This is a genomic window from Micromonospora marincola, assembly GCF_056150385.1.
Map to the genome: position 1 here is coordinate 510,780 of NZ_JAXCFT010000002.1, position 112,601 is coordinate 623,380.

Below are 112,601 nucleotides of genomic sequence, written 5' to 3' on the forward strand. Positions count from 1 at the left end.
CGGACCGCCTATTCTCGGCGGGAGGGATGGGGAGGAATCGTGGCGCACGAGAACGACGACCGGGCCCACGTGCCGGGCGGGCCGCAGGTGCCGGAGCGGGACGTCGAGCCGCTCTGGCCGCCCGAGGAGATCGACGGGGTGGTCACCGCCCCGCCGTGGGCGGCACCGGCCCAGCCGGCCGTGCCACCGTGGCCCCTCCCGCCGGCCGACGCTCCCGTGCCGTCGCCGCAGGTCACCCCCGCGCCCGAGGCGGGCCGCACGAGCAACGGGGGGTCACCGCAGCAGGCGGTCGACGTCAACCTGCCGTTCCTGGTCGACCAGCCGCCACCCGCCCCACCGGCGGCACCCGCCCCGTCGGCGGCACCCGCCGGCCATCCTCCGGAGGCCACGGCACCCGGCCGCCTCCCGGTGGCCACGCCGACCGCAGGCCGTTCGGCCGACCCGACGGCCGGCCCCGCCGGGAGCGCGGCTCGGGCGGATGATGCCGGTGGCGACGTCCCGGCGAACGGGCGGGCCGAGTCGCCGTGGGCACAGCCGCCGCAGCGCCCCACGGCTGAGGTCCTGGGGGCGGCGGAGCCGGCCGACCGCGTCGGGGCACCGGCCCGTCCCGGCGTCCCGAGCCAGCCGACCGGCAGCGGGACCGACGGCGTCGTCCCGGTCCCGCACCCCCCGCCCCACGACGCCACCCGGGCCGGGACGGTCGCCGGCTCCGCGTCGGTCACGGCCGTGCCGCTGCACGGGCCGCACGCGGCGGGGCCGGGCGCGCCGGCCGAGGAGACCCCGCACCGACTCGGCCCGTTCCCGCCGTCGCCGGGCGTGCCGATGCAACAGCCGCCGTACGGCGGTGACGCGGCCTACCCCCCGCCCGCCTACCCGCCGCAGCCCGGCCAACCGGGCTGGTACCCGCCCGGCTGGCCCCCACAGCAGGGAATGCCCCCACAAGCCGGGATGCCCCCACAGCCCGGGATGCCCCCACAGCAGCCCGGGATACCGCCACAGCCCGGGATGTCCCCACAGCAGGCCGCAGCCGCGCAACAAGCCGGCGGGCCACCGCAGCCCGGGATGCCGCCGCAGCCCGCCCTGCCGCCCGGGGTATACCCGGAGCAGGGCTGGACTCCCCAGCAGGCGGTGCCCCCGACGGCCGAGGACTTCGCCCGGCGACGCCAGGTCCGGCCGATCGACCCGGTGGCCACCATGGGCGTCCGCGCGGTGGTCAACCGGATCGGGCTGGTCCGGCTCGCCCCCGGCCGGCACGAGCAGGAGCTGAAGCGCGACATCGAGATGGTCCGCCGCAACTTCGGCGGGCTGCGCCAGGTGACTGTGGTCAATCCCAAGGGCGGCGCCGGCAAGACGGTGGCCATCCTGCTGCTCGCCATGACGTTCGGCCAGAAGCGCGGCGGGTACGTCCTGGCCTGGGACAACAACGAGACCCAGGGCACCCTCGGGATGCGGGCGCAGCAGGACTTCCACGCCCGCACGGTGCGGGACATGCTGCGTGACCTGGCCCAGTTCCAGGGTCCGCACGGCCGGGTCGGCGACCTGTCGCAGTATGTCCGCTCGCAGGGCGAGGGGATGTTCGACGTGCTCGCCTCGGACGAGTCGGCGACCGGCGGCGAGATGCTCACCGCCGCGGCGTTCGCCGAGATCCGCGAGGTGGTCAGCCGCTTCTACAAGCTGATCTTCGTGGACACCGGGAACAATGTCCGGGCCCAGAACTGGCAGGCCGCCATGGACGCCACGGACCAGTTGGTGGTGACCATGTCGGCGCGGAACGACTCGGCTGAGACCGCCGCCCGGATGCTCGACCACCTGGAGCAGAGCGGCCGGCAGCGGCTGGTCCGGCAGGCGGTGACGGTGGTCTCGATGCCGCCCTCCCGCAAGGAGATCGACCTGCCCGCCATCCAGGCCCACTTCGCCGCCCGCACCCGGGCGGTGCTGCTGGCGCCGTACGAGCGGCTCATCGACACCGGCGAGCCGCTGCGGTACGGACAGCTCTCCGCCGCCACCCGGGACGCCTGGCTGAAGATCGCCGCGTCGGTGGCGGAAGGGCTGTAGGACGGCGCGACGGCCGGCCCCCGGTGGGGACCGGCCGGCGCGGAACGGTTCAGTCGCTCGCCAGCGCGTCCCCGGCGGCCGGGTCGCAGTCGCGGAGGAACTGGGCGCAGCGGGCCGCCTCGTCCGCCTCGCCGATCTCGCCCGCGGCCCGGGAGAGCACGTAGAGGCAGCGGAGGAAGCCCTGGTTGGGCGCGTGCGACCAGGGCACCGGGCCGTGTCCCTTCCAGCCGCTGCGGCGCAACTGGTCCAGACCCCGGTGGTAACCGGTGCGGGCGTACGCGTACGCCGGAACGACCTGGCCCGCGGAGAGCGCGCGGCCGGCAAGCGCCGCCCAGGCCGCGCTGTAGGTCGGGAAGCGGGCCGCGACCTCGGCGTACGCCTCGTCGGTGCCCTGCTCGGCCGCGGCGGCGAGCGCGGCGTCGGCCTCCTCGGAGACGGGGAGCAGGGTGGCCGGTGGCTCAGGCAACAGGTTCTGCATCGCCCCATTCAACCCGCTTCGCCCCTGGGTGCGCGAGGGGGTCCGGCCAGCCGGTCGGCTGAACGGCTGAGGGTTTCGTCACGCCTGCGGTGGGACCACACGTACCAGCGGCCCATGCCGCCCGCGTGCATATTGCACTACAACTACAGATCCGGAGCCTCCCCAGGAACCGGTAACGCAGGAGCCCGGCGGCGTGCCCGCCGGGCTCCTGTCCGTACCGCCCGGGTTTGCGGGGTTGCCGGGTCGGGGCAGGATGGCCTGGTGCCGACCCCACCACCCGCGGACGTCATCGAGCCGCACGCCCCCCACCTCAACGAAGTACAGACCCGGGTCGAGTTCGACCGGCGGCTGGCCGGGGGGACACTCGCCGGCCTGACCGTGCAGGGTCTCCGCCTCGACCTGGACCCGGTCCCCGACCTGCGCGACGTCGACGTCGCCGGCGCCCTCTTCGTGGGTTGCCGGTTCGCCGACCGTGAGGTGGGCGCGGATCTGGTCCGCCGGGGCGCCGACGTCGTCCCGCCGTTCTCCGAGCTGCCCTACCCGACCCAGCCGTCCCACCTCTACACCGCCGACGACCTGGCCGCCGGCTTCGACGAGGGCGGATTCGCCGAGATGTACGACACCCGGGTGTACGCGCACTTCCGGGCGCACGGCGGCGCGCTGCCGGACGTACGCGAGGCGCTCGGCCAGCGGCTGCACGACCACGGCGTGGACAACGCGCTCGCCGACGCCACCCGGGCGTGGCTGGCCGTGCACGGGCCGCAGTCCGTGGTGGGTGTGATGGGCGGGCACGCGGTGCCGCGCGGCAGCGCCGCGTACCGGATGGCGGCGGTGCTGGGCTGGGAGCTGGCGCGGGCCGACCGCCTGGTGGTGACCGGCGGCGGTCCGGGGGTCATGGAGGCCGCCAACCTGGGCGCGTTCCTCGCGGCCTGGCCGGCCGACGAACTGTCGGCCGCGATCGACGGGCTGGCCGCCGCGCCGGACTTCACCGACCACGACCGCTACACGGCGGCGGCCCTGGCGGTGCGCAAGCGGTACGCGGACGGCCCGTCGCTGCCCACGCCCCGGCCGGCGGCGCCCGGCACCGGGTGGGCCCGGTCCGGCGGGCTGGCCATCCCCACCTGGTTGTACGGCCACGAGCCGGCGAACCTGTTCGCCGGCCGGATCGCCAAGTATTTCTCCAACGCCATCCGCGAGGACACGATCCTGCGGCTGGCCCGGGGCGGGATCGTGTTCGCGCCCGGCCGGGCCGGCACCGTGCAGGAGGTGTTCCAGGCGGCGACGAAGACGTTCTACGGCACCGACGGGGCGAGCGGCGCCTACGTCTTCCTGGACCGGGCCTTCTGGACCACCGAGCTTCCGGTGGAGTCGCTGCTGCGGCCACTCTTCGCCGGATCCCCGTTCGGCGACCTGTCCCGCACGATCCACCTCACCGACGACGTCCGCGAGGCCGTCGCCCTCCTGGTGAGGTGAAGTGAAAGGCGGGGGCCCTTCTTAACAGACGTCTGTTAAGAAGGGCCCCCGCCTAACGCGCGGAGCGCGGCGTTACTTCATCCGGGTGCCGGTGGCGCGCAGGTGCTCGCACGCCTCCACCACGCGGGCGGCCAGGCCGGCCTCGGCCAGCTTGCCCCAGGCCCGCGGGTCGTACTGCTTCTTGTTGCCGACCTCGCCGTCGACCTTCAGCACGCCGTCGTAGTTGCGCAGCATGTGGTCGGCGACCGGGCGGGTGAAGGCGTACTGGGTGTCGGTGTCGATGTTCATCTTCACCACGCCGTAGTCGAGCGCCTCCCGGATCTCCTCCAGCAGCGAGCCGGAACCGCCGTGGAAGACCAGGCTGAGCGGCTTCTCCTTGCCGTACTTGGCACCGACCGCGTCCTGGATCTGCTTGAGCACCTCGGGGCGGAGCTTGACGTTGCCCGGCTTGTAGACGCCGTGCACGTTGCCGAAGGTAAGCGCCGCCATGTAGCGGCCCTTCTCGCCCAGGCCGAGCGCCTCGACCATGGCCAGGCCGTCGTCAACGGTGGTGTAGAGCTTGTCGTTGATGGCGTTCTCCACGCCATCCTCCTCGCCACCGACGACGCCGACCTCGATCTCCAGGACGATCTTGCCCTTGGCGGCCTCGGCGAGGAGCTGCTCGGCGATCTCCAGGTTCTCCGCCACCGGCACGGCCGAACCGTCCCACATGTGCGACTGGAACAGCGGCTCCTGGCCGTTCTTGACCCGCTCCTGGGAGATGGCCATCAGCGGCCGGACGAACTTGTCCAGCTTGTCCTTCGGGCAGTGGTCGGTGTGCAGGGCGACGGTCACCGGGTATTTCTTGGCCACCTCGTGCGCGTACGCGGCGAACGCCGTCGCACCGGTCACCATGTCCTTGATCGACGGGCCGGACAGGTATTCCGCGCCACCGGTGGAGACCTGGATGATGCCGTCGCTCTCCGCGTCGGCGAAGCCCTTGAGCGCCGCGTTCAGCGTCTGGGAAGAGGTCACGTTGATCGCGGGGTACGCGTACCGGCCGGCCTTGGCCCGGTCCAGCATCTCCGCGTAAGCCTCGGGGGAAGCGATGGGCATGTCGAACGCTCCTTACTTACCGCTCTCGGCCGTACAGGCCGCCGTCTTTCCTCGGGTGCGCCGGACCGCGCTGTCCACCGCGGGAAGTATCCCGTAGGAGCGAACGCGGGACACAACCGACCCGGGCACCGCTCACCGTTTCTCCAGCCGGTCCGGCACGGCGACGCTGATCAGCCAGCTCACCACCGACACCACGATGGCGCCCCAGAAAGCAGCCCAGAAGCCGTCGACGTGGAACGGCAGGCGCAGTTGGCGGGCGATCCAGTCGGTCAGCAGGAACAGCAGAGCGTTCACCACGAGCGCGAACAGACCGAGCGTGAGCAGGTAGAACACGCAGCCGAACACCTTGATGAGCGGCTTGAGCACGGCGTTGACCACGCCGAAGACGAGCGCCACCACGATCAGGGTGAGGACCGTGTTGCCACCGTTGCGGCCGGTCACGTTCACCCCGGGCACGATCAGCGTCGCGATCCACAACGCCACCGCGGTGATCGCCAGCCGGATGAGGAAGCCCACGGCACCATCCTGGCACCGCCCGCGCGCCCGGGAGGGGCAATCGCCGACTCGCCTCGTTCCGCCGGGCGCCGAGCGGCGGCCCGGACCAGCCCGTACGGTGGTGGTGACACGATCCGCACCCCGGACGCAGGGAGGGACGATGGGACAGCCCGACGAGGACTTCACCCCGAGCGACCACCTCGCTCCGGAGGAGCGGGACCCCGAGGCGGAGCCGGCCGACGCGGTCGAGCAGGCCGCCACCGTCGCACCGGACGACGTCGACGGCGAGCCGCACCGGGGCCTGGAGGTCGACGACTGGGACGCCATGGAGCAGGCCCGGGTGGTCACCGCCGACGAGGACGACTACCGCTGACGGCGGTCAGCGCAGGTTGGTGACCTGCGCCGGATGGACGGCCGTCCAGCCGGCAAGCCGGTCCGTGCGCAGCGCGGCCAGGAAGCCGTCGATCTGCGTCGGATCCGGCTCGAAGCCGTACGCCGTCGGCTCCATCCGGTCGCGGACCGGTAGTGCGAGCGCGACCGGGTCGGCCGCGACGGTTGGCGCACCGACCGAGAGCAGCGTCGGCAGAGACAGGTCACCGAGGTCGGTGGTCACGGCCGGGCCGACCTGACTGATCAGCCGGCTGAGCCGTACCGGATCGGTGGTCAGGCCCTGTTCCCGCGCCTGGTGGAACAGGCCGGCGGCGTACCGCACGGCGTTGCGGTCCCGGTCCAACGCGCCGTCGCGCAGACCGTACCGCTGCCGGAGCAGGTCCACCGCCTGCGTGCCGTCCAGCCGTTGGCAGCCGGCCGGGAAACGACGGCCGGTGTGCGCCGAGCGCACCGGCGCCGGCAGGCAGACCGGCACGCCGCCCACCGCGTCGGTCAACTCCCGCGTCGCCTGGTAGGTGAGCACCGCGCCGGCGTCGACCCGTACCCCGGTCAGCCGGACCACCGCCTGCCGGGTGGCGCGGTAGCCGGCGGCCAGGTCCCCCGAGCCGGACGCGCGGGCGAACGTCGCGCTGAGTTTGTCCGTCCCTCCGTCGGGCATCGGCACCAGCAGGTCACGCAGGATGGTCACCAGGTAGAGCCGGCTCCGGTCGGCCGGCACGTGCACCAGCACGATCGAGTCGGCGCGCCGGCTCGTGTCCGCCTGATCGACGCCGAGCAGCAGCAGGTTCACCGCGCCGCTCGGGGCCGCTGCCGGCGGCAGCGGAAGCAGGCGTACGGACGCAGGCGGGCGGGGCGCGACCACGGTGAAACCGACAAGTGCCACGGCGGCCATCGCCAGCGACGCGCCGGCCAGGCGCACCCGGCGACGACGTCGACGGCGGTGGACCGCCGCCCGGTCGATGGCGACCCGGAGCGGGCCGGCCGGTGGGGTCAGCTCCTCGTGCCGGGCGAACGCGGCCCGCAGCTCGTCCTCGATCATCAGCAGACCTCCACGTGTTCGGCTCGGAGCGTGGCGAGGGCGCGCGAGATGCTTGATCGCACGGTGCCGACGGCACACCCGAGCACGTCGGCGATCTCCGCGTCGGGCAGGTCCTCGTAGTAGCGCAGCACCAGCGCGGCGCGTTGCTGCCGGGGCAGCCGGGAGAGCCAGGACCAGACCTGGTCACGGTCCACCGCGGACTGGACGTGATCGGCCGACGCGGGCACCGAGTCGTCCAGCTCGCCGCGCAGGAACACCCGGCGCGCCCAGGAGCCGCGCCGCCAGTCGACGAACTGGTTGGTGAGCATCCGGCGCACGTACCGTTCCGGCGCGTCGCTGCGGGCCACCCGCCGCCAGTGGAGCTGGACCCGGACCATGGTGTCCTGCACCAGATCCTGGGCCTGGTGCGGATCGCCGGTCAGCATGACCGCGTACCGCAGCAGGGCGCCCAGCCGCGCGTCGGCGAACTCCTCATACGTCACTGCACCTCCCGGTGTCCCGATCCATGGACGCGTACGGACACCCGAAACGTTGCGGCGGAGCCCGCCCCTTCCGCGCTGTTTCCCGGAAAGAGTGGCTGTCCGCGCCCGGATGGCCCCGCTTTCCGGGAAACAGCGGGGGTGGGCTGGGGGTGGAGGGCAGGCGGGTACCCTTTGTGGCCGTGGACACAGCTGAGAAGACCCGGATGATCTCCGAGAACGTGGCGTTGAATCCGCTCGATCCGAAGGACCTCATCCACACCTTCGGGATGATCGGCGTCTGGGCCATCCTGTTCGCCGAGACGGGCCTGCTTGTCGGCTTCTTCTTCCCGGGTGACTCGCTGCTCTTCCTGGCCGGGGTGGCCGCCTCCCCGGTGGCCGATGCCATCTTCGGCGACGGCACCCGGCTCTCGCTGGTCGGGCTGTTGATCGGCGGCCCGATCTGCGCGATCGCCGGTGCACAGCTTGGGCACTGGCTCGGCGCACGCTACGGCCGGCGCATGTTCGACAAGCCCAACTCCCGGCTGTTCAAGCGGGAGTACGTGGAGAAGGCGGAGTACTACTTCCAGAAGTTCGGTCCGGCGAAGGCCGTGGTGCTGGCCCGGTTCATCCCGATCGTGCGGACCTTCCTCAACCCGGTGGCCGGGGTGCTCGGCATGCCGGCCCGGCAGTTCTTCGTGTGGAACGTGGTCGGCGCGGTCCTCTGGGTGGACGGCATCCTGCTGCTCGGCTACCTGCTGGCCCGCCAGATCTACGACGCCATCGGCGACAAGATCGACCGCTACATCCTGCCGGTGGTCGCGTTGATCATCCTGATCTCGGTGCTGCCGATCTTCTTCGAGTTCCTTCGCGACCGCAAGGCACGCAAGCGCGGCGAGGCGGTCGCGGTGATCGCCGCAGCGACCGCGGCCGGCGCCGTGGACGCCGCCCGGGACGCCATCGACGGCGACGACCACCCGCACGGGCACGGCGGTCAGCACCGCCGCTGACCGGCCCCGACGCCCAACAGCGAGCCGACGCCGACAGCGAGCCGACGCCAATAGCAAGTTGACGCCGAAGGCCGGCCCCCGGGTGGGGGCCGGCCTTCGTTCACGACCTGTCGGGTCGCGGGTGACACGGACAACGGCAGCCGTCATCGCGCGGTGGTGGCGCCACCCCTGACACGCCACCGCTCACCCGCACCCGGTCGGGACGGCCTGCCGGGTTCGGCGCGTGTGTCATCGCGCCGGGCCTCGGCCGGCCGGCCCGTCCAAGGAGGACGGGCCTGGATTCAGCGAGCCTTCTTGGTGGCCCGCTTACGCGGCGGGGTGAGCAGATCCGCGATCGTCGCGATCGCGGTCGGCACCAGCCGGTAGTACGCCCAGACCCCGCGCTTCTCCCGCTCCAGCAAGCCGGCCTCGGTGAGGATTCGCAGGTGGTGGCTGACCGTCGGCTGCGAGAGGCCGAGCGGCGCGGTGAGGTCACACACGCACGCCTCCCCCTCGGGAGCCGACTGGATCAGGCTGAGCAGCCGCAGCCGGGCGGGGTCGGCGAGGGCCTTGAGGACCCCCGCCAGCCGCTCGGCATCGGCGCGTTCGATCGGCTCGCCGGCAAGCGGCGAGATCTGAGGCATGGTCATTTCAGCCAACGCAGTTCCCACGTATTCCATCCTTCCACCAGCAGCATCGATCCGCCTGCATATCAGCAGATCCGAATCGACAAACTTTTACGCCACAAGGCCAAGGTCAGCCAACGTATAGGCCGCCCGATACGGCAATCCGGCGGCTCGCACCGCGTCGCCGGCGCCTCGATCAACAATAACCGCCACACCCACCACGTCGGCTCCGGCCTCACGCAATGCGTCGATGGCGGTCAACACACTTCCACCCGTGGTCGAGGTGTCCTCCACCGCCAGGACCCGGCGTCCGGCCACGTCCGGACCCTCGATCCGCCGTTGGAGGCCGTGCGCCTTGCCCGCCTTCCGGACCACGAACGCATCAAGCGGCCGTTCGCTGCCGCTTGAGGCGTGCAGCATCGCGACGGCCACCGGATCGGCGCCCAGGGTCAGTCCGCCGACCGCGTCGTACGCCCAATCCGCGGTGAGGTCGCGCATCACCCGGCCGATGAGTGGAGCGGCCTGGTGATGGAGCGTGACGCGACGCAAGTCGACGTACCAGTCCGCCTCACGGCCGGACGAGAGCACCACTCGACCGTGGACCACAGCCAGGTCGGTGATGAATTTGCGCAGGTCGTCGTGGTCCCCCATGGCGATGAGCGTACTTCGCAAGTCTGTGGGCCGTCTGTGGGGTCAACCCCCTTCAACCCTGAGGGCGACCGATGTATAGCGATGTTCGGCTACGCTGTGCGACCGTCCATGTCGGCCCACCGGCGGCTCCGGCCCGGTCAACGGCGCGACTGCCGGGTCAGCCGTGGGCCCGGTCGACCTTTCCCCGGGTGTCCCGGGCGAAGCCCCGCAGCAGCCGTTTCGGCGCGTGCCGCAGCCCGGCCACGGCCAGCTTGTATTTCCAGTCCGGAACGCTCACAAGCTTGCCTTTACGCAGGTCACGCAGCCCTTCGTCGACCACCTCGTCGACCCGCAGCCAGGCCCACGTGGGCAGTCGCGACATGTCGATGCCGGAGCGCTCGTGATTGCCGGTGCGGGTGTAGCCGGGGCACAACGCCATCACGCGCACACCGAGTGGGGCCACCGACTGGCCGATCGACTCACTGAAGTTCGTCACCCACGCCTTGCTGGCCGAATAGGTGGAGCCGGGCATGGGGACGCCAAAACCCGCAACCGAAGAGACATTTATCACTGCCCCTTCGCCCCGGTCGATCATCGGGCCGAGGGCCGCGTGAGTCAACCGGAGCACGGCCAGCACGTTGAGCCGGATCAGTCGGGCCTCGTCCGGGACCGCCGACCGGACGAACGGGGTGCTCAGGCTGATGCCGGCGTTGTTCACCAGCAGGTCCACCGGCGGGCCGGCGGCCAGCAGGCGTTCCACCGCCGCGCAGCCGTCGTCGGTGGACAGATCAGCCGGGACCGACTCCACCTCGCCGCCGTGTCGGCCGGTCAGCTCGGCGGCCAACGCGCCGAGCCGGGCGGCGTCCCGGGCCACCAGAACCAGGTCCCAGCCGTCGGCGGCGAGCCGGCGGGCGAAGCCCGCACCGATGCCCAGGCTGGCGCCGGTCACCAGGGCACGGCGCCGGGACGGGAGAGCCGCACCGGTCATGGCATGTCCTCGGGTCGTGGCGGGGAGCCCGCCGGCGGCATCGCAGGCCCCGGCGGTGGCATCGCGGGCCCCGGCGGTGGCATCGCGGGCCCCGGCGGTGGAACGAGGCCCGCCGGCGGTCCCCAGGGCGTCGGCCCGGAGACGGGGGCGCCGGACACCGAACCCCCGAAGCCGGTCACCGGGCCGGACGACGGACCCGGCGGGGTCGTACGGCGATGCAGGAAGGCGCCGGCGGACGGCAGCGTGAGCAGCGCGGCGACCACCAGGTAGCCGAGGACCTGCGCCACCGACAGCGCCGCGTTCACCGGGATCCACCAGGCCGGGTACGCGTCGCCGACCAGGCCCAGCAGGTCGGCGGTGACCCGGTCGTCGGCGCCGAGCCGGAGCGGAGCGGCCCGCTGCCCCACAAGCGCCGCGAGCCCGCAGCAGCCACAGAGCAGCCCGAGGCCGGCGACCACCCAGGTGGCCATGCGCGCGCCGGGGCGACCGGCGAGCAGGCCGAGCGCGAGCCCGACCAGCAGCAGCGCGGCCAGCACGCCGAGCACGGCGGCCAGCACGGTCGAGCCGCGCAGCAGCCCGGCCACCCGGTCGATGTCGCCGCCCCCCGCGCCGGTGCCCTGCGCGGCGGCCCGGAACCGGTCCACCGTGCCACCGGCGACCACCAGGTTCGTCACCGCGTACGCGACGGCGCCGACCGCCATCAGGAGCAGCGCCGCCACCGCCGCGACGACCGTGGCCGGCCGGCGGGGCGCGGCCCGATCGGGGTACGACACGACAGGTCCCTCCGGTAGGCGTCGGCTTGCAACCTACTCGGAGGGACCGTCGGCGTCGCTGAAATCCGGTCGTCAACTTCCGGCGGGCGGCTCCGGGTCGCGGCGCTCGCCCGGCTGACCTGTCGGCCCGGCCGGCGGCTGGTCGCCCGGCGCGGGCGGCGGCGTGGCGGCCGGCGGTCCACCGGCCGGCTGGCCCGGGGTCGACGGATACGCCGGGTCGCCCGACTGCCCCGGCGCGGACGGGTACGCCGGGTCACCCGACTGCCCCGGGGCCGGCGGGTACGACGGGTACGCCCCACCCGGCACCGGCGGCTCCCAGCCGGCCTTCGGCTTCCGGAAGAACTCGTTCGCCTTCGGCAGCGCCAGCAGGATCAGCGCGCCCAGCAGCGCGAGCAGCGCGATCAGCCCGAGCAGCATGCTGACCGGCGTGTGCCAGGACGGCAGCGCGTCCTCCACCCGGCGCTGGACCTCCTGCGTGCTCGGCAGGTCGCCGCTGGTGTTGCCGCCGCCGCCCATCATGCCGCCGGAGGCACCGCTGAGCAGGCCGCCGCCGGTGCAGCAGAGCAGGATGCCGCCCACCACCCAGGTGGTGATCCGGGAGGCGTTCTTCCCCCGGTTGTTGAGCATCGCGAGGACGACCAGCCCGATCGCGAGCAGCAGCGTCAGCACGGACGAGCCGATGGTGAAGGCGTACGCGATGTCGCCGGCCGACTCGGCCGAGGTGCCGGCGTACGCGTCAGTCATCACGTCGCGGATCTTGCCGATGACGGCAAGCGTCACGATCAGGTTCAGCACCTGGATGACGGCGACGAGAATGAGCAGCCAACTGGAAAGCGTCACCACACTGGGACGCGCGCGGGGCGTGGTGCCCGGAGCATCGACCATGATTCTCCCTCCCTGGATCAGATGACCACCGTAGCGATCTCTGGCCAGGTGGGCACGGTAGGAGGGCTCAGCGATCGGCGGCGCGGCGCAGCCGTCGTTGTTCGGCGGTGACCACACCGAGCAGCGCCAGATCCAGCGCGACCGCGGAGACCGCGCCGAACTGGTTCACGGTGAAGTTGAAGACCTGCCCGAACAGCAGGTCGACGAGCAGGGCCAGTTTGAACAGCCGGAACGCCTCGGCCCGGTCCCGGCGCAGCAGCCACGCCGCCCGCAGGCTCAGCGCGGCGGTGACGAGCGCGGTGGCGGACGCCCCGAGCACCGCGCCCCACTCCCGTTCCTGGTCCAGTTCGCCGGTCACGCCGTCGAGGACCACCGCCACCACGGTCACCAGCGGCTCCACCACCAACCAGACCACCACCGGCCATACCAGCCAGCGTCGGCCCGCCGCCCAGGCGGCGAGGCGTCGGGCCCACTCCGCCCCGCGCTGCCAGAACCGCACCGGCGGCGGTTCCCGCCGGGGCACCGCGTCAAGCAACTGCGTCAGGGCCGCCTCGGTGGCCGGCCCGGTGCCCTGCACCAGCCGCAGCACGGCGATCCGGCGCCTGTCGGTCAGCCCGCCGGGCAGGCCACTGAGCACCATGTCCAGCGCGTTGGCGGTGCGTTCGTCAGGTGTCAGCCGGGACCGGCCGGTGCGCCCGCGTACCGCCTGGGTGAGCAGGACCAGCAGGGCGAACGCGACGTAGATGATGGCGGCGGCGGGGGCGTAGAAGTAGTCGGTGCGGGCGGTGACGAACTTGCCCACCTCGTCGATGAAGAGCCCGAACCCGACGCCGCCCACCACCGCCCCGGCGGTGCGCGGGCCGCCGCCGAGGAACACGAGCGCGATCCCCAGGCCGACGGCGAGCAGCAGTCCGCCCCAGAGCACGTGCGCGATGTGCAGCCCGCCGCCGCCGAGCTGCGGATAGTTGGTGGCCTGGAGGTACGCCCGGACGGCCAGCACGGTGACCACGCCGGAGAGCACGAACGCCTGGAGGTGGGAGGCCGCGCCGATCGCCCGGGTCGGCAGCCGGCGCACCAGCCAGTGGTGTGACCACATGCTCCGAAACCTAGTAGCCCCGCCACTCCTCGCGGGCGTACTCAAGCACCCTGGGTCGCAACAGCGTGGAGGCGGGCACGTCGATCCGGCCACGGTCGGCGGGGAACGTGGCGGCGGCGGCGAGCACCTCCGGGGTGAGGAAGCGCAGCGGCGGCGGGTCGGCCGGCAACCCCAGCTCGGGGGCGGTGCCGCCCGGTGCGGCAAGCACGAATCCCCAGTCGCCGAAGCTCGGCACGTCGACGTGGTAGGGCACGGTGGCGAAGCCCGCCTCCCGCACCGACCGTTCGATCGACCAGTACGACCGGGGCGCGAAGTAGGGCGAGCCGGACTGCACGACAAGCCGCCCGCCCGGGGCGAGCACCGGTCGGATCAGCGTGTAGAACTCGACCGTGTAGAGCTTCGCGGTGGCCGTCTCGTCCGGGTCGGGCAGGTCGGCGATCACCACGTCGAAGCGTTGCGTGGCGGTCCGCAGCCAGCCGAACGCGTCCAGGTTGAGCACCCGCAGCCGGGGGTCGGCGAGTGACCTGTGGTTGAGGTCGCGCAGTTGCGGCTCGCTGCGGGCCAGCGCCACCACGGCCGGGTCGAGGTCGACGAGCGTCACCGAGCGCACGTCCGGATATTTGAGGATCTCCCGCGCGGCCAGTCCGTCCCCGGCGCCGAGCACCAGCACGTCGCCGTGTGGCCCGCGCATCGCCGGGTGCACGAGCGCCTCGTGGTAGCGGTATTCGTCGACGGAGCTGAACTGGAGGTCACCGTTGAGGAACAGCCGCAGGTCGGTGTCGGCGTGGCCGACCTCCCGCACCGACCGGGTCAACACGATCTCCTGGTAGCGGCTGCGTTCGGCGTGCACCACCGGGTCCCGGTAGAGCTGCTGGCGGGCGGTCACCTCGAAGTCGTGGGCGGTGATCCACGCGTACCCGAGCAAGAGGCCGACCACGACGGAGCCGGCGCCCAGGCCCACCCGCGCCCGGCGGCCGAGGTCGTCGCGGAACACCGTGAGGACCAGCGCCACGCCGGCGACCGCGTTCACCGCGCCGACCACGAGCGCGCCCTTGAGCTGGCCGAAGACCGGCATCAGGAGGAACGGGAAGGCCAGTCCGCCGAGCAGCGCGCCGACATAGTCGGCGGCGAACAGGTCGGCCACCGCGCTGCCGGCGGACTGCTCCCGGATGCGTTGCAGCATCACCATCAGCAGCGGGATCTCCGCGCCGATCAGCAGGCCGAGCACGAACGCGGTGCCGACGAGCGCCGGGCCGTAGAGGTCGAGCCAGGCGAACGCGGCGTAGAGGCCGAGCACGGAGAGGCCGCCGAGCAGCGCCAGGGTCAGCTCGATCGCGGCGAACGCGGGCGCCGCGCGGGACTGCAACGGCTTCGCCACGAGCGCGCCGACGCCCATCGCGAAGACCATCACGCCGAGCACGATCGACGCCTGGCCGACCGCGTCACCGATCAGGTAGCTGCCGAGCGCGACGAGCGCCAACTCGTACACCAGGCCGCAGGCCGCGCAGACGAAGACCGCGAGCAGGACCGCCGCGCGGGCCGCGCGCCATCGTGGCCGCGCGGGCGCGTCGGTGGTCACGCTTTTCTCCCGGTACGCCCGGCGGCGCCCGCCCTGGCACGCTGCGCGGGCACCCCGCCCCGAAGCTGCCGTCGTCGTTGTCGCACGCCCACGGCGATGAACAGCGCGGCGAGCAGGAACAGACCGGCGGTGGCGAGCAGCCATCCCCAGCGGTCCCGCCAGAAGTCGTTGCCGGCATCCGGCAGCGGCGCGGCAGTGGTGGTCGGCCCGGCGGTGGGGGGCGGGGCCGGCTCGGCGAGTTTCCGCTCGGCGGCGAGCAGCGGCAGCATGGTGGCGGCCCGGGTGACGGCCCAGCCCGGGTCGTCGACGAACGCGCCCTCGTCCAGCCCGAAGCGGCCCAGCCCGGTCTCGATCGCGGTGAGGTCGCCGAACTCGATGTCGTCCGAGCCCTTGACCCGGATGGAGGCGGAGTCGTTCGACTCGCTGCTCGACGACGTGTAGTAGATGTTCGCGGTCACCTCGATCCAGCGCGCGCACCCGGCCGCGTCCTCGACCGCTGTGCCGTCGCCGAGGTTGGAGCCGACGCTCACCTGGCGGTAGCCGTCGAGCAGTTGCCACCCGTAGCAGATGCCCTGGCTGTCGGCGGCGGCCTGGAGGATCGGCACGGTGCCGGAGCGCTCGTCGGCGGCCGGGGCGGGTACGTCGGTGTCCGAGTCGCCGGTGACCGCTCCGATCACGCAGGCGCCGACCGTGATCCCGATGATCACCGTCCAGATCACCGCCTGTTGGCGCTTGTTCTGCGTGGCGGTGGCCTTTCCGGCCATCAGCTGATCGCGGCGGCGATGATCGCGCCGGTGGCGACGTGCACGGTGGCGGAGATCCAGACCGCCGGGTGTGGCTCCGGGTCGACAAGCAGCTCACCGAGCTTGCCGGGGGTGGCCACGTCGAGCAGCACGAAGGCCGCCGCCATGATCACCAGGCCGAGGAACCCGTACGCGGCGGAGCCGACCAGCCCGAGCACGAAGTCGTCATCGCTGGACACGATCGCGGCGACCACGACGGTGCCGACGCCGAGCAGGTTGGAGGCGAGCAGCAGCGTCGCGTTGCGGTTGCGCTCGGCCCAGATCAGCTCGTGGAGCTTGCCGGGAGTGGCCATGTCGACAAGCAGGTAGCCGACGGCCATCAGGACCACGCCGACCACGCCGTAGGCGAGGGTGACCAGCAGGTCGGTGACGAGATGCTGCACAGGGGACTCCAGGGTGAGGGGGTCGGACGGGCTACTTGCCGGCGCCGGGGCCGCCGCCCCGGACGGTGCTGCCTCGGCCCCAGCCCCAGCTGTTGCCGACGATGCCGTGGTAGCGGGGGTACGCCGAGGTCATCCGCTCCAGCAGGATCACCGAGCCGACGGCGAGCGGGAGGATCACCACCGAGTCGTCGTCGTAACGCAGGTAGACGCCGCTGCCGTCGACGTACTGGTCGGCCGGCTGCCAGGCGTCGGTGATCTGCTTCGACACCTGGCTGGGCGACTTGTTCGAGGTGTACGCGACCGCCTGCGAGCCGATGTCCCGCCCGGACGCCCGGGAGAAGTGGTCCTGCACATAGCCGCGCGGCGAGAAGTTGCCGTAGAAGATCGCGAAGGCGGCGACGAGGACGCCGACGACGGCGACCGCCACGCCCACCACGAACCACCGTCGGTACGTCACAGCTCCTCCACCACCGTCTCGGTCAGGACCAGCTCGTTTGTCTGCGGGTAGGCGTGCCAGGTGCGCCAGGCGACCGCGCCGTCCGGCGGGTCGAGCCGGACGGCGAGCGCGGTGACCGCGTCCTCGTCGCCGGGAAACACACCGACGAGCGCGTACGGGTCGTCGGCCAGCTCGGCGCGGAGCGCCGCGACCCGGGTGCGCAGTCCGTCGCCGGCCGGCCGGAGCACCGTGGCGGTGAACCGGTAGCCGGTGGTCGCGTCGTGCAGCGCGTCCGGCAGGTGCGGCCGGCGGCCGGGCAGGCAGGCGACCGTCTCGGTGAGCGCGCCGGCCACGACCTGGTGGGAGGCGCCGAGCAGGCGCAACCGCAGGGGTCGGCCGCCGGGTAGGTCGAGGTCGCGGACGGCGAGCGCCGGCAGCTCCGGCCCGCCGAGGGACAGGCTGAGATCGGCGGCGCGGCTGTCGACGTACGGGGCCGCGAGGGCGATGAGCACGCTCAGTCCACCTGGTCCGCGCCGCCCTGGGGGTAGATCATCACCTCCGCGTGGCGCAGTTCCTCGCCGAGGTTCACCTCCCAGCCGGCCTCGCCGTACGCCTCGAACGACAGTCGGGCCCCGCCGGGCGCCTGGTAGTCGTGGTAACGCATGGTGCCGCGCGGGTCGAGACCCGTACCCTCGGTCGCGGTGTAGCGGGCCTGGCCGGACTCGTCCCAGTTGTAGCGGCGACCGGCGATCTCCAGCGTCGGGGCGCCGGGCGTGACGGTGGCCCCCGGCTCGCCGGTCCAGAGCACCAGCTCCAGGTCCGGATCCGCCTCGACGGAGAGCCAGCGCTTCACCCCACCGGCGTCGTCGAGCAGGTGCTCCGCCCAGCTCCAGCCGCCCTCGACCAGGTGCACCGAGCCACGCACGGTGTAGGGAACCTGGCGGATCTCGACGATGTCGCCGGGCTTGAGCGCGCGTGGGTCGCCGCGCAGCACGTCCGTGTCCCGGTCCCGGAACGGGTCACCTGGTGCCGCCTTCGGGCGCGGCGTCGAGCGGGACCTGCGCAGCGCGACCACGGCGATCACCACACCGGCCACCCCGAGCAGGCACCCCAGCGTGGCCACCACGTACGCCACCGAACCGTTCATGAGCGCCTCCCCCAACGTGCATTGGCGGAGACGGTAACAACCCCGCGCACCTCACCTGAACTGCCGTTCGCTGAGTGTGTGGTCAGCTACGGTCAGCCGCCGGACAGGCGCTCGGCCGCGTACTCACGCAGCGTCGTCCGGCCCATCACGCAACCGGTGAACGTGGTGAACTCGCCGTCGTCGTCGCGCAGCCGCGCCCAGGCGTCCCGCCCGGCGGCCGGGTCGACGGCTTCGAGCAGGCTTGCCGCGTACGCCCTGCCGGCTGGCGTGCCGTCGCTGAGCAGCCGGTCGACTTTCTTCCGGGCCTGTTCCGGGTGGTCGGCGAGCGCCTGCTCGACATGCCGGTACGCGTCCGTGGCCGGCAGGATCTGTCCCGCGAACCCCACTCCGCCGAACGCCAGCGTGTCCGCCTCGGCGAGCTGCCGCACCGCGGCGTCCAGTTCCCGGTCCTTCTTCCCGATCCCCAACATGTCCTCCTACTGCCCGCTCGGGCCCGACCCGACGCTGTTGACCATGAAGTTGTCCGGAGAAGCGACGGCGTGTCGCGACGCCAACTTCATGATCGACGGATCGGGCTCGGGGCCGGGGCGGGGTGGTGCGGGTCAGGCGGGGGTTACCGACAAGGAGTCCTTGGTGTCCGACAGGTCTACCTGGACGGTGTCGCCGTCGCGGATCTCGCCGGCCAGGAGCGCCTTGGCCAGGCGGTCACCGATGGCCGACTGCACCAGGCGGCGCAGCGGCCGGGCGCCGTAGATCGGGTCGTACCCGTGCTCGGCCAGCCAGGTCCGGGCGGCCTCGGTGGTGTCCAGGCCCAGCCGGCGGTCGGCCAGCCGGCGCCGCAGCCGGTCGAGCTGGATGTCGACGATCGCCCGCAGGTCGGCGCCCTGGAGCGCGGCGAACACCACGATGTCGTCGAGGCGGTTGAGGAACTCCGGCTTGAAGTGCGTCCGGACCATCGCGAGCACGCCCTCCCGGCGCTCGTCCTCGGTGAGCGTCAGGTCGCTGATCACCGACGAGCCCAGGTTCGAGGTGAGGATCAGGATCGCGTTGCGGAAGTCCACCGTGCGGCCCTGGCCGTCGGTGAGCCGACCGTCGTCGAGCACCTGGAGCAGCACGTCGAAGACGTCCGGGTGGGCCTTCTCCACCTCGTCCAGCAGGATCACCGAGTACGGCCGGCGGCGCACCGCCTCGGTGAGCTGCCCGCCCTCCTCGTAACCGACGTAACCGGGCGGGGCGCCGACCAGGCGGGCGACGGAGTGCTTCTCGCCGTACTCGCTCATGTCGATGCGAACCATGGCCCGCTCGTCGTCGAAGAGGAACTCGGCGAGCGCCTTGGCCAGCTCGGTCTTGCCGACGCCGGTCGGGCCGAGGAAGAGGAAACTGCCGGTGGGGCGGTCCGGGTCGGCGACGCCGGCCCGGGCGCGGCGGACGGCGTCGGAGACCGCGCCGACCGCCTCGGCCTGGCCGACCACGCGGGAGCCGAGCGACTCCTCCATCCGCAGCAGCTTCGCCGTCTCGCCCTCCAGCAGCCGGCCGGCCGGGATGCCGGTCCAGGAGGCGACCACGGCGGCGATGTCGTCCGCGCCGACCTCCTCCTTGAGCATCGCGCCGTCGGCCTGGAGCCGGGCCAGTTCCTCCTCGGCCTGCTTCAGCTCGCCCTTGAGCGCGGGGATCCGGCCGTACCGCAACTCGGCGGCGCGTTCCAGCTCACCGTCCCGCTCGGCCCGCTCGGCCTCGCCGCCGAGCCGCTCCAACTCCTCCTTGGCGGTGGAGAGCTTGGTGATGTGGCTCTTCTCGGTCTGCCAGCGCTCGGAGAGCGCGGTGAGCTGCTCGCGCTTGTCGGCCAGTTCCTTGCGCAGCCGCTCCAGGCGCTCGGCGGAAGCGGCGTCGGGCTCCTTGGCCAGCGCCATCTCCTCGATCTCCAGCCGGCGCACCGCCCGCTCGATCTCGTCCACCTCGACCGGACGCGAGTCGATCTCCATGCGCAGCCGGGACGCGGACTCGTCGACCAGGTCGATCGCCTTGTCCGGCAGGAACCGGTCGGTGATGTAGCGGTCGGAGAGCGTGGCGGCGGCCACAAGCGCGGCGTCGGTGATCCGTACGCCGTGGTGCACCTCGTAGCGCTCCTTGAGCCCGCGCAGGATGCCGATGGTGTCCTCGGTGGTCGGCTCGCCGACAAGCACGGGCTGGAAGCGACGCTCCAGCGCGGGGTCCTTCTCGATGTGCTCGCGGTACTCGTCGAGCGTGGTCGCGCCGACCATCCGCAGTTCGCCCCGGGCCAGCATCGGCTTGAGCATGTTGCCGGCGTCCATCGAGCCCTCGCCCTTGCCGGCGCCGACCACCGTGTGCAGCTCGTCGAGGAACGTGATGACCTGCCCGTCGGAGTTCTTGATCTCCTCCAGGACGGACTTGAGCCGCTCCTCGAACTGGCCGCGATATTGCGCGCCGGCCACCATCGCGCCGAGATCGAGCGAGACAAGCTTCTTCTCCCGCAGCGACTCGGGCACGTCACCGGCCACGATCCGCTGGGCCAGGCCCTCGACGATGGCGGTCTTGCCGACGCCCGGCTCACCGATCAGCACCGGGTTGTTCTTGGTGCGCCGGGACAGCACCTGGATCACCCGGCGGATCTCCGAGTCCCGGCCGATCACCGGGTCGATCTTGCCGTCCCGGGCGCTCGCGGTCAGGTCGACCCCGTACTTGGCCAGGGCCTGGTAGGTCTGCTCCGGGTCGGCGGTGGTGACCCGCCGGTCGCCGCCCCGGACGGTCGGGAACGCGGCGACCAGGTTCTCCTCGGTGGCGCCGGCGTTCTTCAGCGCGACCGAGACCGCGCCGCCGACCCGGGCCAGCCCGGCCAGCAGGTGTTCGGTGGAGGTGTATTCGTCGCCGAGCGGACGGGCGATCTGCTCGGCGGCGCCGATGGCGTTGACGAACTCGCGGGCCAGCGTGGGCTCGGCGAGGCTGGACCCGCGCGCGGCGGGCAGCGCGTCGACCGAACGCAGGGCGACCCGGCGCAGCTCGGCGGGGTCGGCCCCGACGGCGCGCAGCAGGCCGGCGGCGGTCGAGCCGTCGGTGTCGAGCAGTGAGAGCAGCAGGTGCCAGGGCTCCACGGTGGCGTGGCCGCGCTGGTTCGCCTGCGCGACGGCACCGGTGATGGTTTCGCGGCTCTTGGTGGTGAGGCGTTCCGTGTTCATGGGCTCCCCCGGGATCGGCGTGTCCACTGGAAACGACACAACCAGAGTTGAGTCTATTCCGCTCAACTCCTACGGTGTGAGCTGAGTCACTACCCGGCTGACCGCCAGCGCCAGTCCAACTCCCCGGCGACCGGAGGCGGACCAGGCAGCGGCGGGCCCGCTGTGGCCAAGCCGGCCAACAGCACCGCGAGATGGCGGCGGCGCAACTGCCGGGTCCGGTCCGGATCGGGTACGCGAATCGCCGCACACCCCTCCAGCAGCAGCCCGACGTCCTGGGTGACCACGTCCGGCCGGAGCCGCCCGGCACGTCGCGCCCGCCCGACCAGCCCGTCGACGAGCGCGTTCGCGCGCACCGCGGCCTGACCCATCTCCTCGGTCGGGGTGAAGGTGCCGGCCAGATGCACGGTGAGGGAGTGCACGTCGGCGTCGACGACACGCTCCAGGAAGCCGGCGAGGGCGGCCCAGTCGTCCGGCTCGGCGGCGGCCTCCTCGGCCGCGGCGACGAATCGGCGCAGCCCGTCGTGGCAGAGCTTGCGCAGCAGATCCTCCTTGCCGGCGTACCTCCGGTAGAGGGCGCTGATGCCGACGCCGGCCCGCTCGGCGACGGCGGCGATGGGCGCCTTCGGGTCGTCCAGGAAGACGGCGCGGGCGGCGGCCAGGATCGTGGCGTCGTTGCGGGCCGCCTGGGCACGCCGGCCGGCCAGCGGTGGGTTGTCGGTCGGGTGCGGCATGCGTCGAGGATAACAGTGGAACGGATTGTTCCGCTCTGATACGGTGGAACGGAACGAAGCATTCCGTTCTGAAGGAGTTGTCATGCCGGACACCACCCTCCGCCCGTATCGCGTCGAGGTCCCCCAGCGCGCCCTCGACGACCTCGCCGACCGGCTGCGCCGGACCATCTGGCCGGGTGAGCTGCCGGGCGTCGGCGCCGCCTACGGCATGCCGACCGACCGGGTCCGCGACCTGGCGACGTACTGGCTGGAGAAATTCGACTGGCGGGCGGTCGAGGCCCGCCTGAACGCACACCCGCAGTTCATCACCGAGATCGACGGCGAGGAGATCCACTTTCTGCACGTCCGGTCACCTCGGCTGGACGCCACCCCGCTGGTGCTCACCCACGGCTGGCCCGGCTCCGTGGTCGAATACCTGGACGTGATCACCCCGCTCACCGAGCCGACCGACCCGGACGCGCCCGCGTTCCACCTGGTGATCCCGTCCCTGCCCGGTTTCGGCTTCTCCGGCCCGACCCGCAGCCCCGGCTGGAACCGCTTCCGCACCGCCCGGGCCTGGGCCGAGCTGATGGCCCGTCTCGGTTACGACAGGTACGGCGCGGTCGGCAACGACGCCGGCTCGATGGTCGCGCCCGAGCTGGGCCGGCTCGACCCGGATCACGTGCTCGGCGTCCACGTCACCCAGCTCTTCTCGTTCCCGTCCGGCGACCCGGCGGAGTTCGACGGGCTGACCGAGGCCGACCAGGCCGCGTTGCGGCACCTCCAGTGGTTCTACGAGAACAAGTTCTCCTTCAACCAGGTGCAGAGCCAGCAGCCGCAGACCCTGGCGTTCGCGCTTGCCGACTCGCCGGTCGGCCTGCTCGCCTGGAACGGGCAACTCCTCGACGAGAGCCTCGACCCGGACTTCGTCCTGGCCAACGTCGCGATCTACTGGTTCACCGGCACGGCCGCCTCGGCGATGCGGTTCTACTGGGAGGACGCGCACGCCACCGAGCAGCCGACCGGGCCGACCGGGCTGGCGATGTTCCCCGGTGACTTCCAGTCGATCCGCCGGTTCGCCGACCGGGACCACGCCAGCATCGTCAGTTGGCACGCCTTCGAGACCGGGCCCGAGCAGCGCGGGAGCGTCGGCGGGCACTACGCCGCGCACGAGGCGACCGACGTGCTGGTCGGTGACATCCGGCAGTTCTTCGCGCGGCTCCGCTGAGCGGACCTGGTGTTTGGGTGCATTTGTTGTCGCTGGGGCGACAACAAGTGCACCCAGTCGTCAGAGAGTGCGGCGCCCGGGGAGGCGCGCGGCGCAGGGGGTCACGTGGTCGGCGCGCAGCACGCAACGTCGGCCGCCGTCGAGCTTGCGGTCACAGAACACCCAGTGGCGTACGCACTGGTCGTCCTCGGTCGAGACGGTGATCCCGCCCAACTCGACCACGGCGAGGAACCCGAGCGACCGGCCGGCCGTGCGACCGAGCATCTTAGCCCGGGCCAGATCGGCCGCCCGCACCGGCAGGTGGATCACATACCGCCCGGTCATCGACGACTGCCCAGGTTGCGAATCACGTTGATCCCCTCTCGCCGAAACGGGGGTCGGGACGGACCACGGGGGTGCCCGCCCCGACCCGGGAGAAGCGCTCCAGGTGCCATCCGAGAGCGTTCACCAGCAACCTACAATCGGTACCAGTTGTAGGTCAACCACCAACCCACAATTGCTTGAGGTTGGAGGTCGATGCGTGATCGAATGGGCGTGCCATCCGGGGAGTGTGTATGCCCAAGCAGCAATATCAGGTGCTCGCAGACGAGCTGAAAAGCAAGATCGATTCGGGAGAGTGGCCGCCCGGCACCAAGCTGCCGAGCCGCGCCAAACTGTGCAAGGAGTACGGCGTCTCCGACACGGTGGTCGGCAAGGCAATGATGATCCTGCGCGCGACCGGGCTGACCGAGACGCTCGAAGGGGTCGGCGTGTTCGTTGCCGAGCCGAAGTAGCGAAAGGGGTGCCGGGGTCGGGCAGTGACTCGGCCCACGAACCACCACGTGCCTGGCAGAGGTAGCCTCACCGGCGTGCGAGTACGTGTCGAACAGACCGCCTTACCGGGAATCGGCGTACGTCATGACCTCATGACGGAGTCCGGCCGCCGGCTCGGCGTGGTCTCCCACCGCAATGGCCGCCGCGACCTGGTCCTCTACGACCCGGACGATCCCGACTCCTGTCAGCACGACATACCGCTGACCGACGACGAGGCGGAGGCGCTTGCCGACATCCTCGGCGCGTCGCTGATGCTGGGTCAGCTCTCCGGGCTGCGCGAGCAGGCCGCCGGGCTGCTGACCGAGCAGATCGTGATCCCGGCCGGCTCGAAGTACGTCGGCCGGCGGCTCGGCGACACGAAGGCCCGCACCCGGACCAGCGCGTCAATCGTGGCCGTGCTGCGTCAGGGCGAGGTGAACGTCTCGCCCGACCCCACCTTCCGGTTCGAATCCGGCGATGTGGTCGTCGTGGTCGGTACCCGTCAGGGTCTCGACGGCGTCACCGCGATCCTCGCCGAGACCGATCCGGACGGCTGACGCGTATGCACGAAACCACCATCCTGCTCATCGAGGTCGGGGCGCTGCTGCTCCTGCTCGGCCTGCTCGGCCGGCTGAGCCGTCGCGTCGGCGTCTCGCCCATCCCGTTGTACCTGCTCGCCGGCCTCGCCTTCGGGCACGGTGGCCTGCTGCCACTCAACGCCAGCGAGGAGTTCTTCGCCGTCGGCGCGGAGATCGGCGTCATCCTGCTGCTGGTCATGCTCGGTCTGGAATACAGCGCCAACGAACTGGTGGGCAACCTCCGCTCGGCGGCGCCGGCCGGCGTGATCGACGCGGTCTTCAACGCGCTGCCCGGCTTCGCCTTCGCGCTGCTGCTGGGCTGGGGCTGGGTCGCCGCCGTGGTGCTCGCCGGCGTCACCTGGGTGTCGTCCTCCGGGGTGATCGCCAAGGTCCTCGGCGACCTGGGCCGGGTCGGTAACCGGGAGACGCCGGTGATCCTCTCCGTCCTCGTGATCGAGGACCTGGCGATGGCCCTCTACCTGCCACTCGTCACCGCGCTGCTCGCCGGGGTCGGCCTGGCCAAGGGCGGCTTCGCGCTCGCCGTCGCGGTGCTCACCGTGGTCGTCGTGCTGGCCGTGGCGATCCGGTACGGGCACCTGATCTCCACCGCCCTCTCCGCCAAGGATCCGGAGGCGCTCCTGCTCGGAGTGCTCGGCCTGACCCTGCTGGTCGCCGGTCTCGCGGCGAAGCTCCAGGTCTCCGCCGCGGTCGGCGCGTTCCTGGTCGGCATCGCGCTGTCCGGGCCGGTCGCGCACCACGCCACCCAGTTGCTCTCGCCGCTGCGGGACCTCTTCGCCGCGGTCTTCTTCGTGTTCTTCGGGCTGGTCACCAACCCGCTCGACATGCCGCCGGTGCTGCTGCCCGCGCTGCTGCTGGCCGTGACGACCATGGCGACGAAGGTGGCCACCGGCTACCTGGCCGCCCGCCGGGCCGGAATCGCCGAGCCCGGACGCTGGCGGGCCGGCCTCGCGCTCACCCCGCGCGGTGAGTTCTCCATCGTCATCGCCGGGCTTGCCGTCTCCGCCGTCTATCCGGTGGAGCCGAAGCTGGCGGCGCTCGCCACCGCGTACGTGTTGATCACGGTGGTGACGGGTCCGCTGCTCGCCCGGTTGCCGGACACGCCGTGGTTCAAGCAGTGGCTGCGCCAGCGCGCCGCCGCCACCCGGGCCGCCGCCGCGGTACGGGTGAGCGACTGACCTCGGCCCGGCCGGATCGGCGACTCAGCCGGTCCGGTCCGGCGGTCCGGCCCGGCGAAGGTTGTCAAATTGATTCCGGGAAGGTCTACCACTGCTCCACCGAACCGCGTTAACGTGTCGCCCCAGCAGCCAGGATCTGCGGGTGGCCAGCGGCGCACCCGCCGGGGAATGCGGAAGGTCGGCCGGTGAGCGTGCGGGAAGAGACGTTTCACGGCTTCGCCAACCCCGTCGACCCCTCGTCCGCCGAGCTGCGGGCCTGGGCCTACCAGCCGGACTCCGTGCCGCTGACCTCGATGCCGCCGGACTGGGACCTGCTGGTCGCCGGTGACCACCTGGTGCAGACGCTGTTCGAGTTGGCCATGGACCAGAACTGTCCGGCCCGCCGGTTCGCGCTCCACTGCCTCTACATCTACGCCGCCGACGGCATCCGGACGAACTTCCGCGCCCACCCGAAGCGCCGCTTCCGGAAGCTGGTCGAGCAGTCCGAGCGGTCCGGCGACGACCTGATGCGCAACTGGGCGCACAACAGCCGGGTGCTGCTCGCCCGCCCGGATCTCTTCGTCTACCGGGACTGGTGCGAGGGCGGCCTGGTCCGCGAGAACCGCCGCCTCTGACCCACCACCCCCGGTAAGTGTGAGAGGGGGTGATCATGGAGTTGGCGGCGTCGATGGAGATCGACACCGCCGTCAACCTCATGATCACTGCGTTGAGGGCGGGGGGCGGGAGGCGTGAGGCGTGCGGGCCGGGGCCCCCCGTGGGTCCCGGCCCGTTCGGCGGCGGATCAGTCAGGTCGATCCGCCCTGCTTCCTGCGCCGTTCGTCGTCCCTGGCGCGGTCCACGCCGTGGTCGGTCTGGTCGGCGAAACGCCCTTCCTTGACCTTGTCGCTGAAGCGGCCCTCGGTGACCCGGTCGAACCGCTCCCGGACGTTCTCGGCCACCTTCTCCAGGCGTTCCTCCGCGCGCTCCGCCACCTTCTTCGCCGGTTCCGCCATGGCTCCCCCCGCCAGCCCGGATTCCGTTTCATGGCTTTTGTCCCTGAGCAGAAGCCTAGTGGAACTCACCCCGTCGCACCCCACTTTCCGCAACCTCCGCGCCGACCGGCACGGCTGGAACGCCACGGGTCTCTCAGCGGCCCGGAAACACCCGTGGCGTTCCACCGACCAGCTCTGCAGCCACGGAGGCAGCAGCGGGCAGCGGGCAGGGGCGGAAGCGGCCGAAGGCCGGCACGGCCCCGGGAACAGCGGGGCGTGCCGGCCTCCGGACGAGCACGAGCACGAGGGCGAGCGGCGAGCGGCGAACGGCGAGCGGCGAACGGCGCTCGTCAGCGGTCGGGCGTGCGGCGGGGGCGCCAAACGACGAGCGCGGTGGAGGTGCGGTTGGTGGGCACCAGATCCCCGCGGGCGAAGCCACCGAGCGACTCCAGCTCGGCGATCCGCCGGTACGCGGCGTCCAGCTCCGCCTCCAGCCGGGCCACCCGCTGGTGCGCCTCCTCAAGCAGCCGCTCCAGCCCGATGATCCGCTTGACCCCGGCCAGGTTGATCCCGTCGTCCTGACTGAGCCGCTGCACCTCGCGGAGCAGCACCACGTCCCGGACGCTGTACCGGCGACCACCACCGGTGGCCCGGCCGGCCTGCACCAGGCCCAGCCGGTCGTACTGGCGCAGTGTCTGAGGGTGCATGCCCGCCATCCGCGCGGCCACCGAGATCATCAAGATCTTGGCCTCATAGGCCGGGTCACCCGAACCGACGTACTCCTCCGACATGCCCGCTCACCTCCGCTGCCGCCGTCAACTGAATCGACGTACCCGCGCTTCGAGATGTTCCCGCGCGGCGGGCGGGGTCTGCTCCGCGAAGGTCTCCAGCGCCGCCCGCGCCTCGTCCGAGACCGTCGCCGGGATCACCACGTCGAGCGTGACCAGCAGGTCACCGGCGCGGCCGTCCTTGCGTACGACGCCCTTGCCGCGAGCCCGCAGCACCCGCCCGGCCGGAGTACCCGGCGGCACCCGCAGGGTCACCGCGCCGTCAAGCGTCGGGACCCGCAGGTCGGTGCCGAGCACGGCCTCGGCGTACGTGATCGGGACGCTCAGGGTGAGATCGTCCCCGGTGCGCCCGAACAGCTCGTCCGGGCGGACTTTCACCTGCACGAACAGATCGCCCGCCGGGCCACCCCGCTCGCCGGGCTCGCCACGGCCGGCCAGCCGGATCCGTTGCCCGTCGGCCACCCCGGCCGGGAAGCGGACGTTGAGCGTGCGGGTCTTGGTGACGCCGCCGGTGCCCTGGCACTCCGGGCACTTCTCCTCCACGACCGTGCCGACGCCCTGACAGTTGCGGCACGGCTCGGAGAAGCTGAACGACCCCTGGTTGCGGGTGGTCACCCCGGCGCCGTGGCAGACCGGGCAGGCCACCGGCTGCGTGCCCGGCTTCGCGCCGTTGCCGTGGCAGGTGTCGCAGACGCCTGGGGCGCGCAGTGTCAGCGGCAGCGTGACGCCACGGACCGCGTCGCCGAAGTCGAGCCCCACCTCGGTCTCGACGTCCCGGCCCCGGGACGGGCCGCGGGCACGGGTCGCGCCGCCCGCGCCGCCGCCGGAGAAGATCGTGCTGAACAGGTCGGTGAAGCCGCCTCCGCCGAACCGGGTGTCACCGGCGCCGGGGCCGCCACCACCGAACAGGTCTGAGACGTCGAACGGCGCGCCGCCCGGTTGGCCGGCGCCCCGGGCGCCGCGCCGGAAGGCGCCCGACCCGAAGAGCGACCGCATCTCGTCGTACTCGCGTCGCTTCTTCTCGTCGCCGAGCACCGCGTACGCCTCGGAGACGGTCTTGAACCGCTCCTCGGCCTTGACGTCACCGGGGTTGTGGTCCGGGTGCGACTCCCGGGCCAATTTTCGGTACGACTTCTTGATCTCGTCCGAGGAGGCGGACTTGTCCACGCCCAACGCGGCGTAGTAGTCCTTCTCGATCCAGTCCTTGGAACTCACCGGTCCACCCCCTTCCACGGGTCGAATCCCGGTCGTCCCGCCCGCCCGGTGGGGGCGGGCGGGACGTCACGGGTCGGCACTACTCCGGTTCCGCGACCGCGACCATGGCCGGCCGCAGCAGCCGCTCGCCGAGCTGGTAGCCCCGGCGCATGACCTGCACGCAGGTCGGCTCGGTCACGTCGGTGGACGTCTGGTGCGCCACCGCCTCGTGCCGGGTCGGGTCGAACGGGTCGCCCTGCTCGCCGAACGCGGTCAGGCCGAACTTGCCCAGCGCGGCGGTGAGTTGCTCGGCCACGCTGCCGAACGGGCCCACCAGGTCGCCGTGCTCGCGGGCCCGGTCCAGGTCGTCGAGGATCGGCAGTAGTGCGGTGAGCACCCCGCCGGTCGCCTGCTCCTGGACCAGGTTGCGGTCCCGTTCGACCCGCTTGCGGTAGTTTGCGTACTCCGCCGAGACCCGCTGGAGGTCGCGGGTGCGTTCCTCCAGGTCGGAGCGGAGCGACTCCAGTTCGGCGCCGAGCGGCTCCGCCTTCACGCCGCTGGTCTCCTCGTTCGGCTCGGCCGGCGAGTCGACCACGGGCGGCCCGGGGACCTCGTCCTCACCGCCGATCTCGTCGACCACGACCTCGGCCTCTTCGACCAGGCCCTCGGCGGGCGCGTCGGCGGCGGCGTCGGCCGCAGCGGCGGCGTCCGCCGGCTCGTCGGTCACCTTGCCGAGCTTGCGCTTGTCGCGGATGACGACCCGCGGCTCGTCACTGGCATGCTTGCCGGCGCCCGCGGAGCCACCCGGCGCCGACCCGGTGGAACCCGGGTCGGCCGCTCGTGGCTTGTCCGTCATGCGGTTACCTCATCCCTGTGCGGTGCGAGTCGTGTCCGGGGACCACCGTCACTTCTTGTCCTCGTCCACGATCTCCGCGTCGACCACGTCGTCGGCGCCGCCGGCCTGCGGCCCACCGGTCGCACCCGCGCCCGGTCCGGCCGCACCGGGAGCACCCGGCTCGCCCTCCTGCTGCTGGGCGTAGAGCAGCGAACCGGCCTGCTGGGACACCTGCGCCAGCTTCTCGTGCGCGGCCTTGATCTTGTCGATGTCCTGCCCGCCGAGAGCGCTGCGCAGTTCGCCGAGCGCCTCGTTGAGCTGGTCACGGTTCTCACCCGGCAGCTTGTCGCCGCTCTCGGCGAGGAACTTCTCGGTCTGCCACTGGAGGGCCTCGGCGACGTTGCGGGTCTCCGCCTCCTCGCGGCGGCGCTTGTCCTCGTCGGCGTGCTCCTCGGCGTCCCGGCGCATCCGCTCGATGTCGTCCTTCGGCAGCGAGGAGCCGCCGGTGATCGTCATCTTCTGTTCCTTGCCGGTGCCCAGGTCCTTGGCGTGCACGTTGACGATGCCGTTGGCGTCGATGTCGAACGTGACCTCGATCTGCGGCACGTTACGCGGGGCCGGCGGAAGACCGGTCAGCTCGAAGGTGCCGAGCTTCTTGTTGTAGGCCGCGATCTCCCGCTCACCCTGGAACACCTGGATCAGCACCGACGGCTGGTTGTCGTCCGCCGTGGTGAAGACCTCGGAGCGCTTGGTCGGGATGGTGGTGTTGCGCTCGATCAGCTTGGTGAAGATGCCGCCCTTGGTCTCGATGCCCAGGCTCAGCGGGGTCACATCGAGCAGCAGGACGTCCTTGACCTCGCCCTTGAGCACGCCGGCCTGGAGGGCGGCGCCGACGGCGACGACCTCGTCCGGGTTGACGCCCTTGTTCGGGTCGCGGCCGGTGAGCTGCTTGACCAGGTCGGTGACGGCCGGCATCCGGGTCGAGCCGCCGACCAGGATGACGTGGTCGACGTCGGAGACCTTGATCCCGGCGTCCTTGACGGCCTGCTCGAACGGGCCCTTGCAGCGGTCCAGCAGATCCTGCGTCATCCGCTGGAACTCGGCGCGGCTCAGCGTCACGTCGAGGTGCAGCGGGCCGGCCGAGCCGGCGGTGATGTACGGCAGGTTGATGTTGCTGGTGGTGGCCGCGGACAGCTCGATCTTGGCCTTCTCGGCCGCCTCCTTGAGCCGCTGCATGGCCATCTTGTCCTGCGAGAGGTCGATGCCGTGCTCGCCGCGGAACGTCTTCACCAGGTGGTCGATGATCCGCTGGTCCCAGTCGTCGCCGCCGAGCTGGTTGTCGCCGCTCGTCGACTTGACCTCGACGACGCCCTCGGCCAGCTCCAGCAGCGACACGTCGAAGGTGCCGCCACCGAGGTCGAAGACCAGAACGGTCTGCTCCTTGGAGCCCTTGTCCAGCCCGTACGCCAGGGCGGCGGCGGTCGGCTCGTTCACGATCCGCAGCACGTTGAAGCCGGCGATCTCACCGGCCTCCTTGGTGGCCTGGCGCTGCCCGTCGTTGAAGTACGCCGGGACGGTGATCACCGCGTCGGCGATCTGCTCGCCCAGGTACGCCTCGGCGTCCCGCTTGAGCTTCATCAGCGTCCGGGCGGAGATCTCCTGCGGGGTGTACTTCTTGCCGTCGATGTCGACGGTCCAGTTGGTGCCGATCTCCCGCTTGACCGAGCGGATGGTCCGGTCGGGGTTGGTCACCGCCTGGCGCTTGGCGACCTCACCGACGAGCACCTCGCCGTTGCGGGCGAACGCGACGATCGAGGGAGTCGTACGCGAGCCCTCGGCGTTGGCGATGACGGTGGGCTCACCGCCCTCGAGAACGCTGACGCAGGAGTTCGTCGTGCCGAGGTCGATGCCGACCGCACGTGCCATGTTCGCTTCCTCGCTTCGTAACGGGTGAGCAGGTCGGATGGCCTGCCCGGCAGGGCCGCCCGGAAGCGGCCACGCCATAAGTTGAGTGAACTTGACTCAATAGTGCCACGCCCCCGGCAAACCGCAAGTCGGGGTTGAGTCGACTCGGCGCAACCTGACCGTTATTACCGTCCGGTTGTCTTACCTTGCGTCGGTCGGGCACGCTTTAGCGGTGACGACGCATGGCGATTCCGCCACCCGTGCCGGCGCGCCCGCCGTCGCAGCCCGCACCGGATCCACCACCGGCGACGACCAGCCCGCCGAAGCCGCCGGCCTGCCCGCCGCGCTCACCGGCCTGCGGGCCGCGATCGACGCAGCTCGCTTCCCGCTCGCCCTCCCCTCGGCCGAGCCGGCCCGGCACGCCGCCCGGAGCCTCACCGACCAGCTCGACGACTACCTGCTGCCGCGGCTGGCCCGGCTCGACGCCCCGCTGCTCGTGGTGGTCGGCGGCTCCACCGGCGCCGGCAAGTCGACGCTTGTCAACAGCCTGGTCCAGGCGCGGGTCAGCGCGGCAGGTGTGCTCCGCCCCACCACCAGGTCCCCGGTGCTGGTCTGCAATCCGGCCGACGCGGCCTGGTTCCGCCAGGGCGAGCTGCTGCCCGGCCTGACCCGCACCACCGGCCCGAGCGAGCATCCGGGCACCCTGCAACTGGTCACCGCCCCGGCGCTGCCGCCCGGCCTGGCCTTCCTCGACGCACCCGACATCGACTCGGTGGTCGACGCCAACCGGGCGCTCGCCGGGCAACTGCTCGCCGCCGCCGACCTGTGGTTGTTCGTCACCACCGCGGCGCGCTACGCCGACGCCGTCCCCTGGGAGCTGCTGCGCAGCGCCCGCGCCCGGGGCACCGCCGTCGCCATGGTGCTCGACCGGGTCCCGCCCGAGGCCGTCGACGAGGTCGCCGCCCACCTGTCGGAGATGCTTGCCGCCCAGGAGCTGGGCGCCGCGCCGCTGTTCGTGCTGCCGGAAACCTCGGTGGACGGGCAGGGGCTGCTGCCCGACCGGATGACCGCACCGTTGAGCGGGTGGTTCGCCCGCCTCGCCGGTGACGCGGAGGCCCGCTCGGCGGTGGTCCGGCAGACGCTCGACGGTGCGCTGGCCGCCCTGCACCCGGCGGTGGAGTCGCTTGCCGACGCCGCCGACGAGCAGGTGGCCGCCGCCGAGGCGCTTGACGAGCGCGTCCGGGCCGCCTACCGGGGCGCGGAGCGGACCGTCGACCAGGGGCTCAAGGACGGCCGGCTGCTCCGCGGCGAGGTGCTGGCCCGCTGGCAGGAGTTCGTCGGCACCGGCGAGTTCTTCCGTGGCCTGGAGGCACGCATCGGCCGGCTGCGCGACCGGGTGGTGGCGGTGGTCACCGGACGACCCGCCCCGGCTGCGGAACTGCGTACGGCGATCGAGTCCCAACTGGTCACGTTGCTGCGCGGGGTGGCCGCCGAGGCGGCGGAGAACGCGTACACCGGATGGAAGGCGCATCCGGCGGGCGCGGCGCTGCTCGAACCGGAGCTGGCGCACGCCTCGGCCGACCTGCCCGCGCGCGGCGAGCAGATGGTCCGCGACTGGCAGCGCGGGGTGCTGGAGCTGGTCCGCGTCGAGGGTGGTGACCGGCGGTTCGTGGCCCGCACCGCCGCGTACGCGGTAAACGCCACCGGCCTGGTCGTGATGATCGGCGTCTTCGCGTCCACCGCGTTCATCCCGACCGGGCTGGAGGTCGCCGCGGGCACCGGCACCGCGGTCGCCGGGCAGACCGTGCTCCAGGCCATCTTCGGCGACCAGGCGGTGCGCAACCTGTCCCGCAAGGCCCGGGTGGACCTGCTCGACCGGGTCGGCGCGCTGATGGCCGAGGAGGCGGATCGCTTCCTGACCCGCACCGAGGCGGCCCGCCCGACCGCCGACGCCGGTGCGACACTGCGCCGGGCCGCCGTGACGGTCGAGCGGGCACGGCACCGCAGCGGCCTCGCCTCCGCCGGCGGCGCCCCGCTGCCCACCACCGAACAGGACGGTCGCCCATGACCAACATCGTGGGACGGATGCGCGAGGCGTTCCGGGCCGACCAGCGGGTCGACCCGGACGTCCTGATCGCGCGCCTACAGGCGGTCCAGCGGTTCCTCGGCGCGGTCGACGGCCAGGTGCCCGACGCGCAACTGGTGGCCGGGCACACCGTGGTCGAGCGGGCCGGTGACCGGCTCGCCCTCTCCGGCCGGCACACCGTGGTCGCCCTCGCCGGGGCGACCGGCAGCGGCAAGTCGAGCCTGTTCAACGCGCTGGCCCGGATGGATCTCTCCCCGGTCGGTGTCCGCCGGCCCACCACAGGCATGGCCCACGCCTGCGTGTGGGGGCCGCTCGACGGCGCGGTCCGGCTGCTCGACTGGGTCGGGGTGCTGCCCCGGCACCGGTTCGTCCGGGAGAGCCCGCTTGACGGCGACGACGAGTCCACCCTGCACGGCCTGGTCCTGCTGGACCTGCCCGACTTCGACTCGGTGCAGCACAGCCACCGGCTTGAGGTCGACCGGCTGCTCGGCCTGGTCGACCTCGTGGTCTGGGTGCTCGACCCGCAGAAGTACGCCGACCGGGTGATCCACACCAGCTACCTGCGCGAGTTCCACAGGCACAAGGACGTGACAGTGGTGGTGCTCAACCAGGCCGACCGGCTGCCCACGACCGAGTTGCCCACGGTCCTGGACGACCTGCGCCGGCTGCTCGACGCCGACGGGCTGGGCGGGGTGCCGCTGCTGCCCACGGTGGCGGTGGACCCCGCCGGGCTGTCCGGGCTGCGGGCCGAGTTGGAGAAAACGGTCGCCGAACGGCAGGCCGCCCTGCGCCGGCTCTCCGGCGACGTGGACGCCGTGGTGGCCGACCTCGACCCGCTTGTCGGGCCGGAGCCGCCGCGCACCCGGCCGGGCGACGCGTCGGCCCAGGAACTCAGCCGGGCGCTGGCCGGAGCCGCAGGCGTGCCGACGGTGGCGAACGCGGTTCAGGGCGCCTACCGGCACCGGGCGGCGAGCAGCACCGGCTGGCCGCTGGTGCGGAGCTGGCGGAAGCTGCGCCCCGATCCGCTGCGCCGGCTGCACCTGCCCGGGCGGGATCCGGAGGCGCCGGCCGAGAGCCTGGTCGCGGCCACCTCCGTACCCGATCCGACCGCCGCGCAGCGCTCGTCGCTCAACCTGGCCATCCGCGCGGTGGCCGACCGCTCCAGCACCAACCTGCCGGCGCCCTGGCCGACCGCGGTGACCGCCGCGGCCCGGTCCCGGCTGGCCGAGCTGCCGGGCGCGCTCGACCACGCGGTCGCCGCCACCGACCTCGGCATGGACCATCGTCCGGCCTGGTGGCGGGTGGTCGGCGCGATCCAGTGGCTGGTCACCCTCGCCGCGCTGGGCGGGCTGCTCTGGCTGGTCCTGGGGTACGCGCTGCGCTTCCTCGGCCTGCCGGCGCTCGAATATCCGACGCTCGGTGAGGTGCCCTGGCCCACCGTGCTGCTGCTGGGCGGCCTGCTGGCCGGGCTCCTGGTGGCGGCGGTGACCCGGCCGGTGGTCGGGTGGGCGGCCCGGCGGGCCCGCCACCGGGCCGAGCAACGCCTGCTCACCTCCGTGGGCAGCGTCGGCGAGAAGTACGTGTTGGACCCGGTCTGGGCGGTGCTGGCGCGCTACGGCGCGGCGCGGGACGCGCTGCGGGACGCCGCGCGGCGCTGAACCCGGCGTGCTGGCCGATGTGATGCCCGGCGACGCGGCGTAGGGTCGATGCATGGCCACGCCACAGACCCCCTACGACGCGGTGCTGCACGCCGCGCGCGACGTGACGAGGCTCGACTCCGCCCTGGACGCGGAGATGCTCGGCGCCGCGTTGCTGGGCAGCGTCTACGCCGTCGCGGAGCACGACCGCGAGCAGGCCGTCCGCGATTTCGTGGCCGGTTTCCTCGCCGCCACGTCCCGCCGGCGCAGCGCCGCCGCGACCACCATCCGTGCCGTCTTCGCCACCCTGGTGCCGGACGCCGAGGGCGCCGCCCGGGTCCGCCCCGGCGCGCACGCCCCGGCGTGGGCGGCCCAGCTCGGCCGGGTCCGCCTCACCGGCACCTGGGCATACGGCGACGTGTACGGCGACCAGACCTCCTACCTCGCCACATTCGTCTACGAGGACGAGGAGCAGGGCGGGCCGGAGCACGCCCTGGTGGCCCTCGTCGACCACAACATCGGCATCACCAAGGACGTGTTCGTCGGCGGTCCGGCGACCCGGATCGTCGAGCAGGCCCGGGAGATCTGCACCGAGGACGAGCTGACCTGGTTCCGCACCGAGGACCCGGCCCGGATGCACGCCGAGGTGAGCCGCCACCTGGCGGTCACCGACGATCTCAGTGAGCTGCCCGCCCAGGGCTCGCTCGCCACCGACCGGGCCCTGGTGGGCGCCCGGCTGGCCGCCCTGCCCGGGCCGACCCCGCCGGCCGGCCCCGCCGTCATGCCGCCGATCACGGACGAGGAACGGACCCGGCTGGTACGCGCCTTCCTCGACGCGCCCGAGGCCGCCCGGTTCGGCCTGCCCGAGGTGGCCGACGGCGAGTTGGCCTCACTGCACTTCTGCCTGGGCCTGCTGCTGGACCACGCGGCGAGCTTCCCGGACGCCGACCCGATGCGGTGGAGCCCGATGGTCGTCGAGCTGTTCCTGCTCGACTGGGTGCACCGCCGTGCCGTGCTCGACATGGACGACGCCGCGATGCTGCCCCGGGTGCTGCGCGCCTGGGCGGCGTACGCGGCCCGGCAACGAGGGCTGTCGCAGTCCGCCGCCGACCGGACGGACGAGGCGATCACCGAGATGGTCCCCGAGTTCGCCCGGCTCTACAGCACCGGTGAGCGGCGCAGTCCGGCCACGGCGGCGGTGGCGCAGCTCATGGCGGACGGGGTGAACCCGGACGACCCGGAGGCGCTCAACGCCTGGATCGAGGCGAACCGGCACCGCCTCACCGACGACCCGGCCTGACCCGGTAGGACGCGCCGGGCGGCTCGGGCGTGGGTTCGGCGGACGTGCCGGACGGCTCAGGCTCGGGCTCGGCGGATGTGCCGGACGGCTCGGGCTCGGGCTCGGCGGACGGCTCGGACGAACTCGCGGACGGCTCGGGTGTGGGTTCGGCGGATGTGCCGGACGGCTCGGGCGTCGGCTCGGACGAGCTTCTGGACGGTTCGGGGACCGGGCTCGGTTCGGGCGTGGCCGGGCCGGAGGGTGACGGGGAGGGCGAGGGCACCGGAGACGGCCGCGGTGGCCGGACCGGCGTGGGCCGGGTCGGCACGGACGGGGGCGGCGGCACGGTGGCCGGCCGGGACCTGTGGATCGAGCCGAGGTCGCTGTCGTCGGGCAGGGCCGGCGCGGCCGGGAGCACCGGGTGCGGGGGCTCGGTGGCGGTGGGGCCGACCGCCGGAGTGGGCGCGGGGATCGCCGGGGCCCGGGTGGTCCGCGGAAGCGGGATGACCACCGGCCCGACCGAGGGCGTCGGGATGAACGGGGTGCCGACGTCGGGGAGCGCGCTGTTTCCCACGGTCGCCGAGCCGGTGCTGATCGCGGCGAGGATCGGCATCGACGCGGTGCCGGCGAGCAGCGCCACGGTCAGCAGGTAGCCCCGGCTCGGGGCGCCGGCGCCGGGTGCGCGGTGCGCGCCGACCACCCGGCGGTAGCGGGCGGCGGGCAGGCCCCGGTGCCGGCCGAGGAAGGGAGCACCGGGGGGACCTTCTGGATCGGACACCGGGCACACTCCTCGTACGTGTCGACGGACGGAAGAACACGCGCGGATATTCGGACAAATGCCCCGCAACGGCTCATTGCCAGCTTGAAGCAGTGACGGCCAGTTCACCAGCCACCACCGCGTGTCGACACACAAATTGTCCGTCCGCTCGGCCGGATCTAAGCGACAAAAGCGTCGATGCGTTACGAACCTGATGGAACCTCACCGGCAGGGGAGGCCATACTGTGGGCCCGCTCACCTCCTCTGCAATCATTCAGGCACGACGGCAACGCAGCCGCCACCTCCGCGCACCCCGCGGCTGGTGCGCTACGGCGCCGGCGCTCCCGGGCCAGGGTCCCCCGACGGACGGACCCCGGCTCACGCCGCGCGGCAACCCTCACCGGGGCTAGGCGCGGTCGCCAGGGACCGACCCGGCAGCAGCCGGGCGGGCGCACGAGGTGCGCGGCTCGGGTCACCCCCGGCGCGGCGCAGACAGACAGGGAGAGACGGATGGCAAAGGGCGACCCCGGGGGCGCCACCCGCAGCAAGCGGGCCGCACCCCGTACCAGGCGCGCCGCCGCGACCGGCGAACCGGAACTCGTACAGTTGCTCACCCCCGAGGGGGAGCGGATCGAGACCGCGCTCGGCCCGGACGGGACCGAGTACCGCGTCGACTTCACCGACGAGGAATACCGCGGGCTCTATCGCGACCTCGTCCTGGTCCGCAAGCTCGACGCCGAGGCGACCGCCCTGCAACGCCAGGGTGAGCTGGGCCTGTGGGCCAGCCTGCTGGGCCAGGAGGCCGCGCAGGTGGGCTCCGGCCGGGCGCTGCGTACCCAGGACATGGCCTTCCCGACCTACCGGGAGCACGGCGTCCTCTACTGCCGGGGCATCGACCCGATCATGCCGCTCGGCCTGTTCCGCGGCGTCGACCAGGGCGGCTGGGACCCCAACGAGTTCAAGTTCAACATGTACACGATCGTGATCGGGGCGCAGGCCCTGCACGCGACCGGGTACGCCATGGGCGTCACCATGGACGGCAGGACCGGCGGCGAGGACGGCGAGGCGGTGATCGCCTACTTCGGTGACGGCGCCACCAGCCAGGGCGACGTCAACGAGTCGTTCGTCTGGGCCAGCGTGTTCAACGCCCCGCTTGTGTTCTTCTGCCAGAACAACCAGTACGCCATCTCCGAGCCGCTGGAGCGGCAGACCCGGGTCCCGATCTACCGGCGGGCCGGCGGCTTCGGCTTCCCCGGCGTCCGGGTGGACGGCAACGACGTGCTCGCCTCGTACGCGGTGACCCGGCACGCGCTCGACAACGCGCGCAACGGCCAGGGCCCGTCCCTGATCGAGGCGTACACCTACCGGATGGGCGCGCACACCACCTCCGACGACCCGACGCGCTACCGGATCGCCAGCGAGGTCGAGGCCTGGCAGGCCAAGGACCCGATCGCCCGGATGAAGGCGTTCCTGACCCGGCAGAAGATCGCCGACGAGTCGTTCTTCACCGAGGTCGACGAGCAGGCCCGTGCCGAGTCGGTGCACCTGCGTGAGCGGGTGCTCGACATGCCCGACCCGCAGCCGGTAAGCATGTTCGACCACGCCTACCCGCACGGTTCCCCCGAGGTCGACGAGCAGCGGGCCCAGTTCACCAGGTACATGGAGTCGTTCGAGGGGAGCGCCCACTGATGGCCACGGAGACGCTCACCCTCGGCAAGGCGCTCAACACCGGCCTGCGGCGGGCCCTGGAGAACGACCAGAAGGTCGTCATCATGGGCGAGGACGTCGGCAAGCTCGGCGGCGTGTTCCGCATCACCGACGGCCTGCAGAAGGACTTCGGCGACCAGCGGGTGATCGACACCCCGCTTGCCGAGTCCGGCATCATCGGCACCGCGGTCGGCCTGGCCATCCGCGGCTTCCGGCCGGTCTGCGAGATCCAGTTCGACGGCTTCGTCTACCCGGCGTACGACCAGATCGTGTCGCAGGTGGCGAAGATGCACTACCGCTCGCAGGGCAAGGTACGGATCCCGATGGTCATCCGGATCCCGTACGGCGGCGGCATCGGCGCGGTCGAGCACCACTCCGAGTCGCCCGAGGCATACTTCGCGCACACCGCCGGCCTGAAGGTCGTGACCTGCGCGAACCCGCAGGACGCCTACGTGATGATCCAGCAGGCCATCGCCTCGGACGACCCGATCGTGTTCCTGGAGCCGAAGCGGCGCTACTGGGAGAAGGGTCCGGTCGAGCTGGACGCCCCGCTCGCCGACGCGTACCCGCTGCACAGCTCGCGGGTCGCGCGGCCGGGCACGGACGCCACCGTGCTGGCGTACGGCCCGATGGTGCGCACCGCGCTCGACGCGGCCACCGCCGCCGCCGAGGACGGCCGGGAGCTGGAGGTCATCGACCTGCGTACGCTCTCGCCGCTGGACCTGACCGCCGCGTACGAGTCGGTGCGGCGCACCGGCCGCTGCGTGGTCGTGCACGAGGCCCCGGGCAACCTGGGTCTCGGCTCGGAGGTCGCGGCCCGGATCACCGAGGAGTGCTTCTACTCCCTGGAGTCCCCGGTGCTGCGGGTGACCGGCTTCGACATCCCCTACCCGGCCGCCCGGGTGGAGGAGGAGTACCTGCCCGACCTCGACCGGGTGCTCGACGCCGTCGACCGCACCTTCGGCTGGTGAGCGGCATGTCACGGGTCAAGGAGTTCAACCTGCCCGACCTGGGCGAGGGCCTGACCGAGGGCGAGATCCTCGCCTGGCTGGTCAAGGTGGGCGACGATATCGAGCTGAACCAGCCCATCGTCGAGGTGGAGACCGCCAAGGCTGCGGTCGAGATCCCGGCGAAGTGGGCCGGCCGGGTGCAGGCGATCTTCCACCCGGAGGGCGCCACGGTCGAGGTGGGCAGCCCGATCATCGCGATCGACACGGACCCGAACGCTGGGCCGCTGGCGCAGTCCACGACCGGCGCGCCGGAGGAGGCGCTGCCGACCCCGTCGGCCGCGTCGCTGGCCGCGGTGGAGGTCGCGCCCGCCGAGGGCATGGTGGAGCCGGGCCTGATCGGCGGCGCCGCCCCGGGTGGGCGTACCGCCGTCCTGGTCGGCTACGGCCCGCGCAACGCGCCGGCCAAGCGCCGCCCGCGCAAGGGCGGCTCTCCCGCCCCGGCCGCTCCGATCCAGGCCGCGCCGGCCGCACCCGCGCCGGCCGCACCCGCACCCGCGCCGGCGGTTAACGGCCACGGCCGGGCCGGCGGTCAGGTGCTGGCCAAGCCGCCGGTCCGCAAGCTCGCCAAGGACCTCGGGGTCGATCTGGCCACGCTCACCGGTTCCGGTCCGCTGGGCTCGATCACCCGCGAGGACGTACAGCGGGCGGCGAGCGGGACCCCGGCGGCGGCCGAGCCGCTGACGGTCGCGGCCCCGACCGCGTCGGCCGCGAGCTTCGGCGCGGACCGCGAGCGGCGCATCCCGGTGAAGGGGGTACGCAAGCTCACCGCGGAGAACATGGCCCGCTCGGCGTTCACCGCGCCGCACGTGACGGAGTTCCTGACCGTCGACGTGACTCGGGCGATGAAGGCGTTGGACCGGCTCCGGGACCGTCGCGAGTGGCGCGACGTGCGGGTCTCGCCGCTGCTGCTCGTCGCCAAGGCGGTGCTGCTGGCGGTCAAGCGGCACCCGATGGTCAACTCGACCTGGGCCGGCGACGAGATCGTGGTGAAGGAGTACGTCAACCTGGGCATCGCGGCGGCCACCGAGCGCGGCCTGATCGTGCCGAACATCAAGGACGCCGGCCGGCTCACGCTGCGCGAGCTGGCGGACGCGATGACCGGCCTGGTGCAGACCGCGAAGTCGGGGCGGACCTCCCCGGCGGACATGTCCGGCGGCACGCTCACCATTACCAACGTCGGCGTCTTCGGCGTCGACACCGGTACGCCGATCCTGCCCCCGGGCGAGTCGGCGATCCTCGCCTTCGGCGCCGTACGCCAGCAGCCGTGGGTGCACAAGGGCAAGGTGAAGCCGCGCCTGGTCACTACGCTCGGCCTCTCCTTCGACCACCGGATCGTCGACGGTGAGCTGGGCTCGAAGTTCCTGCGTGACGTGGGGGACTTCCTGGCCGACCCGGAGGCGGCGCTGCTCGCCTGGACCTGACGTACCACCGCTCCGGCCACGGCCGGTGTGCCACGGGTGAACGCCCGGCACACCGGCCGTTGCCGTTAGATCGTCGGCTCACCCGGTTTCTGAACCTACGATCCTTAGGCGCGTGGCTCAGCTCACCTTCTAATCGATGGCAATCGGCGCCGATCTGCGCTTCAATAGAGACATCAAGGGGCTGACAACCGAATAGCCAGGAGGAGAGACCCAAGATGAGCATGATCGAGCGAATCCGCACCCGCCGCGACGCCAACCGCCGGGCCCGTGCCATCGAGCACGCCCTGCGTTCCGCCAACTCGCCCGCGGTCCGGGACGAGCTTCTCGCCATCGCCCAGCGTCACCTCAGCTGACGCCACCGACGTTCCTCACCTCCTCCAGTTCGAAGACCCGCCCGGCACGCCGGGCGGGTCTTCGGCGTTCCGCGTCGCCCGGCACCGGGATTCCACCTCGCCGCACCGCCCGGTACGGTTGGCACGGTCGCCAATCGACTGTCCTCGGACCGACGCGGAAAGTGAAACTCATCGACGTCATCCGGTGACTTTCGGTGACGGCCAAGGCTCCCCCGAGCGCCCCCGGGCGACCACCGGATACGGTGCGGGGAGCCCGCACGGCCGGTACCCGCCGGCGACGCGGCAGCCGTGCCGACGATTCCCGACCGGCATCGGCGGCCGACCTGTGATGGAGGAGGCGCACCCATGACGTCCGAGGCTCCGCACCGCCCCGGCCAGGAGCCGGGCGAGGTGTCGCCGGGCACCGGCGGACCGGTGCCGTACGGCGATCAGCCGGCGCAGCAGGACAACGGGTACAACGACACACCCGACCTCGGCTGGGCACCGCCCCCGCCGCCCGGCCGACCCGCACCGTCGGCCCCGGCCTGGGCCGACGACCAGCCACCCGCCTGGGCGCCACCCGCCGGCCAGCAGGTCACCGGCCGAGCGACCGCCCAGGTGCCCCCGCCCGCCGACCAGAGCGGTCGTGGCCAGCAGCCCGCCTGGGGCGCCCCCGAGCCGGGCGCACCGGCCTGGGCCGCCCCCGGGCAGAACGGGCCCGCATGGGCCGCGGCCGAGCAGCCGGTCCCGGACCGGTCCGCCGAACCGGCGCCACCGGCCTGGGCCGCCGCGCCGCCGAACAGTCCCGCCGAGCCCACGCCCCCCACCTGGGCAGCCGAGCCGAACCGCCCCGCCTGGGGCGCGGGCGGCCCGTCCGGCGAGCAGCCGGCCTGGGGGCAGCCCGGCGACGCGCGCGACACCGGTTACGTCCCGGCGCCGGCCACCGTGCCGAACGAATCCTGGGTCACCCCCACCGGCCCGGACGACCCGCACCGCTCCGGGGGATACGTTCCCGCCGCGCAGCAGAGCGACGACGCCGGCCACTCCGGCGGCTGGGCCGTCGGCGCGCAGCCGGACGAACCGGGCCGCTCCGGCGGTTGGCCCCCGCGCGACGAGCAGGCCGGCCCGCAGACGGACGACGCCAGCCGTTCCGGCGGCTGGACTCCACGCGACACCCAGCCGGCCTGGGCTCCGCCCGGCCAGCAGACCGGCGCCACGTGGCCGCCGGCCGAGCCACCCGCCCGGGCCGCCGCCAAGGTCTCCGTGCCCGGCACCGTCCGACCCGACCAGACGTGGTCCACCCCGGAGCAGTCCGACCAGGACAACCGCTCCGCCGGGTCCGAGGACGACGCGCACCGCTCCGGCGGCTGGAGCCGGGCCGGCGGATCGCCGCACGACGACCCGCCCCGCTCCGCCGACTGGCCCGCTCCGCAGGCCGACAACCGGGCCGGCGGCTGGGACGAGTCCACCCGGGACGACGACCCGGACCGCTCCGGCGGCTGGCCGGCCGGCGGACGCGCCGCCGCCCGGCCGGAGACGCCGCAGCCGGGAGGCTGGGCGCAGTCGGAGCAGCCCGTGTCGGGCGGTTGGGCGCAGTCGGAGCAGCCCGGTTGGGGCTCCGCAACCGTGCCCGAGACGCCGGCCCGGGCCAGCGCCTCGGTGCCGACGCCGGACGCGCCGTCCGGCTGGGGCGGCAACTCCGACGAGAGGGCACCCGAGCGTCCGGCCCTCCCGGCCGCCGAGCCCTGGTCCCCCGCCGAGGCATGGGGCCGCGCCGACGAGGCCGCCCCGGCGCCGTCGCGCGGCTGGCAACCCGCCGAGGACGGCCCGGCCTACCAGCCGGCGCCCGCGCCCGGCATCTCCCCCGGCAACGTGGTGCCGCTGCCCGCGCAGGGCCAGCGGGTGCCGGGCGCCGCCCTGGCCGCCTCGCCGCCCGCCGACCACCCGGCCGCCGCGCAGTTCGCGCCGGCCGAGCACGAACCCCAGGCGTACGAGCCGGAGCGCGGTGACACCGGCTGGGGCACCGAGGAGCCGCAGTCATCGGACGGCCCGGTCATTCCCGGCCCTCGTACGTCGCCCGAGGCGAAAGCGTCCGGCCCGGTCTCCGCGAGCGCGTCGGTGCCGGTGGCCAGCCGGGTCAGCCCGCCCTCCGACCAGCCGGTGCACCCGACCGGCACCCCGACGCCCCAGCCCCGGGTGTACGGCCGGCCCGCCCGCCCGGAGCCCGAGGAGGCAGCCGGCCCGGACGAGGCACCCGGCTACCCCGGTCAGGACGGCCCGTCCGCCTTCGCGGAGCCGCAGTCCGGGCCCGACGACGCACACGGCTACCCCGGCTCGCCGTCCCGGCCGGACGACGCACCCGGCTACTCCCGGCCCGACGGCCCGCACGGCTACCCCGGACCGCAGTCCCGGCCTGACGGCCCGCCGGGCTATCCCGGCCAGGACGGTCCGCAGGGCTATCCCGGCCCGAACGGTCCGTCCGCCTTCGCGGGGCCGCAGTCGGGATCGGACGACGCACACGGCTACCCGGGGTCGCCGTCGCGCTCCGGCGAGGACGACCCGCGTGGGTACGGCGACGCGCCGTCCTCCCCGGCCGGCCCGGCGCCGTTCCCGGTCGGTGTGCCGTCCTTCGTGGACCCGCCCGGCAACAACCGTCCCGCCAACGGCGTACACCCGCACGACGGCGAGCAGCCCGGCGGGCCGCGCGACCCGTTCGGCGGACCCGGTGGCCAGCCGGGCACCTATGGCAGCCCGGCTGGCCACCAGGACGCGTTCCCCGGCCCCGGCGGTCGTCCCGAGCCATTCGGCGGCCAGCCGGACCCGTTCGGTCCGCCGGCCGGTGGGCGCGCGTCGGTCGCCGTACCTGGTCAGGGTGAGCCGGATGGCTTCCCGCCGCCGCCCCGGCAGGCCCCGCCGGCATGGTCCGCGGACGACCCGTCCGGCGACTCCGCGCAGGGCCGGTTCGACGCGTTCAAGCCGGACGCCGAGCCGCAGACCGAGGCACCCGTGCCGAAGGTGCGCAACGGCCGGGTGCTGGCCGCCGTGCTTGTCGCGGCCGTGCTCATCCTCGCCGTGCCGCTCGGCCTGCTCACGCTGCTCGGCAAGATCGACGGCGGTGACAAGCCGGCGGGCTTCGACCCGGCGGTCGGCACCTGCATCAAGCAGTCCGGCGAGAGCGCCGTCGCCACGGACTGCGGGCAGCCGGGCGCGTTCACCGTGGTGTCGAAGGTGGACAACAAGGACAAGTGCGCCGACCTGTCCCAGCCCACGGTCGTCCTCCAGGGCGGCGGCGCCAACCGGGTGCTCTGCCTGAAGCCATCCGGCCAGTAACGCCGAACGCGAAGCGCCCGCCCCGTCCGGGGGCGGGCGCTTCGCGCTGCCCGCCGGCACCCACATCCGCGTGAAACAGTGGAGCGCCCCGGCCGCGTGGGTCCGGGGCGCTCTCGGTTCCGGTCAGGTCAGGCGCGCCCGGCGACCTGAGAGACGAACACCGACCAGACCGCCGGCTCGAAGGCCAGCGCCGGCCCGTTCGGGTCGTTGGAGTCACGCACGCCTACGACACCGGGAAGATTGTCGGCGACCTCGACGCAGTCGCCGCCGTTAGAGCTGCTGCGGGTGCTCTTGCGCCAGAGGGCGCCGGTCAGGTCAGCCATGATCGTGCCTCCAGGAAGTCGATGGTCTGTCGGCGTGGGAGTGCCAGCGACCGCAGCATATCCCAGACCGCCCAGAGGGAGGCGGTGTCATTTGTCAACCGTCCGGCCGCCTGGTCGTCGAGATACGCGACATCGCCGTCGTCGGTAGTGGCAATGCAGAAAGGTCCGGCCTGGCCGGGATGAATGCCGACGTCCATGGGGAGGACATGAAGGAGGACGTTGGGCCGCTGGGCCATCGCCACCAGGTGGTCCAGTTGTGGACGCATCAAAGCGGGATCGCCGCGACGAAGGGCGCATTCGTCGACCACAGCGACGAAGAGTGGCGGCTTCCGCCGGTCGAGGACCGCGGCCTGTCGGCGCATCCGCGTCTCGACGTAGCCCGCCACCTCATCCGGCGCTAGAGGTCCGCTTCCCAGCACGGCCGAGGCGTACTCGGGCGTTTGCAGCAGACCGGGGATCACCGCGCTCTGAAAGGAGCGCAGCGCGGTTGCTTGAAGCTCCGTCTCCACCCAAGGTCGGAGCCACGCCGGCTCGCGTCGCTTCAAAACGTCCGGCCAAATGTCTTCCACGTCCTTTCCCAACGCGGTGGCCGCAGCGGCGCGGTGTTGAGGATGTGGAATCCGACCCGGTGTTATCCACCGTGCAACCGTCTTCGGGTCCACCCCTACCTGCTCAGCAAGGCTTTCGACGGTCCGGCCGGTGTCCGCCATGGCTGCCCGTAGTATCTGGTTCACGGTCGCCTCCTGATGGACGTCTATAACTCTCCCAGAACCTATGCATACGATCAGTAGCTGTCCAACTCCGACACGCGACGGTATTTGCGAGGCCCTTTCCGATCGCCGTCCCCGCCGCCTCTCATCCCCCGTCGCGCTGGCGGTGCTCCGGTCGTGCGGCACGATGGGGGGATGAGCGCACGAGTACGGGCACCCGAGCTGCGCGGTCGCGGCTGGCTGAACACCGGCGGCAGGGCCGTCACGCTTGCCGATCTTCGCGGCAAGATCGTCTTGATGGATTTTTGGACCTTCTGCTGCCTCAACTGCCTCCACGTGCTCGACGAGCTGCGTCCGCTTGAGGAGAAGTACGGCGACGTGCTTGTGGTGGTCGGCGTGCACTCGCCGAAGTTCGAGCACGAGAAGGACCCGGACGCGCTGGCCGCGGCCGTCGAGCGGTACGGCGTGCACCACCCGGTGCTCGACGACCCCGAGATGGACATGTGGCAGCAGTACGCGGCGAAGGCCTGGCCGACCCTCTCGGTGATCGACCCCGAGGGGTACGTGGTCGCCACCATGGCCGGCGAGGGGCACGCCGAGGGGCTGGCCCGGCTCATCGACGACCTGATCGCCACGCACGAGGCGAAGGGCACGCTGCACCGGGGCGAGGGCCCGTACGTCCCGCCGGCCGAGCCGGAGACGGCGCTGCGCTTTCCCGGCAAGGCCGTCCCGCTCGACGGCGGCAACCTGCTGGTCTCCGACTCGGCCCGACACTCCCTGGTTGATCTGGCCCCGGACGGGGAGACGGTGGTCCGCCGGATCGGCGCGGGCAGCCGCGGCCGGACGGACGGCCCGGCGACCGGCGCCACCTTCGCCGAGCCGCAGGGGCTCTGCCTGCTGCCCCCGCACGTGGCCGAGGTGGCCGGTTACGACCTGGTCGTCGCGGACACGGTCAACCACCTGCTGCGCGGCGTACGGCTGTCGTCAGGTGAGGTGGTCACGGTGGCCGGCACCGGGCGGCAGTGGCGCTCGACCGTCGACGACCACGCGCACGACGCGCGTGCGGTCGACCTCTCCTCCCCGTGGGACGTGGCCTGGTACGACGACCGGGTGATCGTGGCGATGGCCGGCATCCACCAGCTCTGGTGGTTCGATCCGACCAGGCGGACCGCCGGCATGTACGCCGGCACCACGGTCGAGGCGCTGCGCGACGGCCCGCTGCCGGACGTCTGGATGGCGCAGCCCTCCGGGCTGTCGGTCTCGGCCGACGGTTCCCGGCTCTGGGTCGCTGACAGCGAGACGAGTGCGATCCGCTGGGTCGCCGACGGCGTGATGCACACCGCCGTCGGTCAGGGCCTGTTCGACTTCGGGCACGTCGACGGGCCGGCCGACCAGGCGTTGCTTCAGCACCCGCTGGGCGTGTGCGCGCTTCCGGACGGCTCGGTGCTGATCGCGGACACGTACAACGGCGCGGTGCGCCGCTTCGACCCGGCGACCGGGCAGGTCGGCACCGTGGCCGAGGGGTTGGCCGAGCCGAGCGACCTGGTGGTCACCGCCGAGGGCGAGGTGCTCGTGGTCGAGTCGGCCGCGCACCGGTTGACCCGGCTGGCGCCCGGCGCGCTTACCGCGGCCGGCGCGAACACGGTGGCGGGTCCGCGGCTGCGGCTGGAGCGCAAGCCCACCGACGTGGCGGCCGGGGAGCTGACGCTCGATGTGATCTTCACGCCGGCGCCGGGGCAGAAGCTCGACGACACGTACGGGCCGTCGACCCGGCTGGTGGTCTCGGCGTCCCCGGCGGAGCTGCTGGTCGAGGGCGCCGGCACGACCACCGACCTGTCCCGCCGACTGGTGGTCAACGGCGACGTGGCGCAGGGGGTGTTGCAGGTGACCGCCCAGGCGGCGACCTGCGACGCCGATGTCGAGCACGCCGCCTGCCACCTGACCCGGCAGGACTGGGGCGTGCCCGTCCGGGTCGTCGCCGACGGTGCCACCCGCCTCCCCCTGGTGCTGCGCGGCCTCGACGAGGCGTGAGCGTGAGGTGTTAATAGGGGCCCCCGCCTATGCAGAATGCGTTATGCGGGGGCCCCTCCTTTCACGCGAACGGAGTGAGCGTGACCCCAGCGTCGACGAGCGCCGCCCGCACCAGCTCCGCGCAGCGCACCGCGCCCGGCGTGTCCCCGTGCAGACAGACCGACTCCACCGGGCACGGGATCGAGCTGCCGTCGACGGCCACCACGGTCCGCTCGACGGCCATCCGGACCGCCCGCACGGCCACCTGGTCGGGGTCGGTCACAAGCGCGTTCGGGGCGCTGCGCGGCACCAGCGCGCCGTTGGGCAGGTAGTTGCGGTCGGCGAAGCCCTCGGCCACCACCCGCAGGCCGGCGCCGGCCGCGAGTTGGGCGAGCACGGTGCCGGGCTGGCAGAGCACCGGCAGCTCGTGGTCGTACCCGCTTACCGCCGCGACAAGCGCGGCGGCCTGCGCCTCGTCGCACGCGGCGGCGTGGTAGAGCGCCCCGTGCGGTTTCAGGTAGCGCACCCGGGTGCGGTAGAGCCGGCAGAAGGCGTCGAGCGCCCCGAGCTGGTAGATCGTCTCGTCGCGCAGCTCGGCGAAGTCGTACGCGATGTGCCGCCGGCCGAAGCCGGCGAGGTCCCGGTAGCCGACCTGCGCGCCGATCGCGACGCCGCGTTCGGCGGCGGCGGCGCAGACCCGGTGCATGGTGGGCGCGTCCCCGGCGTGGAAGCCGCAGGCCACGTTGGCGGAGCTGATCAGCCCGAGCAGCGCCTCGTCGTCGCCGAGCCGCCAGCTCCCGAATCCTTCGCCGAGGTCAGCGTTGAGGTCCATGGAACCTCACCGTAGTGCCTGGGCGGGCCTGGGCGAGCGGTGCCACGTCCCGCACCACCGCGATCACCGGGTAGCCGCCGGTGGTGGGATGGTCGGCCAGGAAGACAAGCGGTTGGCCGTCCGGCGGGACCTGCACCGCGCCGAGCACCAGGCCCTCGCTGGGGAGTTCGCCGGCGACCGCGCGGGGCAGGGCGGCGCCGGCCAGCCGCGCGCCGACCCGGTTGCTGTCCGGGGCAACGGTGTACGCGGCGCGGCGCAGCAGGTCGAGCGCGACCGGGGTGAACCAGTCCTGTCGGGGGCCGGGTTCGACACCCAGCCACAGTTCGGTGGGCACGGGCCGGCTGATGGTGAGGTCCACCGGCGCCGGCGGGCCGGTCGTGGTGCCGAGGGGCAGCCGGTCCCCGTCGCGCAGCGGCGGCGGGCCGAGCCCGGAGAGCGTGTCGGTGGATCGGCTGCCGAGCACCGGTTCGACCGCGATGCCGCCACTGACCGCCAGCCAGGTACGCACCCCGGCGCGGGCCGGGCCGACCCGCAGCACCGCCCCGGCGGGCAGCGACAGCGGTCGCCCCACGTCCCCCGGCCGCTGCCCGACGAGTACGTCGGCCGGGGCGCCGGTGAGCGCGACGGTGACCGCCCGGGTCAGGCGCAGCACGCATCCGGTCAGGGTGATCTCCAGGCCGGCGGCGTGTTCCGGGTTGCCGACGAGCCGGTTGGCCAGGCGCAGGGCGGCCGGGTCGAGCGCGCCGGAGCGGGGTACGCCGAGGTGGGCCCAGCCGGGTCGGCCCTGGTCCTGCACGGTGGTGAGCGCGCCGGCCCGCAGCACTTCGATCATCACGGCTCCACCAGTCGGACCCGGGTGCCGGGGGTGAGCCGGGCCGGTGGGTCGGCGCGCACGTCGAAGAGGGACATCTCGGTGCGCCCGACAAGCAGCCAGCCGCCGGGCGACGCGGCGGGGTAGATGCCCGCGTACGGGCCGGCGAGCGCGACCGAGCCGGCCGGCACCCGGGTACGCGGGGTGGCGAGCCGTGGCACGGCCAGCTCCGGCGGCAGCCCGGTGAGGTACGCGAAGCCGGGCGCGAAGCCGCAGAACGCGACCCCGAACTCGGTGCGCCGCAGTCGCTCGACAACGGCCGGCACGTCGACGCCCCAGTGGTCGGCGACGGCGGGCAGGTCCTCCCCGTCGTACACCGTGGGCACCCGGACCTCGGCGGTGTCGGCGCCTGCGGCGGCGCTGCGGGGGTGCCAGCCGGCGATCCGCGCGGCGGTGGCGGCGGGGTCGGGCACGCCGTCGAGCAGCACGGTGACCGCGGCCGGGACGATCTCCTCGGCGGTCAGCTCGCCTGCGGCCCGGCGGCGCCACAGCTCGCCGCGCCACGCCTCGACCTGGTCGGGGTCGTCGCAGTCGAGCAGCAGGGCGTGTGCTCCGACGGGCTGGATCCGCATCCGGTCATCCTCGCGTCAGCGAACGTGACGGTCCACACTACTTGCAAGTAACCTACGGTGTCGTAACCTGTTGAGGTGACCACCTCCGCACCGCTCCGGCTCCGGCCGGTCGACATCGGAAAGCCGCGGATGCGCGGCTGGCTCCACGCGTACGCGTTCTTCGCCGCGCTCGTCTGCGGCATCGTGCTGTGCTCCATCGCCGCCACCCGGCCCGGCTGGGCACCGCTGGTGAGCTGCCTGATCTACAGCCTCACCGTGTGCGGGCTGTTCGGCACCAGCGCGCTCTACCACAGGCGGGTCTGGTCCGAGCGCGGCTACCAGATCATGCGCCGGATGGACCATTCGATGATCTTCGTGTTCATCGCCGGCACCTACACACCGTTCTGCGTGCTGCTGCTGGACCCCCGGCACGCCACGGTCATGCTCAGCCTGGTGTGGGGCGGCGCGCTGGCCGGCGTCGCGGTCAAGATGATCTGGCCGCACGCGCCGCGCTGGGTCTCCGCCCCGCTCTACCTGGCGCTCGGCTGGGTGGCGGTGACGATGCTGCCGCAGATCCTGCACGGCGGCGGCGTCACCGCGCTGGTGCTGCTGAGCGTGGGCGGCGCGATCTACAGCGTCGGCGCGGTGTTCTACGCGCTGCGCCGGCCGAATCCCTGGCCCACCGTCTTCGGCCACCACGAGTTCTTCCACGCGTGCACGCTGCTCGCGGCGATCTGCCACCACATCGCGATCTACTTCGCGTTGTTCGCCTGACCCGACGCGGCCGGCCCCGGACGTGCGCGAGGGCCCCGCGCCGTTGCGGGGCCCTCGGGTCTTGGGGGGATGGGTCAGACCGGGTAACCCGTACCTGGGCGGCGCACCTCGCGGTATTCCTCGCGCACGACGCGGTCGCCCTGCACCGGCACCACCGGCTCCGCGACGACCTGCTCGCGCACCGGCGCGGCGACCACGCGGCGGCGGCTGTTCCAGAAGTAGAGCGTGGTGAGCAGTCCGACGAGCCCGGCGAGCATGAGCACCCAGCCCACCACGTTGAGGTTCAGCCAACCCAGGTTGGCGTCGACGGCGAACGCGAAGATCGCGCCGACCGCGATGAGGAAGATGCTTGCACCGATGCCCATGACGTCGCCTCCTTGGCGTCCTGCTGGCGTTTCCTGCCCGCCGCGGCCATGGATAGAGGTAGCGGCACACATCGACTTACCCAGGCGGTCCGGTCGCCAATCAGGCAAGCTGGGCGGATGACGGACGGCAGGAACGGACGGCGGACGCTCGTGCTGTTGCGGCACGCCAAGGCCGAACAGTCCCGCCAGGGCCCGGACGCGGAACGACCGCTCACCGCCCGGGGTCACGCCGACGCCGCGGCGGCGGGCGCCTGGCTGGCCCGGCACGAGCTGCTCCCCGACGTGGTGCTCTGCTCGCCGGCCCGACGCACCCGGCAGACCTGGCACGGCGTGGCCCTGGGCATGACCGGCTCCCCGCCGGAGGGCGGTCCGGCGGGGTCGACACCTGCGGTGCGATACGAGCCGACCGTGTACGAGGCGCACCCGGACGTGCTGCTGGAGCTGGTCCGGTCGGTCGGCCCGGAGGCCGGGACGGTGCTGCTGGTAGCCCACAATCCGGGCATCTCGCTGCTCTCGGCGCTGCTCGACCCCGAGCGGGCGGACCCGGACGGCCTGCGCACCACAGACATAGCGGTACACCACCCCACCACCCCTTGGCCCACCCTCACCCACGCCCCCCTCTCCACACGCCACACCCCCCGCGCCTGAGGTGCAAGGCGGGGGCCCCTATTAACGCCTCCGGTATAGGCGGGGCCCCCGCTTAACACGTTCGGCTGGAGTTGCGGCGCGTCAGGACGGCGGGGCCGTCGGCGGCGGCGGGTCGGGTGGCGGCGGCATCATCGCGGTCGGGTGCGAGAGCCGGTTCTCCTCCACGATGAGGGTGCGGGCGCGCTTGCGGCGGTCCTGCCAGAACCACAGCGTGGTCAGCAGGACACCCAGCCCGGCCAGGATGAAGACCCAGCCGACCGCGCGCAGGTCGATCCACCAGACGTTGGCCCGGACGGCGAAGGTCATGATCGCGCCGAGCGCGATGAGAAAGATGGCGCTGCCAATGCCCATGTGCGCTGCACTCCCCCGTGCGATTGCCCTTGGGCGTGCTCCGGTCGTGGTCCGCGACGGGTTACCCGCCCACCGGCCGCCCTCACCACCCGGGGTGGCACCAACGACGACGGCCGGCGGGCTGTCGCCCACCGGCCGTCGAGGTGAAAGGGAGATGGAGGCTTAGAACGCCTCCTCCGGGAGGTCCATGATCTCCAGGTCGGCGCCCTCGATGATCCGCCGGTCGGCGCCGATGCGGGGCAGCACCTCGCGGGCGAAGAACCGGGCAGCGGCCACCTTGCCGGTGTAGAACGCCTTGTCGGTGGCGGAAACCTCACCGGCCAGCGCCTTCAACGCCACGTCCGCCTGCTTCTGGAGCAGCCAGCCGACCACCAGGTCGCCGATCGCCAGCAGGAACCGGCGGCTGCCCAGGCCGACCTTGTAGAGCGCGCGGGCGTCACCGGCCTGGGCCTCGCCCAGCCAACCGGTCATCACACCGATGATGGCCTGGATCTCGGCGAGCGCCTTGCCGAGCGCCAGCCGCTCCTCCTTGAGCTGGCCGTTGCCGGCCTCGGAGGTGATGTGCTCCTGGATCTCGCCGGCGACCGCCATCAGGGCCTTGCCGTTGTCCCGGACGATCTTCCGGAAGATCAGGTCGAGGCTCTGGATGGCTGTGGTGCCCTCGTAGAGAGTGTCGATCTTGGCGTCCCGGACGTACTGCTCCAGCGGGTAGTCCTGGAGGAAGCCGGAGCCGCCGTACGTCTGGAGCGCCTCGTGGCCGAGCAGTTCGTACGCCCGCTCCGAGCCGACGCCCTTGACCAACGGCAGCAGCAGGTCGTTGACCCGCTTGGCCAGCTTGGTGGCCTTCTCGTCGCCGGCCGCCTCGGCGATCGCGACCTTGTCCTGCCAACCGGCGGTGTAGCAGACGAGCGCCCGCAGGCCCTCGGCGTACGACTTCTGCATCAGCAGCGAGCGGCGTACGTCCGGGTGGTGGGTGATGGTCACCCGCGGGGCGGTCTTGTCGGCCTGCTGGATCAGGTCGGCGCCCTGCACCCGGTTCTTGGCGTACTCGAGCGCGTTCAGGTAGCCGGTGGAGAGCGTGGCGATGGCCTTGGTGCCGACCATCATCCGGGCGTACTCAATGATCATGAACATCTGGCGGATGCCGTCGTGCTTCTCGCCCAGCAGCCAGCCCTTGGCCGGTACGCCGTGCTCGCCGAAGGTCACCTCGCAGGTGTTGGAGACCTTCAGGCCCATCTTGTGCTCGACGTTCGTGGCGTAGACGCCGTTGCGCTCGCCCAGCTCACCGGTCTCGCCGTCGAAGTGAAACTTCGGCACCACGAAGAGGGACAGGCCCTTGGTGCCGGGGCCGCCGACGCCCTCCACGCCAACCGGGCGGGCCAGCACGTAGTGGACGATGTTGTCGCTCAGGTCGTGCTCACCCGAGGTGATGAAGCGCTTGACGCCCTCGATGTGCCACGAGCCGTCCGGCTGCGGGACCGCCCGGGTGCGGCCGGCGCCCACGTCCGAGCCGGCGTCCGGCTCGGTCAGGACCATGGTCGAGCCCCACTGCTTCTCGATGAACAGCCGGGCCCAGGTCTTCTGCTCCTCGGTGCCCTCGACGTGCAGCACGTGCGCGAAGGACGGGCCGGAGGCGTACATCCAGACCGGGGCGTTGGCGCCGAGCACCAGCTCGGCGAGGGACCACCAGAGGGCGCGCGGGGCGTTCGTGCCGCCGAGGGCCTCCGGCAGGTCGAGCCGCCAGAACTCCGAGTCCATGAACGCCTGGTACGACTTCTTGAACGACTCCGGCAGTGGCGCGGTGTGCGTCGCCGGGTCGAAGACCGGCGGGTTGCGGTCGCTGTCCGTGTAGCTGGCGGCCAGGTCTTCGCGGGCCAGGCGGTCGACCTCGGAGAGGAAGCTTCGGGCGGTGTCGACGTCCAGGTCCGTGTACGGCTCCTGGCCGAACGCCCGGTCCGCCCCGAACACCTCGAACAGGTTGAACTCGAGGTCCCGAAGGTTGCTCTTGTAGTGGGTCATGCTCGCTGGCCCCCGCTTCCGGACAGGTGTTACCGATCAGTAACTCCAGACTGTATTACTCACCGGTAGGCAACGACAAGCCGCTCACGGAAGTGACAGCGATTACACACTTCCGGTTCACCCGTCGGCGGCGCCGACCTCCCAGCTCGGCACCGGCGCGCCCGCCGCGCTGCGCGGCCCGGCGTACTCCATCAGGACCAGGGCGATGTCGTCGTCGAGCCGGCCGTGCACCCACTCGACCAGGGCGGTCTCCAGCGAGGCGAGCCCGTCGCCTACCGTCCCGTGGCCGAGCAGCCGCCAGGCCCGGTCGGCGGTCGGGAAGAACTCCCCGTCCCGCCGGGCCTCGCCCAGCCCGTCGGTGAACAGCAACAGCCGGTCGCCCGGCTCCAGCCGCTCCACCCGGGGCCGGACCACAGGCATGAAGCCGAGCGGCGGCGCGGGCGCCGGTGGCTCCAGCGGGATCACCGCGCCCCGGCGCAGCAGCAGCGGCGCCGGGTGTCCACAGTTGACGATGGTGAGCGTGCCGCCGCGCTCCTCGATCAGCGCGGCGGTGACGAAGTCCTCGTCGCCGACGTTACGGGCCACCGCCCGGTCCAGGTCGGTCACCACGGCGCGCAGGTCGGCCCGCTCGTACGCCACGTGCCGGTACGAGCCGAGCACGATGCTCGCAAGCCGGACCGCGTCCAATCCCTTTCCCCGCACGTCACCGATGATCATGCGGACGCCGTACGGGGTGTCCATCACCTCGTAGAGATCGCCGCCGATCTCGGCCGTCGCCGTGGAGGAGATGTAGCGCGCGGCGACGGCAAGCGTGCCGACCTGCGGGCCGAGTGGACGCAGCACCGCCTGCTGGGCGACCGCGGCGAGCCGGGACAACTCCCCGATCCGCTCCGCCTGGCGTTGCCGGATCGCCGCCGTGGCAGCGGCGATGACGCTGGCCAGCACGATGGCCGCCACGCTCACCCCGGTCGCCAGCGAGCATCTCGGCTCGGCCGCGGCGAAGGCGGCGGCGGCCACCGTGGCCAGCGCCCCCACCGCGAGCACCACCCGCCAGGAGGCAAGCGCGGCGGCGAGCACGGGCACGGCGGCCATCAGCGCGAGATAGTGCACCGGCCGGCCGTCGGCGGCCTCCGCGGCCGAGACGACCGCGAGCAGCGCGAGGGCCGCGCCGAGGCCGGCGCGGGATCCGGGGCTCAGCGGGCCGTGGCCCGGCTGGAAGGGTCGCGTACGTACATCCGACAGCATGCCTGATGGATGGGGACCGGTGAATGAACCTCGGCCGTCCGTCGCGGAAGTTCTGCCGGAGAGGCCGATCAGCCGAGAACCTCGTAGCGAACGTTCACCTCGCCGAGACCTGTCGAGGCGATAGCCGCGAACGCCGCGCGGGACAGGTCGATGCACCGGCCGTCGATGTACGGACCGCGGTCGTTGATCCGGACCACCACGGACTTGCCGTTGGCCGGGTTGGTGACCCGGAGCTTCGTGTTGAACGGCAGCGTCTTGTGCGCGGCGGTGAGCGCGTCCGGGTTGAAGGTCTCGCCGTTCGCGGTCATCTGGCCCTCGTCGTAGAAGGACGCGCCGCAGGAGCCGGTGTCCACGACCTTCGGGGCGGCGGTCTTCTTCTTCGTCGCGGTGGGCTTCGGCGCCACGGTCCGGGCCTTGCCGCGGGACGCCGGCTGCGTACGGGTCTGCTTCGGACTCGGGCTGGCCTTCGGCGACGCGCTGAGGCTCGCCGAGGCGGACGCGCTCGGCGAGGCGAACGCGCTCGGGGAGGGCGCGGCGGAGGTGGGGGGCGGGATCTCGGCCACGACCGGCTGGGCGGGCGGCTCGGCGGCGGTGAGCTGCACCGCGCCGACGGTGCCGCCGACCGCGAGCGCCACGCCGACGGCCGCGGTGGCGGCGATGCCGGCGGGCGAGGAGAACAATCTGCGGGTACGAAGGTGCCTAGCAGCCACCGGGCCCGGTCCTTTCGTCGGTGGAACAAAAACCGGCCCGGACCGTAACGAGAGAAGTACTTCCGAAGTCAACGTGATCATGGTGCTATGCCCGTATTTACCCTGGTACGTGTAGCCGATCAAGCCATCGCTGTTGGGCCGAACGGTGGAAGGTGTGCAGGATGAGGGACGTGCTGACACGTCGCCTGGTCGAGTCGTTCCGGTGGACCGATCCCGGACCGCAGAGCAGCCACCTGGTCAGCGACCTCTCCGGCTGGTGGCGCGACCCCGACGTACTCGCCGAGGTCGGGCCGGCACTCGCCGGCCTCTTCCCCGACGCGCGCCCGACCGTGGTGATCGCCCCCGAGGTGACCGGGCTGCTGCTCGGCCCGCTGGTCGCGGTCGCCGCCAACGCCGGGTTCCTGCCCGCGTACAAGGCCGGCGGTGAGCGTCGCCGGGCCGGGCCGATGCGGTGGGCCGAGACCCCGCCCGACCACCGCGGGCAGCGGCTCCGCATCGGCGTCGACAGTCGGCGGCTCGGGCCGGGCGACCTGGTGCTCCTGGCCGACGACTGGGTCGACACCGGGGCACAGCTCGACGCGCTGCGCCAGGTGGTCCGGGACAGCGGCGCGCACCTGCTCGGCGCCGCCGCGCTCGTGGCGACCTGTCCACCCGCCGTCGCCGAACGCCTGCGGCTGCGCGCCCTGCTCACCGGCGACCAACTCCCCGGAGAGGCTTGACCTGAAGCACACTTCAAGCACGACGATCACACAATGGACGACGGGATCCTCGACGAGGCGTACCACCGACTGCACCGCACCGGCCCCGAGTTCGAAGGCTGGCTCTCCAACCACGGGCCGATGGCCGCGGAGGCGCTGGTCCGGCACGGGCAGGGCGCACGCGTGCACCGCTGGCTCGACGGCTACCTGCGCCGGCTGGACGAACTGCCCCGCGGCCTTCGGCCGATCGAGGACTGGCAGACCGCGCTCGGCGACCCGAAGCGGGCCGGCGACTGGCTCGACCACTTCGACCGTGAGCTGCGCGAGCGGCCATGGCGGGAGGTGCTCGGCGAATGGTGGCCCCGGCTGCTGCCCGGGATCGCGGCCGGTGCCACCCACGGCGTGATCCGGGTCGGACACGCGGTGCGGGTGCTGCACACCGACGGAGAAACCCCGGACCGCCGCACCGAACTGGGCCAGGCGCTCGGCTACTGGGCGGCCCGCTGGCAGCCGGTGCCCGGCGCCGCCCCACTCACCGGCCGCTCCGACGTCACCTCGGCGCTGGCCGGGGTGCCCCGGATCACCGAGCAGACCGGCGGCATCCGCGACCGGCTCAACCGGCTGACCGACACACCCGGATGGTCTGCATCGGTCACGTCGCTGCGCTCACCCGCCGACCCGGGCGAGGCCGCCCGCACGCTCGGCGAGCTGGTGCACCGGGCCGCGCTCGACTACCTGCGGTTCGGGCACGGCGAGCCGGTCATGCTGGTGCACGCGGTCACCGCGCCGACCGCGGTGCTGCGTACCCTGCCGGCCCTGGACCCGGCGCTGCGGGCGCCGAGCGTCGCCGCGGCCTGGTCCGCGACGGCGGCCGTGACCTCGGTGTACGCCGCGCCCGCGCCGGCCACCGCGACCCCGGCCGGCAGCCTCACCGACCCGGCCGAAGTGTTCGCCCGGGCGGCCCGGCACGGCGACGAACACGTGGTGAAGCTGGCCGACGCGGTGCTGGAGGCGTACGCGGAAACCGGCGACGAGCGGGTCCTTTCCGCGCCCGGCTACGCCGGCCACCTGATCTGATCTGGTGCAAGGAGGGGCCCCCGCTTAACGCATTCTGCATAGGCGGGGCCCCCGCTTAACACCCAGCCGGGCGCGACGGGGCGTAGCCTCGGCCGAATGTGGCCCCGAATCGGTGGACTACGCGCGCTCGCTCTGGGCACCCCCGGCGAGCTGCGCGCCCGTCTGAACACGCTCGTGGTCTCGGGTGTGAAGACCGCCACCGCCGGCCTGACCGGCGAGTACGCGCAGGAGAACGAGGAACTGGAGCACGTCGGTGAACGGCTGGCCCTGGTCGACGACAACGACGCGCTCGTCGGCGTCGTCGAGGTCACCGGCGTCGAGGTGGTGCGTTTCGCCGACGTGCCGTGGGAGTTCGCCCGCGCCGAGGGGGAGGGGGACCGGTCGATCGAGGAGTGGCGGGCCGGCCACGGTGCCTACTGGGCCCGGCAGGGCACGCCGGTCACCGACGACAGCGAGATCGTCTGCATCCGGTTCCGGCTCGTCTCCACCGAGGGCAGCCTCGGCACCTGAGGTGTTAAGAGGGGGCCCCGCCTATGCAGAAAGCGTTAAGCGGGGCCCCCTCCTTACACCTGGTGCAGCTCCGGCAGCAGCGCCGCCGCCTCGGCCAGCACCGCCTCGTCGCCGGCGTACCAACTGCTCGCCCTGGGCCAGTGCGTCATCACGTCGGTGAAGCCCAACCGGGCCGCGCGGGCCACCTGCTCCGCGAAGAAATCGGCGCTGGTCAGGGAGAACATCGGCGCCGAGTCGAGCGAGAGGTAGCGGTCAAGCGTGGCCGGATCCCGGCCCGCCTGCTCAAGCGTGCGCGTCATCCGGTCGGACAGCTCCGCCACCGTGCCCCACCAGCTCTCCAGGTCCTCGCCGTCGAGGCCGGTGGTGACCCAACCCTGCCCGAACCGGGCGACCAGCCGCATCGAGCGCGGTCCGTTCGCGGCCACCACGAACGGCACCCGCGGCTGCTGGACACAGCCGGGATTGTTACGGGCGTCGACCGCGGCGAACCACTCCCCGCGCCAGGTCGTGCCGTCCTCCCGCAGGATCAGGTCGAGCAGCTCGGTGAACTCGGCGAACCGGTCGACCCGCTGCCGCGGCGGCAGCGTCTCCCCGCCGAGCACCGCCGAGTCGAAGCCGATGCCGCCCGCGCCCAACCCGAGCAGCACCCGCCCGCCGGAGACGTCGTCGAGCGCGGTCACCTGCCGGGCGAACGCCGCCGGGTGGCGGAAGTTCGGCGAGGCGACGAGCGTGCCCAGCCGGACCCGGGAGGTCACCGTCGCCGCCGCGGTGAGCGTCGTCCACGAGTCGAACCAGGGCCCGTCAACCAGGTCACGCCAGCCGAGGTGGTCGTAGGTCCAGGCGTGGTCGAAACCCCACTCGTCGACCTGCGCCCACCGCCGCCGCGCCTCCGACCAACGCTGGTCCGGCAGGATCACGATGCCAATCCGCATGATCGCCAGGGTACGGCCCGGGCCGGCCCCACCGGCCCGGGCTGGCGGTTCACGCCGTCACGTCGGCCACCACGCAGGCGACGTTGTCCGGCGCGCCCGCCGCGTACGCCAGATCGACCAACCGCCCGACGGCGGTCTCCGGGTCGTTCGCGCCGGCCAGCGCGGCGTGCAACGCGCCGGGGTCGACCACCGCCGAGAGGCCGTCGGAGCAGAGCAGGTAACGGTCGCCTGACAACGCGGTACGCAGTGCCAGGTCCGCCTCCACCTCGGCGCCCGCGCCGAGCGCCCGGGCCAGCAGCGCCCGCTGCGGGTGCGCCCCGGCCTCGGCCGGCGTGAGCCGCCCCTGGTCGACAAGGGTCTGCACGTACGTGTGGTCCTGCGTGAGCCGGGACAGCTCGCCGCCCCGCAGCAGGTACGCCCGGGTGTCCCCGACGTGCACCAGGGCGAGCCGGGTGCCGCTCCGCACGATGGCGGTGAGCGTGCTGGCCGGCCGGTCGACGTCGGTGGCCCGCGCGCGTACCGCCCGGTCGGCCCGGGACACGGCGTCGGCGAGCGCGGACAGCAGGTCGGCGGCCGGCACGTCGGCCGGCTCCAACGACCGCAGCGCGTCCACCGCGGCGGCGCTGGCATCCGCCCCGCCGGGACCGCGTACGCCGTCGGCGACCGCCAACAGCGTGCCGCTGGCGTACGCGACGTCCTCGTTGGAGTCGCGTACCGTGCCGGTCTCGCAGCGCGTCGCGTACCGGAAGGTGTGCTCGGACATGGTGGTGCCCCTCTCGCTGAGCTGGTCGACGAGGAGCGCGACGGCCCGCCCGCGGGCGGCGGTGTCCGCGCTTACCCGCCGCCACCAGGCGTCGAGCGCCTCGACGGCGGCCTCCGGCGGCCGGCCGCAGACAGTCCGGATCTCCGCCAGCGGCATCCCGGCCCGGCGCAGCGCGGCGATCAGCCGGGCCCGGTCGAGCTGCTCCGGCGCGTAGTAGCGGTAGCCGGAGTGCGGGTCCACGGCGGCCGGCGGCAACAGCCCGCAGTCGTCGTAGATCCGCAGTGCCTTGGCGGTCAGGCGGGCCGCGCGGGCGAACGCCCCGATGGTCAGCAGCCGCACGTCGCTCTCCTCCTCGGGCCGACCCGGTTGGCCGGCCCGGACCACGCTGGGCCTTACCGCAGGGGCCGGGTCAAGCCAGCATCGCCAGCATCCGCCCGAGGTGCGGCTCGACCGTGCCGGGGCGGCGCGTTGGCTAGCCTGGCGCGGTGCCGGAACTCGAACGCCTCGCCGCCCATCATGCGCCCGCCGTGCTGCGCTTCGAGCGGGAGAACCGGGCCTACTTCGCCCGATGGGTGCCCGACCGGGGCCACGACTACTTCGCCGACTTCGCGGCCCGGCATGCGGGCCTGCTCGACGAGCAGGTTCGCGGCACGTGCCGCTTCCACGTGCTTGTCGACGCCGACGGCGCGGTGCTCGGACGGTTCAACCTGGTCGACGTGGCCGACGACCGGGCCGGACTGGGCTACCGGGTGGCCGAGCGCGCCGCCGGGCGCGGCCTGGCCCGACACGGCGTACGGCGCGTCTGTGAGCTGGCCCGCGAGGAGTACGGGCTGCGCCGGCTGGTCGCCGACGCGGCGCTGGCGAACCCGGCGTCGCTTGCGGTGCTCCGGCGTAGCGGGTTCGTGCCGGCCGGCGAGGTGGACCTGAACGGGCAGCCCGGCCGGCGGCACGTCCTCGACCTGCGCTCGCACCCGTCCTGACCAGGGCTTTTACGCGCGTGGAGCGGGTGACGGGAATGGAGCCGCATTGGCGTAAGGTCGCCCGCATGGCTGACGCTGTCGTGATTCCCGGCGGTAGGTTCGGACCGGCCGCTCCCCTGCTGATGTATACCGGCGATCTGGCGGAGCAGCGGGGCGCAACGGTGCACCGATACTCGTGGTCGCAGGAGTTTCCGCCTCCTGATCAGCCAGAAATCGAAAGCTGGGTTGGCGGTGAGATCGTTCCGCTGGTCGACACCATTGGCGGTAGCCCGCTGCTGATCGGCAAGTCGCTCGGCACGAACGCGGCAGCGATTGCCGCCGAAAGATCCTTGCCCGCCGTGTGGATCACGCCCCTGCTCACCCTGCCGTGGGTGGCTGATGCGTTGGGCCGCGCGACCGCGCCGTTCCTGCTCGGGGGTGGCACTGCCGACAAGGTATGGGACGGTGGCATCGCCCGCCGGTTGTCCCCCCCACGTGCTGGAGGTGGAAGGCGCGGACCACGGCATGTACGTACCTGGCCCACTTACCGAGTCGATCGCGGTGCTCAGTCACGTCGTGGTCGCCGTGGAGGAGTTCCTCGACGCTCTCGGCTGGCCGAGCTGATACTCCAACGTCACTTCGCCTGTCTGCGCTGGTAGTGGGATTGGCGGGCTCGGGTTCGGGTGCTGCGCGGCGAGGGTGTGCAGCGGGGTCGGGCGGGATGATCAGCACAGGTAGAAGGCCAGCTCGCCGGTGGTGCGACGCAGCGTGAGTTGATGTTGTTGCGGAAGGGGCTGATCTCCGACTTGCGGGTACCTCCTCAGCGTGATAGGCCTGTAAGCTATTTGTGAACCCAGTGGCAAGATTCTGCGTCGGATCCTCCGAGACCGGTTCTGGGCGCATGCGGGCCGCAACGTCAACTGAATTGAGATTCCTATGAGCATCGCCCTTTCCACGGTGAAGGCTGGGCTGCGCGTAGCCTCGGTGGTCGTACCGGGTCTCGCCGGGAAGTGGACGTTCGCACTGTTCTGCAAGCTCCGGACCCCGTCGCGGGTGCGCCCCGACGAGGCCGAGGTCCACGCCCAGGCCCAAGTGGATAGCATCGAGTACAACGGTCGGCGGGTCGTCACCTACCAGTGGGGGGACGGCGCCAAGCCCGTCCTGGTGGTCCACGGCTGGGAGTCTCGCGGCTCGCGGTACGCACCCCTGGTGGCGGAGTTGCTCGCCCGTGGATACAGCGCGGTCACCTTCGACGCACCTGGTAACGGCGACTCCGAGGGAAATCGCACCACGCTGCTTGAGTACGCGGACATCATCGAGAAACTGTACGAGCGGCACGGCCCCTTCCAGGCGGCCGTCGCCCACTCGTTCGGGTCGTTGGCGCTCTTCCACGCCATGCGCAAAGGGGTCAAGGTCGACCGCGTGGTGACGGTGAACGCCGTGTGCGACTTCGACTACCTGGTCCACCGGTTCAGCGAGGAACTCGGTTTGCCCGAGCGCCTGAGGAAGGATCTGAGCCGCCGGTTCGAGGGCCTGTTCCCACAGGAGCAGGACATCTACCGCCGCTTCTCCGTCCCGTACCACGCGGACCGGGTGACCGGTCCCGTGCTGGTGATCCACGACGAAGACGACCTCCGGATCGAGATGTCGCAGGCCAAGAAGATCGCCGCGGCCTTCCCCGGCCAGTCTCGGATGATCACCACTCAGGGCTTCGGACACAGCAAGATCCTCACCGATCCGAGGACGCTGACGGTCATCGCGGACTTCGTGTCGGAATCCAACGTCTGACCGCAGCGCCGTGCACGCCGGCCGACTTGATCCCCTTTTTTCAGGAACCCGGTCTCGTCGACGATCAACACCTCGTCGAGACCGGGGCAAGCCTGGCCGACCTGATGGCCCGGATGGGTCACGCCTCGACCCGGGCCGCGCTGATCTACCAGAACGCCGCCCGCGAGCGTGACGAGCACATCACTGATGCCCTCACCTCGCAGATCAAGGAGAGCAGGGATCGGGCACGTAGCAGTCACGGCCGGCGCAAGAAGCGGTAGCGAGAGCCGGCGGCCTGGTCGCGGTGGTCCTTGGTGGCCTGGTTTGACCCCGGTTGTCCTGCCCCAATGGCACGCTAATGGCACGCCACGAGGGGCTTGCTACGGCCGGAGCAAGGCGCTGAGGGCGGCGGCCATTCGGGTCATCTCCTCGCCCGCTTCCAACACGAAGACCGCTCTGGCTGACCATCCCGTGTCATCGGGGTCGAACCCCGGCGGACGGAGGGTTACGCCGAGCGAGACGTAACCGCGCCCGTCATGACGCGCGTCGAAGCAAAGCTCCCGCTCCATTGACCTCCAGGTACGGATGTCCAGCCACCCCTTCCACCCTGCGGCCAGGGAGTCGAGGAAGACCGGCAGAGCGACAATGTCCGGGCTCCTGCACAGGCCGTCGATCATGGCCACGGTCGAAGCCGTCATCCCGTCCTCGTGCAGCTCGGTGGCGACGGTGAACACGTAACCGTCGCCGTAAGGGTCCTCAGGTGGATGAACGACCCACCGCGCGCCACCAGGGCGGCGCAGCACGTACGGCTCTCTCATGACTGCAGTCTCCGGACGCCCGATCGGCTCGTCCACGGGATTCGAGGGCAAGCCGGCGGAGCCGGTGCGGAAGTCGATCGCCGGAAGCCCGACGGAGGCCATCCGGGCTGGCGATCGTCTCGGCCGGCTCCCGATCGTCGAGAGAGGTGTCACTCCTGTGGGCGTGGCAGCCCGTCGGTTCTCGGCGGCTTCCCCGCCAAGATCAAGCGTGCCGACTACGCGCGACGCTGGATCGACCAGCGGCCGAACCTGCGACCCCGGACCGTGCACCTGTACGGGCGGCTGCTCGACAAGCACATCGTGCCGTACCTCGGCGGAGTGGAACTGGGGAAGCACTCGCGTTCACCATCGAGAGTGGACGCCCGATCCCGTACCGGGCACGGCCAGCGCAAGAAGCGTAAGAACGACCGAGGCCCCAGCCAGGGAACCTGTCCTGAGCTGGGGCCTCACGCTGGAGCGGGTGACGGGAATCGAACCCGCACTGTCAGCTTGGGAAGCTGATGTTCTGCCATTGAACTACACCCGCAGGCGGCCCCACTGTACCTGAGGTCACCATCCCCGTGCACCCAGGTACCCCCGCGTCGCCGCCACCTCACCCGAACTGGAGTGGATCAAACACGCTCGGTGCGTACGGGCCAGGGATGTTGCACGCCGGCAACATATGGGCGTTCTCAAATGCGTCGATGGGATGTAACGTCTGCCCCACGTTTCCGACCCGGCGTGACACACCCCCGGTCACGTCGTCAGAAAGAGGTGGGCCCATGGGACTTCGTCCCAACCTGCTGACCCGGCGTACCGCCGGTGTCGCGACGTCGACCCTTGCGCTGCTGCTCAGCACCGCGGCCGTCGGCGTCGTCCCCGCTGCTTCGGCCTTCTCGGCCGCCCCGGCCGGCGTCTGCGCCGAGCCGGCCGACAGCCACGCCAACGCCCGCGTCGCCAAGGGTGGCAACGCCAAGCTCGACCCGAACGAGCTGACCGCCAAGCAGGTACGCGAGCGCGAGGCCGACCTCGCCGCCGCGCAACGCGCACGGGCCAACTTCCGCACCGGCGCCGTCGCCCCACTGGCGACCGTGACCATCCCGGTCGTCGTGCACGTCATCCAGAAGAACAGCACCCGGGCCGGCGGCAACATCACCGACTCGATGATCAACCAGCAGATCAGCGTGCTCAACCAGGCGTACGCGGGCTCGACCGGCGGCGCGGCCACCGCGTTCTCCTTCTCACTCTCGAAGATCAACCGCGTGACCAACACGTCGTGGTACCCGATCGTGCAGGGCTCCTCGGCCGAGCGCTCGATGAAGACCTCACTGCGTCAGGGCGGCAAGAACACGCTCAACATCTACCTCGGTGAGCTGAGCGACAGCCTGCTCGGCTGGGCGACCTTCCCGAAGCAGACGCTCGACAAGATGGACGGCGTGGTCGTGCTCAACGAGTCGCTGCCCGGCGGCACCGCGACCAACTACAACCAGGGCGACACCGGCACCCACGAGATCGGCCACTGGCTGAACCTCTACCACACCTTCCAGGGCGGCTGCTCGGGCTCGGGCGACGGCGTCTCCGACACCCCGGCCGAGGCGTCCCCGGCCTACCAGTGCCCGACCGGCCGGGACACCTGCTCCGCGGCCGGCAAGGACCCGATCACCAACTTCATGGACTACACGTACGACTCCTGCATGTACCAGTTCACCGCGGGCCAGGCGAGCCGCATGCTCACCGCGTGGAACGCGTACCGCGCGGCCTGACCCGACGCACCGCGAAGCGGCGCCGGCTCTGTCTGAGGACAGGGCCGGCGCCTGTCGTTTCCGGCCCGGGCCGGGGCCACCGCGGCGGCCCCGGCCCGAGCGCGAGGTCAGGCGGCCGAGCGGCGGGTGTCGAAGCCGTGCCGGCCCCGCCGGCCCTCCGCGACGAGCGGGTCGCGCCGGGCCGGTGCGGACCCGCGCGGGTCGAGCCAGAGCCGCATCTGCGGTCGGCCGACGCCGGGGCGGGCGACCGGATCGCGCCGGGTCAGCATCGCCACCTCGACGGAGAACTCGAACAGCTTCCAGTCACCGAGCGGCGCCGCCCGGCCGATCCGGGCCAGCCGGGCCACCGTCGCCGGGTCGGTCACCTGATGAGCGCGACCCGCAACGTACGCCTCGTCGTCGCTCTCCTCCGGCGGGAACGAGTGAAGCGCGTAGCGGCCGTCGCGTTCGAGGTCGCGACGCTTGGGCGAGTCGATGACGAAGCACCACAGCCCGTCATCGGTGATCAGCGGGGAGACCGGGTGCACGCGGGGCCCGCCGTCGGCGCGGACCGTGGCGAGGTAGCCGAAGCCCGGCCCGTACTGCTGGATCAGAAGGCGGATCTCGGCGGCGAGTCGGGGCTCGTCGGCGGCGAATTCGGACCAGGAAGCCATGCCGACATTCTATCGAACACGTGTACGAAGAAGTAGTCCGACACGCAGGTGGTCGCTATGGTGTTCCGATGCTGCTCTCCGACCGCGACCTGGTCTCCGAGATAAAGACGGGCACGCTCGCGCTGGAGCCCTTCGAGCCCACACTGGTGCAGCCGTCAAGCATCGACGTACGCCTGGACCGGCTGTTCCGGGTCTTCAACAACCACCTCTACACCCACATCGACCCGTCGATGCAGCAGGACGACCTGACGTCGATGGTGGAGGTGCCGGAGGGGCAGCCGTTCGTGCTGCACCCGGGCGAGTTCGTGCTCGCCTCCACACTGGAGGTGATCTCGCTGGGCGAGGAGCTGGCCGGCCGGCTGGAGGGCAAGTCGTCGCTGGGCCGGCTCGGGCTGCTGACGCACTCCACCGCCGGCTTCATCGACCCGGGCTTCTCCGGTCACGTCACGCTTGAGCTGTCGAACGTGGCGAACCTGCCGATCACGCTCTGGCCGGGCATGAAGATCGGCCAGCTCTGCATCTTCCGGCTCTCCTCGCCGGCCGAGCACCCGTACGGCTCGGCTGTCTACGGGTCGCGCTACCAGGGCCAGCGCGGCCCGACGCCGAGCCGGTCCTGGCAGAGCTGGCGCACCTGGCCGACCCGCTGACGCCCGCCGACCGTTGTTAAGCGGGGCCCCCGCCTATACCGAATGCGTTAAGCGGGGGCCCCTCCTTGCATCTCAGGCGGGGCGGCCGTAGCTGTTGATGTCGCCGTCGTCGTAACGCTTCATGGTGATGGGCTTGCCGGACTGGGAGGCGTGCACCACCCAGCCGTCACCGACGTACATCCCCACGTGGTGCAGGTCGCCGTAGTAGAAGACCAGGTCACCGGCGCGCAGCTCGGCGCGGCTCACACGCTTCGTCACGTTGTGCTGCTGGCGGGCGTTGTGCGGCAGCGAGACACCGGCCTTGGCCCAGGCCGCCATGGTCAGGCCCGAGCAGTCGAAGTGGTCCGGTCCGGCGGCGCCCCAGACGTAGATCTTGCCGATCTGGGCGCAGGCGAACTTGACCGCCACCCCGGCCGCGCCACCCGGGTATCCGGACGGGCAGGGCGCCGGGCGCAGCGGGCCACCGCCGCCGTTGCCGTACACCTTGAGCCGCAGCTTCTGCAGCTTGGCGATCTCGGCGTCGATCTGCTTCTTCTTCGCCGCGAGCTGGGCCTCGGTGCGGCCCAGGTCGGCGACCATCTCGTCAAGCGGCTTCTTCTTCGCCGCCAGCTCGTCGCGCAGCTCGGCGATGGTGCGCACCTGCTCCTGCTGGTGGTGCGCGAAGCGGTCGAGCAGTTCCAGGCCACTCATCAGCTCACCCGGCGAGCGGCTACCAAGCATGGCGTTGACGGTCGAGAGGTTGTCGCCCTTGTAGGCGTCGGCGGCGAGCCCGCCGACCTGGCCGAGCGCGGCGTCCACCCGGGCCTGGAGCGGGGCGATCTGCCGGCCGAGCGCGTCGGCCTGCTTGCGCCGCAGCGCGAGCTGCTCGCGTACGGCGTTCACCTGCTCGATGACGGGTTCGAGCTTGTTCCAGTCGCGGTCGATCCGGGCTTCGATCTCGGCGACCGAGGGTTCGGCGTGTGCCGCCGTCGCGCCTCCGGTCAGGACGACCGCGGCGCCGACCAGGGCGGCGAGTGTGGTGGTGAAGCGGGACCAGCGGGAACGCGGCGCGACGGCGGACCGGTCGACCGACCGGCTCGACGTCGGCCGCGGGGCATGGTGTGCCACCGGGCGTCGGTACTCCTTCTTCCTGACCGCCTACCGGGTTAGCTGACGGGTTCGGGCGGGAAGGGAGACGCCCTACCGCAGTGGCTGCGGATTCACCCCAGGTACCTGGGTCCCCGATTCACCCGAAGGCGACTCGGCGGTGTCGGACCGTCACCGACCGGGTTGGACGGTGAACGTGCGGCCGACAATTGGCCAGAGTAGGGATCCCCGTTATCGATCCGCAACCCGAACGGCCGTGACACTCCGTACGGGATGGGCGACCCCGGACATGAGTGAAGCTTTTTTTCATATCAGATTATCCGTCGGAAAGGTATTGACGTCACGGGTGCGTGGAGTGAGGGTGGGGACGCAGTGACCCCCATCCCTGTCCAGGAGGTTCGATGCACCTCTCGCCCCCGCCGTCGGCCGGACGGATGCTGCTCGCCGCCGCCGTGGCGACAGCCACCGCGCTGGCGGTCACCGGCCCGGTGACCGCCGCGCCACCGAACACCCCATCCGGCGCCGACCGGCAGAAGCAGTACGCCGCCGCGGCGGCCGAGTACGGCGTACCGCAGAACGTGCTGCTCGGCGTCTCCTACCTGGAGTCGCGCTGGGACGCCCACCCGGGCCAGCCCAGCACCAGCGGCGGCTACGGCCCGATGCACCTGACCGACGCCGCGCACGTCCTCGCCTCGCCCCGCAACGGGCACGTCGACGAGGACGAGGACCCGCGCGGCGACGACTCCCGCCCGCGCACCCTCGACCCGGCCACCACCGCCGCACCGGCCCGGGAGAAGCCGCTGCCCACCGCCTCGCTCCAGACGCTCGACGCCGCCGCGACGCTCACCGGACTCGACCCGGGGACGCTGCGCACCGATCCGGCCGCGAACATCCGTGGCGGCGCGGCGCTGCTCGCCTCGTACCAGAAGGCACTGGGCGGGCCGGTCGGGGCCGGCACCGACGCCGCGGCCTGGTACGGCGCGGTGGCCCGCTACTCCGGCGCGGACACCTCGGACGCGGCGGCGGCCTTCGCCGACGAGGTCTACGACCAGCTCGGCCAGGGCGCGACCCGGACCACCGACGACGGGCAGCGGGTCACCATGGCCGCCACCGCCGCCCGGCCGGACCGCGGGGTGCTGGCCCGGCTCGGGCTGCGCCACGCGCAACGGCCGGACGGGCTGGAGTGCCCGGTGCGGCTTGCCTGCGAGTGGATCCCCGCCCCGTACGAGCAGCTCAGCGCGGACCCGGGCGACTACGGCAACCACGACCTGGGCAACCGGCCCAAGCAGCAGAAGATCGAGTACATCGTCATCCACGACACCGAGGGTTACTTCGACCCCAGCGTCGACCTGGTGAAGCGCGCCGACTACCTCGGCTGGCACTACACGCTGCGCTCGGCGGACGGCTACGTCGCCCAGCACATCAAGGCCAAGGACGTCGGCTGGCACGCCGGCAACTGGTACGTCAACGCCAAGTCCATCGGCCTGGAACACGAGGGCTTCGCCGGGCACGGCGCCTGGTACACCGAGGCGATGTACCGGAGCTCCGCCAAGCTGGTCCGCTACCTGGCGCAGAAGTTCGGCATCCCGCTCGACCGGCAGCACATCATCGGTCACGACAACGTGCCAGGCATCACCGCCGCGGCGGTCGGAGGCATGCACTGGGACCCGGGCCCCTACTGGGACTGGTCGCACTACTTCGACCTGATGAAGGCGCCGTTCCGGACCCTCGGCACCGCGCGTACCGGCCTGGTCACCATCGACCCGGACTTCACCACCAACCGGCCGGCGTTCGTCGGCTGCAACCAGCAACCGCCTGGTGTCCCGACGCCCACCCCGCCGGCCGAGCCCTGCCCGTCGCGCGGCTCCTCGGCGGTGATCCTGCGAACCGCGCCGAGCGCGGACGCCCCGCTCGTCAACGACCTCGGGCTGCGCCCGGACGGCACGCCGGACACGATGTACATCTCCGACCACGGCGCCCGCGCCTCCGCCGGACAGACGTACGCGGTGGCCGGCCGGCAGGGTGACTGGACGGCGATCTGGTATCTCGGCCGGAAGGCGTGGTTCCACAACCCGGCCAAGGCGCCCACGGCCAAGTGGGCCACCGGCTTCGTGGTGACGCCACGGCCCGGCCGGGCCACCGTCCCGGTGTACGGCCGCGCCTACCCGGAGCAGGCCGCCTACCCGGACACCATTCCGTACCAGGCCATCTCCCCGCTCCAGTACACGTTCGCGGCGGGCCAGCGGTACGCCGTCGGTGGCGTGCTGCCGGGCGAGTACTACCGGGCGGTCTCGTTCGACGGCTCGGCTCCCGGCGACCGCACCGTGGTCCGTGGCAAGAACCGGTACGTGCAGGTCCAGTTCGGTCACCGGATCATGTTCGTGAACCTCGACGACGTGCTGATCCTGCCGTCGCCGGTCGGCGCGCCCCGGTAGCGGAACCCGCGGCGCGCCCCGGTGGCGGCCCCGACGCGAGGAAGGCCCCCGGTCCAGTGGACCGGGGGCCTTCTCGATGCCTCGGGTGCGCCTCAGCCGACCCGGACGAAACCGGCGAGCGGTTGGGTGCTGATGCTCGACACCTGCACCGGTTTGCCGGTCCGGGGCGCGTGCACCATCACCCCGTTGCCGAGATAGAGCCCGACGTGGTGCAGGTCGCTACCGAAGAAGACCAGGTCACCAGGTCTCGCCTCGGAGCGGGAAACCTTACGGCCCTCGTTCCACTGGGCGCCGGTGAAGTGGGTGAGCGAGATGCCCGCCGCCTTGTAGGCGTACTGCGTCAGGCCGGAGCAGTCGAACGAGTTCGGGCCGGTGGCGCCCCACACGTACGGGTCGCCGACCTGGGCGCACGCCGTCTTGATGGCGGTACGCGCGGCGCTGCTCACCACCCCGTCGATCTTCGGGCAGCCGGCCGGGCGGATCGAGGTCACCGGCAGCATCCCGGTGAGCCGCCTGATCTCGGCGTCGATCTGCTTCTTCTGCGAGGCCAGCTTGGCCTCCTGCTGCTGCTCGGTCGCGATCAGCCGGTCGAGCTTCTGCTTCTGCGCGTTGTACTTGTCGCGGGCCGCGAGCACGCTGGCGATCTGCTTCCGCTGGTCGTCGGCGACCCGGTCGAGCATGACGAGCTGCTCGGCCAGGGTGCCCGGCTTGGTGCTCACCAGCAGCGCGCCCATCTCCTGCGAGGGGCCGCGCATGTAGTAGCGGGCGGCGATGTCGCCGACCTTGTTCATCGCCAGCGTGGAGGCCAGCTCCAGCGGCACCATCTTGTTCTGCAGGTCAGCGGACTTCTTCTTGTTGACCTTGAGCTGGGAGCGGACCTTGTTGTAGTCCTCGATGGTGGGTTCGAGCTTCTCCCACTGCTTGTCGATCTGCGCGTCGATCTCGTCCACCGAGGGCGCCGCGTACACCGGGGCAGCCAGCATCCCGGCGCCGACCGCGACGGCCGCGACCAGGGTGAGGAGACGGCGTACCACCCGGTGCGACCCGGCCCACCGGCCGGGGGGAGCGCTCGGGGCGTGACGTTGAGGGGGCATGGTTGCCACCGGCACGGACTCCTTTGCAACCGACCGCCGGGCGCCTCGCGATAGGGAAGATCGAGGCAGACGACCCACAGCGGTCGGTGCATCACATTAGGGAAGACACCGGGGTGGAATCAAGGCGGCTGTTTGTTCAATCATGTTTCCGCAATCGGTTGCACACCAAGGGTATTCATTCACTTGCCCATGATTGCCGTCAATACATCGTCGAGCGTGACCACGCCCAGGGGCAGCCGACCGTCGTTGACCAGCACCATGTGCCGGCGCTCGCGGCGCATCGCCAGCAGCAGGTCGGCGAGCGTACGGTCCGGCGGCACCACGGCCAGCGGCCGGTAGACCTCGGCCGGCACCGGAGCCCGGCGGCTCGCCCCGGCGTACCCGAGCACGTCCTTCACGTGCACGAAACCCAGCACCCGACGGGTGGTCCGCTGCACCACCGGGAAGCGGGACCGCCCTGTGCGGGTCGCCAGCACCTCCAGCGAGGCCGGTGAGACGTCCTCGGCCACCGTGGTCACCGTGGACCAGGGTTGCAGGGCGTCGGCCGCGGTGCGGCTGTGCAGGGCGAGCGCGCCGGTGATCCGGGCGTGCTCCTCGGCGTCCAGCAGCCCCTCGGTACGCGCCTGGGAGACCAGCCCGGCCAGCTCCTCGGCGGTGAACACGGTCTTCACCGCGTCCGTCGCCTCCACCCGCCACAAGCGCAGCACCTGCCGGGCCGACCACTTCATCGCCACCAGCAGCGGCTTGGTCGCGAGGCAGAAGGCGAGCATGGCCGGGCCGAGCCAGAGCGCCGACGGCTCCGGACCGGCGAGCGTGATGTTCTTCGGCACCATCTCGCCGACCACCGTGTGCAGGAACACCACCACGGCCAACGCGATCACGAAAGCCACCGGGTGCACCGCCGAGGCCGGCAGGCCGAGCGCGGTGAACGGCATCTCCAGCAGGTGCGCGAGCGCCGGCTCGGCGATCGCGCCCAGGCCGAGCGAGCAGACCGTGATGCCGAGCTGCGCGCCGGCGATCATCAGCGGGATCTGGTTCATCGCGGCGAGCGCCCACCGGGCCCGCTTCGACGACTCCGCGAGCGGTTCGATCACCGTACGGCGAGACGCGATCAACGCGAACTCGCTGCCCACGAAGAAGGCGTTGCCGAGCAGCAACACCAGGGCCACAAGCAGCTCAGGCACCGTCGTCGAACTCCTCGGGGCGAAGCACCCGGACCTGCTCGATCCGGTGCCTGTCGACCTCCACCACGGTGAACTCGTAACCGGCCGCGTCGACCGTCTCGCCGGGGACCGGAATGCGCCCGAGCCGGGCCATCAGGAAGCCGCCGAGCGTCTCGTACGGCCCCTCGGGCAACCGGAACCCGGTCTGCTCGACCAGCTCGTCGGCGCGCAGCACGCCGTCCACCAGGACCGTCCGCTCCCCGCCGGGCACGGTCAGCTCCGCCGGCCCCAGGTCGTCCACCGCGGCCGGGTCGAACTCGTCGGCGATCTCCCCGACCAGCTCCTCGACCAGGTCCTCCACGGTCACCACGCCGTCGGTGCCGCCGTACTCGTCGACCACGATCGCCAGGTCCGCGCCGGCGTCCTTCAGGGCGGCAAGCACCCCGTCCAGGTCCAGGCTCTCCGGCACGTACACCGGTTCCCGGGCGACCGCGGCGACAGTGGTGACGGCCCGGCGGGCAAGCGGCACGCCAAGCGCGTCGGGCACCCCGGCGACGCCGGTGACCAGGTCGAGCGTCTCCTCGTACACCGGGAACCGGGTCCGGCCGGTCCGCCGGGACGCCTCCAGCAGCTCGGCCACCGAGGCGGTGGCGCGCAGCGCGATCACGTCCACCCGCGGGGTCATCGCCTCGGCGGCGCGCTTGTCGCCGAAGCGGATGGTGCGGCGCAGCAGCATCGCGGTGTCCGGCGGCAGCGCGCCGGCCCGCGCCGAGATGGCCGCCAGCAACCCCAGTTCCTCCGGGGAGCGGGCGCTCGCCAGCTCCTCCTGCGGCTCCACCCCGAGCCGGCGGACCAGCCGGTTGGCCGAGTCGTTGAGCAGCCGGATCAGCCACCCGCAGGCGCGGGAGAAGGCCCGCATCGGCGCGGCGGTGACAAGCGCGGCCGGCATCGGACGGGCCAGCGCCAGATTCTTCGGCACCAGCTCGCCGAAGAGCATCGAGAGGAGCGTGGCCAGGGCCAGGGCGAGCAGCCCGGAGAAGCGTTCCGCCCCGCCGAACGGGTGCAGCAGCGGCGCCACGAGCCGGGCCAGGGCCGGCTCGGCGAGATATCCGGTGAGCAGCGCGGTGATGGTGATGCCGAGCTGGGCGCCGGAGAGCTGGAAGGACAGGTCCCGCAGCGCCCGCCGTACGGTGGCGGCCCGGGCGTCCCCCTCGCCGGCCCGCCTGTCGATCTCCGCGCGGTCGACGGTGACCAGGGCGAACTCGGCCGCGACGAAGAAGGCGTTGCCGGCGGTCAGCAGCACGAAGCCGACCAGGGGCAACAGCGTCAGAACCAGCAGGCCGTCGATGGGCGTGATTGTGGCACGCGAGCGCCGGTGGCGGGTCACCCCGCCCGGGTACGCCTCAGCCGGCCGCCGGGGCGGTCTCCTTCTCGCCGGCCGGCGCCTCCGGCTTGACCGAACGCAGCAGCACGCTCGCCACGTCGACCACCTCGACGTCCTCGCCGGCGCCCTTGCCGTTCACCCCGTCGTTGAGCATCGTCGAGCAGAACGGGCAGCCGACCGCGATGGTCTTCGCCCCGGTGGACATGGCCTCCTCGACCCGGTCCACGTTGATCCGCTTGCCGATCTTCTCCTCCATCCACATCCGGGCACCGCCGGCGCCGCAGCAGAAGGAGCGCTCGCTGTTGCGTGGCATCTCGGTCAGCTCACCCTGCATCGAGTCGCCGAGCACCTCACGCGGGGCGGCGAAGATCCGGTTGTGCCGGCCCAGGTAGCAGGGGTCGTGGTAGGTCACGCCGCCGTCGACCGGCTGCACCGGGGTGAGCTTGCCGGCGCTGACCAGGTGGGCCAGCAACTGGGTGTGGTGCACCACCTCGAACTCGCCGCCGAGCTGGCCGTACTCGTTGCCAAGGGTGTTGAAGCAGTGCGGGCAGGTGGCCACGATCTTCCGCTTGGCCTTCTCCCGGCCCTCGAACGCCTCGTTGAGCGTCTCGACGTTCTGCTGGGCGAGCATCTGGAAGACGAACTCGTTGCCGATCCGACGGGCCGGGTCACCGGAGCAGGTTTCGCCCTCGCCGAGGATGGCGAAGCTGACACCTGCCTCGTTCAGCAGCGTGGCGACCGCGCGTGTGGTCTTCTTGGCCCGGTCCTCGAACGCGCCGGCGCAGCCGACCCAGAACAGGTATTCGAAGTCGTCGACCTCGCCGACCCGGGGCACCTCGAACCCGAGCCCCTTGGTCCAGTCCTCGCGGGTGTTCTGCGGCGCCCCCCACGGGTTGCCCTTGTTCTCCAGGTTGCGCAGCATGACGCCGGCCTCGGACGGGAAGCTCGACTCGATGAGCACCTGGTAGCGGCGCATGTCGACGATGTGGTCGACGTGCTCGATGTCCACCGGGCACTGCTCGACGCAGGCGCCGCAGGTGGTGCAGGACCAGAGCACGTCCGGGTCGATGACGCCGCCTTCCTCGGCGGTGCCGATCAGCGGCCGGTCGGCCTCGGCCATGGCCAGCACGTCGACGCCGGCCAACTGCTCCGCGGTGCCCTTCTCCTCGCCGGCCAGGTCCTTGCCGCCGCCGGCCAGCAGGTAGGGCGCCTTGGCGTACGCGTGGTCGCGCAGGCTGAGCACCAGCAGCTTCGGCGACAGCGGCTTGCCGGTGTTCCAGGCCGGGCACTGCGACTGGCACCTGCCGCACTCGGTGCAGGTGCTGAAGTCGAGCAGGCCCTTCCAGGTGAACTGCTCGACCTGGGCGACGCCGAACTGGTCTTTTTCCGGGTCGGCCTCCTCGAAGTCGAGCGGCTTGCCCTCGCTCGTCATCGGCCGCAGCGGACCCAGGCCGGAGCCGGCGGGCTTGGCCGGGTCACGCTTGAAGAAGATGTTGGGGAAGGCCAGGAAGCGGTGCCAGGCCACACCCATGGTGACGTTGAGCGAGATCACGATGAGCCACGTCATCGAGATCACGATCTTGATGAGGGCGGCCACGCTGACGCCTGCCGACCAGTCCGGGAGCGCGGCGCCGACCGCATGGCTCAGCGGGGTGGCCCAGAGCGGGTGCTCGAAGTGGTCGGTGGCGACCTTGAAGCCCCGGATGACGAACCCGAAGATCAGGACCAGCAGCACGACCCACTCGACGAAGTAGCCCTGCCACATGGTCGACCCGGTGAACCGGGACAGGCCGCCGGGGCGGGTCGGCCGGTTGCGCAGCCGGATGGCCATCAGCACCACGATGCCGACCAGGCCCAGGATGCCGATCCATTCGGTGGCCAGGCCGAACACGGTCCAGTGCCCGATCACCGGCAGCCCGCCACCGGGCGAGACCACCTCGAAGTACGCCTCGAGCACCAGCAGCGACAGCACGATGAAGCCGACCATCACGAACCAGTGGGCGGCCCCGACCACGCTCCACTTCAGCATGCGGGTGTGGCCGGCGGTCTCCACGAGCATCTTCGTCGTGCGGGCGCCCTTGTCGGCGAACCGCTCGGGCGCGGGCTGCCCGAGCCGGATGACGGCGGTCATCTTCATGACCGCACGCACCGCAAGCCACACCGCCACGGCGGTGATGGCGACCGCGAGGATCGTGGTGACGATCTGGACGCTGCCCATCGAGTTGGCCTCCCGGTCTGCTGCTTGTCAGTGCAGCCTACGCGGAAGGTTACTCAGCAGTAACGTGAGTCTTCTCGCATCGGCCACGCCGCCCTGCGGACACCTTAGGTGGATCGACGCCCGGGTGCCGGGCAGGGGCGGCGTGGCGTGACGTGAGCCGGGATGGAGACCCGCTGCTCAGCGCCAGCGGGAGAGCAGGATCAGCGAGGACACCATCGCGCCGAAGCCCACCGCGAGGTTCCAGTAGCCCCAGGAGGCGACCGGGTATGCCTGCTCGGAAAGGTAGTAGACGACCAGCCAGCCGATGCCGACCACGATCAGCGCGACGGCGGTGGCCGGCAGCCAGATCGGGCTAGGCTTGCGCGTCGACGCCGTCGCCGTCGGACGCACGTCCGTCGGCGGGGTGTACACCTTCTTCTTGCGGACCTGTGACTTGGGCACGACGCTCTCCAGAGGGGGGTACGACCTCGTCCGGCCTGACAACCGGGCGCGGGGGCGACGGTCCATGGCCAATAATGTTCGACAGCTAGCGTAGTCCGGACGGGCCGTCCAAGCCACGAATGGGGCCGGGCCGGTGCGGGGAGTTACCGAAAAGAGCGGACTTTTCGGGTCGAGCAGGTCGGTTCGCATCGACGCGGGCCGGAACGAGACGACGGGAAAGGGAACGCCCGGTGGAGTACACGTCCGGCGCCGCCTCCTGGCAGAAGGCCCTCCGCCGCGCGGTTGCCGGCCTGCTGCCCCGCCGGGCGCGCCAGCGGCGCCCGGGATGGTCGGTCGGCGTACCCCTGATCGCCGCCGCGGCCGGGCTGCTCTTCACCACGAGCGCGACCACCGCCGGCGGCACCCCGCTTCGTGAGGACCGGCGACCCCAGCTCACCCAGCTCATCGAGGACCGGCGCGAGCAGGTGGCGGCAAGCGAGGCCAAGGCCGCCCGGCTGCGCGACGAGGTCGAGGCACGCACCGAGTCGCTGGCCGGCAGCGACGGGCCGGTGAAGACGCAGCGCGAACGGGCCGCCGCGAGCCGGCAGGCCGCCGGTTTCACCGCGCTCACCGGCACCGGCATCACGATCGAACTGAACGACGCCGACTGGGGCCCCGGCCAGCCGCTGCCCAAGGGCGCCAGCAACGACGACCTGGTCGTGCACCAGGGCGACGTGCAGGCGGTCGTGAACGCGCTCTGGGCCGGCGGCGCGGAGGCCATGTCAATCATGAACGTCCGCGTGCTGAGCACAAGCGCGGTACGCTGCGTCGGTAACACCCTGCTGCTGCACGGCCGGGTTTACTCCCCTCCTTTCAAGATCGTGGCCATCGGTGATCCCGCCGGATTCCAGCGGGCGCTCGCCGCATCCAAGGGAGTCCGGGAGTTCAAGGAAGTGGCTGACCACTACCAGCTCGGCTACACCGAGCACACCTCCACCGTCACCGTGCCCGCGTTCGAAGACTCCACCGCGCTCCAGTCGGCGACGGTGCCCAGGTGACCGGCGACGACCCCCACGACCGTGACACCCGCGGACGCGGCCGGCAGCAGGAGGAGCCGACCGCGTTCCTCCCGAAGGTCGACCGCCCGGCGCCCGCGCCGCCGCCCCCGCTGAACCTGCCCTGGCCGGACGCCGGCCCGTCCCACTCCGCCCCGGCGCGACGCGGACCCACCGCCCGCCCGACCGCACCGCCACCGCCCGCCTGGCCGGGCAACCAGTCCCGCCCGCCGGCCGCCGCCTCCCGCGCCGAGGCATACCCGCCGGCCGGCCGGCCGGCGGAGACGCCACCCGTCGACCCTCGGCGGTACGCCGGTCCCACGGCTCCCACCGCCGACCGGCGGTTCGCGCCACCCGGCCGGGGAGCGCAATTCCGCCCCCCCGCCGACGGCCCCCACGACCGCCGCACCGGCCCGGACCGTTCCGACATGCCGTCCGGGCGCACCGGCGGGATGCCCGGCGCCGGCGTGCGACCGGCCGCGCCGGGTGACGGGCCAACCGACTTCATCCCGCCGATGACCGGGCGGCCCGAGCGGCACGCCGGGGCGCCCGGCGGGCCCGAGCGGCGCGCCGGCGTACCCCGGTCGGACGGTCCGGTCGGGCGCGGCCCGGACGTGCCCACGCCGGCCGACCCCGGCGCGACCGCGTTGCTTCCCACAGTCACCCGCCCGCCGGCCGATCCACGGTTGGACGCCACCGGGCTGATGGGCGCGGTGCCCCCGGCGCCGGACACCGGCGGCGACGGCGGCGAACCACCGGCCGAGCCGCCGCGACCACGGCGCGGTGAGCGGGTGGTGCAGCTCCGGCCGGAGCAGACCGGCGAGGGCTACAAGAGCGTCTACTCCGAGCTGACCCGCCCGACCACCGGCACCCGCCTGCGCACGCTCGTCCGGGGCGCGGGCGAGCTGCTGATCACGTTCGGTCTGGTGGTGCTCCTCTTCGCCGGGTACGAGATCTGGGGCAAGTCGGTCATCGTCGACGCCCACCAGAACGACCTGAACGGCCAGCTCGCCCAGGAGTGGGCGGCGGACCCGACAGTCGGCCCGACCACCGGCCCGAGCACGAAGCCGAAGCCGCCGGCCGAGGGAAAGCCGGTCGCCGGCCTCTACATCCCGACGCTCGACAAGCACTGGGTGGTGGTCGAAGGGGTGACCCCGGACGACATCCGCTACGCCCCCGGGCACTACCCGGACAGCGCCATGCCCGGCGAGGTGGGCAACTTCTCCGTCGCCGGCCACCGCATCCGGTCCACGTTCTGGCGGCTGGACGAGCTGAACACGGACGACGCCATCGTGGTCGAGACCAAGACCGATTGGCTCGTCTACCGGGTCTACCAGCAGCGCATCGTCAAGCCGTCCCAGGTGGAGGTGGTCGCGCCGGTGCCGGGGAAGCCGGGCAGCAAGGCGACCGAGAAGCTGCTCACGCTCACCACCTGCAACCCCAAGTTCGACAACTACCAGCGGCTGATCATCCACGCCCGCTTCGACCACGCCCAGGCCAAGTCGGCGGGCCGACCGGCCGAGCTGGAGGGCTGACCCGTGTACTCGTGGATCTGGCGGAAACTGCCGTTCGGGCTGCCCGGCAAGCTGATCGGTTCGATGCTGCTTGCCGTCGCCACCGTCGCCCTGCTCTGGCTCGTCGTCTTCCCGTGGGCCGAGCCGCTGCTTCCCTTCGACGACGTGCAGGTCACCCAGGACTCCGGCGTCCCGGGCGGCGACAACGGGGAACTCACCGACCCGACCGCGCAGCCGGACGAGGACGAGGAACTTCCCTACGACATCGCGACGAACAACGCCCCACCCTCCACTCCGAGCAGGTGACCCCGATGCGCGTGCTGGTGATCGACAACTACGACTCGTTCGTCTTCAACCTCGTGCAATACCTCGGCCAGCTCGGGGTGGACTGCGAGGTCCGCCGCAACGACGAGATCGACGTGGCCGAGGTGGGCCGGGCCGGCGCGGCAGGCGTGCTGCTCTCACCCGGTCCGGGCACCCCGGACCGGGCCGGCATCTGCCTGGACGTGATCCGCGAGTACGCCAGCACGCTCCCGCTCTTCGGCGTCTGCCTCGGCCACCAGGCCATCGGCGAGGCGTTCGGCGGCACCGTGACCCGCGCGCCGGAGCTGTTGCACGGCAAGACCTCCGAGGTGCGCCACCACGGCGCGGGGGTGCTCGCCGGCCTGCCCGACCCGTTCACCGCCACCCGCTACCACTCGCTCGCCGTGCTGCCCGAGACGCTCCCCGACGAGCTGGAGGTCACCGGCTGGACCGAGTCCGGCGTGGTGATGGCGATGCGGCACCGCACGCTGCCGATCGAGGGCGTCCAGTTCCACCCCGAGTCGGTGCTGACCGAGGGCGGTCACCTGATGCTTGCGAACTGGCTGGCCGCCTGCGGCTTCCCGGCCGCGTTGGAGCGGGCCCCGGAGCTGGCCGCCGAGGTCGACGCGCGGCGCCTGGCCGCGTTCGCCACCGCCTGAGGGCCTCCGGTACGCCACGTGGCGGCGCCCCGGGTGGGGCACCGCCACGTCAGGTCGGCAGGGATCAGCGGTCGCGGGTGGGCGGGACGGACGGGAACGGGAAACCGCCGCCACCACCGGCGCCGGGCGTGGACGACGTCGCGCTGGGGGTCGGGCTCGGCGACGGGCTCTCGGACTCCTCCTCAAGCGGCACGTCGACCTCGATGGTCACGGTCGAGCCCTTGGCCAGCTTCTTCCCTGCGGACGGCGACTGGCCGCTCACCTTGCCGGCATCGGCCGGCTCGACCTCGTCGCCGTCCCGGACCTTCACCACGTAGCCGGCGTCCTCCAGCCGCTGCTTCGCCTGGTCCTCCGTGTAGCCGCGGACGTTCGGCACCTCGTTGATGTTGCCCTTGGAGACCTCCAGGGTCACCTTGCTCCCCGGGGCCACCGCGCTGCCCTCCTTGGGCGTCACCTTGATGACCTGCCCCTCCGGTGCCGCGTCGCTCACATCCTTGCGGTCGACGGTGAGCCCAAGGCTCTCCAACTGGGTCTTCACGCTCGCGTAGGTGCCGCCCTCCAGATCCGCCGGGATGGTGACCTCGCCCGGCCCGGTGCACATCTGGATCGTGACGGCGCTGTTCTTCTCCACCCGCAGGCCCGGACCGGGGCTCTGCCCGACCACGGTGCCCTCCTTGCACTCGGTGTTCTGCACCGGGGCACCGGCCGCGAACCGCAGCCCGGCCTTGGTGAGCTCGGCCTGCGCGTCGGCCTGCGTGCGGTCCACGAGCTGCGGCACGGAAACCTTCTCGTTGCCGGCCTGGTTCAGCCAGAGCGCCGTGCCCAGCGCGATCACCGCGAGCACGCCGAGCGCGGCGAACGTGGCGATGACCCACGAGGAACTTTTGCGCTTGCGCGGGTCACCCACCCGGGCGGGCGCCTGCTGGCGGGTCTGCGGGCCCATCATCTGGGTCTGCTGCGCCGCCTGGTAGCCACCTGCGGCGGCCCCCATCGGCATGGTCTCCTCGGCCGGCATCACCGGAGTGGCGAGCACCGGGCGGCCGGCGGCGGCGCGGAGCAGGTCCGCCCGCATCTCGCCGGCGCTCTGGTAGCGGTTGAGCGGGTTCTTCGACAGCGCCTTCAGCACGATGGCGTCGACCGCCGGATTCACGTCCGGGTTGATCGTGCTCGGCGTCGGCGGCTGCTCCCGCACATGCTGGTAGGCGACGCTGACCGGGCTGTCGCCGACGAACGGCGGGTGCCCGCAGAGCAGCTCGAACAGCACGCACCCGGCCGCGTAGACGTCGGAACGGGCGTCCACCGACTCGCCGCGCGCCTGCTCCGGGGAGAGGTATTGCGCGGTGCCGATGACCGCGCTTGTCTGCGTCATGGTGGTGGCGCCGCTGGCAAGCGCCCGGGCGATGCCGAAGTCCATCACCTTGACCTGGCCGGTCTGGGTGAGCATCACGTTGCCCGGCTTGATGTCCCGGTGGATGATCCCGTGCCGGTGGCTGAACTCCAGCGCGGCGCACATGTCGGCGCAGATCTCCAGCGCCCGGCGCGGCTGGAGCCGCCCCTCGACGCCCAGGACCTCCTTGAGGGTCCGGCCGTTGACGAACTCCATCACGATGAACGGCAGCGTCTCGCCTGTCGGCGCGGTCTCCTCGCCGGTGTCGTAGACGGCGACGATGGCCGGGTGGTTGAGCGAGGCGGCGTTCTGCGCCTCCCGGCGGAACCGCATCTGGAACGTGGCGTCGCGGGCCAGGTCGGTACGAAGCATCTTGATCGCGACATCCCGCCCAAGCCGCAGATCGCGGCCACGGTGCACCTCCGCCATGCCGCCGTAGCCCAGCAGCTCGCCGACCTGGTACCTGCCACCGAGCAGGCGGGCCTGCGCTGTCATCGCGTCTCTCGTCCTTCGCTCGTCGTCGTACCGCCGCCGGCCAACTGGAGGCGTACCTCACGACGGTACGACGTGCGGACCGGATAGTCGTCCCCGTACGCGCGCACCGCGCCGGAGGTCACGCTCACACTCGCCGGACCGGGAGCGCCGGCGGCACCGGCCACGTATTTCCGGTACCAGAACGAAATCACGCCCGAACAGAGGATGACCAGCACCGCCACAAGTATCGCCGTCGTCCACAGCCCGGAGCGGGAGCGGCGGGGCGCCTGTGGCGGCGGCGTGGACGGGCGAGCGTACGCCAGGGGGTTGTGCGGAGGGCGGGGCTGCTGCTGCGGGACGGGCGCCGCGCCGCGCGACCCCACCGGCGGGCGGGGCTGCGGGACGGGATGCGCGACCATGGTCGGGCGCGGCGCCGCCGGTGGGCGGGCCGGCGCCACCGGCGGCCGGGGCTGCTGGCGGGGTCCGGCGGTCGGCACCTGCGCCCGCGCGGGGGGCGCGGCCGGCGAGGCCGGTACGCCGGAGATCGGGCGGCCACCGCGCGCCTGCTGGGAGAGCGCGAGCTTGGCCTGCCGGGCGACGCTCGCCAACGCGGCGGCGCTGGGCCAGCGGGCCCCCGGCTCCTTCGCCATGGCCCGCTCGACGATGGCCCGCACCTGCGGCGGAATGTCGGCGGGCAGCGGCCGGGGAGTGTCCCGCACGTGCTTCATCGCGATCTCGAGCGGATTGTCCCCCTCGAAGGGGCGGCGGCCCGCCAGGCACTGGTAGGCGACCACGCCAAGCGCGTACACGTCGGACGCGGGGGTGGCGACCGCGCCGGTGGCCTGCTCGGGCGAGATGTAGGAGGCGGTGCCGAGCACCGAGCCGGCGGCGGTGAGCTGGCCGACAAGCTCCGAGCGGGCGATGCCGAAGTCGGTGAGCACGAGCGTGCCGTTCGGCCGGACCAGCAGGTTGCCCGGCTTCACATCGCGGTGCACGATGCCCTTCTCGTGCGCCGCGTGCAGCGCGTCGGCGGCCTGGGCCAGCAACGCCATGGTGCGCGCCGGGGTGAGCCGGCCGACCCGGCCGAGCGTGGCGGAGAGCGCGTCGCCCTCGACGTATTCCATGACCAGGAACGCGATCTGCTGGTCGCTGCCGAAGTCGTAGACGTCCACCACGCCGGGGTGGTTGATGGTGGCCATGGTCCGCGCCTCGCCACGGAACCGCTCGGCGAAGCCCGGCTCGTCGAGCAGCGCGGGAAGCAGGCTCTTGACCGCGACCGTCCGGCCCAGCACCTGGTCGGTGCCGCGCCATACGTCGCCCATGCCACCGCTGGCGATCCGCTCGTCGAGGCGGTAACGGTTGCCGAGCTGCACCCCCGGGCCGAGCACGTCAGCGCCTCCCGGAATCCGCGATGGCCGCCGCCATGATCCGGCCGGCGATCCGGGCCGCCTCGGAGCTGCCGCCGCTGCCGGCCTGCTCCAGCTCCACGCAGACCGCGGAGAGCGGCGTGCCGTCCTTGTCAAGCGCGAACCCGATGAACCAACCGTGGTCCGGCGTGTCCGGGCCGGACTCGGCGGTGCCGGTCTTGCCGCCGACCACGAAGCGGTCGATGGCGGCCCGGCGGCCGGTGCCCTCCTTCACCACGTTCTGCATCATGTCGCGCAGGTCGGCGGAGACCTGGCCGCTGACCGGGCGACGCAGCTCACGCGGCTTGGCGGCGTCGTAGACCGTGGTGCGGTCCGGCCCGAGAAGCTGCTTCACCAGGTACGGGCGCATCTGGCTGCCACCGTTCGCGACCGCGGCGGCGATCAGCGCGCCCTGCAACGGCGTCATCCGCACGTTGTTCTGGCCGATCGACGACTGCGCCAGCGCGGCCGGGTCGGTGCTGCCGTCCGGGTTCTGCATGTCGCCGGTGCGGCTGGCCGCCACCGGCAGGCCGCCCTCGCCGAGCTGGCCGACCGTGAGGTCCTCCTGCTCGAAGCCGAACTGCTGGGCCTTCTCCTTGACCTTGTCCGCCCCGAGGCGCACGCCGAGCTGGGCGAAGCCGGTGTTGCAGGACTCGGTCACCGCATCCCGCAGGGTCACCTGCGACTCCGGGCAGATCGACGGGGCCGCGTTCCTGATCGGCTTGCCGGCGCCGGGCGCGGTGTAGCTCGACCCGGCCGGGATCTGGGTCTGCTGGCCGATGCCGTTCTCCAGCGCCGCCGCGGCCATGACCACCTTGAAGGTGGAGCCGGGCGGCAGCACCTCGGACAGCGCCCGGTTCGCGAGCGGCCGGTCCTTGTCCTTCTCCAGCGCGTTGTAGGCCCGGTCGGCCTCCGTGCTGGAGTGGCTCGCCAGCGGGTTCGGGTCGAAGCTCGGCATCGACACAAGCGCCTGCACCGCGCCGGTACGCGGGTCGATCGCGATCGCCGCGCCCTTCTTCGCCCCGACCTCGTTGTCGTTGAGCTGCTTGAACGCCGTCTCCTGGGCCCGCTTGGAGAGGGTCAGCAGCACGTTGCCGCCACCGGTCTCGTCACCGGTGAACATGTCCTTGATCCGGTTGGCGATGAGCGCGTCGCTGGTGCCGGCGAGGAAGTCGTTCTCCAACCGCTCGATGCCGCTCGCGCTGCCGTTCACCGGCTTCCAGCCGAGCACGTGCGCGTACATCTCCCCCTGGGGATAGGTGCGCAGGTACTTCAGCTCCCCGCCGGTCTCCTTGCTGAGCGCGTACGCGGTGCCGCCGACCTCGATGTTGCCGCGCTTGCGGTCGTACTCGGCGACCTGGACCCGGCCGTTGTAGTCGCTGGTGCGGTATTCGTCGGCCTTGTAGGCCTGGATCCAGTTCAGGTTCGCGAAGAGCAACCCGAACAGGATCATCACGACCACACCGACGCGGCGCAGGGGCGCGTTCACGGCCGGATCACCTCCGTCGGGGCACCGTGCAGTTGCTCGGGCGGGCCACCGGCGGGCCGGGCCGCCGAGCCACCGCCCCCGGTCACCGGTCGGCGGGCACCGTCGGAGACCCGCAGCAGCACCGCGATCAGCAGCCAGTTCGCCATCAGCGAGGAGCCACCGGCGGAGAGGAACGGGGTGGTCTGCCCGGTCAGCGGGATGAGCTTGCTGATCCCGCCGACGATGACGAAGACCTGGAGGCCGAGCGTGAACGCCAGGCCGCCGGCGAGCAGCTTGCCGAACGAGTCCCGCACCGCAAGCGCGGCCCGCAGGCCCCGCTCGACGATCAGCAGATAGACCACGAGCAGTGCGGAGAGGCCGAACAGGCCGATCTCCTCACCGATCCCGGCGAAGATGAAGTCGGTCTGCACCTCGGGCAGCAGCGTCGGCTGGCCACCGCCCGGCCCGGCCCCGAACAGGCCGCCGGTGCCGAGCGTGAGCAGGCCCTGGACCAACTGGTAACCGCGGTCGTACGGCTCGGCGAACGGGTCGAGCCAGATCTGCGCCCGGTCGTAGAAGTTGGCGAACGGACCACCCACGGTGCTGCCCAGCAGGTAGGCCAGGTAGGCGCCGCCGAAGAACAGGATCAGACCGATGAGCAGCCAGCTCACCCGCTCGGTGGCGATGTAGAGCGTCACCACGAACATGCCGAAGTAGAGCAGTGAGGTGCCCAGGTCCTTCTCGAAGACCAGCACCAGGATGCTGATCATCCAGACCACCAGGACCGGGCCGAGGTCGCGCCCGCGCGGGAAGTCGATGCCGAGCACCCGCCGGCTCGCCAGCGAGAGCACCTCGCGCTTGCGCACCAGGTAGTAGGCGAAGAAGGTGAGCAGGGCGAGCTTGGCGAACTCACCCGGTTGGATCTGGAACCCGCCGAGCCGGATCCACAGCTTGGCGCCGTTGATCTCGGAGAACCGACCGGGCAGGACCGCCGGGATCATCACCAGCACGATGCCGGCAAGCCCCAGGGTGTACGCGTACCGCGACAGCGTGCGGTGGTCACGCAGGATCGCCAGCAGCGCGGCGGCGAGCACCACCGCGGCGAGCGTCCAGGCGAGCTGGCGGCCACCGGTGCCGGCGAAGATGGCGAGGTCTTCCCGCTCCGCCGGCGCGGCCTGAGCCAGGTCGTAACGCCGCAGGAAGCCGACCCCGATGCCGTTGAGCAGGGCCACCGCCGGCAGCAGCGCCGGGTCGGCGAACGGCGCCAGCCAGCGGATCACCAGGTGCAGGCCCAGGAACACCAGCCCCAGCGCGGCGGCCGGGATCCAGAAGTCCGGGGTGACCGTGTCGAGCGCCTTCGCCTCGACCATCGCCGCGTAGGCAGCCACCAGCACCATGGCGAGTAGGAGCAGGGACAACTCGGCGTTGCGCCGGGACCGGGCCAGGCGTACGCCGGACTGCTCGCCCGTCGAGGCGGGCGAGGCTGCCGGTGCGGCGGCTGCGGTCACGGATGATTCCTCGGGATCGAGCCGGCGCTCACTCCGGCGACCGGCAACCGGCGGGATCGGCCGGCGGAACGGTGTCGGAGGTCACGGCGTCGGGCGTGATGGTCAACGTCGGCGTCGGCGTGCCGGCCACCGGTGTGGGCGTGCCGGGCACCGGGGTCGGCGAAACGGCGCTGGGGCTGAGCGCCGGGGACACCGGGGTCGCCGTCGTCACCGGGGTCGGCCCGGGCGTCGGGCCGGGCGGGCAGAGCGGCTTCAGGTTCGGGTTGGCCGGATCGTCGCTTGTCAGCTCCGCCAGCCGGCGTTCGGCGTCCGGCTCGCTCTTCGCCTGGATGCCCTGCTTCACCCGCTCCTGGGCGGCAAGCGTCAGGTCGTCGAGCCGGGAGCCGCTGCGCTCGTGCACGTCCGACAGGTCGAGCCCGGCGACCTGGCCGGGCACCCCGCGGAAGACCGCGAGCTGGCCGTCGTCGGTGGCGCCGACGTAGTACTGCCGCTGGGTGTAGGTCCAGCCGCCGAAGACGGCGCCCCCGACGATCACCGCCAGGGCGAGTGCCATCGCCACCGTCCGCAGCGGCTTCCGCCGACGCTGCTCGGGCTCGTCGTCGCGGTTGTCGGCCGGCTCCTCCGGCGCGGGCGCGCGCGGGGCGGACAACGCCGAGGCGCGGGCCGCCGGCGTGGAGTCGTCGGCCGACGTCGCCATGCCCCGGTCCCGGGCGGCGGCGCCGCCGACGATCGGGGACGCCTCGACGATGTCCTGGTCGGTCGCGTCGGCGATGATCACGGTGATGTTGTCCGGGCCGCCGCCACGGAGCGCGAGCTGCACCAGACGCTCCACGCACTGCTGCGGGTCGGGATATTCCCGCATGGTGTCGCCGATGGTGTCCGCGCTCACCACGCCGGAAAGGCCGTCGGAGCAGATCAGGTAGCGGTCGCCGGGCAGCACCTGGCGGACGCTGTACTCCGGGTCGATGTCACGGCCGTCGAGCGCGCGGGTGAGCAACGAGCGCTGGGGGTGGCTGCTCGCCTCCTCGGCGCTGATCCGGCCCTCGTCGACGAGCATCTGGACGTAGGTGTCGTCCTTGGTGACCTGCGCGAACTCACCGTTGCGCAGGAGATAGGCCCGCGAGTCACCGATGTGGACCATGCCGAGTTTGCTGCCGGAGAAGAGGGTCGCGGTGAGCGTCGTGCCCATCCCCTCCAACTGCGGATTGGCGTCCACGGTGTCGCGGAGCTGCTGGTTGGCGGTGCCCACGGCGGATCGGAGCGCGTCGACGAGGGCGTCACCTGGGACGTCCTCGTCGAGGGGCGCCATGGCACCGATGACGATATTGCTGGCGACGTCACCGGCGGCCATGCCGCCCATGCCGTCGGCAACGGCGAGTAGCCGCGGTCCGGCGTAGACGGAATCCTGGTTGCCGTCTCGGATCAGACCGCGGTCGCTGTGGGCCGCGTAGCGCAGGGTCAGAGTCATGGCCGTAATTCGAGGGAAGTGCGGCCGATCCGGATCGGCACGCCGAGGGGGACGGGGGTTGGTCCGGTGACCTTAGCGCGATCGAGGTACGTGCCGTTAGTCGATCCGAGGTCCTCGACGTACCACTGCCCGTCACGGGGCACGAGCCGGGCGTGTCGCGCCGACGCGTAGTCGTCGGTGATCACCAGGGTCGAGTCCTCCGCCCGCCCGATCGTGATCTGGGCCTCCCCGAGGGTGATCCGGGTGCCGGCCAGTTGACCTGCGGTGACCACCATCTGGTGGGCGGCGCGACCCCGCTTCGCCTTCGCGGGCTTACCGGCGGGCTGGCCGGTCGACGCGCCGACCCCGCGTGGCGCGGCCACCAGCCGACCCGACCGGGCCCCCGCGAAGAGGTCCCGGCGGATCACGCCGACCACAGTGAAGACGAAGATCCACAGCAGGATCAGGAAGCCGAACCGGGCAACGGTGATGACGAGCTCCGGCAACGGGGATCAGCCGTCCACGCGGAAGGTCAGCGTCGTGGTGCCGAGCTGGATCATGTCGCCGGGGTTGAGCGCGACCGCCGACACCCGCTGGCCGTTGACCATCGTGCCGTTCGTCGAGCCCAGGTCGGTCAGCACGACCTGGCCGCCGTCGAAGTCCAGCCGGGCGTGCCGCCGGGAGATGCCGACGTCGGGCAGGCGCAGGTTGGCCTGGTCGCCGCGGCCGATCACGGTCGAGCCCATCTGGAGCGGATAGGTGCGGCCGTCGCCGGAGACCAGGCGAACGTTGCGGCCACCGCCCTGGCCGGGCGGGGGACCGTAGCCGCCGCCCTGGTCATAGGCCGGGTACGCCGGGCCGGCGTCGTAGCCACCGCCGGAGTCGTAGCCGCCCGGCGCGGAGACCGGGGCGACGTCGCCGCCGGTGTAGACCTCGGCGGTCACCCGGAACATGCCGGTGTCCAGTCCCTCACCACGTTCGACCTCGACGATCACGTCGCCGTAGACCGTCCAGGCCTGCTCGCCGATGAACTCCGCCTGCGACTGGGCCAGCTCCTGGGCCAGCGCGGCGGCGTACGGCGCCAACCGACTGTGGTCGTAGGGCGAGAGATCGATCACGTAGCGGTTGGGCACCAACGTGCGCCCACCGGCCAGGATCGCCTTGTGCGCCTCGGCCTCCCGCTGCATGGCGTTGAGGATCTCCACGGGGTGGACCACCCCTTTGAAGACCTTGGCGAAGGCCCCCTCGACCAGGCCTTCCAGACGCTTCTCGAAGCGTTGCAGCACGCTCACCGGCTCCTCCTCGGGTCCCGAGGCAATGATGGTATCCGGACACCGCCTCCGCAGCTCACACGCCGCTCGGCCGGCTGCCGTCGACCCGTTCGTGACCGGGCCCGCGAGCGTGCTACAGTTTCGTCCGCCACGGACGGTGACCGCTCGTGGCATGACCAGTGGACAGCGTAGTATGTCCCGGCACTCGCCGCAGAAGGCGGGCACGGGGTGGGATAGGGTGTCCCGGGTCAGCCACGGGGATGTGGCGGAATGGCAGACGCGCACGGTTCAGGTCCGTGTGTCCGAAAGGACGTGGGGGTTCAACTCCCCCCATCCCCACCACGATGAGGGCTCCGCAGACCGCGGGGCCCTCGCGCCGTATCGGGGCGTACCGGACGTCACGCTATGCTCCGATGGTTTCCCTGCCTCCCATGGACCAGGAGTGGCGTGTGAGTGTCGCGTTGGTGACCGGTTCCGGCGGTCTGATCGGCTCCGAGGCGGCCCGGCACTTCGCCGGCCTCGGCCTCGACGTGGTCGGCATCGACAACGACATGCGGCGATACTTCTTCGGTGAGGACGGCTCGACCGCCTGGAGCCTCGACCGGCTCGCCGCCGACCTGGGGCCGGCGTACACCCACCACGCGGTGGACATCCGGGACCGGGACGGCCTGGAGAAGGTGTTCACCCGCTACGGCCGGGACATCGCCGTGGTGATCCACAGCGCCGCACAGCCCAGCCACGACTGGGCCGCCAAGGAGCCGTACACCGACTTCGACGTGAACGCCGGCGGCACGCTCAACGTGCTGGAGAACACCCGGCGGCACGCGATCGACGCGCCGTTCATCCACTGTTCCACGAACAAGGTCTACGGCGACCGGCCGAACACGCTTCCGCTGATCGAGCTGGAGACCCGCTACGAGCTGCCGGAGGACCACCACTGGTACGGCGGCATCACCGAGGACATGTCGATCGACGAGTCGCTGCACTCGATCTTCGGCGCCTCGAAGGTCGCGGCGGACGTGATGGTCCAGGAGTACGGCCGCTACTTCGACATGAAGACCGCCTGCTTCCGGGGCGGCACGCTCACCGGCCCGGCGCACTCCGCGGCGGAGCTGCACGGCTTCCTGGCGTACCTGATGCGGTGCGTGATGGAGGGCCGGACGTACAACCTCTTCGGCTACAAGGGGAAGATGGTCCGGGACGCGATCCACTCCCACGACGTGCTCACCGCGTTCGAGGCGTTCTTCCGCGAGCCCCGCTCCGCCCAGGTCTACAACCTCGGTGGCGGCCGGCACTCGAACACCTCGCACATCGAGGCGTTCCGGGTCGCCCAGGAGATCACCGGCCGCGAGGCGCGGATCAACTACGTCGAGCAGGCCCGCACCGGCGACCACCAGTGGTACGTCAGTAGCATGGCCCGGTTCGAGGAGCACTACCCCTCCTGGAAGATCACCTACGACGCACCGATGATCCTCCGCGAGATCTACGAGGCGAACGTCGACAAGTGGGTGCCGAAGGCATGACCTCCGACACCAAGCGCAACGTGCTCGGCGTCGGGGTCGACGCCACCGACTACGCCCGGGCCACCGAGGCCGTGGTCGACGCCGCCCGCGAGCGCCGGCCGCTGGCGCTGACCGCGCTGGCCGTGCACGGCGTGATGACAGGCGTGCTCGACCCGGCGCACAACGCCCGGCTCAACTCGTTCGACGTGGTCACCCCGGACGGGCAGCCGGTGCGCTGGGCGCTCAACCTGCTGCACGGCGCCGGCCTCACCGACCGTGTCTACGGCCCGGAGCTGACCCTCCGGGTGCTCGCCCGGTTCGCCGACGAAGGGCTGCCGGTCTACCTCTACGGCTCCACGGAGGAGACCCTGGCCCGGCTGATTCCGGCGCTGGAGCGCTCGTTCCCCGCACTGAAGATCGCCGGCGTCGAGCCGTCCAAGTTCCGGGCGGCCAACCCGGGTGAGGACGCCGAGATCGCCGACCGGATCAAGAGCAGCGGCGCCCGCCTCGTCCTGGTGGGCCTGGGCTGCCCCCGGCAGGAGGTCTTCGCGTACGCCATGCGACCGCTGCTGGACATGCCGCTGATGGCGGTCGGCGCGGCGTTCGACTACCACGCCGGGCTGCTGCGCAACCCACCACCGTGGATGCAGCGCGCCGGCCTGGAGTGGTTCTGGCGGCTCGGCCTGGAACCGAAGCGGCTGTGGCGCCGCTACGTCATCCTCAACCCGGCCTACCTGGCCCGGCTGGCCGCGCAGAAGACCGGCCTGTGGAAGGCGACGCCGCCGGCGCCCGCCACCGAACGCCCCGCCACCTTCGACGTCTGACCGGCGACGCCCCCTACGGGAGAACGTTCGGGGGTAAGCGGGGTGCCGCCCCGGATTCGGTGGGCGTCGAAGTGGGCAAGGCTGATGGCCATGGATGACCATCTCGCCGTGCTGCTTCCCGTCGCCGCCGTATGGCTGGCCGCCGGCCTGGTCGCGGAGGGCCTGCCCGGGCTGGATCGCGCCCGGTCGCTGCGGCGGCGTACCCGATGGTTGTCCGCCCTGGTGCTGACCGGCCTCGCGCTCACCGCGGCGGTCCTCGCCGCGGGCCTCCAGAGCGCCGGTGACACCGCGATCGACCGGGCCGCCTCCGGGCTCGCCGTCGCGGCGGTGCCGGCGGCGGTCGTCGGGGCCTGCGCGGTACGCCGGATCCGGCGGCTGCGGGCCGGCGCGGGCGCCTTCACCGCCGCGCCGGAAACCCCGGCCCCGCACGCGCTGCGGGCCGCCGCCGCGCACCCGCTGATCGCGCTCCCGCTCCAGGCGACCGCGCTCGCGATGCTCGTCGCCGTGCTTCCGGCCGTCGGGGTCGACCTGTTCGCCGCGCCGGGCGTGGCCGGCCCGGCGATCACCGTCGCGGTGCTCGGTGTGTCCGCGATCGGGGTACGCCACGCGCTGCGGCACAGCCGGCTCGCCGAGCGGGCCATGCAACCGGCGACCGGCGTGTCGGCGGTGTCAGCGCGATCGGCTCGCGCCCTGCACGTATAGCAGTTCCAGGATCGCCCGGGTCGCCTCGAACCAGCGGTCGAGCCAGCCGGGCGGGGGCACGCTGCCTCTGGGCGGCAACTCCAGCAGCAGGCCACGCAGCAGCGGATGATCCACCAGGGACTCCGGTTGCTCCACCGGCCAGCCGCTGGGCGGGAAGGACGGCTCGGTGAGCGGGTTCGGGTCGAGCGACGGCAGGGAGAGCGCCGGGGCCTGCTGTTCCGGCACGCCGGCGTCCCGCCCGGCGGGTTCGTCGCCGTCACCGGAGACCACCTCGGTGAGGACGGTGTCCCGGCGGGCCCCACGGTATTTGCCACCGAACCGCTCGGGCTTGCCTGGGCCGTTGGTGAGATTCTCTGAACCGATCGTCGTCATCCGTCTCGCCTGCCTCGTTCGGTTGCCGATCCGTGCGGTTCAACGAGGCGGAACGGAACTGGCGACGGGTGACAGGCGTCGCCGGCACGCGGACGAGAACGGTCCCGCCCGGCGACGCTGCCGGACGGGACCGTGCTTCCGGGGTACCGATCAGTTTTGGCCGAAGGCCCCGCCCCTGGCGCGGGCGACGAAGGCGTGCCAGTCACCCGGGGCGAAGACCAGGGCCGGACCGGCCTTGTCCTTCGAGTCCCGGACGCCGACCGCCCCGGTCACGTAAGCGACCTCCACGCAGTTGTCGCAGTTCGGCCCGCTCTTCGAGCTTTTGAACCACGTCGCCTGCGTCAGGTCCACGGGGAACTCCTTGGTCGCCATTTCCACAGCGGCTCCTCTGCCAGTCTCGCGATGTGTGCGACGGACTCCTCCGGTCGAATGGCCGCTGCTCGAATGTGATCGAAGATGAAGCTGTACTTCTGCAGTTCGTCGCTCTTCTCCAGGAAGAGCCCACCCGTGGCGTTCTCCGCGTACACGACATCGGGATCACTCGGTTCGGGGAAGCCGAGGATGGAGAAGGTCCCGTCCATGCCGGCGTGCGCTCCCACCTCGAAGGGCAGGACCTGCACCGTCACGTTCGGCAGTTCGGCCACCTCCACCAACCGCCTGAGTTGGCCACGCATCACCGCGTCGCCACCAACCGGCCGGCTCAGCACCGCTTCATCGAGCACCACCCACAGATCGACCGGATCGTCCTGGGTCAACAACGACTGACGACCCAATCGGACACGCACCCGTTGGTCGACCTGATCGGCGGTGAAGTCCGGCCGGGCGGCGCGGATCATCGCGCCGGCGTACTCCTCGGTCTCCAGCAGACCCGGCACGACCTGCTGCTCGTAGGCCCGGATCGTGCTGGCCGCCGCCTCCAGGCCGACGTACGCCCCGACCAGCACCGTGCTGTACGGATGCCACCAGCCCTTCTGTCGGGCCTCGCGGGCGATCTGCACCAACTCGTCGCTCTCCGCGCCGACCACCCCGTAGATGCGGAGCATGTCCCGCACGTCGCGTGGCGTCGCGGTGGTGTGCCCGGTCTCGATCCGGGAGACCTTCGACGCCGAGCACTCAAGTTGCTCGGCGACCGCCTCTATGGTGATGCCGGCCGCCTCGCGCTGCCGACGGAGTTCGGCCCCGAGTCGGCGCCGGCGGATGGTCGGGCTGCGCCGTTCGCTCACGAAGTCTCCTCAGTGCACGGCAGGGGGTGCCGGTCCTCGACCGGCCGCGACGGGCGAAACCGCCGTCCAGTGTGCCGCTCGGATACCTGACGCATCAAGCGCCTCGTTCACGTGTCCCGCTCACCTATCGGCAAAAGTCGACGTGCAACTTGCATGTCGCACGTGGCTGATGCACTCTGTCCGTATGGCGCGGGTTACTCACCGTCTTCGCTTGATCTCGGGGCGTGGCCGGTGGGGAATCGTCCCGCGCCGTGCGCGTCCTGCACCGGAATGAAGACCCCGCCGCTGCACGCCAGCTCGGCTGCGGCGGCGGGAGCGGCAACCGGGAGCAGCCGGGTGATGGTCGGGTGGCGGTCCGCCACCGCGGGTACGACCCGACCAGCACCGACCCACTGAACGCCGGTCCACCAGGCAGAACCCCCGTCACCGGACCGCATCCGACCCCCGTTCAACCTCGCCGGCGCCCCGGTCGCCGGCCGAACCCTCCCAGGAGCCCATGTGCTTCCCCGCTCCGGTGACGTACTGCACGTGACACGTGCGGCGAGTGTCCAGTTCTTCCGACCGATCATGTTCCGGATGATCCGGGTGCTCGACTGGCCGACCTACGACGGTTGGATCTGGCTCGACGGCTACGAGTTGAACGCGGCGGGGGACGCGGTCAACAGACGGTCGATCTTCGTACAACAGGAGGGGTTGCGGCAGGTCCAAGCCGGGCCGACCCCTCGTCAGCACACCGTCCGCACCGCCAGGCGTCCGGTGACCCGGACCCCGGTCCGAGTGGGCTGACCTCAGGATTCCCGTCCGGGTGGGCGTGCCGGAGCCATAGAATCAGTACGCCCACCCCGGCACGTTCCACCCCGCGCGCCACGGACCCTGAACCAGGGATGGTCATGGTCAAACTGCCCGCCGCGCGGCGGCACCACAGGTCCCGCGTCGGCTACGCCCTCGGGCTCTTCGCCTTCCTCGGGTTCGCGATCGCCATCGCGCTCACGGCCCGCCACCCGGCCTTCTCCGCCACCGGGCCACTCGCCGACCCCGTACCGGCCCCGGCGATCACCGTGGCCGGTGCGGACGCCCGGTCGGCCACCGATCCGGCGGCGGACGAGCCCGCGTACGCCGAGCCGGGCGAGGACGAGCCGCCGGCGGCGGGTGGTGCCGACGTGTCGCCCGACTCGGACCAGGCCGGTGCCGGCGCCGGCGCCGGGGAGGGCACACTTGCCGACCGTCCCCTCACGTCGACCGACCCCGGCCGGTCGCTGTTCTACTCCGGGCTGCTCGGGCTCGCCATCTCGCTGGCCGGGCTCGGCCTGGTCGGCACCCGCCGCCGACAGTGGTGACCGTCAGGGCGTGGCGGAGGTGGCCGGCGCGGAAGGGCTGGTCCCACCGGTCGTCGGCGCGCCGGTCGTGGGCGCCGCCGGCGCGGCCACCACGATCGTGACCCGCTCACCCTCGCCCACGGAGTAACCGGCCTCCGGATCCGTGGCGATCACGGTCCCGGCCGGCCGGTCCGACGGCCGGCGCTGCACCCGGTAGTCAATCCCGAGCTGATCAAGCGCCGACCGGGCGACACCCTCCGGAAGCCCCACCAACGGCGGCATCGGCACCTCCGCCGCCGTCGTGGCCGACGGTGTGCTCGACGGAGAGCTGCTCGGCGACGCGCTCGTCGGCGTGGCACTCGGCGACGCGGAGGTGCTCGGCGACGCCGACGGTGACGTGCCCGGACCGGAGTCGCGGTCCGCGGCGCGCAACGCCAACCAGACCCCCGCCGCGATCAGCCCGATCAGGATCAGAGCCAGGATTCCCAGCAGGATCGGCATCCACCAGCGACGCCCGACCTGCTCGTCGCCGTACCACTCGGCGCCCGGCTCCGGATAGCCGGCCGGACGCGGCGGCGGCACCCCGGCCCGGCCGGCCCAGGCCCCGCCGCCGACCGTCTCCTGGCGGCTGGTGGCGTCGAGAGGCCGGGGGCGGGTGGCGTTCGCCCCGTCCCCCGCCGCGTTCCGGGGCATCGCCCGCGTGGCGTCGGCGTCGGCCGCGTTCCGAGGCATCGCCCGGGTCGCGTCGGCGTCCTGACCGGCCGCGTTCCGGGGCATCGCCCGGGTCGCGTCGGCGTCCTGACCGGCCGTCTCCCGGGGCAGCGCCCGGGTCGCGTCGGCGTCGGCCGCGGACCGGTCCGACGGCATCGCCCGGGTCGCGTCGGGGTCGTCGCCGGCGGCAGCCCCGCCCGGGGGTGGGACGCCTGTGGCGTCGCCGCTGCGGTCCGGAGGAAGCGCACGGGTCGCGTCGTCCATGTCGCCGGCGGGTGACTGCTGACGGTCGTCGCTCATGGCACACGTCCTCCCCCACCGGGACGGGGCACACGGCCCTCGATCGTCCACGGTAGCGTTCCACGGCCACGCCGGCCGGGATCAGCGCGCCGACCGGCCGGACCGATCCGTCAGGGCGTCGGCTGCGGGCTGGTCGTCGGCGTACCCGGAGGCGCGTCGCCGCAGGTCAGCGCGACCTGGTCGTTCCAACGGGCGGTGCCCCCGGCGGCCGGATCCTGCGCGGTGACCGATCCCTGACGGCCGGTGCGGTAACGGGGATAGAGCCCCGCCTCCACCAGGTCGTCGGCGGCGTCGGAGCAGGCCCGACCGTCCAGGTCGGGCACCGTGACCGCCGGCGCCGGACCGGCGACCCAGACGGTGACTGTGACACCGCGCTTCACCGGGGCACCGGGCGACGGTGACGTGCGCTCCACCGCACGGCCCGAGCCGCTCCCGAACACCAGCCGCCAGCCGAGCCGACGGTCGCGCAACTCCTGCCGGGCGCGTTCGAAGTCGGTGCCCACCAGCTCCGGCACCGTGAGACCGGCCGGAGTGGTCGACCGGGTGCCCGTCGGGCCGTCCCCGGGGGTGGGGCGGTCGTCGGCAGGCACGCTCTCGGACCGGCCGGACGACGGAGTCGCCGCCGGTGGCGTGGGCTCGGACGAAGCGGACGGCTGGTCCGACTCGCCGGCCAGGATCCAGCCGGTGCTGGCACCGATGACCGCCAGCAGGACCACCGCCAGGGCACCGCCGACGAAGAGCCGCGTCCGGTTCGGACCGTTCTCGTCGCGTACCGGCTGCCGCTCGTCCGTCATCGCGTCTCCCGCCTCAGTCACCGGCACCGTAGCCGGTGCCCCCAAGCCACCCACGGCCGGTCGGCGCTCCCACGACTCGCCGGGCCGACCTCGGGACGTTACGCTGCCCGGCATGTCCAGACGAGGCTGGGGAGGATCGACCGCCGCCGCGCTCGGCGTGGCTGCCGGCGCAGGCGCCGCGCAGCTCGGCTTCGGCTACGGGCTCGGCATCATCAACTGGGCGCCCACCGGCGCGGTACGGGTCGAGTCGGCCTGGGTGGCGAGCCTCGCCTGGGCCACCTGGATCGCCGCGACCTCGGTCATCGCCGGCGCGGTCTGCGCCCAGCACCTACGCGGCGGCGACCAGCCGTCGGGCACCCTGCCCCGGCTGGGGCTCGCACTCGCCGCAGGTGTGGGCGCGCTTGTCACAGTGCTGCTGGTGGCGGTGCCGGCCCGAGCCGCCCGGGTGCCGGACACCTCGGCGCCGCAGACCGTCGCCGCCGCGTACGCCGCGGCGGGGCTGGTGCTCGGGGTGCTGCTGGCGACCTGGGCGCTGCACACACGTGCCGCCGCCACCAACCTGATCGCCACCACGGGCTGGCTCTGGCTGCTCGCCGTGGTGTCGGTGGTGGACGGGGTGCTCTCCGGTCGTGGCCTGAGCACCGCCCAGCTCGGCATCTGGCAGATCAGCGCGGACAGCGCGCGGTTCTGGATCCGCGACTACTTCTACTGGCCTGGTGCGCTGCTCTCGCTGTGCTCGGCACTGGTGATCGGAGTGCTGGCCGCCCGACGCGCGGCTCGATCGCCGCGGGTGCGGATCGGCGCTGCCGCCTCCGGTGCGGCCGGCCCGCTGCTTGTCGCACTGGCGTACCTGCTGGCCGTCCCGCGGCTGGCCGGCATCGCCGCCGAGCAGTTGTCGGCCCACCTGATCGCCCCGTACGCGGTGATCGCCGGGGTGGGCGGCTCGGTCCTGGTGGCCGCGCTGGCCCAGCGGGCCGACCGCCGGGCAGCCGACGGCGCACCGGTGACCGGGTCCGGTGAACTCGCCGGGGAGCCGGCCACCGTGCCAGCCCAGCGCGGGGAGGCGGAGCCGGCAGCCGCAGACGCGAAGCCGGGCAGCGCAGCGGGAAAGCCGTCGGGCGCAGCGGGGGAGCCGTCGGACACAGCGGCGGAACCCGGGAGCGCGGATGCGGAGCCGGGGCGCGCGGCGGCGGAACCGGCCGGCGGCGGGAAGAAGCCCGGCGGGCGGTTCTTCCGTCGTCGCGCCGCAGCCGGGTCGACCCTCGCTGACCGGCCCGAGGTCGAGCCTCGCACGGCCGCTTCGCCCGACGATCGGACCGCGACCACGACGCCCGTTGGCCGTGATCCCGGGAGGGCGGCCAGTGTCGGGCCGGAGACGGTGGCGGCCGGCCCCGGGCTGGAGACGACCGCCGGCCCGGATCGGCGGACTGAGAATGGCCCCGCTCCGGGGACGCCGGCCGGCCCCCGTCCGCGGTCGACGGCCGCGGCGAAGCCGGACGCGACGGTGGGCTCCACCAGCCGGGTGGCCGACGAGCCGCCCTCGTCGCCGGGTAGCGCCGCGCGGTCCGGCGCCGACCGTCGCGGCCGGGCGACGCCACGGCAGCGGCAGCCCGAGGATGTGCCGGCCGACGATCCCGCCGGCCGACGGGACGAGAAGCCGGGCACGGACGAGTCGGCCCCCGAGGGCCGCCGCTGATCCCCTGCCAGCGGTTAAGAGGGGGCCCCTCCTATACCGCAGGCGTTAACAGGGGGCCCCGCCTTACTCGACCGGCCAGGTGTGGACGGGGTCGTTGGCGCGCTGGAGTTCGGCGTAGCGCTGGACCATGTGGTGTAGCGCCGCCTTTCGGTCCATCCCACGGTGCCGCTCGGCCGCCCACACCGCCTCGGTCTGCCATACCGCGCCGTTACGGCCGGTACGGCAGCGTCCCTCGATCACGCCGAGGAGGCGGTCGCGTTCGGCCGGCGCGACGCCGAACCGGTCCAGCCCCTGCGCGGCCACCGGCAGCAACGTGTCGAGCACGAGCGTGGTGACCGGCACGTCGCCGAGGCCGGGCCAGTGCAGCACCGCGTCGATGCCGCGCCGGGCGGCGGCGTGGAAGTTCTCCTCGGCGGAGCTGAAGGTGAGCTGGCTCCAGATCGGGCGGTCGGCCTCGGCGAGACCGCGGGCGAGGCCGAAGTAGAGCGCGGCGTTGGCGAGCATGTCCACCACGGTCGGGCCGGCGGGCAGGACGCGGTTCTCCACCCGGAGGTGCGGGAGGCCGTTCATGATGTCGTAGACCGGGCGGTTCCAGCGGTAGACGGTGCCGTTGTGCAGCCGTAGTTCGCCGAGCTGGGGCACGCCGCCGGCGTGCAGCACCTCGACCGGGTCCTCCTCCTCGCAGATCGGCAGCAGCGGCGGGAAGTAGCGGACGTTCTCCTCGAACAGGTCGAAGATCGACGTGATCCAGCGCTCGCCGAACCAGACCCGCGGGCGTACGCCCTGGGCCTTCAGCTCGTCGGGCCGGGTGTCGGTGGCCTGCTCGAAGAGGGCGATCCGGGTTTCCGCCCAGAGCTGCCGGCCGTAGAGGAACGGCGAGTTGGCGCCGAGGGCGACCTGCACGCCGGCGATCGCCTGGGCGGCGTTCCAGTGGTCGGCGAAGCTGTCCGGGGCGACCTGGAGATGAAACTGGAGACTGGTGCAGGCGGCCTCCGGCGCGATCGAGTCGGTGTGCGTCCGCAGCCGCTCGACGCCGTTGATGTCCAGCTCGATGTCCTCGCCCCGGGCGCCGACGATCTGGTCGTTGAGCACCCGGTAGCGCGCGTCGGTGGAGAGGTTGTCGGCGACCAGGTGCCGCTCGGTGAGCGTGGGCAGGATGCCCACCATGACGAGGGCGGCGTCGGACTTGGCGGCCCGCTCGTCGGCGCGGCTGAGGCTGCTGCGCAGGTCGCGCTCGTAGTCGGTGAATCCGGCGCCCTCGATCAGCCGGGGTGAGGCGTTCAGCTCCAGGTTGAACTGGCCCAGCTCGGTCTGGAACAGCGGGTCGGCGATGTCGGCCAGGATCTGGTCGTTGCGCATGGCCGGTTCGGCGGCGGCGTCGACCAGGTTCAGCTCGATCTCCAGCCCGGTCATCGGCCGGGCGGCGTCGAAACCGAAGTCGTCGAGCATCAGCGCGAAGACGTCCAGGCAGCGCCGGACCTTCTGCCGGTAGCGGACCCGATCCTCGCGGGTGAAGGCGCCCTGCTCGACGTCCTTGCCCATGTGTCCTCCCGGCGCCGGTGCCACGGAACCGTTGGCGTTCCGCAACGCATTGTGAACCATCCACGTGGTGTGCGTAAGTACGTCCGGCCCGGCGAACCCCGGGTCGGACGTAGGTGGAGCACCTGTACCCAGCCGCCGCCCGAAGCAGCGCGGTTAACCTGCGAACATCACGTGACAATTGGCACGGCCCCCGGACACGCGGGCGGGCCCGCGCCGTCGACTGACGGTGCGGGCCCGTGGGCCTGGCGCGAGGGCTCAGCCCTGGCGGATGGCCTCGCCCTCGATCTCGATCTTGACCTTGCGGCCGACCAGGACGCCACCGGTCTCCAGGGCGACGTTCCAGGTCAGGCCGAAGTCCTCCCGGTCGATCTCGGTGTGCGCCGAGAAGCCGAAGATGTCCTGCCCGAAGGGGCTGCGGCCGACGCCCTCGAACTCGACCTCGAGGTCCACCGGGCGGGTCACGCCCTTCACGGTCAGCTCGCCGGTGAGCACGAACTCGTTGCTCTCACGCGACTTCACGCCGGTGCTGCGGAACTCAAGCGTCGGGAACTGCTCGGCGTCGAGGAACTCCGGGCTGCGCAGGTGCGCGTCCCGGTCCGCCTGCGCGGTGTTGATGCTGGCGGCCTGGATGCTGGCCGTGACCGAGGACTGGAGCGGGTCGTCGGTGACGGTGATGGTGGCGGTGGCGTCGGCGAACTCACCGCGTACCTTGCTGACCATCATGTGCCGTGCGACGAAGCCGACGCGCTTGTGCGCGGCGTCCAGGAGGTACGTGCCGGGGGCCGGGATGGTGAGGCCTTCCCAGTCGCGGGTAGTCGCCTCGGTGCTGCTGGTCATGATGCGTTCCTCCGGAGAAGATTGTTTAGTAGCCCAACGGCTGACTAAGCAACTATAGCTACAGCAATATTCCCTGTGTCAAGTGCTGCTAGGATGGTGACGTGGACCAGAACGTGTTCGACGACCCCCGGATCACCGCCGTCGGCCTGCTCTACGAGGCACACGCCGGGCTCTCCGCCCGGTTCGCCGCCCAGTTCGAGGAGCACGGGCTCTCGCCTGTCGAGTTCGAGGTGCTGACCCGGCTCGCCCGTTCGCCCAACAACCAGCTACGGATGACCGATCTGGCGGCACAGACCTCGCTGTCGACGAGCGGGGTCACCCGCGTCGTCGACCGGATGGAGCGGGACGGCCTGATCCGCCGCCGGGCCTGCCCCTCCGACCGGCGCAGCTCCTTCGCCGTGGTGACCGCCTCGGGCCTGGACCGGCTGGACGAGACGCTCCCCGGCCACCTGAAGATCATCGAGCAGTGGTTCACCGGCCAGCTCGAACCAGCTCAACTCGCCGGGCTCCTGGACGGGCTGCGTCGGGTGCGGGACGCGGTCCACCCGGGTGCCACCGCCGGCAGCACCGAACCGGCCGGGAGCGACGCCTGCTGACCCCCGCTGTTACCCGCCGGTCACCGGCAGAATGACCGGCAGAACCACCCGATCACCGGGGCAAAAGCGGATATAGACGTATCAACTGGTCTACGCACCTGGATAGGCTTCCAGGCGCGGGGGGCACCGGGGGGTGCTGGCGCGAGCGTGGAGCGAGGGGCAACACCAGGGGGCTACTTCGCTCGCGCCACCCCCGCGCCCTCCACCGCACCGGCTCCCGCTCACGCCCGTCGAGCGCGTTCCCGCAGTGGCGAGAGCAGTTCCTCCTCCCGTGGCAACAGGCTGACGCCTGTCACCTGCCGCGCGCGGTCCAACCGGTCCAGCACGGTCGGATCGTCGGTGCTGGCCGCCAACCCCACCAGCGCCTCGACCAGGTCCCGCCGGTCCGCGCCGTCGGCAGCGGCCTCGGCCGCCGCGGCGAACCACTCCGCCGCCAGCTCCCGGTCTCCCCGGTGCAACGCCACCTGACCCTCGATCAACGCGCGGAGCGCGTCCTCCGTGTGCGCGTTCCGGCCCCATCCGGGCGAGTCCCACCTCTCCCCGGCGGGCGGCCGGCGCGGACCCGGCACCGGGCTGGACGGCCACACCTCGGCCACCACCGCCAACGCCTCGTCGTCGCGCCCGTCGAGCGCGAGCGCCAGCCCGACCGAACCGATCGTCCGGCGCAGCCGCCCCGGATCACCCAACTCCACAAGCGCCGACGCCGCCCGCCGCCCCTGCTCGGCCGCCTCGGCGTAACGGCCCTCCAGCCTGGTCAGCTCCGCCAGATCGGCCCGGCCGAGCAGACGGAGCCGCTGGTCACCGCACTGCGCTGCCAACCGGTCGACGGTGGCCAGCCGCCGCCGACCACCGGCCAGCTCCCCCACGCGCACGTCGTGCCAGGTCAGGTGGTGCTGGGCAATCGCCACCTCGCGTACCCGCTGGTGTCGGGTGGCCAGCGCCAGCGCCGCCTCGGCCTGCTCCCGCGCCTCGTCGTGCGCGCCGAGCCCGCGCAGCACCGCGCAGAGCACCGACCGGGCGGACAACTCCCCGGTCACGTCGCCGATCTCGGCGAAGGTCGCAAGTGCCGCCCGGGCCGCCGGCAGTTCCTCCGGCCCCGCCCCGTGCTCGACGGCCAGCCGCGCCGCGCCGAGCAGCGCCCAGGCCCGCAACGCCTGTCGCGCGTCGGCCGTACGCGGATCGGCGAGCAGCCGGCGCAGCCACCGGCGACCGGAGACGTCCCGCCCGCGCAGCCGCCACCACCGGGGCAGCGCCGCGGCCAACAGCAGCGCGGTCCCCGGAGCCTCCTGCGCGGCGTACGCCAGCGCGGCACCGATGTCGCCGGTCGCCTCGTCGAGCAGGTGCACCGTGCCGGGCAGCTCCGCGCCGACCAGACCCGGCGCGGTACGCCGGACCAGGCCGGCGACCACCGACGCGTGTCGCAGCCGGATGCCCGCCGTCTCACCCTCCACCTCGGCCTGCTCGGCCGCGAAGTCACGGACCGCGTCCAGCAGCCGGAACCGGAACGGGCCGGTGCCCCGAACACTGAGCAGACCCAACTCGCGTAGCCGGTCCAGCAACGGGACCGCGTCCCACCGTTCGCCGCCGTCGGCGAGCAACTCCTCGGCCAACTCGACCGACCAGCGGTTGCGGAAGGCGGAGAGCCGGCGCAGCGCCCGACGCTCGGCGGGAGCGAGCAGGTGGTAGCTCGTCGCCACCGCCTCGCGCAACGTCACCGTGCCGGCGGCCGGGTCGGCGGGCTCCCAGCCGGGGCGTACACCGGCCAGGTCGAGGACCCGGTCACCGTACCGGTCCAGCAGTTCGGGGACGTCGAGGATGCGGCCCCGCGCGGCCATCAGCTCGATGGCCAGGGGCAGGCCGCCGAGGCGGCGGACCAGCGCGGCGAGCGCCGGCAGCTCCGCCGGTGCGGGTGGCGCGTGCCGAGCCTGGGTGAACCGGGCGGCGAAGAGCGCCGCGGCGGGCCAGCGGGCCAGCTCGGACCGGTCCGCCGGCTCGGCCCCGGCCGGCGGCACGTCAAGCGGCGACACCGGCCGGACCAGTTCGCCTGACAGCCGGAGCGGTCGGCGGCCGGTCACCAGCACCCGCAGCGTCGGCGCGGCGGCGGTGAGGGACCGCAGCGCCTCCGCCACCGGCCCGGGCGCCCGTTCGACGGCGTCGACGAGCAGCAGCGCCGGCCGGCCGCCGAGCCGACAGGCCAGGTCGGCCAGGCGGCTCACGCCGAACACCGCCGTCGAGGCGGCGAGCACGTCGGCGGCGTCCGAGCCCTCGCCGGCCAGCACCCCGGCCACGCCGGCCGGATGCCGGTCCGCGACGGCGTGGGCGACGGTGAGCGCGAGCGCGGTCTTCCCGACCCCGGCCAGCCCGACCAGGCTCACCACCGGATGGGCGTCGAGCAGCGCGGACACCTCGGTCACGTCGTGTTCCCGGCCGAGCAGCGGCACGGGCTGGGGCAGCGCGATCGGCGTACCCGGATCGGGGTTGGCCCCGGTCGGCTCCGAGGCCGGCGCGGTGGTCGGCGCGGTGGTCGGCGCGGGCCGGGCGGTGCTGACGAACTCCCGCCGGGTCGCGCCGGTCAGGCCGAGCGCGTCGGCGAGCAGGCCGACGGTGGTGCGTTGGGGCCGGGTCGCCCGGCCCCGCTCCAGATCGCGGACGGTCCGCACACCCACGCCGGCCCGGCTTGCCAACTCGGCCTGGGTCAGGCCGGCGCCGAGCCGGTGCCCGCGCAACAGGTCGGACAGCGGCGTCCGGCCACCCGGGCTCCGTGAACGATCATGGTCCGGAGTCATGGGCACGAAGAGTACGGATGGGATCTGACGCTCCACAGTCCAGCGTCAATGACCCGACCGTCCGACGCCGATATCCGACAGACGGCTGAGTCGAGGGTCGGTCACATGCCGAGATCGCGCGCGATGATCATGCGCTGCACCTCGCTGGTGCCCTCGCCGATCTCCAGGATCTTCGAGTCGCGCCAGAAGCGGGCGACCGGGTACTCGTTCATGAAGCCGTAGCCGCCGTGGATCTGCGTCGCCTCCCGGGCGTTGTCCACCGCGACCGTGCTGGCGTGCAACTTGGCGATCGCGGCCTGCCGCTTGAACGGCTCGCCGGCAAGCATCCGGGCGGCGGCGTCGTAGTAGGCCAGCCGGGCGATGTGCGCCTTCAGCTCCATGTCGGCGATCTTGAACTGGATCGCCTGGTAGTTGCCGATCGGCTGGCCGAACGCCTGACGCTCCTTCGCGTACCTGACCGACTCGTCGACGCAGCCCTGGGCCAGGCCGACGGCGAGCGCGGCGATGGCGATCCGCCCCTCGTCCAGGATGCGCAGGAACTGGGCGAAGCCCCGGCCGCGTGCCCCGAGCAGGTTCTCCGCCGGCACCCGGCAGTCGTCGAAGGTCAGCTCGTGGGTGTCCGAGGCGGTCCAGCCGACCTTCGAGTAGCCGGGCGCGACAGTGAAGCCGGGCGTGCCGGACGGCACGATGATCGTCGACAGCTCCTTGCTGCCGTCCGGCTTGGTGCCGGTGACCGCGGTGACCGTGACAAGCGCGGTGATGTCGGTGCCGGAGTTGGTGATGAACGCCTTCGAACCGTTGATCACCCACTCGTTCGTCGCCTCGTCGAGCACCGCCCGGGTCCGGGTGCCGCCCGCGTCCGAGCCGGTGCCCGGCTCGGTCAGCCCGAAGGCGGCGAGCGCCTCGCCGCTGAGCAGCTTCGGCAGCCACCGCTCCTTCTGCTCCTCGGTGCCGAAGCGGTGGATCGGCATCGCGCCGAGCGAAACCGCCGCCTCAAGCGTGATGGCCACGCTGGAGTCGACCCGGGCCAGTTCCTCCAGCGCCAGGCAGAGCGCGAAGTAGTCGCCGCCCATGCCGCCGTGCTCCTCGCCGAACGGCAGCCCGAACAGCCCCATCTTGCCCATCTGGCGGACGATCTCGTAGGGGAAGGTGTGCTGCTCGTAGTGCTCGCCGATCACCGGGGCGACCACCTCGCGGGCGAACTCCCGGACGCTCTCGCGCAGCGCCTCCTGCTCGTCGCTGAGCCGGTAGTCCATCTCGATCCTCCTGGAAGGGGCGGGCCGCCTGGCGCTCGTGACGCCGGGAGCGGCTGAAGCGTTAGGAGGGGCCCCCTCCTATACACCAGGCGTTAAGCGGGGCCCCTTCCTTACCGGTCAAACGGGGGTTACGCCGTGGCGGCGGTGGGAGAAGTGCCGCTCCTTGGTGCGGGCCGCGGCGAACCGGCGGACCAGCTCGGCCCGCAGCTCGTGCGGCTCGACGATCGCGTCCACCACCAGCTCGCTGGCGAGCCGGACGACGTCGATGTCGCGCTCGTACTCCTCGCGCTTCGCGGCGACGAACGCGGCCCGCTCGACCTCGTCGGCGATGGCCGCGATCTTGTTGGCGTAGACCGCGTTGACCGCTGCCTCCGCGCCCATCACCGCGATCTTCGCGGTGGGCAGCGCGATGGTGGCGTCGGGCTCGAAGCCGGGGCCGGCCATCGCGTAGAGACCCGCGCCGTACGCCTTGCGGACCACCACGCAGATCTTGGGTACGGTCGCCTCGGAGATCGCCGTGATCATCTTCGCGCCGTGCCGGATGATGCCCTGCTTCTCCACCGCGCTGCCGACCATGAAGCCGGGCACGTCGCTCAGGAACAGCAGCGGCACGTTGAACGCGTCGCAGAGCTGCACGAACCGGGTCGCCTTGTCGGCCGAGTCGACGAAGAGCACCCCGCCCTTGAACATCGAGTTGTTGCCGACCACGCCGACGACCTCGCCGTTCAGCCGGCCGAAGCCGATGGTCAGCTCCTTGGCCCAGAGCGCCTGGATCTCGAAGAAGCTGCCCTCGTCGAGCAGCCCCTTGACGTACCGGCGCATGTCGAACGCCTGCCGCTCGCTGGCCGGGACCAGCGCGGCCAGGTCGGCCTTCTCCGGCGCCGGCTTCGCCTCGGCGGCCGGCGGCGCCTGGGTCCAGTTGGCCGGAAGGTAGGAAAGGTAGGTCTTCACCACGTCCAGCGCGTCGGCCTCGGTCTTGCAGAGGAAGTGACCCACGCCGGACTCGGCGCAGTGCACCTTGGCCCCGCCCATCGCTTCCAGGGTGGTCTTCTCGCCGGTGACCATCTGGACCATCCGGTCGGAGCCGAGATACATGCTGGCGTTGCCGTCCACCATGGCCACCACGTCGCAGAACGCCGGAATGTACGCCCCGCCCGCCGCGCTCGGCCCGAACAGCGCGCAGACCTGCGGGATGGCGCCGGAGGCCCGGACCTGGTTCCAGAAGATCTTCCCGGCGCCGCGCCGGCCCGGGAAGAGGTCGACCTGGTCGGTGATCCGGGCGCCGGCGGAGTCGACCAGGTAGACCATCGGCACCTTGGTCGTGTAGGCCCGCTCGATGATCCGGATGATCTTCTCGACGGTGCGCGCGCCCCAACTGCCGGCCTTGACCGTGGAGTCGTTCGCCATCAGGCAGACCGGCCGGCCGTCGATGGTCGCGGTGCCGGTCACCACCCCGTCGGCGGGCAGTCCGTCGGCCATGGCGTTGGCGTAGAGCCCGTCCTCGACGAAGGAACCCTCGTCGACCAGGTAGGCCACGCGCTCGCGGGCGAAGAGCTTCCCCTTGGTGGCGTTGGCCGCGTGGTATTTGTCCGCACCGCCGGCACGGGCGCGCTTGCGTAGCTGCTCCAGAGCCTCACCGTCGAGCGTCACGCCGACTCCCTCACCGCCCACCGACCTGAACGATCGTTAGGCTACCTCACCCCCGCCCTCTCCGGCGACCCCGGAGGGAGCGGGGGCCGAAGGTCAAGCGGGCCGGGGAGTGAGGCGGGTACGGGGGCCGGCGTGGAGGACGCCGGACGGGAGCTTCTTGCCGACCAGGTGCTCGGCCAGTTCCGCCGCCTCGATCAGGGCGTCCAGGTCGATGCCGGTGTCGACGCCCATGTCGTGCAGCATGTGCACCGCCTCCTCGGTGGCCAGGTTGCCGCTGGCCCCGGGGGCGTAGGGACAGCCGCCCAGGCCACCGACGCTGGCGTCGAACTCGGTGATCCCCAGCTCCATCGCGGTGAGCATGTTGGCCAGGGCGGTCCCCCGGGTGTTGTGGAAGTGCAGCAGCACCGGGACGTGCGCGTTGCGGTCGCGTACCGCGGTCACCAGCTCGCGGACCCGGCGGGGCGTACCCATGCCCGTGGTGTCGCCGAAGGCCACCCGGTCCGCGCCGTCCCGGACCACCCGGTCCACGATGCCGGCCACCCGCTCCGGGTCCACGTCCCCCTCGTACGGGCAGCCGAAGCTGGTCGCCACGATCACCTCGGCCGTCGCGCCCGCGCCGTGCAGCAGGTCGATCAGCTCGGCGATGTCGTCGAGCGACTCGTCGGTCGAGCGGTTGACGTTGCGCCGGTTGTGCGTGTCGCTCGCCGACACCACCACCTCGATCTCGGTGAAGCCGGCATCAAGCGCCCGCCGCGCGCCCCGGGTGTTCGGCACCAACGCCGAGTAGCGCACCCCGTCGGCCCGCTCCGCCCGCTGCCACACCTCGTCCGCGTCGGCCATCTGCGGGATCGCCTTCGGGTGGACGAAGGAGACCGCCTCGATCCGCCGTACCCCGGTCCGGGACAGCGCGTCGAGCAGCCGTACCTTGGCGTCGGTCGGGATGGGCTCCTCGTTCTGGAGCCCGTCACGCGGCCCGACCTCCCGGATGCTCACCGACTTCGGCAGTTCCGTCATCAGGTTCACCTCTCTCGATTCGAGCGTCAGCGCATCCGGCCGACGATGCCGGTGTCGTAGTCGCCGGAGAGGAACTCCGGGTTCTCCAGCAGCTCGGCGAAGAACGGCAGGTTGTTCTTCGGCCCGGCGATCTCGAACCGGGCGACCGCCGCCCTGGCCCGCGCGACGGCCTCCTCCCGGTTGGCGCCGCCGACGATGAGCTTGGCGAGCAGGCTGTCGTAGAACGGCGTGACCGTGTTGCCCTCGACGTAGCCGGAATCCATACGTACGCCCTCGCCGGCCGGTTCCACCCAGGTCCGGATCGCGCCCGGGCCGGGCAGGAAACGCTTCGGGTCCTCGGCGTTGATCCGCAGCTCGATGGCGTGCCCGCGCGGGGTGAGCGCGTCCGGGTCGAAGGTGGGCGCCAGGCCGGCGGCCACCCGCAACTGCTCCTCGACCAGGTCGACGCCGTAGACGTACTCGGTGACCGGGTGCTCGACCTGGAGCCGGGTGTTCATCTCCAGGAAGAAGAACTCCTGCGTGGCCGGATCGAGGAGACACTCGACGGTGCCCGCGTTGCGGTAACCCACCGCCTCGCCGGCCCGGACCGCCGCCGCCAGGAACCGCTCCCGCAGCGCCGGGGAGACCGCCGGGGACGGGGACTCCTCGACCAGCTTCTGGTTGCGCCGCTGCACCGAGCACTCCCGCTCGCCGAGCGCCACCACCCGGCCGTCGGCCAGGCCGAGGATCTGCACCTCGACGTGGCGTACCCGGGGGAAGTAACGCTCGATCAGCACCGAGCCGTCGCCGAACATCCGCTCCGCGAACGCGCGGACCTTGTCGTACTCGGTGCGCAGCGCGGTCTCGTCGGCGGCCACGCCCATCCCCATGCCGCCGCCGCCCGCCGCGGCCTTGACCATCACCGGGTAGCCGATCCCCGCGGCGGCCGTGACCGCCGCGTCCAGGTCGGCCGCCGGATCGGTGGTGCCGGGTGCGACCGGGACGCCTGCCGCCGCCATCAGGTTCCTGGCGTTGATCTTGTCGCCCATCGCGGTGATCGCGTCCGCGCCGGGTCCGATCCAGATCAGGCCGGACTCCTCGACGGTACGGGCGAAGTCGGCGTTCTCCGACAGGAAGCCGTAGCCGGGGTGGATCGCCTGGGCGCCGGTGCTCCGGGCGGCGGCCAGGATCGCCTCGACGTTGCGGTAGCTCTGCGCCGGGTTGGCCGGGCCGACGCAGACCGACTCGTCGGCCTCGGTCACGAACGGCAGGTCGGCGTCGGCCTCCGAGTGCACCGCGATCGCCCGCACTCCCAACCGCCGAGCGGTGCGGATGACGCGGCGCGCGATCTCCCCACGGTTGGCCACCAGCAGCGAATCAAACATGTTCGGCAAGGAAGGGCCCCTTCTTAACGCCTGAGGTATAGCCGGGGCCCCTTCTTAACATGCGTTAAGGCGTACGCGGCGTGTCAGGTGGGGTCGGTGGGCGCGAGCAGGGCTGCCAGGGCCGCGCCGCGCAGCAGCTCCGCCCGGCGCCGTCGGTCCACCTCGCCGCCGAGGAACGGGGTGGAGTTCATCAGGCCGAACGCGGCGTGGGCGAGCACCCGGGCGGCGCCGTCCGGCAGCCCCGGGTGCAGCGCGGTAAGCACGGTGACCCACTCCTCGACGTACATCCGCTGGAGCCGGCGGATGCGGCGACGCGGCTCGTCCGGGAGGCGGTCCAGCTCGTGCAGGTGCAGCGCGATCACCGCCGGGTTGGCAAGCGCGAACTCGACGTGGAAGTCGATAAGTGACTCGAGCGCGACGCGCGCGTCGTCCGGGTGGCCGGCGGCGCGTTCCTTGCCACCGGCGAGCAGGCCCTCGCTGACCGGGATCAGCGCGGCGGCGAGCATCGCCTCTTTCCCGGCGAAGTGATGGTAGAGCGCCGGGCCGGTGACGCCGGCGGCTGCGCCGATGTCGTCCATCGACACGCCGTGATAGCCCCGCGCCGCGAAGAGGCCGACCGCGATCTCCAGGATCTCGTCCCGCCGGGACCGGCGCCGGGCCGCGCCCGCCGCACCCCGTGCCTGCTGTTCCACCGCCACCGGGCCAGCCTAGACCTCGCGTCCCGGACGAGGCAGCCATGGTTACCCGCCGGTTGCGTCACGTCCGCCCGTCCGGTGTCCGGCGATCATGAGGTTGGCGGGGACAAACCGGACGGACCTCGCCGCCAACCTCATGATCGTCAGGCGTGGGGCGGGGCTGGAGGCTCGAAGCCGGCCAGTCGGACCGCCAGCCGCTGCCGAGCCGGGGGCAGCACGGAAACCGTCCGCAGCAGCAGGTCACGCAGGGGACGCAGGGCCGGCGGGGCGGCGGCGAGCCGGGTGAGGCCGGCGGCGAACCCGAGCACCTCCTCAGCCCGTGGGCGGCGGTCGGCCGCGTACCCGTCGAGGGCCTGCGGGCCGGCGGCGAGCGCGTCGCCGAGGGCGACCGCGTCCCGTAGCCCGAGGTTCATCCCCTGCCCGCCGGCCGGGCTGTGCACGTGCGCCGCGTCGCCGGCGAGCAGCACCGGGCCGGCCCGGTAGCTGCTGGCGATCCGGTGGTGGATCCGGAACCGCGACCCCCATGCCATCCCGGTGACCCGGTCCGGCCGCCGGGCCGGGCCGCGTTCGTCGAGCAACGCCTGGAAGTGCCGCGCCTGCGGCTCCCGTGGCGCGTCGGCCACGGTCGCGACCAGCCGGACCGTGCCGTCGGGCAGCGGCGCCCAGATCAGCGGCCCGCTCCGGGACAGGAAGAGGCTCACCTGGTCGCGGGGAAGCGCGCTGTCCACCCGGACGTCGGCGAGCAGGAACGACTCGCCGGGGTCGGCCGGGCCGCCGAAACCGATGCCGGCCAGCTCGCGGACCCGGCTGTGCATCCCGTCCGCGCCGATCACCCAGCGGGCCCGGACCTCGCCGCCACCGGCGAACCGGGCGGTGGCGCCGCCGCCGTCGAGGTCGAGGCCGGTCAGCTCGTACGGCCGCAGCACCCGCCCGCCGAGCGCGGTGAGGCGGTCGGTGAGCACCGTCTCGGTCTCGGCCTGCGAGATGAGAAGCGCGTACGGGTAGCGGGACGGCAATCTGTCGAACGGGACGGTGACGAGCAGCCGGTCCCGGTCGCGGACGCAGAACCGGGCCGAGTGCAGCCCTCGGGCGGCCAGCGGGTCGGCGACCCCGATCCGGTCCAGCACCTCGAGCGTGCCGGCGTGCACGACCGCGGCGCGCGAGGTGACAGGCGGCTCGGTGAGCCGGTCGACCACTGTGGTGGCCACGCCGTGCCCGGCCAGGGTGGCGGCCACGGCGAGACCGGTCGGCCCGGCGCCCACCACGAGGACGTCCGTGTGTTCGGGAAGCATCGCTTCGCCTCCATTTATGTCAACATCCGTTTGCCAACGCTTGTTGACTTAACCCTAGAACGCATGTCAACACTTGTTGGCCTACAGTCGTGGACATGACCGAAACGGGCTCCCGTACCCGCCGCTCGGACGCCACCCGGGCGGCCATCCTGCGCGCCGCCCGGGCCCGCTTCGCGGCCGACGGCTACGAACGGGCCACCATCCGGGCCATCGCCGCCGACGCCCGGATCGACCCGTCCATGGTGATGCGCTACTACGGCAGCAAGGAGGGGTTGTTCGCCGCCGCCGCCGAGTTCGACCTGCACCTGCCCGAACTGACACAGGTGCCGCCGGAGCGGCTCGGCGAGACACTCGCCCGACACTTCCTGCGCCGCTGGGAAGCCGACGGCACGCTCGTCGCCCTGCTCCGGGCCGCCAGCACCAACCCCGGCGCGGCCGAGCGGATGCGCGACATCTTCGCCGGCCAACTCGTCGCGGCGGTCACCCGCTCCGGCGCCGATCCGGCGACCGCCGCCCGCCGGGCCGGCCTGGTGGCCAGCCAGATCCTCGGCCTGGCCCTCACCCGGTACGTGATCCGGCTGCCACCCGTGATCGACCTGGACCCCGAGGAACTGGTCGAATGGGTCGGCCCGACGATCCAGCGCTATCTGACCCAACCTTTCACCCCGTCCCGGGCGTCTGCCGGGTGACGGAGGGAGACGCTGGATGGGGCGCACCGTGGACCACGGGCGAGCGGACTACCTCGCCTTCGTCGAGGCGCACCAGCACCGGCTGCTACGCGCCGCGTACCTGGTCTGCGGCAACCGGCACCAGGCCGAGGACCTGCTCCAGGACGCGCTGCTGAAACTGGCCCTCCGCTGGCCCGCCGTGCGTGACGGCGACCCGGCCGCGTACGTGCGCGCCATCCTCTACCGCGACGCGGTCTCCTGGTGGCGGCGCCGGCGGCGGGAACGGCTCAGCGCGTACCCGCCGGACCGGGCGGGCGCGGAGGCCGACGACGCGCTGCGGCTCACCGTCCGCGCCGCGCTCGACCGGCTGCCGCCGCGCCAGCGGGCGGTCCTGGTGCTGCGCTACTTCGAGGACCTGACCGAGGT

At 72.4% G+C, this 112,601-nt stretch carries 112 protein-coding genes, 2 tRNA genes and 1 riboswitch (1 of these 115 only partly in view); of the genes, 45 read left to right on the top strand and 69 right to left on the bottom strand.

Translation table 11 applies throughout. From position 1 onward, the window contains the following. The first annotated feature begins 39 nt into the window (after positions 1–39). Complete coding sequence (locus tag SM450_RS06910; RefSeq protein WP_474618817.1) at positions 40–2,055, top strand: MinD/ParA family ATP-binding protein; 2,016 nt, start codon at positions 40–42, stop codon at positions 2,053–2,055. Positions 2,056–2,104: 49 nt separating this feature from the next. On the opposite strand, the gene SM450_RS06915 is transcribed toward SM450_RS06910, so the two are convergent. Continuing rightward, entirely contained in the window at positions 2,105–2,533 is a 429-nt protein-coding gene (locus SM450_RS06915) for a DUF3151 domain-containing protein (RefSeq protein ID WP_474618818.1), read from the bottom strand. A gap of 261 nt (positions 2,534–2,794) precedes the next feature. Here SM450_RS06915 and SM450_RS06920 point away from each other — a divergent pair, with 261 nt between their 5' ends. Beyond that, positions 2,795–4,006, top strand: a complete 1,212-nt coding sequence (locus SM450_RS06920) for an LOG family protein (RefSeq protein ID WP_474618819.1) — start codon at positions 2,795–2,797, stop codon at positions 4,004–4,006. Positions 4,007–4,078: 72 nt separating this feature from the next. Here the strand turns inward: SM450_RS06920 and fbaA are convergent, their stop codons facing one another. Together fbaA and SM450_RS06930 are read right to left on the bottom strand one after the other, a co-directional pair. Continuing rightward, positions 4,079–5,101 (bottom strand): class II fructose-bisphosphate aldolase, encoded by a 1,023-nt coding sequence (gene fbaA / locus SM450_RS06925; RefSeq protein WP_474618820.1) that lies wholly within the window; start codon positions 5,099–5,101, stop codon positions 4,079–4,081. Positions 5,102–5,233: 132 nt separating this feature from the next. Further along, complete coding sequence (locus SM450_RS06930; RefSeq protein ID WP_474618821.1) at positions 5,234–5,617, bottom strand: phage holin family protein; 384 nt, start codon at positions 5,615–5,617, stop codon at positions 5,234–5,236. 139 nt (positions 5,618–5,756) lie between these two features. Between SM450_RS06930 and SM450_RS06935 the strand changes: the two genes are divergently transcribed. Beyond that, positions 5,757–5,969 (top strand): hypothetical protein, encoded by a 213-nt coding sequence (locus SM450_RS06935; protein WP_474618822.1) that lies wholly within the window; start codon positions 5,757–5,759, stop codon positions 5,967–5,969. 6 nt (positions 5,970–5,975) lie between these two features. On the opposite strand, the gene SM450_RS06940 is transcribed toward SM450_RS06935, so the two are convergent. Together SM450_RS06940 and SM450_RS06945 are read right to left on the bottom strand one after the other, a co-directional pair. Continuing rightward, on the bottom strand, positions 5,976–7,025 hold the full coding sequence (locus SM450_RS06940; RefSeq protein ID WP_474618823.1) for an LCP family protein: 1,050 nt from the start codon (positions 7,023–7,025) through the stop codon (positions 5,976–5,978). Further along, positions 7,025–7,507 carry a SigE family RNA polymerase sigma factor gene (locus SM450_RS06945; protein WP_474618824.1) on the bottom strand — a complete coding sequence of 161 codons (483 nt, stop codon included), beginning with the start codon at positions 7,505–7,507 and terminating at the stop codon, positions 7,025–7,027. Before SM450_RS06945 ends, SM450_RS06940 begins: the two co-directional genes overlap by 1 nt. Before the next feature lie 203 nt (positions 7,508–7,710). Between SM450_RS06945 and SM450_RS06950 the strand changes: the two genes are divergently transcribed. Next, a complete protein-coding gene (locus SM450_RS06950) occupies positions 7,711–8,493 on the top strand; it encodes a DedA family protein (RefSeq protein WP_474619041.1) in 783 nt (260 codons plus the stop codon). Positions 8,494–8,774: 281 nt separating this feature from the next. Here SM450_RS06950 and SM450_RS06955 read toward each other — a convergent pair whose 3' ends face one another. The 15 genes from SM450_RS06955 to SM450_RS07025 all read right to left on the bottom strand — a co-directional run bounded on the left by SM450_RS06955 (position 8,775) and on the right by SM450_RS07025 (position 21,743). Next, a complete protein-coding gene (locus SM450_RS06955) occupies positions 8,775–9,152 on the bottom strand; it encodes an ArsR/SmtB family transcription factor (RefSeq protein ID WP_007073957.1) in 378 nt (125 codons plus the stop codon). A gap of 57 nt (positions 9,153–9,209) precedes the next feature. Beyond that, a complete protein-coding gene (gene pyrE / locus SM450_RS06960) occupies positions 9,210–9,749 on the bottom strand; it encodes an orotate phosphoribosyltransferase (RefSeq protein ID WP_474618825.1) in 540 nt (179 codons plus the stop codon). 157 nt (positions 9,750–9,906) lie between these two features. Continuing rightward, positions 9,907–10,716 (bottom strand): SDR family NAD(P)-dependent oxidoreductase, encoded by an 810-nt coding sequence (locus SM450_RS06965; protein ID WP_474618826.1) that lies wholly within the window; start codon positions 10,714–10,716, stop codon positions 9,907–9,909. Continuing rightward, positions 10,713–11,489, bottom strand: coding sequence for a hypothetical protein (locus tag SM450_RS06970; RefSeq protein ID WP_474618827.1), 777 nt, complete (start codon positions 11,487–11,489; stop codon positions 10,713–10,715). Before SM450_RS06970 ends, SM450_RS06965 begins: the two co-directional genes overlap by 4 nt. Positions 11,490–11,561: 72 nt before the next feature. After that, positions 11,562–12,374, bottom strand: a complete 813-nt coding sequence (locus tag SM450_RS06975; protein WP_474618828.1) for a hypothetical protein — start codon at positions 12,372–12,374, stop codon at positions 11,562–11,564. A 67-nt stretch (positions 12,375–12,441) separates the two neighbouring features. Next, positions 12,442–13,440, bottom strand: coding sequence for a hypothetical protein (locus SM450_RS06980; RefSeq protein WP_474619042.1), 999 nt, complete (start codon positions 13,438–13,440; stop codon positions 12,442–12,444). A 40-nt stretch (positions 13,441–13,480) separates the two neighbouring features. After that, entirely contained in the window at positions 13,481–15,049 is a 1,569-nt protein-coding gene (locus tag SM450_RS06985; RefSeq protein ID WP_474618829.1) for a polyamine aminopropyltransferase, read from the bottom strand. Continuing rightward, positions 15,046–15,813 (bottom strand): hypothetical protein, encoded by a 768-nt coding sequence (locus SM450_RS06990; RefSeq protein WP_474618830.1) that lies wholly within the window; start codon positions 15,811–15,813, stop codon positions 15,046–15,048. The genes SM450_RS06985 and SM450_RS06990 overlap by 4 nt, the downstream gene beginning before the upstream one ends. Beyond that, entirely contained in the window at positions 15,813–16,235 is a 423-nt protein-coding gene (locus tag SM450_RS06995; RefSeq protein WP_474618831.1) for a DUF350 domain-containing protein, read from the bottom strand. The genes SM450_RS06990 and SM450_RS06995 overlap by 1 nt, the downstream gene beginning before the upstream one ends. A 31-nt stretch (positions 16,236–16,266) precedes the next feature. After that, positions 16,267–16,692: a DUF4247 domain-containing protein gene (locus SM450_RS07000; RefSeq protein ID WP_474618832.1), complete on the bottom strand. Its 426-nt coding sequence runs from the start codon at positions 16,690–16,692 to the stop codon at positions 16,267–16,269. After that, on the bottom strand, positions 16,689–17,183 hold the full coding sequence (locus SM450_RS07005; RefSeq protein WP_474618833.1) for a DUF2617 family protein: 495 nt from the start codon (positions 17,181–17,183) through the stop codon (positions 16,689–16,691). Before SM450_RS07005 ends, SM450_RS07000 begins: the two co-directional genes overlap by 4 nt. A 2-nt stretch (positions 17,184–17,185) precedes the next feature. Then, the gene (locus tag SM450_RS07010; protein WP_474618834.1) at positions 17,186–17,818 is read right to left on the bottom strand and encodes a DUF4178 domain-containing protein; all 633 of its coding nucleotides are present in this window, start codon (positions 17,816–17,818) and stop codon (positions 17,186–17,188) included. A 92-nt stretch (positions 17,819–17,910) separates the two neighbouring features. Continuing rightward, positions 17,911–18,288, bottom strand: coding sequence for a hypothetical protein (locus SM450_RS07015; RefSeq protein WP_474618835.1), 378 nt, complete (start codon positions 18,286–18,288; stop codon positions 17,911–17,913). Positions 18,289–18,420: 132 nt separating this feature from the next. Beyond that, positions 18,421–21,012 (bottom strand): ATP-dependent chaperone ClpB, encoded by a 2,592-nt coding sequence (gene clpB, locus SM450_RS07020; protein ID WP_474618836.1) that lies wholly within the window; start codon positions 21,010–21,012, stop codon positions 18,421–18,423. 89 nt (positions 21,013–21,101) lie between these two features. Further along, positions 21,102–21,743 carry a TetR/AcrR family transcriptional regulator gene (locus SM450_RS07025; RefSeq protein WP_474618837.1) on the bottom strand — a complete coding sequence of 214 codons (642 nt, stop codon included), beginning with the start codon at positions 21,741–21,743 and terminating at the stop codon, positions 21,102–21,104. Between the two features lie 82 nt (positions 21,744–21,825). On the opposite strand from SM450_RS07025, the gene SM450_RS07030 reads away from it, so the two are divergent. Continuing rightward, a complete protein-coding gene (locus tag SM450_RS07030; RefSeq protein WP_474618838.1) occupies positions 21,826–22,950 on the top strand; it encodes an epoxide hydrolase family protein in 1,125 nt (374 codons plus the stop codon). Between the two features lie 60 nt (positions 22,951–23,010). Here the strand turns inward: SM450_RS07030 and SM450_RS07035 are convergent, their stop codons facing one another. Then, the gene (locus SM450_RS07035; protein WP_474618839.1) at positions 23,011–23,274 is read right to left on the bottom strand and encodes a hypothetical protein; all 264 of its coding nucleotides are present in this window, start codon (positions 23,272–23,274) and stop codon (positions 23,011–23,013) included. 230 nt (positions 23,275–23,504) lie between these two features. Between SM450_RS07035 and SM450_RS07040 the strand changes: the two genes are divergently transcribed. The 4 genes from SM450_RS07040 (at position 23,505) to SM450_RS07055 (ending at position 26,130) form a co-directional block, all read left to right on the top strand. Next, positions 23,505–23,723, top strand: a complete 219-nt coding sequence (locus SM450_RS07040; RefSeq protein ID WP_474618840.1) for a winged helix-turn-helix domain-containing protein — start codon at positions 23,505–23,507, stop codon at positions 23,721–23,723. 75 nt (positions 23,724–23,798) lie between these two features. After that, a complete protein-coding gene (locus tag SM450_RS07045) occupies positions 23,799–24,299 on the top strand; it encodes a cation:proton antiporter regulatory subunit (protein WP_091062123.1) in 501 nt (166 codons plus the stop codon). Between the two features lie 5 nt (positions 24,300–24,304). Continuing rightward, positions 24,305–25,516 (top strand): cation:proton antiporter, encoded by a 1,212-nt coding sequence (locus tag SM450_RS07050; RefSeq protein WP_474618841.1) that lies wholly within the window; start codon positions 24,305–24,307, stop codon positions 25,514–25,516. Between the two features lie 185 nt (positions 25,517–25,701). Further along, entirely contained in the window at positions 25,702–26,130 is a 429-nt protein-coding gene (locus SM450_RS07055; RefSeq protein WP_281585681.1) for a hypothetical protein, read from the top strand. A 171-nt stretch (positions 26,131–26,301) separates the two neighbouring features. Here SM450_RS07055 and SM450_RS07060 read toward each other — a convergent pair whose 3' ends face one another. The 5 genes from SM450_RS07060 to dnaK all read right to left on the bottom strand — a co-directional run bounded on the left by SM450_RS07060 (position 26,302) and on the right by dnaK (position 31,230). Beyond that, the gene (locus SM450_RS07060) at positions 26,302–26,508 is read right to left on the bottom strand and encodes a hypothetical protein (protein ID WP_091565916.1); all 207 of its coding nucleotides are present in this window, start codon (positions 26,506–26,508) and stop codon (positions 26,302–26,304) included. 329 nt (positions 26,509–26,837) lie between these two features. Next, positions 26,838–27,278, bottom strand: a complete 441-nt coding sequence (locus tag SM450_RS07065) for a heat shock protein transcriptional repressor HspR (protein ID WP_281585683.1) — start codon at positions 27,276–27,278, stop codon at positions 26,838–26,840. Between the two features lie 24 nt (positions 27,279–27,302). Continuing rightward, the gene (gene dnaJ / locus SM450_RS07070; protein WP_474618842.1) at positions 27,303–28,490 is read right to left on the bottom strand and encodes a molecular chaperone DnaJ; all 1,188 of its coding nucleotides are present in this window, start codon (positions 28,488–28,490) and stop codon (positions 27,303–27,305) included. A 79-nt stretch (positions 28,491–28,569) separates the two neighbouring features. Continuing rightward, on the bottom strand, positions 28,570–29,325 hold the full coding sequence (grpE, locus tag SM450_RS07075) for a nucleotide exchange factor GrpE (RefSeq protein ID WP_474618843.1): 756 nt from the start codon (positions 29,323–29,325) through the stop codon (positions 28,570–28,572). Positions 29,326–29,373: 48 nt separating this feature from the next. After that, entirely contained in the window at positions 29,374–31,230 is a 1,857-nt protein-coding gene (dnaK, locus tag SM450_RS07080; protein ID WP_474618844.1) for a molecular chaperone DnaK, read from the bottom strand. Between the two features lie 211 nt (positions 31,231–31,441). On the opposite strand from dnaK, the gene SM450_RS07085 reads away from it, so the two are divergent. From SM450_RS07085 to SM450_RS07095, 3 genes are read left to right on the top strand one after another with little or no spacing between them, the layout of a single operon-like run. Further along, positions 31,442–33,277 carry a GTPase family protein gene (locus SM450_RS07085; protein ID WP_474618845.1) on the top strand — a complete coding sequence of 612 codons (1,836 nt, stop codon included), beginning with the start codon at positions 31,442–31,444 and terminating at the stop codon, positions 33,275–33,277. Continuing rightward, the gene (locus tag SM450_RS07090; RefSeq protein ID WP_474618846.1) at positions 33,274–34,953 is read left to right on the top strand and encodes a GTPase; all 1,680 of its coding nucleotides are present in this window, start codon (positions 33,274–33,276) and stop codon (positions 34,951–34,953) included. The genes SM450_RS07085 and SM450_RS07090 overlap by 4 nt, the downstream gene beginning before the upstream one ends. A 52-nt stretch (positions 34,954–35,005) precedes the next feature. Then, positions 35,006–36,232 carry a hypothetical protein gene (locus tag SM450_RS07095; RefSeq protein WP_474618847.1) on the top strand — a complete coding sequence of 409 codons (1,227 nt, stop codon included), beginning with the start codon at positions 35,006–35,008 and terminating at the stop codon, positions 36,230–36,232. On the opposite strand, the gene SM450_RS07100 is transcribed toward SM450_RS07095, so the two are convergent. Next, the gene (locus SM450_RS07100) at positions 36,213–36,989 is read right to left on the bottom strand and encodes a hypothetical protein (protein ID WP_474618848.1); all 777 of its coding nucleotides are present in this window, start codon (positions 36,987–36,989) and stop codon (positions 36,213–36,215) included. The genes SM450_RS07095 and SM450_RS07100 overlap by 20 nt on opposite strands. A 489-nt stretch (positions 36,990–37,478) precedes the next feature. On the opposite strand from SM450_RS07100, the gene pdhA reads away from it, so the two are divergent. The 5 genes from pdhA (at position 37,479) to SM450_RS07125 (ending at position 44,768) form a co-directional block, all read left to right on the top strand. Next, entirely contained in the window at positions 37,479–38,657 is a 1,179-nt protein-coding gene (gene pdhA, locus SM450_RS07105) for a pyruvate dehydrogenase (acetyl-transferring) E1 component subunit alpha (RefSeq protein WP_474618849.1), read from the top strand. After that, a complete protein-coding gene (locus SM450_RS07110; RefSeq protein WP_474618850.1) occupies positions 38,657–39,646 on the top strand; it encodes an alpha-ketoacid dehydrogenase subunit beta in 990 nt (329 codons plus the stop codon). Before pdhA ends, SM450_RS07110 begins: the two co-directional genes overlap by 1 nt. Before the next feature lie 5 nt (positions 39,647–39,651). After that, a complete protein-coding gene (locus SM450_RS07115) occupies positions 39,652–41,106 on the top strand; it encodes a dihydrolipoamide acetyltransferase family protein (protein ID WP_474619043.1) in 1,455 nt (484 codons plus the stop codon). Between the two features lie 215 nt (positions 41,107–41,321). Beyond that, the gene (locus tag SM450_RS07120) at positions 41,322–41,459 is read left to right on the top strand and encodes a hypothetical protein (RefSeq protein ID WP_474618851.1); all 138 of its coding nucleotides are present in this window, start codon (positions 41,322–41,324) and stop codon (positions 41,457–41,459) included. 345 nt (positions 41,460–41,804) lie between these two features. Beyond that, positions 41,805–44,768, top strand: a complete 2,964-nt coding sequence (locus tag SM450_RS07125) for an LppU/SCO3897 family protein (RefSeq protein ID WP_474618852.1) — start codon at positions 41,805–41,807, stop codon at positions 44,766–44,768. A 128-nt stretch (positions 44,769–44,896) separates the two neighbouring features. Here the strand turns inward: SM450_RS07125 and SM450_RS07130 are convergent, their stop codons facing one another. Further along, a complete protein-coding gene (locus SM450_RS07130; RefSeq protein ID WP_474618853.1) occupies positions 44,897–45,091 on the bottom strand; it encodes a DUF397 domain-containing protein in 195 nt (64 codons plus the stop codon). Further along, the gene (locus tag SM450_RS07135; protein ID WP_474618854.1) at positions 45,079–45,825 is read right to left on the bottom strand and encodes a helix-turn-helix domain-containing protein; all 747 of its coding nucleotides are present in this window, start codon (positions 45,823–45,825) and stop codon (positions 45,079–45,081) included. The genes SM450_RS07130 and SM450_RS07135 overlap by 13 nt, the downstream gene beginning before the upstream one ends. A 171-nt stretch (positions 45,826–45,996) precedes the next feature. Between SM450_RS07135 and SM450_RS07140 the strand changes: the two genes are divergently transcribed. Then, positions 45,997–47,832, top strand: a complete 1,836-nt coding sequence (locus SM450_RS07140) for an NHL domain-containing thioredoxin family protein (RefSeq protein WP_474618855.1) — start codon at positions 45,997–45,999, stop codon at positions 47,830–47,832. A gap of 61 nt (positions 47,833–47,893) precedes the next feature. On the opposite strand, the gene SM450_RS07145 is transcribed toward SM450_RS07140, so the two are convergent. The 3 genes from SM450_RS07145 to SM450_RS07155 are packed head-to-tail and all read right to left on the bottom strand — an operon-like array spanning position 47,894 to position 50,086. Continuing rightward, a complete protein-coding gene (locus SM450_RS07145) occupies positions 47,894–48,643 on the bottom strand; it encodes a LamB/YcsF family protein (protein WP_474618856.1) in 750 nt (249 codons plus the stop codon). Beyond that, positions 48,627–49,475, bottom strand: a complete 849-nt coding sequence (locus SM450_RS07150) for a 5-oxoprolinase subunit C family protein (protein WP_474618857.1) — start codon at positions 49,473–49,475, stop codon at positions 48,627–48,629. Before SM450_RS07150 ends, SM450_RS07145 begins: the two co-directional genes overlap by 17 nt. Further along, the gene (locus tag SM450_RS07155; RefSeq protein WP_474618858.1) at positions 49,475–50,086 is read right to left on the bottom strand and encodes a 5-oxoprolinase subunit B family protein; all 612 of its coding nucleotides are present in this window, start codon (positions 50,084–50,086) and stop codon (positions 49,475–49,477) included. Before SM450_RS07155 ends, SM450_RS07150 begins: the two co-directional genes overlap by 1 nt. Before the next feature lie 75 nt (positions 50,087–50,161). Between SM450_RS07155 and trhA the strand changes: the two genes are divergently transcribed. Beyond that, entirely contained in the window at positions 50,162–50,839 is a 678-nt protein-coding gene (gene trhA / locus SM450_RS07160; protein ID WP_474618859.1) for a PAQR family membrane homeostasis protein TrhA, read from the top strand. Positions 50,840–50,913: 74 nt separating this feature from the next. Here trhA and SM450_RS07165 read toward each other — a convergent pair whose 3' ends face one another. Next, positions 50,914–51,204, bottom strand: a complete 291-nt coding sequence (locus tag SM450_RS07165) for a DUF6458 family protein (RefSeq protein ID WP_474618860.1) — start codon at positions 51,202–51,204, stop codon at positions 50,914–50,916. Between the two features lie 117 nt (positions 51,205–51,321). On the opposite strand from SM450_RS07165, the gene SM450_RS07170 reads away from it, so the two are divergent. Then, positions 51,322–51,852, top strand: coding sequence for a SixA phosphatase family protein (locus SM450_RS07170; RefSeq protein WP_474618861.1), 531 nt, complete (start codon positions 51,322–51,324; stop codon positions 51,850–51,852). Between the two features lie 81 nt (positions 51,853–51,933). Here SM450_RS07170 and SM450_RS07175 read toward each other — a convergent pair whose 3' ends face one another. The 4 genes from SM450_RS07175 to SM450_RS07190 all read right to left on the bottom strand — a co-directional run bounded on the left by SM450_RS07175 (position 51,934) and on the right by SM450_RS07190 (position 56,177). After that, a complete protein-coding gene (locus SM450_RS07175; RefSeq protein ID WP_281585703.1) occupies positions 51,934–52,203 on the bottom strand; it encodes a DUF6458 family protein in 270 nt (89 codons plus the stop codon). 162 nt (positions 52,204–52,365) lie between these two features. Further along, complete coding sequence (locus SM450_RS07180; protein WP_474618862.1) at positions 52,366–54,222, bottom strand: acyl-CoA dehydrogenase; 1,857 nt, start codon at positions 54,220–54,222, stop codon at positions 52,366–52,368. Positions 54,223–54,339: 117 nt separating this feature from the next. Continuing rightward, the gene (locus tag SM450_RS07185; RefSeq protein ID WP_474618863.1) at positions 54,340–55,467 is read right to left on the bottom strand and encodes a PP2C family protein-serine/threonine phosphatase; all 1,128 of its coding nucleotides are present in this window, start codon (positions 55,465–55,467) and stop codon (positions 54,340–54,342) included. Between the two features lie 68 nt (positions 55,468–55,535). Beyond that, on the bottom strand, positions 55,536–56,177 hold the full coding sequence (locus tag SM450_RS07190; protein WP_474618864.1) for a septal ring lytic transglycosylase RlpA family protein: 642 nt from the start codon (positions 56,175–56,177) through the stop codon (positions 55,536–55,538). A 161-nt stretch (positions 56,178–56,338) separates the two neighbouring features. Here SM450_RS07190 and SM450_RS07195 point away from each other — a divergent pair, with 161 nt between their 5' ends. From SM450_RS07195 to SM450_RS07205, 3 genes are all read left to right on the top strand, one after another. Further along, positions 56,339–56,896: a phosphoribosyltransferase gene (locus SM450_RS07195; RefSeq protein ID WP_474618865.1), complete on the top strand. Its 558-nt coding sequence runs from the start codon at positions 56,339–56,341 to the stop codon at positions 56,894–56,896. Between the two features lie 33 nt (positions 56,897–56,929). Next, entirely contained in the window at positions 56,930–57,952 is a 1,023-nt protein-coding gene (locus SM450_RS07200; RefSeq protein WP_474618866.1) for a questin oxidase family protein, read from the top strand. A 96-nt stretch (positions 57,953–58,048) separates the two neighbouring features. Then, on the top strand, positions 58,049–58,462 hold the full coding sequence (locus SM450_RS07205) for an ASCH domain-containing protein (protein WP_474618867.1): 414 nt from the start codon (positions 58,049–58,051) through the stop codon (positions 58,460–58,462). Positions 58,463–58,515: 53 nt separating this feature from the next. On the opposite strand, the gene SM450_RS07210 is transcribed toward SM450_RS07205, so the two are convergent. Together SM450_RS07210 and SM450_RS07215 are read right to left on the bottom strand one after the other, a co-directional pair. Next, entirely contained in the window at positions 58,516–59,394 is an 879-nt protein-coding gene (locus SM450_RS07210; RefSeq protein WP_474618868.1) for an LLM class flavin-dependent oxidoreductase, read from the bottom strand. Between the two features lie 49 nt (positions 59,395–59,443). Continuing rightward, positions 59,444–60,496, bottom strand: coding sequence for a MerR family transcriptional regulator (locus SM450_RS07215; RefSeq protein ID WP_474618869.1), 1,053 nt, complete (start codon positions 60,494–60,496; stop codon positions 59,444–59,446). 146 nt (positions 60,497–60,642) lie between these two features. Between SM450_RS07215 and SM450_RS07220 the strand changes: the two genes are divergently transcribed. From SM450_RS07220 to SM450_RS07235, 4 genes are all read left to right on the top strand, one after another. Beyond that, positions 60,643–61,137: a GNAT family N-acetyltransferase gene (locus SM450_RS07220; RefSeq protein WP_474618870.1), complete on the top strand. Its 495-nt coding sequence runs from the start codon at positions 60,643–60,645 to the stop codon at positions 61,135–61,137. Between the two features lie 474 nt (positions 61,138–61,611). Continuing rightward, entirely contained in the window at positions 61,612–61,740 is a 129-nt protein-coding gene (locus SM450_RS07225; protein ID WP_474618871.1) for a hypothetical protein, read from the top strand. A 429-nt stretch (positions 61,741–62,169) separates the two neighbouring features. Then, positions 62,170–62,904 carry an alpha/beta fold hydrolase gene (locus SM450_RS07230; RefSeq protein ID WP_474618872.1) on the top strand — a complete coding sequence of 245 codons (735 nt, stop codon included), beginning with the start codon at positions 62,170–62,172 and terminating at the stop codon, positions 62,902–62,904. A gap of 26 nt (positions 62,905–62,930) precedes the next feature. Continuing rightward, positions 62,931–63,164 carry a hypothetical protein gene (locus tag SM450_RS07235; RefSeq protein WP_474618873.1) on the top strand — a complete coding sequence of 78 codons (234 nt, stop codon included), beginning with the start codon at positions 62,931–62,933 and terminating at the stop codon, positions 63,162–63,164. Between the two features lie 99 nt (positions 63,165–63,263). Here the strand turns inward: SM450_RS07235 and SM450_RS07240 are convergent, their stop codons facing one another. Next, complete coding sequence (locus tag SM450_RS07240; RefSeq protein WP_474618874.1) at positions 63,264–63,701, bottom strand: DUF6228 family protein; 438 nt, start codon at positions 63,699–63,701, stop codon at positions 63,264–63,266. On the opposite strand from SM450_RS07240, the gene SM450_RS07245 reads away from it, so the two are divergent. Continuing rightward, complete coding sequence (locus SM450_RS07245; protein WP_474619044.1) at positions 63,648–64,202, top strand: tyrosine-type recombinase/integrase; 555 nt, start codon at positions 63,648–63,650, stop codon at positions 64,200–64,202. The two genes, SM450_RS07240 and SM450_RS07245, sit on opposite strands and share 54 nt — an antisense overlap. Here the strand turns inward: SM450_RS07245 and SM450_RS07250 are convergent. After that, positions 64,154–64,227 (bottom strand) — tRNA-Gly (locus tag SM450_RS07250). The two genes, SM450_RS07245 and SM450_RS07250, sit on opposite strands and share 49 nt — an antisense overlap. 235 nt (positions 64,228–64,462) lie before the next feature. Here SM450_RS07250 and SM450_RS07255 point away from each other — a divergent pair. Then, positions 64,463–65,443, top strand: a complete 981-nt coding sequence (locus SM450_RS07255; RefSeq protein ID WP_474618875.1) for a zinc metalloprotease — start codon at positions 64,463–64,465, stop codon at positions 65,441–65,443. A 107-nt stretch (positions 65,444–65,550) separates the two neighbouring features. On the opposite strand, the gene SM450_RS07260 is transcribed toward SM450_RS07255, so the two are convergent. Next, entirely contained in the window at positions 65,551–66,096 is a 546-nt protein-coding gene (locus tag SM450_RS07260) for a pyridoxamine 5'-phosphate oxidase family protein (protein ID WP_474618876.1), read from the bottom strand. Positions 66,097–66,164: 68 nt separating this feature from the next. Between SM450_RS07260 and dcd the strand changes: the two genes are divergently transcribed. Then, positions 66,165–66,743: a dCTP deaminase gene (gene dcd, locus SM450_RS07265; protein ID WP_358041110.1), complete on the top strand. Its 579-nt coding sequence runs from the start codon at positions 66,165–66,167 to the stop codon at positions 66,741–66,743. Between the two features lie 72 nt (positions 66,744–66,815). On the opposite strand, the gene SM450_RS07270 is transcribed toward dcd, so the two are convergent. Continuing rightward, positions 66,816–67,850, bottom strand: a complete 1,035-nt coding sequence (locus tag SM450_RS07270) for a C40 family peptidase (RefSeq protein WP_474618877.1) — start codon at positions 67,848–67,850, stop codon at positions 66,816–66,818. A gap of 13 nt (positions 67,851–67,863) precedes the next feature. Next, positions 67,864–67,999: riboswitch (cyclic di-AMP (ydaO/yuaA leader) on the bottom strand. Positions 68,000–68,230: 231 nt separating this feature from the next. On the opposite strand from SM450_RS07270, the gene SM450_RS07275 reads away from it, so the two are divergent. After that, positions 68,231–70,264 (top strand): N-acetylmuramoyl-L-alanine amidase, encoded by a 2,034-nt coding sequence (locus tag SM450_RS07275; protein WP_474618878.1) that lies wholly within the window; start codon positions 68,231–68,233, stop codon positions 70,262–70,264. A gap of 92 nt (positions 70,265–70,356) precedes the next feature. Here the strand turns inward: SM450_RS07275 and SM450_RS07280 are convergent, their stop codons facing one another. The 5 genes from SM450_RS07280 to SM450_RS07300 form a co-directional block, all read right to left on the bottom strand. Beyond that, the gene (locus SM450_RS07280; RefSeq protein WP_474618879.1) at positions 70,357–71,358 is read right to left on the bottom strand and encodes a C40 family peptidase; all 1,002 of its coding nucleotides are present in this window, start codon (positions 71,356–71,358) and stop codon (positions 70,357–70,359) included. Positions 71,359–71,537: 179 nt separating this feature from the next. After that, positions 71,538–72,542, bottom strand: a complete 1,005-nt coding sequence (locus tag SM450_RS07285) for a hemolysin family protein (protein ID WP_474618880.1) — start codon at positions 72,540–72,542, stop codon at positions 71,538–71,540. Further along, positions 72,535–73,842 carry a hemolysin family protein gene (locus tag SM450_RS07290; RefSeq protein ID WP_474619045.1) on the bottom strand — a complete coding sequence of 436 codons (1,308 nt, stop codon included), beginning with the start codon at positions 73,840–73,842 and terminating at the stop codon, positions 72,535–72,537. Before SM450_RS07290 ends, SM450_RS07285 begins: the two co-directional genes overlap by 8 nt. An 82-nt stretch (positions 73,843–73,924) precedes the next feature. Further along, positions 73,925–76,123 carry a (Fe-S)-binding protein gene (locus SM450_RS07295; protein ID WP_474618881.1) on the bottom strand — a complete coding sequence of 733 codons (2,199 nt, stop codon included), beginning with the start codon at positions 76,121–76,123 and terminating at the stop codon, positions 73,925–73,927. Positions 76,124–76,300: 177 nt separating this feature from the next. Then, positions 76,301–76,564 (bottom strand): cell division protein CrgA, encoded by a 264-nt coding sequence (locus SM450_RS07300; RefSeq protein ID WP_474618882.1) that lies wholly within the window; start codon positions 76,562–76,564, stop codon positions 76,301–76,303. A 230-nt stretch (positions 76,565–76,794) separates the two neighbouring features. Between SM450_RS07300 and SM450_RS07305 the strand changes: the two genes are divergently transcribed. Genes SM450_RS07305 through SM450_RS07320 form a run of 4 tightly spaced genes read left to right on the top strand, consistent with a single transcriptional unit; the run spans position 76,795 to position 80,074 of the window. Continuing rightward, positions 76,795–77,601 carry a DUF881 domain-containing protein gene (locus SM450_RS07305; protein ID WP_474618883.1) on the top strand — a complete coding sequence of 269 codons (807 nt, stop codon included), beginning with the start codon at positions 76,795–76,797 and terminating at the stop codon, positions 77,599–77,601. Continuing rightward, positions 77,598–79,133, top strand: coding sequence for a class E sortase (locus SM450_RS07310; protein WP_474618884.1), 1,536 nt, complete (start codon positions 77,598–77,600; stop codon positions 79,131–79,133). The genes SM450_RS07305 and SM450_RS07310 overlap by 4 nt, the downstream gene beginning before the upstream one ends. 3 nt (positions 79,134–79,136) lie before the next feature. Next, positions 79,137–79,418: a hypothetical protein gene (locus SM450_RS07315; protein WP_474618885.1), complete on the top strand. Its 282-nt coding sequence runs from the start codon at positions 79,137–79,139 to the stop codon at positions 79,416–79,418. Between the two features lie 5 nt (positions 79,419–79,423). Beyond that, complete coding sequence (locus SM450_RS07320; RefSeq protein WP_474618886.1) at positions 79,424–80,074, top strand: aminodeoxychorismate/anthranilate synthase component II; 651 nt, start codon at positions 79,424–79,426, stop codon at positions 80,072–80,074. A 64-nt stretch (positions 80,075–80,138) separates the two neighbouring features. On the opposite strand, the gene pknB is transcribed toward SM450_RS07320, so the two are convergent. From pknB to SM450_RS07355, 7 genes are read right to left on the bottom strand one after another with little or no spacing between them, the layout of a single operon-like run. Further along, on the bottom strand, positions 80,139–81,956 hold the full coding sequence (pknB, locus tag SM450_RS07325) for a Stk1 family PASTA domain-containing Ser/Thr kinase (RefSeq protein ID WP_474618887.1): 1,818 nt from the start codon (positions 81,954–81,956) through the stop codon (positions 80,139–80,141). Continuing rightward, on the bottom strand, positions 81,953–83,323 hold the full coding sequence (locus SM450_RS07330) for a serine/threonine-protein kinase (RefSeq protein WP_474618888.1): 1,371 nt from the start codon (positions 83,321–83,323) through the stop codon (positions 81,953–81,955). The genes pknB and SM450_RS07330 overlap by 4 nt, the downstream gene beginning before the upstream one ends. A 1-nt stretch (position 83,324) precedes the next feature. Further along, complete coding sequence (locus SM450_RS07335; protein WP_474618889.1) at positions 83,325–84,830, bottom strand: peptidoglycan D,D-transpeptidase FtsI family protein; 1,506 nt, start codon at positions 84,828–84,830, stop codon at positions 83,325–83,327. Further along, positions 84,827–86,317 carry an FtsW/RodA/SpoVE family cell cycle protein gene (locus SM450_RS07340; protein WP_474618890.1) on the bottom strand — a complete coding sequence of 497 codons (1,491 nt, stop codon included), beginning with the start codon at positions 86,315–86,317 and terminating at the stop codon, positions 84,827–84,829. The genes SM450_RS07335 and SM450_RS07340 overlap by 4 nt, the downstream gene beginning before the upstream one ends. A gap of 28 nt (positions 86,318–86,345) precedes the next feature. Beyond that, positions 86,346–87,785, bottom strand: a complete 1,440-nt coding sequence (locus tag SM450_RS07345) for a PP2C family protein-serine/threonine phosphatase (protein WP_474618891.1) — start codon at positions 87,783–87,785, stop codon at positions 86,346–86,348. After that, positions 87,782–88,270 (bottom strand): FHA domain-containing protein FhaB/FipA, encoded by a 489-nt coding sequence (locus SM450_RS07350; protein WP_281585732.1) that lies wholly within the window; start codon positions 88,268–88,270, stop codon positions 87,782–87,784. The genes SM450_RS07345 and SM450_RS07350 overlap by 4 nt, the downstream gene beginning before the upstream one ends. Positions 88,271–88,276: 6 nt before the next feature. Further along, positions 88,277–89,083, bottom strand: a complete 807-nt coding sequence (locus tag SM450_RS07355; protein ID WP_281590595.1) for an FhaA domain-containing protein — start codon at positions 89,081–89,083, stop codon at positions 88,277–88,279. A gap of 208 nt (positions 89,084–89,291) precedes the next feature. On the opposite strand from SM450_RS07355, the gene SM450_RS07360 reads away from it, so the two are divergent. The 4 genes from SM450_RS07360 to SM450_RS07375 all read left to right on the top strand — a co-directional run bounded on the left by SM450_RS07360 (position 89,292) and on the right by SM450_RS07375 (position 92,063). After that, a tRNA-Leu gene (locus tag SM450_RS07360) sits at positions 89,292–89,377 on the top strand. A 71-nt stretch (positions 89,378–89,448) separates the two neighbouring features. Then, positions 89,449–90,558: an NAD-dependent epimerase/dehydratase family protein gene (locus tag SM450_RS07365; RefSeq protein WP_474618892.1), complete on the top strand. Its 1,110-nt coding sequence runs from the start codon at positions 89,449–89,451 to the stop codon at positions 90,556–90,558. Then, positions 90,555–91,361: a WecB/TagA/CpsF family glycosyltransferase gene (locus tag SM450_RS07370; protein WP_474618893.1), complete on the top strand. Its 807-nt coding sequence runs from the start codon at positions 90,555–90,557 to the stop codon at positions 91,359–91,361. Before SM450_RS07365 ends, SM450_RS07370 begins: the two co-directional genes overlap by 4 nt. Before the next feature lie 90 nt (positions 91,362–91,451). After that, a complete protein-coding gene (locus SM450_RS07375) occupies positions 91,452–92,063 on the top strand; it encodes a hypothetical protein (protein ID WP_474618894.1) in 612 nt (203 codons plus the stop codon). Here the strand turns inward: SM450_RS07375 and SM450_RS07380 are convergent. The 3 genes from SM450_RS07380 to SM450_RS07390 all read right to left on the bottom strand — a co-directional run bounded on the left by SM450_RS07380 (position 92,031) and on the right by SM450_RS07390 (position 93,658). Further along, positions 92,031–92,435, bottom strand: coding sequence for a hypothetical protein (locus SM450_RS07380; RefSeq protein WP_474618895.1), 405 nt, complete (start codon positions 92,433–92,435; stop codon positions 92,031–92,033). The genes SM450_RS07375 and SM450_RS07380 overlap by 33 nt on opposite strands. Before the next feature lie 150 nt (positions 92,436–92,585). Then, the gene (locus SM450_RS07385; RefSeq protein WP_474618896.1) at positions 92,586–92,807 is read right to left on the bottom strand and encodes a DUF397 domain-containing protein; all 222 of its coding nucleotides are present in this window, start codon (positions 92,805–92,807) and stop codon (positions 92,586–92,588) included. Next, a complete protein-coding gene (locus SM450_RS07390) occupies positions 92,777–93,658 on the bottom strand; it encodes a helix-turn-helix domain-containing protein (RefSeq protein WP_474618897.1) in 882 nt (293 codons plus the stop codon). Before SM450_RS07390 ends, SM450_RS07385 begins: the two co-directional genes overlap by 31 nt. A 498-nt stretch (positions 93,659–94,156) precedes the next feature. Between SM450_RS07390 and SM450_RS07395 the strand changes: the two genes are divergently transcribed. Together SM450_RS07395 and SM450_RS07400 are read left to right on the top strand one after the other, a co-directional pair. Next, the gene (locus SM450_RS07395; RefSeq protein WP_474618898.1) at positions 94,157–94,444 is read left to right on the top strand and encodes a hypothetical protein; all 288 of its coding nucleotides are present in this window, start codon (positions 94,157–94,159) and stop codon (positions 94,442–94,444) included. Positions 94,445–94,548: 104 nt separating this feature from the next. Next, on the top strand, positions 94,549–94,995 hold the full coding sequence (locus SM450_RS07400; protein WP_474618899.1) for a hypothetical protein: 447 nt from the start codon (positions 94,549–94,551) through the stop codon (positions 94,993–94,995). 3 nt (positions 94,996–94,998) lie between these two features. On the opposite strand, the gene SM450_RS07405 is transcribed toward SM450_RS07400, so the two are convergent. Together SM450_RS07405 and SM450_RS07410 are read right to left on the bottom strand one after the other, a co-directional pair. Beyond that, positions 94,999–95,985, bottom strand: a complete 987-nt coding sequence (locus tag SM450_RS07405) for a PASTA domain-containing protein (protein ID WP_474618900.1) — start codon at positions 95,983–95,985, stop codon at positions 94,999–95,001. A 110-nt stretch (positions 95,986–96,095) separates the two neighbouring features. Then, positions 96,096–96,800: a PASTA domain-containing protein gene (locus tag SM450_RS07410; RefSeq protein WP_474618901.1), complete on the bottom strand. Its 705-nt coding sequence runs from the start codon at positions 96,798–96,800 to the stop codon at positions 96,096–96,098. Between the two features lie 91 nt (positions 96,801–96,891). On the opposite strand from SM450_RS07410, the gene SM450_RS07415 reads away from it, so the two are divergent. After that, a complete protein-coding gene (locus tag SM450_RS07415; protein ID WP_474618902.1) occupies positions 96,892–98,475 on the top strand; it encodes a hypothetical protein in 1,584 nt (527 codons plus the stop codon). A gap of 63 nt (positions 98,476–98,538) precedes the next feature. Here the strand turns inward: SM450_RS07415 and SM450_RS07420 are convergent, their stop codons facing one another. Together SM450_RS07420 and SM450_RS07425 are read right to left on the bottom strand one after the other, a co-directional pair. Further along, positions 98,539–100,017, bottom strand: coding sequence for a glutamate-cysteine ligase family protein (locus SM450_RS07420; RefSeq protein WP_474618903.1), 1,479 nt, complete (start codon positions 100,015–100,017; stop codon positions 98,539–98,541). 255 nt (positions 100,018–100,272) lie between these two features. Next, complete coding sequence (locus SM450_RS07425) at positions 100,273–100,854, bottom strand: YceI family protein (protein ID WP_474618904.1); 582 nt, start codon at positions 100,852–100,854, stop codon at positions 100,273–100,275. Positions 100,855–100,955: 101 nt separating this feature from the next. Between SM450_RS07425 and SM450_RS07430 the strand changes: the two genes are divergently transcribed. Beyond that, on the top strand, positions 100,956–101,450 hold the full coding sequence (locus SM450_RS07430) for a MarR family winged helix-turn-helix transcriptional regulator (protein WP_474618905.1): 495 nt from the start codon (positions 100,956–100,958) through the stop codon (positions 101,448–101,450). Between the two features lie 221 nt (positions 101,451–101,671). Here the strand turns inward: SM450_RS07430 and SM450_RS07435 are convergent, their stop codons facing one another. From SM450_RS07435 to SM450_RS07465, 7 genes are all read right to left on the bottom strand, one after another. Continuing rightward, on the bottom strand, positions 101,672–104,236 hold the full coding sequence (locus tag SM450_RS07435; protein ID WP_474618906.1) for an ATP-binding protein: 2,565 nt from the start codon (positions 104,234–104,236) through the stop codon (positions 101,672–101,674). A 101-nt stretch (positions 104,237–104,337) separates the two neighbouring features. Further along, positions 104,338–105,492: an acyl-CoA dehydrogenase family protein gene (locus tag SM450_RS07440; RefSeq protein ID WP_474618907.1), complete on the bottom strand. Its 1,155-nt coding sequence runs from the start codon at positions 105,490–105,492 to the stop codon at positions 104,338–104,340. Positions 105,493–105,609: 117 nt separating this feature from the next. Continuing rightward, positions 105,610–107,142 carry an acyl-CoA carboxylase subunit beta gene (locus SM450_RS07445; protein ID WP_474618908.1) on the bottom strand — a complete coding sequence of 511 codons (1,533 nt, stop codon included), beginning with the start codon at positions 107,140–107,142 and terminating at the stop codon, positions 105,610–105,612. 93 nt (positions 107,143–107,235) lie between these two features. Then, entirely contained in the window at positions 107,236–108,156 is a 921-nt protein-coding gene (locus SM450_RS07450; RefSeq protein WP_474618909.1) for a hydroxymethylglutaryl-CoA lyase, read from the bottom strand. A gap of 26 nt (positions 108,157–108,182) precedes the next feature. After that, positions 108,183–109,520, bottom strand: coding sequence for an acetyl-CoA carboxylase biotin carboxylase subunit (locus tag SM450_RS07455; protein ID WP_474618910.1), 1,338 nt, complete (start codon positions 109,518–109,520; stop codon positions 108,183–108,185). A gap of 83 nt (positions 109,521–109,603) precedes the next feature. Further along, complete coding sequence (locus SM450_RS07460) at positions 109,604–110,218, bottom strand: TetR/AcrR family transcriptional regulator (protein ID WP_474618911.1); 615 nt, start codon at positions 110,216–110,218, stop codon at positions 109,604–109,606. A 140-nt stretch (positions 110,219–110,358) separates the two neighbouring features. Further along, positions 110,359–111,507: an FAD-dependent monooxygenase gene (locus SM450_RS07465; RefSeq protein WP_474618912.1), complete on the bottom strand. Its 1,149-nt coding sequence runs from the start codon at positions 111,505–111,507 to the stop codon at positions 110,359–110,361. Between the two features lie 95 nt (positions 111,508–111,602). Between SM450_RS07465 and SM450_RS07470 the strand changes: the two genes are divergently transcribed. Both SM450_RS07470 and SM450_RS07475 read left to right on the top strand, forming a co-directional pair. Further along, entirely contained in the window at positions 111,603–112,196 is a 594-nt protein-coding gene (locus SM450_RS07470) for a TetR/AcrR family transcriptional regulator (protein WP_474618913.1), read from the top strand. Positions 112,197–112,212: 16 nt separating this feature from the next. Then, a protein-coding gene (locus SM450_RS07475; RefSeq protein ID WP_474618914.1) for a SigE family RNA polymerase sigma factor crosses the window boundary here: on the top strand, positions 112,213–112,601 show its 5' portion. Its footprint extends 142 nt past the window's final position; 389 of the gene's 531 nt are visible here — the first part of the coding sequence; its start codon is at positions 112,213–112,215; its stop codon lies off the right edge, out of view.

Coding starts and splice junctions, on each gene's coding strand:
- SM450_RS07030 (WP_474618838.1), top strand. CDS start 21,826: ATGCCGGACACCACCCTCCGCCCGTATCGCGTCGAGGTCCCCCAGCGC.
- SM450_RS06950 (WP_474619041.1), top strand. CDS start 7,711: ATGATCTCCGAGAACGTGGCGTTGAATCCGCTCGATCCGAAGGACCTC.
- SM450_RS07155 (WP_474618858.1), bottom strand. CDS start 50,086: ATGCGGATCCAGCCCGTCGGAGCACACGCCCTGCTGCTCGACTGCGAC.
- SM450_RS07025 (WP_474618837.1), bottom strand. CDS start 21,743: ATGCCGCACCCGACCGACAACCCACCGCTGGCCGGCCGGCGTGCCCAG.
- SM450_RS07050 (WP_474618841.1), top strand. CDS start 24,305: ATGCACGAAACCACCATCCTGCTCATCGAGGTCGGGGCGCTGCTGCTC.
- SM450_RS07240 (WP_474618874.1), bottom strand. CDS start 63,701: ATGAGAGAGCCGTACGTGCTGCGCCGCCCTGGTGGCGCGCGGTGGGTC.
- SM450_RS07400 (WP_474618899.1), top strand. CDS start 94,549: ATGGTCAAACTGCCCGCCGCGCGGCGGCACCACAGGTCCCGCGTCGGC.
- SM450_RS06975 (WP_474618828.1), bottom strand. CDS start 12,374: ATGGTCGATGCTCCGGGCACCACGCCCCGCGCGCGTCCCAGTGTGGTG.
- pyrE (WP_474618825.1), bottom strand. CDS start 9,749: ATGGGGGACCACGACGACCTGCGCAAATTCATCACCGACCTGGCTGTG.
- SM450_RS07450 (WP_474618909.1), bottom strand. CDS start 108,156: ATGACGGAACTGCCGAAGTCGGTGAGCATCCGGGAGGTCGGGCCGCGT.
- SM450_RS06915 (WP_474618818.1), bottom strand. CDS start 2,533: ATGCAGAACCTGTTGCCTGAGCCACCGGCCACCCTGCTCCCCGTCTCC.
- SM450_RS07260 (WP_474618876.1), bottom strand. CDS start 66,096: ATGGCTTCCTGGTCCGAATTCGCCGCCGACGAGCCCCGACTCGCCGCC.
- SM450_RS07205 (WP_474618867.1), top strand. CDS start 58,049: ATGTGGCCCCGAATCGGTGGACTACGCGCGCTCGCTCTGGGCACCCCC.
- SM450_RS07015 (WP_474618835.1), bottom strand. CDS start 18,288: ATGTTGGGGATCGGGAAGAAGGACCGGGAACTGGACGCCGCGGTGCGG.
- SM450_RS07110 (WP_474618850.1), top strand. CDS start 38,657: ATGGCCACGGAGACGCTCACCCTCGGCAAGGCGCTCAACACCGGCCTG.
- SM450_RS07140 (WP_474618855.1), top strand. CDS start 45,997: ATGAGCGCACGAGTACGGGCACCCGAGCTGCGCGGTCGCGGCTGGCTG.
- SM450_RS07380 (WP_474618895.1), bottom strand. CDS start 92,435: ATGACGACGATCGGTTCAGAGAATCTCACCAACGGCCCAGGCAAGCCC.
- SM450_RS07130 (WP_474618853.1), bottom strand. CDS start 45,091: ATGGCTGACCTGACCGGCGCCCTCTGGCGCAAGAGCACCCGCAGCAGC.
- SM450_RS07185 (WP_474618863.1), bottom strand. CDS start 55,467: ATGCTGTCGGATGTACGTACGCGACCCTTCCAGCCGGGCCACGGCCCG.
- SM450_RS07090 (WP_474618846.1), top strand. CDS start 33,274: ATGACCAACATCGTGGGACGGATGCGCGAGGCGTTCCGGGCCGACCAG.
- SM450_RS07455 (WP_474618910.1), bottom strand. CDS start 109,520: ATGTTTGATTCGCTGCTGGTGGCCAACCGTGGGGAGATCGCGCGCCGC.
- SM450_RS07280 (WP_474618879.1), bottom strand. CDS start 71,358: ATGCCCCCTCAACGTCACGCCCCGAGCGCTCCCCCCGGCCGGTGGGCC.
- SM450_RS07150 (WP_474618857.1), bottom strand. CDS start 49,475: ATGATCGAAGTGCTGCGGGCCGGCGCGCTCACCACCGTGCAGGACCAG.
- SM450_RS07180 (WP_474618862.1), bottom strand. CDS start 54,222: ATGACCCACTACAAGAGCAACCTTCGGGACCTCGAGTTCAACCTGTTC.
- SM450_RS07435 (WP_474618906.1), bottom strand. CDS start 104,236: ATGACTCCGGACCATGATCGTTCACGGAGCCCGGGTGGCCGGACGCCG.
- fbaA (WP_474618820.1), bottom strand. CDS start 5,101: ATGCCCATCGCTTCCCCCGAGGCTTACGCGGAGATGCTGGACCGGGCC.
- grpE (WP_474618843.1), bottom strand. CDS start 29,325: ATGACGGACAAGCCACGAGCGGCCGACCCGGGTTCCACCGGGTCGGCG.
- SM450_RS07115 (WP_474619043.1), top strand. CDS start 39,652: ATGTCACGGGTCAAGGAGTTCAACCTGCCCGACCTGGGCGAGGGCCTG.
- SM450_RS07365 (WP_474618892.1), top strand. CDS start 89,449: ATGGTTTCCCTGCCTCCCATGGACCAGGAGTGGCGTGTGAGTGTCGCG.
- SM450_RS07175 (WP_281585703.1), bottom strand. CDS start 52,203: ATGGGCATTGGCAGCGCCATCTTTCTCATCGCGCTCGGCGCGATCATG.
- pdhA (WP_474618849.1), top strand. CDS start 37,479: ATGGCAAAGGGCGACCCCGGGGGCGCCACCCGCAGCAAGCGGGCCGCA.
- SM450_RS07065 (WP_281585683.1), bottom strand. CDS start 27,278: ATGTCGGAGGAGTACGTCGGTTCGGGTGACCCGGCCTATGAGGCCAAG.
- SM450_RS07295 (WP_474618881.1), bottom strand. CDS start 76,123: ATGGGCAGCGTCCAGATCGTCACCACGATCCTCGCGGTCGCCATCACC.
- SM450_RS07035 (WP_474618839.1), bottom strand. CDS start 23,274: ATGACCGGGCGGTATGTGATCCACCTGCCGGTGCGGGCGGCCGATCTG.
- SM450_RS07255 (WP_474618875.1), top strand. CDS start 64,463: ATGGGACTTCGTCCCAACCTGCTGACCCGGCGTACCGCCGGTGTCGCG.
- SM450_RS07405 (WP_474618900.1), bottom strand. CDS start 95,985: ATGAGCGACGACCGTCAGCAGTCACCCGCCGGCGACATGGACGACGCG.
- SM450_RS07060 (WP_091565916.1), bottom strand. CDS start 26,508: ATGGCGGAACCGGCGAAGAAGGTGGCGGAGCGCGCGGAGGAACGCCTG.
- SM450_RS07425 (WP_474618904.1), bottom strand. CDS start 100,854: ATGACCAGCAGCACCGAGGCGACTACCCGCGACTGGGAAGGCCTCACC.
- SM450_RS07165 (WP_474618860.1), bottom strand. CDS start 51,204: ATGGGCATCGGTGCAAGCATCTTCCTCATCGCGGTCGGCGCGATCTTC.
- SM450_RS07095 (WP_474618847.1), top strand. CDS start 35,006: ATGGCCACGCCACAGACCCCCTACGACGCGGTGCTGCACGCCGCGCGC.
- SM450_RS07145 (WP_474618856.1), bottom strand. CDS start 48,643: ATGGACCTCAACGCTGACCTCGGCGAAGGATTCGGGAGCTGGCGGCTC.
- SM450_RS07345 (WP_474618891.1), bottom strand. CDS start 87,785: ATGACTCTGACCCTGCGCTACGCGGCCCACAGCGACCGCGGTCTGATC.
- SM450_RS07125 (WP_474618852.1), top strand. CDS start 41,805: ATGACGTCCGAGGCTCCGCACCGCCCCGGCCAGGAGCCGGGCGAGGTG.
- SM450_RS07010 (WP_474618834.1), bottom strand. CDS start 17,818: ATGAACGGTTCGGTGGCGTACGTGGTGGCCACGCTGGGGTGCCTGCTC.
- dcd (WP_358041110.1), top strand. CDS start 66,165: ATGCTGCTCTCCGACCGCGACCTGGTCTCCGAGATAAAGACGGGCACG.
- SM450_RS07415 (WP_474618902.1), top strand. CDS start 96,892: ATGTCCAGACGAGGCTGGGGAGGATCGACCGCCGCCGCGCTCGGCGTG.
- SM450_RS07320 (WP_474618886.1), top strand. CDS start 79,424: ATGCGCGTGCTGGTGATCGACAACTACGACTCGTTCGTCTTCAACCTC.
- SM450_RS07385 (WP_474618896.1), bottom strand. CDS start 92,807: ATGGCGACCAAGGAGTTCCCCGTGGACCTGACGCAGGCGACGTGGTTC.
- SM450_RS07470 (WP_474618913.1), top strand. CDS start 111,603: ATGACCGAAACGGGCTCCCGTACCCGCCGCTCGGACGCCACCCGGGCG.
- SM450_RS07440 (WP_474618907.1), bottom strand. CDS start 105,492: ATGGACTACCGGCTCAGCGACGAGCAGGAGGCGCTGCGCGAGAGCGTC.
- SM450_RS07245 (WP_474619044.1), top strand. CDS start 63,648: ATGAACGACCCACCGCGCGCCACCAGGGCGGCGCAGCACGTACGGCTC.
- pknB (WP_474618887.1), bottom strand. CDS start 81,956: ATGACAGCGCAGGCCCGCCTGCTCGGTGGCAGGTACCAGGTCGGCGAG.
- SM450_RS07210 (WP_474618868.1), bottom strand. CDS start 59,394: ATGCGGATTGGCATCGTGATCCTGCCGGACCAGCGTTGGTCGGAGGCG.
- SM450_RS06935 (WP_474618822.1), top strand. CDS start 5,757: ATGGGACAGCCCGACGAGGACTTCACCCCGAGCGACCACCTCGCTCCG.
- SM450_RS07465 (WP_474618912.1), bottom strand. CDS start 111,507: ATGCTTCCCGAACACACGGACGTCCTCGTGGTGGGCGCCGGGCCGACC.
- SM450_RS07195 (WP_474618865.1), top strand. CDS start 56,339: ATGAGGGACGTGCTGACACGTCGCCTGGTCGAGTCGTTCCGGTGGACC.
- SM450_RS07170 (WP_474618861.1), top strand. CDS start 51,322: ATGACGGACGGCAGGAACGGACGGCGGACGCTCGTGCTGTTGCGGCAC.
- SM450_RS06955 (WP_007073957.1), bottom strand. CDS start 9,152: ATGGAATACGTGGGAACTGCGTTGGCTGAAATGACCATGCCTCAGATC.
- SM450_RS06940 (WP_474618823.1), bottom strand. CDS start 7,025: ATGATCGAGGACGAGCTGCGGGCCGCGTTCGCCCGGCACGAGGAGCTG.
- dnaK (WP_474618844.1), bottom strand. CDS start 31,230: ATGGCACGTGCGGTCGGCATCGACCTCGGCACGACGAACTCCTGCGTC.
- SM450_RS07040 (WP_474618840.1), top strand. CDS start 23,505: ATGCCCAAGCAGCAATATCAGGTGCTCGCAGACGAGCTGAAAAGCAAG.
- clpB (WP_474618836.1), bottom strand. CDS start 21,012: ATGAACACGGAACGCCTCACCACCAAGAGCCGCGAAACCATCACCGGT.
- SM450_RS07370 (WP_474618893.1), top strand. CDS start 90,555: ATGACCTCCGACACCAAGCGCAACGTGCTCGGCGTCGGGGTCGACGCC.
- SM450_RS07200 (WP_474618866.1), top strand. CDS start 56,930: ATGGACGACGGGATCCTCGACGAGGCGTACCACCGACTGCACCGCACC.
- SM450_RS07275 (WP_474618878.1), top strand. CDS start 68,231: ATGCACCTCTCGCCCCCGCCGTCGGCCGGACGGATGCTGCTCGCCGCC.
- SM450_RS07420 (WP_474618903.1), bottom strand. CDS start 100,017: ATGGGCAAGGACGTCGAGCAGGGCGCCTTCACCCGCGAGGATCGGGTC.
- SM450_RS07375 (WP_474618894.1), top strand. CDS start 91,452: ATGGATGACCATCTCGCCGTGCTGCTTCCCGTCGCCGCCGTATGGCTG.
- SM450_RS06965 (WP_474618826.1), bottom strand. CDS start 10,716: ATGACCGGTGCGGCTCTCCCGTCCCGGCGCCGTGCCCTGGTGACCGGC.
- SM450_RS06990 (WP_474618830.1), bottom strand. CDS start 15,813: ATGGCCGGAAAGGCCACCGCCACGCAGAACAAGCGCCAACAGGCGGTG.
- SM450_RS07120 (WP_474618851.1), top strand. CDS start 41,322: ATGAGCATGATCGAGCGAATCCGCACCCGCCGCGACGCCAACCGCCGG.